Source organism: Mycobacterium sp., assembly GCF_032159765.1.
Lineage (GTDB): Bacteria > Actinomycetota > Actinomycetes > Mycobacteriales > Mycobacteriaceae > Mycobacterium.
Map to the genome: position 1 here is coordinate 112,487 of NZ_JAVHWM010000060.1, position 108,067 is coordinate 220,553.

Annotated in this window: 106 protein-coding genes (1 of these 106 only partly in view); 49 read left to right on the top strand and 57 right to left on the bottom strand. The window is 65.0% G+C overall.

Annotated features, from left to right (window positions below; translation table 11 throughout):
- Nucleotides 1-354 carry the 3' portion of an Rv2732c family membrane protein gene (locus tag QOH60_RS06645; protein WP_526418373.1) on the top strand. The gene continues 243 nt to the left of window position 1, outside the view, so 354 of the gene's 597 nt are visible here — the last part of the coding sequence; its start codon lies off the left edge, out of view; the stop codon is at nt 352-354.
- 10 nt (nt 355-364) lie between these two features.
- On the opposite strand, the gene QOH60_RS06650 is transcribed toward QOH60_RS06645, so the two are convergent.
- Nucleotides 365-1,672, bottom strand: coding sequence for a DUF349 domain-containing protein (locus QOH60_RS06650; protein WP_526418375.1), 1,308 nt, complete (start codon nt 1,670-1,672; stop codon nt 365-367).
- A gap of 331 nt (nt 1,673-2,003) precedes the next feature.
- The gene (locus QOH60_RS06655) at nt 2,004-2,579 is read right to left on the bottom strand and encodes a TetR/AcrR family transcriptional regulator (RefSeq protein ID WP_526418377.1); all 576 of its coding nucleotides are present in this window, start codon (nt 2,577-2,579) and stop codon (nt 2,004-2,006) included.
- An 80-nt stretch (nt 2,580-2,659) separates the two neighbouring features.
- Between QOH60_RS06655 and QOH60_RS06660 the strand changes: the two genes are divergently transcribed.
- From QOH60_RS06660 to hflX, 5 genes are read left to right on the top strand one after another with little or no spacing between them, the layout of a single operon-like run.
- Nucleotides 2,660-3,781 (top strand): cytochrome P450, encoded by a 1,122-nt coding sequence (locus QOH60_RS06660; protein WP_526418379.1) that lies wholly within the window; start codon nt 2,660-2,662, stop codon nt 3,779-3,781.
- Nucleotides 3,782-3,817: 36 nt separating this feature from the next.
- Nucleotides 3,818-4,537 (top strand): class III extradiol ring-cleavage dioxygenase family protein, encoded by a 720-nt coding sequence (locus QOH60_RS06665; protein WP_526418381.1) that lies wholly within the window; start codon nt 3,818-3,820, stop codon nt 4,535-4,537.
- Complete coding sequence (gene miaA, locus QOH60_RS06670) at nt 4,534-5,451, top strand: tRNA (adenosine(37)-N6)-dimethylallyltransferase MiaA (RefSeq protein ID WP_526418383.1); 918 nt, start codon at nt 4,534-4,536, stop codon at nt 5,449-5,451. Before QOH60_RS06665 ends, miaA begins: the two co-directional genes overlap by 4 nt.
- 4 nt (nt 5,452-5,455) lie before the next feature.
- Entirely contained in the window at nt 5,456-6,322 is an 867-nt protein-coding gene (dapF, locus tag QOH60_RS06675) for a diaminopimelate epimerase (protein ID WP_526418386.1), read from the top strand.
- 52 nt (nt 6,323-6,374) lie between these two features.
- On the top strand, nt 6,375-7,799 hold the full coding sequence (gene hflX, locus QOH60_RS06680) for a GTPase HflX (protein ID WP_526418388.1): 1,425 nt from the start codon (nt 6,375-6,377) through the stop codon (nt 7,797-7,799).
- On the opposite strand, the gene QOH60_RS06685 is transcribed toward hflX, so the two are convergent.
- A complete protein-coding gene (locus QOH60_RS06685; RefSeq protein ID WP_526418390.1) occupies nt 7,796-8,299 on the bottom strand; it encodes a hypothetical protein in 504 nt (167 codons plus the stop codon). The two genes, hflX and QOH60_RS06685, sit on opposite strands and share 4 nt — an antisense overlap.
- Before the next feature lie 131 nt (nt 8,300-8,430).
- On the opposite strand from QOH60_RS06685, the gene QOH60_RS06690 reads away from it, so the two are divergent.
- Nucleotides 8,431-9,591 carry an acyl-CoA dehydrogenase family protein gene (locus QOH60_RS06690; RefSeq protein ID WP_526418392.1) on the top strand — a complete coding sequence of 387 codons (1,161 nt, stop codon included), beginning with the start codon at nt 8,431-8,433 and terminating at the stop codon, nt 9,589-9,591.
- A 39-nt stretch (nt 9,592-9,630) separates the two neighbouring features.
- Here the strand turns inward: QOH60_RS06690 and QOH60_RS06695 are convergent, their stop codons facing one another.
- Nucleotides 9,631-9,882 (bottom strand): hypothetical protein, encoded by a 252-nt coding sequence (locus QOH60_RS06695; RefSeq protein ID WP_526418394.1) that lies wholly within the window; start codon nt 9,880-9,882, stop codon nt 9,631-9,633.
- A 33-nt stretch (nt 9,883-9,915) separates the two neighbouring features.
- Nucleotides 9,916-10,593: a transcriptional repressor LexA gene (gene lexA / locus QOH60_RS06700; RefSeq protein ID WP_526418396.1), complete on the bottom strand. Its 678-nt coding sequence runs from the start codon at nt 10,591-10,593 to the stop codon at nt 9,916-9,918.
- 185 nt (nt 10,594-10,778) lie between these two features.
- Between lexA and QOH60_RS06705 the strand changes: the two genes are divergently transcribed.
- Together QOH60_RS06705 and nrdR are read left to right on the top strand one after the other, a co-directional pair.
- The gene (locus QOH60_RS06705) at nt 10,779-11,222 is read left to right on the top strand and encodes a LysM peptidoglycan-binding domain-containing protein (RefSeq protein WP_526418398.1); all 444 of its coding nucleotides are present in this window, start codon (nt 10,779-10,781) and stop codon (nt 11,220-11,222) included.
- Nucleotides 11,223-11,314: 92 nt separating this feature from the next.
- Nucleotides 11,315-11,773, top strand: coding sequence for a transcriptional regulator NrdR (gene nrdR / locus QOH60_RS06710; protein ID WP_526418593.1), 459 nt, complete (start codon nt 11,315-11,317; stop codon nt 11,771-11,773).
- Nucleotides 11,774-11,781: 8 nt separating this feature from the next.
- Here the strand turns inward: nrdR and QOH60_RS06715 are convergent, their stop codons facing one another.
- The 3 genes from QOH60_RS06715 to QOH60_RS06725 are packed head-to-tail and all read right to left on the bottom strand — an operon-like array spanning nt 11,782 to nt 14,529.
- The gene (locus QOH60_RS06715) at nt 11,782-12,468 is read right to left on the bottom strand and encodes a PhzF family protein (RefSeq protein WP_526418400.1); all 687 of its coding nucleotides are present in this window, start codon (nt 12,466-12,468) and stop codon (nt 11,782-11,784) included.
- Between the two features lie 34 nt (nt 12,469-12,502).
- Nucleotides 12,503-13,525: an alpha/beta fold hydrolase gene (locus QOH60_RS06720; RefSeq protein ID WP_526418403.1), complete on the bottom strand. Its 1,023-nt coding sequence runs from the start codon at nt 13,523-13,525 to the stop codon at nt 12,503-12,505.
- 44 nt (nt 13,526-13,569) lie between these two features.
- Nucleotides 13,570-14,529 (bottom strand): proteasome assembly chaperone family protein, encoded by a 960-nt coding sequence (locus QOH60_RS06725; RefSeq protein ID WP_526418405.1) that lies wholly within the window; start codon nt 14,527-14,529, stop codon nt 13,570-13,572.
- Between the two features lie 98 nt (nt 14,530-14,627).
- On the opposite strand from QOH60_RS06725, the gene QOH60_RS06730 reads away from it, so the two are divergent.
- Nucleotides 14,628-15,455 (top strand): trypsin-like serine peptidase, encoded by an 828-nt coding sequence (locus QOH60_RS06730; protein WP_526418407.1) that lies wholly within the window; start codon nt 14,628-14,630, stop codon nt 15,453-15,455.
- An 18-nt stretch (nt 15,456-15,473) separates the two neighbouring features.
- Here the strand turns inward: QOH60_RS06730 and sthA are convergent, their stop codons facing one another.
- The gene (sthA, locus tag QOH60_RS06735) at nt 15,474-16,883 is read right to left on the bottom strand and encodes a Si-specific NAD(P)(+) transhydrogenase (RefSeq protein WP_526418409.1); all 1,410 of its coding nucleotides are present in this window, start codon (nt 16,881-16,883) and stop codon (nt 15,474-15,476) included.
- Between the two features lie 188 nt (nt 16,884-17,071).
- Between sthA and QOH60_RS06740 the strand changes: the two genes are divergently transcribed.
- The gene (locus QOH60_RS06740; protein WP_526418411.1) at nt 17,072-18,127 is read left to right on the top strand and encodes a DUF4192 family protein; all 1,056 of its coding nucleotides are present in this window, start codon (nt 17,072-17,074) and stop codon (nt 18,125-18,127) included.
- Here QOH60_RS06740 and QOH60_RS06745 read toward each other — a convergent pair.
- The 3 genes from QOH60_RS06745 to QOH60_RS06755 form a co-directional block, all read right to left on the bottom strand.
- On the bottom strand, nt 18,124-18,816 hold the full coding sequence (locus tag QOH60_RS06745; protein WP_526418413.1) for an iron-dependent transcriptional repressor DtxR: 693 nt from the start codon (nt 18,814-18,816) through the stop codon (nt 18,124-18,126). The two genes, QOH60_RS06740 and QOH60_RS06745, sit on opposite strands and share 4 nt — an antisense overlap.
- Before the next feature lie 138 nt (nt 18,817-18,954).
- The gene (gene sigB, locus QOH60_RS06750; protein ID WP_526418415.1) at nt 18,955-19,914 is read right to left on the bottom strand and encodes a sigma-70 family RNA polymerase sigma factor SigB; all 960 of its coding nucleotides are present in this window, start codon (nt 19,912-19,914) and stop codon (nt 18,955-18,957) included.
- Nucleotides 19,915-20,061: 147 nt separating this feature from the next.
- Nucleotides 20,062-20,466 (bottom strand): DUF3099 domain-containing protein, encoded by a 405-nt coding sequence (locus QOH60_RS06755; protein ID WP_526418417.1) that lies wholly within the window; start codon nt 20,464-20,466, stop codon nt 20,062-20,064.
- A 77-nt stretch (nt 20,467-20,543) separates the two neighbouring features.
- On the opposite strand from QOH60_RS06755, the gene QOH60_RS06760 reads away from it, so the two are divergent.
- Nucleotides 20,544-20,783, top strand: coding sequence for a DUF3039 domain-containing protein (locus QOH60_RS06760; RefSeq protein WP_526418419.1), 240 nt, complete (start codon nt 20,544-20,546; stop codon nt 20,781-20,783).
- Here the strand turns inward: QOH60_RS06760 and QOH60_RS06765 are convergent.
- Together QOH60_RS06765 and QOH60_RS06770 are read right to left on the bottom strand one after the other, a co-directional pair.
- Entirely contained in the window at nt 20,770-21,819 is a 1,050-nt protein-coding gene (locus QOH60_RS06765; RefSeq protein WP_526418421.1) for a YhjD/YihY/BrkB family envelope integrity protein, read from the bottom strand. The two genes, QOH60_RS06760 and QOH60_RS06765, sit on opposite strands and share 14 nt — an antisense overlap.
- A gap of 67 nt (nt 21,820-21,886) precedes the next feature.
- The gene (locus QOH60_RS06770; RefSeq protein WP_526418423.1) at nt 21,887-22,078 is read right to left on the bottom strand and encodes a DUF7455 domain-containing protein; all 192 of its coding nucleotides are present in this window, start codon (nt 22,076-22,078) and stop codon (nt 21,887-21,889) included.
- 132 nt (nt 22,079-22,210) lie between these two features.
- On the opposite strand from QOH60_RS06770, the gene QOH60_RS06775 reads away from it, so the two are divergent.
- A complete protein-coding gene (locus tag QOH60_RS06775) occupies nt 22,211-22,564 on the top strand; it encodes a DUF952 domain-containing protein (RefSeq protein WP_526418425.1) in 354 nt (117 codons plus the stop codon).
- Here the strand turns inward: QOH60_RS06775 and QOH60_RS06780 are convergent.
- Nucleotides 22,546-22,911 carry a RidA family protein gene (locus QOH60_RS06780; protein ID WP_526418427.1) on the bottom strand — a complete coding sequence of 122 codons (366 nt, stop codon included), beginning with the start codon at nt 22,909-22,911 and terminating at the stop codon, nt 22,546-22,548. The genes QOH60_RS06775 and QOH60_RS06780 overlap by 19 nt on opposite strands.
- Before the next feature lie 40 nt (nt 22,912-22,951).
- Here QOH60_RS06780 and QOH60_RS06785 point away from each other — a divergent pair, with 40 nt between their 5' ends.
- From QOH60_RS06785 to QOH60_RS06795, 3 genes are all read left to right on the top strand, one after another.
- On the top strand, nt 22,952-23,731 hold the full coding sequence (locus QOH60_RS06785) for a hypothetical protein (protein ID WP_526418429.1): 780 nt from the start codon (nt 22,952-22,954) through the stop codon (nt 23,729-23,731).
- Nucleotides 23,732-23,942: 211 nt separating this feature from the next.
- Complete coding sequence (locus QOH60_RS06790) at nt 23,943-24,266, top strand: hypothetical protein (protein ID WP_526418431.1); 324 nt, start codon at nt 23,943-23,945, stop codon at nt 24,264-24,266.
- Between the two features lie 254 nt (nt 24,267-24,520).
- Complete coding sequence (locus QOH60_RS06795; RefSeq protein ID WP_526418433.1) at nt 24,521-27,436, top strand: winged helix-turn-helix domain-containing protein; 2,916 nt, start codon at nt 24,521-24,523, stop codon at nt 27,434-27,436.
- Here QOH60_RS06795 and QOH60_RS06800 read toward each other — a convergent pair.
- From QOH60_RS06800 to QOH60_RS06850, 11 genes are read right to left on the bottom strand one after another with little or no spacing between them, the layout of a single operon-like run.
- Nucleotides 27,425-28,201 carry a phage tail protein gene (locus QOH60_RS06800; protein ID WP_526418435.1) on the bottom strand — a complete coding sequence of 259 codons (777 nt, stop codon included), beginning with the start codon at nt 28,199-28,201 and terminating at the stop codon, nt 27,425-27,427. The genes QOH60_RS06795 and QOH60_RS06800 overlap by 12 nt on opposite strands.
- Complete coding sequence (locus QOH60_RS06805) at nt 28,198-30,168, bottom strand: putative baseplate assembly protein (RefSeq protein ID WP_526418437.1); 1,971 nt, start codon at nt 30,166-30,168, stop codon at nt 28,198-28,200. The genes QOH60_RS06800 and QOH60_RS06805 overlap by 4 nt, the downstream gene beginning before the upstream one ends.
- Nucleotides 30,169-30,171: 3 nt before the next feature.
- Nucleotides 30,172-30,654, bottom strand: coding sequence for a gp25 family contractile injection system sheath assembly initiator (locus QOH60_RS06810; RefSeq protein ID WP_526418439.1), 483 nt, complete (start codon nt 30,652-30,654; stop codon nt 30,172-30,174).
- Between the two features lie 14 nt (nt 30,655-30,668).
- Nucleotides 30,669-32,456 carry a VgrG-related protein gene (locus tag QOH60_RS06815; RefSeq protein ID WP_526418441.1) on the bottom strand — a complete coding sequence of 596 codons (1,788 nt, stop codon included), beginning with the start codon at nt 32,454-32,456 and terminating at the stop codon, nt 30,669-30,671.
- Between the two features lie 4 nt (nt 32,457-32,460).
- Complete coding sequence (locus QOH60_RS06820; RefSeq protein ID WP_526418443.1) at nt 32,461-33,231, bottom strand: LysM peptidoglycan-binding domain-containing protein; 771 nt, start codon at nt 33,229-33,231, stop codon at nt 32,461-32,463.
- A complete protein-coding gene (locus tag QOH60_RS06825) occupies nt 33,231-33,686 on the bottom strand; it encodes a contractile injection system inner tube protein (protein ID WP_526418445.1) in 456 nt (151 codons plus the stop codon). The genes QOH60_RS06820 and QOH60_RS06825 overlap by 1 nt, the downstream gene beginning before the upstream one ends.
- Nucleotides 33,683-35,905 carry a hypothetical protein gene (locus QOH60_RS06830; RefSeq protein WP_526418447.1) on the bottom strand — a complete coding sequence of 741 codons (2,223 nt, stop codon included), beginning with the start codon at nt 35,903-35,905 and terminating at the stop codon, nt 33,683-33,685. The genes QOH60_RS06825 and QOH60_RS06830 overlap by 4 nt, the downstream gene beginning before the upstream one ends.
- Before the next feature lie 16 nt (nt 35,906-35,921).
- Nucleotides 35,922-36,068 carry a DUF6760 family protein gene (locus QOH60_RS06835; RefSeq protein ID WP_526418449.1) on the bottom strand — a complete coding sequence of 49 codons (147 nt, stop codon included), beginning with the start codon at nt 36,066-36,068 and terminating at the stop codon, nt 35,922-35,924.
- Entirely contained in the window at nt 36,065-36,505 is a 441-nt protein-coding gene (locus QOH60_RS06840; RefSeq protein ID WP_526418451.1) for a hypothetical protein, read from the bottom strand. Before QOH60_RS06840 ends, QOH60_RS06835 begins: the two co-directional genes overlap by 4 nt.
- On the bottom strand, nt 36,505-36,951 hold the full coding sequence (locus QOH60_RS06845; protein WP_526418453.1) for a contractile injection system inner tube protein: 447 nt from the start codon (nt 36,949-36,951) through the stop codon (nt 36,505-36,507). Before QOH60_RS06845 ends, QOH60_RS06840 begins: the two co-directional genes overlap by 1 nt.
- 34 nt (nt 36,952-36,985) lie before the next feature.
- Complete coding sequence (locus QOH60_RS06850) at nt 36,986-38,521, bottom strand: phage tail sheath family protein (protein WP_526418455.1); 1,536 nt, start codon at nt 38,519-38,521, stop codon at nt 36,986-36,988.
- A 241-nt stretch (nt 38,522-38,762) separates the two neighbouring features.
- On the opposite strand from QOH60_RS06850, the gene QOH60_RS06855 reads away from it, so the two are divergent.
- Nucleotides 38,763-39,485: an eCIS core domain-containing protein gene (locus QOH60_RS06855; protein ID WP_526418457.1), complete on the top strand. Its 723-nt coding sequence runs from the start codon at nt 38,763-38,765 to the stop codon at nt 39,483-39,485.
- Between the two features lie 30 nt (nt 39,486-39,515).
- Here the strand turns inward: QOH60_RS06855 and QOH60_RS06860 are convergent, their stop codons facing one another.
- Nucleotides 39,516-40,598, bottom strand: a complete 1,083-nt coding sequence (locus tag QOH60_RS06860) for a hypothetical protein (RefSeq protein WP_526418459.1) — start codon at nt 40,596-40,598, stop codon at nt 39,516-39,518.
- 174 nt (nt 40,599-40,772) lie between these two features.
- Between QOH60_RS06860 and QOH60_RS06865 the strand changes: the two genes are divergently transcribed.
- Nucleotides 40,773-42,308, top strand: a complete 1,536-nt coding sequence (locus QOH60_RS06865; RefSeq protein WP_526418461.1) for an acyltransferase — start codon at nt 40,773-40,775, stop codon at nt 42,306-42,308.
- A gap of 18 nt (nt 42,309-42,326) precedes the next feature.
- Here the strand turns inward: QOH60_RS06865 and QOH60_RS06870 are convergent, their stop codons facing one another.
- The gene (locus QOH60_RS06870) at nt 42,327-42,719 is read right to left on the bottom strand and encodes a hypothetical protein (RefSeq protein WP_526418463.1); all 393 of its coding nucleotides are present in this window, start codon (nt 42,717-42,719) and stop codon (nt 42,327-42,329) included.
- A gap of 143 nt (nt 42,720-42,862) precedes the next feature.
- Complete coding sequence (locus QOH60_RS06875) at nt 42,863-43,834, bottom strand: PT domain-containing protein (RefSeq protein WP_526418465.1); 972 nt, start codon at nt 43,832-43,834, stop codon at nt 42,863-42,865.
- A 123-nt stretch (nt 43,835-43,957) separates the two neighbouring features.
- Between QOH60_RS06875 and QOH60_RS06880 the strand changes: the two genes are divergently transcribed.
- The 3 genes from QOH60_RS06880 to QOH60_RS06890 are packed head-to-tail and all read left to right on the top strand — an operon-like array spanning nt 43,958 to nt 46,936.
- Complete coding sequence (locus QOH60_RS06880) at nt 43,958-45,478, top strand: peptidoglycan DD-metalloendopeptidase family protein (protein ID WP_526418467.1); 1,521 nt, start codon at nt 43,958-43,960, stop codon at nt 45,476-45,478.
- 20 nt (nt 45,479-45,498) lie between these two features.
- Complete coding sequence (locus tag QOH60_RS06885) at nt 45,499-45,987, top strand: hypothetical protein (RefSeq protein WP_526418469.1); 489 nt, start codon at nt 45,499-45,501, stop codon at nt 45,985-45,987.
- 31 nt (nt 45,988-46,018) lie between these two features.
- Nucleotides 46,019-46,936, top strand: coding sequence for a hypothetical protein (locus QOH60_RS06890; RefSeq protein ID WP_526418471.1), 918 nt, complete (start codon nt 46,019-46,021; stop codon nt 46,934-46,936).
- A 6-nt stretch (nt 46,937-46,942) separates the two neighbouring features.
- On the opposite strand, the gene QOH60_RS06895 is transcribed toward QOH60_RS06890, so the two are convergent.
- The 4 genes from QOH60_RS06895 to QOH60_RS06910 form a co-directional block, all read right to left on the bottom strand.
- A complete protein-coding gene (locus QOH60_RS06895) occupies nt 46,943-48,979 on the bottom strand; it encodes a hypothetical protein (RefSeq protein WP_526418473.1) in 2,037 nt (678 codons plus the stop codon).
- Complete coding sequence (locus QOH60_RS06900) at nt 48,980-51,043, bottom strand: ATP-binding protein (protein WP_526418475.1); 2,064 nt, start codon at nt 51,041-51,043, stop codon at nt 48,980-48,982.
- A gap of 10 nt (nt 51,044-51,053) precedes the next feature.
- Nucleotides 51,054-51,761 (bottom strand): Pvc16 family protein, encoded by a 708-nt coding sequence (locus QOH60_RS06905; RefSeq protein WP_526418477.1) that lies wholly within the window; start codon nt 51,759-51,761, stop codon nt 51,054-51,056.
- 75 nt (nt 51,762-51,836) lie between these two features.
- Nucleotides 51,837-52,463, bottom strand: coding sequence for a response regulator transcription factor (locus tag QOH60_RS06910; RefSeq protein WP_526418479.1), 627 nt, complete (start codon nt 52,461-52,463; stop codon nt 51,837-51,839).
- Nucleotides 52,464-52,663: 200 nt separating this feature from the next.
- Here QOH60_RS06910 and QOH60_RS06915 point away from each other — a divergent pair, with 200 nt between their 5' ends.
- Nucleotides 52,664-52,951 (top strand): hypothetical protein, encoded by a 288-nt coding sequence (locus QOH60_RS06915; protein ID WP_526418481.1) that lies wholly within the window; start codon nt 52,664-52,666, stop codon nt 52,949-52,951.
- 207 nt (nt 52,952-53,158) lie between these two features.
- Here QOH60_RS06915 and QOH60_RS06920 read toward each other — a convergent pair whose 3' ends face one another.
- Complete coding sequence (locus QOH60_RS06920; RefSeq protein WP_526418483.1) at nt 53,159-53,677, bottom strand: hypothetical protein; 519 nt, start codon at nt 53,675-53,677, stop codon at nt 53,159-53,161.
- Between the two features lie 161 nt (nt 53,678-53,838).
- On the opposite strand from QOH60_RS06920, the gene QOH60_RS06925 reads away from it, so the two are divergent.
- The gene (locus QOH60_RS06925; RefSeq protein WP_526418595.1) at nt 53,839-54,252 is read left to right on the top strand and encodes a nuclear transport factor 2 family protein; all 414 of its coding nucleotides are present in this window, start codon (nt 53,839-53,841) and stop codon (nt 54,250-54,252) included.
- 922 nt (nt 54,253-55,174) lie between these two features.
- Here the strand turns inward: QOH60_RS06925 and QOH60_RS06930 are convergent.
- The 3 genes from QOH60_RS06930 to ppgK all read right to left on the bottom strand — a co-directional run bounded on the left by QOH60_RS06930 (nt 55,175) and on the right by ppgK (nt 58,359).
- Nucleotides 55,175-55,663, bottom strand: coding sequence for a DUF2231 domain-containing protein (locus QOH60_RS06930; protein ID WP_526418485.1), 489 nt, complete (start codon nt 55,661-55,663; stop codon nt 55,175-55,177).
- 65 nt (nt 55,664-55,728) lie between these two features.
- Nucleotides 55,729-57,363, bottom strand: a complete 1,635-nt coding sequence (locus tag QOH60_RS06935; RefSeq protein ID WP_526418487.1) for an RNA polymerase sigma factor — start codon at nt 57,361-57,363, stop codon at nt 55,729-55,731.
- Between the two features lie 171 nt (nt 57,364-57,534).
- Complete coding sequence (gene ppgK / locus QOH60_RS06940; RefSeq protein ID WP_526418489.1) at nt 57,535-58,359, bottom strand: polyphosphate--glucose phosphotransferase; 825 nt, start codon at nt 58,357-58,359, stop codon at nt 57,535-57,537.
- Between the two features lie 79 nt (nt 58,360-58,438).
- Here ppgK and QOH60_RS06945 point away from each other — a divergent pair, with 79 nt between their 5' ends.
- Complete coding sequence (locus tag QOH60_RS06945) at nt 58,439-59,296, top strand: inositol monophosphatase family protein (protein ID WP_526418491.1); 858 nt, start codon at nt 58,439-58,441, stop codon at nt 59,294-59,296.
- On the opposite strand, the gene cei is transcribed toward QOH60_RS06945, so the two are convergent.
- Nucleotides 59,297-59,947 (bottom strand): envelope integrity protein Cei, encoded by a 651-nt coding sequence (gene cei / locus QOH60_RS06950; protein WP_526418493.1) that lies wholly within the window; start codon nt 59,945-59,947, stop codon nt 59,297-59,299.
- A gap of 175 nt (nt 59,948-60,122) precedes the next feature.
- On the opposite strand from cei, the gene QOH60_RS06955 reads away from it, so the two are divergent.
- The gene (locus QOH60_RS06955) at nt 60,123-60,425 is read left to right on the top strand and encodes a DUF4193 domain-containing protein (RefSeq protein WP_159229497.1); all 303 of its coding nucleotides are present in this window, start codon (nt 60,123-60,125) and stop codon (nt 60,423-60,425) included.
- Here the strand turns inward: QOH60_RS06955 and QOH60_RS06960 are convergent.
- Complete coding sequence (locus QOH60_RS06960) at nt 60,422-60,943, bottom strand: DUF3093 family protein (RefSeq protein ID WP_526418495.1); 522 nt, start codon at nt 60,941-60,943, stop codon at nt 60,422-60,424. The two genes, QOH60_RS06955 and QOH60_RS06960, sit on opposite strands and share 4 nt — an antisense overlap.
- Between QOH60_RS06960 and dut the strand changes: the two genes are divergently transcribed.
- Both dut and QOH60_RS06970 read left to right on the top strand, forming a co-directional pair.
- A complete protein-coding gene (dut, locus tag QOH60_RS06965; protein WP_526418497.1) occupies nt 60,936-61,400 on the top strand; it encodes a dUTP diphosphatase in 465 nt (154 codons plus the stop codon). The two genes, QOH60_RS06960 and dut, sit on opposite strands and share 8 nt — an antisense overlap.
- Entirely contained in the window at nt 61,400-62,086 is a 687-nt protein-coding gene (locus QOH60_RS06970; protein WP_526418499.1) for a DUF3710 domain-containing protein, read from the top strand. The genes dut and QOH60_RS06970 overlap by 1 nt, the downstream gene beginning before the upstream one ends.
- On the opposite strand, the gene QOH60_RS06975 is transcribed toward QOH60_RS06970, so the two are convergent.
- Entirely contained in the window at nt 62,083-62,781 is a 699-nt protein-coding gene (locus tag QOH60_RS06975) for an alpha/beta hydrolase (RefSeq protein ID WP_526418501.1), read from the bottom strand. The genes QOH60_RS06970 and QOH60_RS06975 overlap by 4 nt on opposite strands.
- Before the next feature lie 114 nt (nt 62,782-62,895).
- On the opposite strand from QOH60_RS06975, the gene QOH60_RS06980 reads away from it, so the two are divergent.
- From QOH60_RS06980 to QOH60_RS06995, 4 genes are all read left to right on the top strand, one after another.
- Entirely contained in the window at nt 62,896-63,267 is a 372-nt protein-coding gene (locus QOH60_RS06980; RefSeq protein ID WP_526418503.1) for an OB-fold nucleic acid binding domain-containing protein, read from the top strand.
- Between the two features lie 70 nt (nt 63,268-63,337).
- Nucleotides 63,338-63,973, top strand: coding sequence for a DUF3159 domain-containing protein (locus QOH60_RS06985; RefSeq protein ID WP_526418597.1), 636 nt, complete (start codon nt 63,338-63,340; stop codon nt 63,971-63,973).
- A gap of 102 nt (nt 63,974-64,075) precedes the next feature.
- Nucleotides 64,076-64,738 carry a hypothetical protein gene (locus tag QOH60_RS06990; RefSeq protein WP_526418505.1) on the top strand — a complete coding sequence of 221 codons (663 nt, stop codon included), beginning with the start codon at nt 64,076-64,078 and terminating at the stop codon, nt 64,736-64,738.
- Nucleotides 64,735-66,171, top strand: coding sequence for a hypothetical protein (locus QOH60_RS06995; RefSeq protein ID WP_526418507.1), 1,437 nt, complete (start codon nt 64,735-64,737; stop codon nt 66,169-66,171). The genes QOH60_RS06990 and QOH60_RS06995 overlap by 4 nt, the downstream gene beginning before the upstream one ends.
- 127 nt (nt 66,172-66,298) lie before the next feature.
- Here the strand turns inward: QOH60_RS06995 and QOH60_RS07000 are convergent, their stop codons facing one another.
- Together QOH60_RS07000 and QOH60_RS07005 are read right to left on the bottom strand one after the other, a co-directional pair.
- Nucleotides 66,299-66,961: a potassium channel family protein gene (locus QOH60_RS07000; protein WP_526418509.1), complete on the bottom strand. Its 663-nt coding sequence runs from the start codon at nt 66,959-66,961 to the stop codon at nt 66,299-66,301.
- A 22-nt stretch (nt 66,962-66,983) separates the two neighbouring features.
- Entirely contained in the window at nt 66,984-67,655 is a 672-nt protein-coding gene (locus QOH60_RS07005) for a potassium channel family protein (RefSeq protein WP_526418599.1), read from the bottom strand.
- Between the two features lie 71 nt (nt 67,656-67,726).
- Between QOH60_RS07005 and QOH60_RS07010 the strand changes: the two genes are divergently transcribed.
- The 5 genes from QOH60_RS07010 (at nt 67,727) to QOH60_RS07030 (ending at nt 74,393) form a co-directional block, all read left to right on the top strand.
- Nucleotides 67,727-69,721, top strand: a complete 1,995-nt coding sequence (locus tag QOH60_RS07010) for an amino acid permease (protein ID WP_526418511.1) — start codon at nt 67,727-67,729, stop codon at nt 69,719-69,721.
- Entirely contained in the window at nt 69,718-70,947 is a 1,230-nt protein-coding gene (locus QOH60_RS07015; protein WP_526418513.1) for a class I SAM-dependent RNA methyltransferase, read from the top strand. Before QOH60_RS07010 ends, QOH60_RS07015 begins: the two co-directional genes overlap by 4 nt.
- A gap of 212 nt (nt 70,948-71,159) precedes the next feature.
- Complete coding sequence (gene dxs, locus QOH60_RS07020) at nt 71,160-73,085, top strand: 1-deoxy-D-xylulose-5-phosphate synthase (protein ID WP_526418515.1); 1,926 nt, start codon at nt 71,160-71,162, stop codon at nt 73,083-73,085.
- A 54-nt stretch (nt 73,086-73,139) separates the two neighbouring features.
- Nucleotides 73,140-73,463 carry a protealysin inhibitor emfourin gene (locus QOH60_RS07025; RefSeq protein WP_526418517.1) on the top strand — a complete coding sequence of 108 codons (324 nt, stop codon included), beginning with the start codon at nt 73,140-73,142 and terminating at the stop codon, nt 73,461-73,463.
- Nucleotides 73,464-73,502: 39 nt separating this feature from the next.
- Entirely contained in the window at nt 73,503-74,393 is an 891-nt protein-coding gene (locus QOH60_RS07030; protein ID WP_526418519.1) for an alpha/beta fold hydrolase, read from the top strand.
- 83 nt (nt 74,394-74,476) lie between these two features.
- Here the strand turns inward: QOH60_RS07030 and QOH60_RS07035 are convergent, their stop codons facing one another.
- Genes QOH60_RS07035 through QOH60_RS07045 form a run of 3 tightly spaced genes read right to left on the bottom strand, consistent with a single transcriptional unit; the run spans nt 74,477 to nt 77,138 of the window.
- A complete protein-coding gene (locus tag QOH60_RS07035; protein ID WP_526418521.1) occupies nt 74,477-75,286 on the bottom strand; it encodes an SDR family NAD(P)-dependent oxidoreductase in 810 nt (269 codons plus the stop codon).
- An 11-nt stretch (nt 75,287-75,297) separates the two neighbouring features.
- Nucleotides 75,298-76,560: an HRDC domain-containing protein gene (locus tag QOH60_RS07040; RefSeq protein ID WP_526418523.1), complete on the bottom strand. Its 1,263-nt coding sequence runs from the start codon at nt 76,558-76,560 to the stop codon at nt 75,298-75,300.
- The gene (locus QOH60_RS07045; RefSeq protein ID WP_526418525.1) at nt 76,557-77,138 is read right to left on the bottom strand and encodes a DUF3000 family protein; all 582 of its coding nucleotides are present in this window, start codon (nt 77,136-77,138) and stop codon (nt 76,557-76,559) included. Before QOH60_RS07045 ends, QOH60_RS07040 begins: the two co-directional genes overlap by 4 nt.
- 74 nt (nt 77,139-77,212) lie before the next feature.
- Here QOH60_RS07045 and hemE point away from each other — a divergent pair, with 74 nt between their 5' ends.
- From hemE to QOH60_RS07065, 4 genes are all read left to right on the top strand, one after another.
- Nucleotides 77,213-78,262 (top strand): uroporphyrinogen decarboxylase, encoded by a 1,050-nt coding sequence (gene hemE, locus QOH60_RS07050; RefSeq protein WP_526418527.1) that lies wholly within the window; start codon nt 77,213-77,215, stop codon nt 78,260-78,262.
- Complete coding sequence (locus QOH60_RS07055; protein ID WP_526418529.1) at nt 78,259-79,611, top strand: protoporphyrinogen oxidase; 1,353 nt, start codon at nt 78,259-78,261, stop codon at nt 79,609-79,611. The genes hemE and QOH60_RS07055 overlap by 4 nt, the downstream gene beginning before the upstream one ends.
- Nucleotides 79,612-79,615: 4 nt before the next feature.
- A complete protein-coding gene (hemQ, locus tag QOH60_RS07060) occupies nt 79,616-80,311 on the top strand; it encodes a hydrogen peroxide-dependent heme synthase (RefSeq protein WP_526418531.1) in 696 nt (231 codons plus the stop codon).
- Nucleotides 80,312-80,405: 94 nt separating this feature from the next.
- Nucleotides 80,406-80,624 carry a three-helix bundle dimerization domain-containing protein gene (locus QOH60_RS07065; RefSeq protein WP_526418533.1) on the top strand — a complete coding sequence of 73 codons (219 nt, stop codon included), beginning with the start codon at nt 80,406-80,408 and terminating at the stop codon, nt 80,622-80,624.
- A 4-nt stretch (nt 80,625-80,628) separates the two neighbouring features.
- Here the strand turns inward: QOH60_RS07065 and QOH60_RS07070 are convergent, their stop codons facing one another.
- The 6 genes from QOH60_RS07070 to QOH60_RS07095 form a co-directional block, all read right to left on the bottom strand.
- Nucleotides 80,629-83,937 carry a protein kinase domain-containing protein gene (locus QOH60_RS07070; protein ID WP_526418535.1) on the bottom strand — a complete coding sequence of 1,103 codons (3,309 nt, stop codon included), beginning with the start codon at nt 83,935-83,937 and terminating at the stop codon, nt 80,629-80,631.
- A 32-nt stretch (nt 83,938-83,969) separates the two neighbouring features.
- Nucleotides 83,970-84,611, bottom strand: a complete 642-nt coding sequence (locus QOH60_RS07075) for a Crp/Fnr family transcriptional regulator (protein WP_526418601.1) — start codon at nt 84,609-84,611, stop codon at nt 83,970-83,972.
- A 31-nt stretch (nt 84,612-84,642) separates the two neighbouring features.
- Nucleotides 84,643-85,482 (bottom strand): 3-oxoacyl-ACP reductase FabG, encoded by an 840-nt coding sequence (gene fabG, locus QOH60_RS07080; protein ID WP_526418537.1) that lies wholly within the window; start codon nt 85,480-85,482, stop codon nt 84,643-84,645.
- 31 nt (nt 85,483-85,513) lie between these two features.
- Nucleotides 85,514-86,926: a phytoene desaturase family protein gene (locus QOH60_RS07085; RefSeq protein WP_526418539.1), complete on the bottom strand. Its 1,413-nt coding sequence runs from the start codon at nt 86,924-86,926 to the stop codon at nt 85,514-85,516.
- A 73-nt stretch (nt 86,927-86,999) separates the two neighbouring features.
- Nucleotides 87,000-88,823 carry a DUF3556 domain-containing protein gene (locus tag QOH60_RS07090; protein ID WP_526418541.1) on the bottom strand — a complete coding sequence of 608 codons (1,824 nt, stop codon included), beginning with the start codon at nt 88,821-88,823 and terminating at the stop codon, nt 87,000-87,002.
- A 35-nt stretch (nt 88,824-88,858) separates the two neighbouring features.
- The gene (locus tag QOH60_RS07095; RefSeq protein ID WP_526418543.1) at nt 88,859-90,328 is read right to left on the bottom strand and encodes a class I adenylate-forming enzyme family protein; all 1,470 of its coding nucleotides are present in this window, start codon (nt 90,326-90,328) and stop codon (nt 88,859-88,861) included.
- 171 nt (nt 90,329-90,499) lie between these two features.
- On the opposite strand from QOH60_RS07095, the gene QOH60_RS07100 reads away from it, so the two are divergent.
- Both QOH60_RS07100 and QOH60_RS07105 read left to right on the top strand, forming a co-directional pair.
- A complete protein-coding gene (locus tag QOH60_RS07100; protein ID WP_526418545.1) occupies nt 90,500-91,786 on the top strand; it encodes a PucR family transcriptional regulator in 1,287 nt (428 codons plus the stop codon).
- A 98-nt stretch (nt 91,787-91,884) separates the two neighbouring features.
- A complete protein-coding gene (locus QOH60_RS07105; protein ID WP_526418547.1) occupies nt 91,885-93,099 on the top strand; it encodes a PucR family transcriptional regulator in 1,215 nt (404 codons plus the stop codon).
- On the opposite strand, the gene QOH60_RS07110 is transcribed toward QOH60_RS07105, so the two are convergent.
- Complete coding sequence (locus tag QOH60_RS07110) at nt 93,065-93,532, bottom strand: DUF1003 domain-containing protein (protein WP_526418549.1); 468 nt, start codon at nt 93,530-93,532, stop codon at nt 93,065-93,067. The two genes, QOH60_RS07105 and QOH60_RS07110, sit on opposite strands and share 35 nt — an antisense overlap.
- Nucleotides 93,533-93,538: 6 nt before the next feature.
- The gene (locus QOH60_RS07115; protein WP_526418551.1) at nt 93,539-94,144 is read right to left on the bottom strand and encodes an HdeD family acid-resistance protein; all 606 of its coding nucleotides are present in this window, start codon (nt 94,142-94,144) and stop codon (nt 93,539-93,541) included.
- A gap of 223 nt (nt 94,145-94,367) precedes the next feature.
- Here QOH60_RS07115 and QOH60_RS07120 point away from each other — a divergent pair, with 223 nt between their 5' ends.
- Genes QOH60_RS07120 through QOH60_RS07130 form a run of 3 tightly spaced genes read left to right on the top strand, consistent with a single transcriptional unit; the run spans nt 94,368 to nt 97,378 of the window.
- On the top strand, nt 94,368-96,062 hold the full coding sequence (locus QOH60_RS07120; protein ID WP_526418553.1) for a PHA/PHB synthase family protein: 1,695 nt from the start codon (nt 94,368-94,370) through the stop codon (nt 96,060-96,062).
- A gap of 27 nt (nt 96,063-96,089) precedes the next feature.
- Nucleotides 96,090-96,542, top strand: a complete 453-nt coding sequence (locus tag QOH60_RS07125) for a MaoC family dehydratase (protein WP_526418555.1) — start codon at nt 96,090-96,092, stop codon at nt 96,540-96,542.
- Nucleotides 96,539-97,378 (top strand): alpha/beta fold hydrolase, encoded by an 840-nt coding sequence (locus QOH60_RS07130; RefSeq protein WP_526418557.1) that lies wholly within the window; start codon nt 96,539-96,541, stop codon nt 97,376-97,378. Before QOH60_RS07125 ends, QOH60_RS07130 begins: the two co-directional genes overlap by 4 nt.
- Here QOH60_RS07130 and QOH60_RS07135 read toward each other — a convergent pair.
- Complete coding sequence (locus tag QOH60_RS07135) at nt 97,368-99,332, bottom strand: acyl CoA:acetate/3-ketoacid CoA transferase (protein WP_526418559.1); 1,965 nt, start codon at nt 99,330-99,332, stop codon at nt 97,368-97,370. The two genes, QOH60_RS07130 and QOH60_RS07135, sit on opposite strands and share 11 nt — an antisense overlap.
- A 33-nt stretch (nt 99,333-99,365) precedes the next feature.
- Complete coding sequence (locus QOH60_RS07140) at nt 99,366-100,586, bottom strand: acyl-CoA dehydrogenase family protein (RefSeq protein WP_526418562.1); 1,221 nt, start codon at nt 100,584-100,586, stop codon at nt 99,366-99,368.
- 219 nt (nt 100,587-100,805) lie between these two features.
- Between QOH60_RS07140 and QOH60_RS07145 the strand changes: the two genes are divergently transcribed.
- Both QOH60_RS07145 and QOH60_RS07150 read left to right on the top strand, forming a co-directional pair.
- Nucleotides 100,806-101,021: a hypothetical protein gene (locus QOH60_RS07145; protein WP_526418564.1), complete on the top strand. Its 216-nt coding sequence runs from the start codon at nt 100,806-100,808 to the stop codon at nt 101,019-101,021.
- A gap of 134 nt (nt 101,022-101,155) precedes the next feature.
- Nucleotides 101,156-101,434 carry a hypothetical protein gene (locus QOH60_RS07150; RefSeq protein ID WP_526418566.1) on the top strand — a complete coding sequence of 93 codons (279 nt, stop codon included), beginning with the start codon at nt 101,156-101,158 and terminating at the stop codon, nt 101,432-101,434.
- An 85-nt stretch (nt 101,435-101,519) separates the two neighbouring features.
- Here the strand turns inward: QOH60_RS07150 and QOH60_RS07155 are convergent, their stop codons facing one another.
- Complete coding sequence (locus QOH60_RS07155) at nt 101,520-102,878, bottom strand: DUF2252 domain-containing protein (protein ID WP_526418568.1); 1,359 nt, start codon at nt 102,876-102,878, stop codon at nt 101,520-101,522.
- 234 nt (nt 102,879-103,112) lie between these two features.
- Between QOH60_RS07155 and QOH60_RS07160 the strand changes: the two genes are divergently transcribed.
- Together QOH60_RS07160 and QOH60_RS07165 are read left to right on the top strand one after the other, a co-directional pair.
- On the top strand, nt 103,113-105,869 hold the full coding sequence (locus QOH60_RS07160; protein ID WP_526418603.1) for a helix-turn-helix transcriptional regulator: 2,757 nt from the start codon (nt 103,113-103,115) through the stop codon (nt 105,867-105,869).
- A 69-nt stretch (nt 105,870-105,938) separates the two neighbouring features.
- Entirely contained in the window at nt 105,939-107,252 is a 1,314-nt protein-coding gene (locus QOH60_RS07165; protein ID WP_526418570.1) for a helix-turn-helix domain-containing protein, read from the top strand.
- Here QOH60_RS07165 and QOH60_RS07170 read toward each other — a convergent pair.
- Nucleotides 107,214-107,834 (bottom strand): NADPH-dependent FMN reductase, encoded by a 621-nt coding sequence (locus QOH60_RS07170; RefSeq protein ID WP_526418572.1) that lies wholly within the window; start codon nt 107,832-107,834, stop codon nt 107,214-107,216. The two genes, QOH60_RS07165 and QOH60_RS07170, sit on opposite strands and share 39 nt — an antisense overlap.
- Nucleotides 107,835-108,067: the final 233 nt, after the last annotated feature.

Consider the following 108,067-nt stretch of genomic DNA (forward strand, 5'->3'; position numbering starts at 1 on the left):
GTGTTCAGCTGGCTGGCACTGGTTTTCGGCGTCGGATTCTCCATACTGGCTCTGCTGACGCGGCGGTGGGCGGTGGCCTGGATCGCGCTTGCAGGCTCGGCGGTCGCGAGCGCGGCCGGCATGCTGGCGATCTGGTCACGCCAGACAGCGGGCGCAGGTCATCCCGGCCCGGCGTACGGGCTCGTGATCGCCTGGATCGCGGTGATCCTGCTGACGTTTCACTGGGCCCGCGTGGTGTGGAGCCGTACCGCAGTGCACCTCGCCGCCGAGGAGGAACGACGCCGCGCGGCCGCAGAGCGGCAGTCCAGAAATCTGCTCGACAGCCTCGACGACGAGAACGATAAAGACGCCTGAATCGGAGCGCTTAGCGGCTCTTTCGGCCGAGTGCGCCCTCAGCGGTTTCCGCCCACTCGCGCCACTGCTGCGCGTTGGCGCGGGCCTCCTCGGCGTCCTTCGTACGGCCGGCCGCCTCTGCCTTTGCCGCTTGTTGTTCGAATTGCTCAGCGCGAGAACGGAATTGCTCGGCCCGCTGGGCGGCCTGCGGATCGCCTCGATCCGAGTCGGCGGCATCGCGAACCCGCTTCTCCACCCCTCGGAGCCGACGCTCCAGTTCGCTCGAACGTTCCCGCGGCACCTTGCCGATCGCATCCCACTTGTCGGCGATCGACCGCAATTCTGCTCGCGCGGCGTCGACGTCGCTCAGATCGAGCCGTTCGGCCTTGGTCAGCAGCTCTTCTTTGGCAGTGGCATTCGCAGTCAGCTCGGCGTCGCGTTCGGCGGTCACGGCGTTGCGCGCAGCGAAGAACGTGTCCTGCGCGCCCTTGAACCGCCTCCACAACACATCGTCGACGTCCTTGGCGGCCCGGCCCGCGGCTTTCCAGTCCGTGAGCAGCTGACGGAACGTTGCAGCCGTCGCGGTCCAATCAGTTGAGTCCGCAAGCTCTTCGGCGCGTTCGCACAACTGTTCCTTCGCCTGTCGCACGCCGGCGCGTTCCCGATCCAGCTCGGCGAAATGCGAACCGCGCCGTCGATTGAACGTCTCGCGCGCCGTCGAATACCGCTTCCACAGCGCGTCGTCGGTTTTGCGGTCGACGCCCGTGATCGTCCGCCACTCCTCGAGGATGGCCCGCAGCCGATCACCGGCGGTCTTCCACTGCACCGCATTCGCTGCAAGCTCTTCGGCCTCCGCGGCCAGCGCCTCCTTGAGCGCGATCTGGGCAGCGCGGTGTTCCTCCCGCTGGGCCCTATCCGCCTGGGCGGCCTCGTCGGCCCGTTCACGGATCGCGTGCAGCCGCGCGGCCAGGGAATCGATGTCGCCGAGCACCGCCGCGGTTGCCAGCCCTTCTTCCAATCCCGCGGCCGACGCGCGGATCTTGCGGGCGTCACCACTTCCCGAGCTGAGCCGATGCTCCAGCAGGTCGACCTCGGTGCTCAGGTCGTCGAAGCGGCGGCCGAAGTGGGCGAATGCCGCCTCTGTGTCGCCGGCCTGCCACGAGCCGATCATCCGCTCGCCTGAGGAGGTGAAGAGCCAGACGGAGCCGTCGGGGTCCACGCGTCCGAAGCGGTGCGGATCGCTGCTCGCGGGCACGGAATGTGCAGGTCGTGCGGCGGGACGAGGCGGCCCCGGTTTCGGCATCGGCCGTGGTGCGGGTGTGGGTTGGATCTCCGTCATCTGGTACACCTCCGCGGGCGTCGGCCCGCTCACCTGCCGCGCATCGCGGCGCCTGATAGCTATCGTCGAAGAGACGTGAAGTGTCCCTTCGCCTCCGTTATTGAAGCAGTTCGACGCCTCGCGTGGCGCCCGCTTGGCGTACTCGCGAGAAGGCGTCGGTTCGGTGCTCGGCATCGTGGTGCTGGGCGAGACGCTGAAACCGACGATGCGGGCTGGCTCGTGCTTGGGCTGGCCGTCTTGGCGATGGTCGTGGCGGCGATCGCGCTTGCCCGCCGTGAGGCGATGGCGAGCGACTCATCGGGAGCCGCCATCGGCCAACGTGCCTCCCGGGCTAATTCGGCAAACGCTCAATGACGGCGTCGACGATGCGACGGACGCGGATCGCGGCTTGGTCCGGGTCAGGCTGCCCGGCGTCGAGCCAGGCGATGACCGCGTCGATCGTCAGCGTGGGAAGAAGTCGCGCCGCCCAGTCGCGCCACTGGTCCTCGCTGACATCAGCTCCGAGGGCGCGATGTGTAATCGCCGTCGCTGTCACGTCCAGGGCATCGATCGTGTCGCGGAATTCGGGTTCGCGAGCGGCGTGGCGGAAGAGCAGTCGGAAGGCGTCCGGATCCGCGGCCGCGGCGCGGATCAGGGCCGGGATGCTGGCGTCGGTGAAGTCGTCGGCGCCGACCGCGTCGCGAAGTCGGGTGTGGGCGCTGTGGAGGACTTCGCGGTATAGATCGGCCTTCGACGCGAAGTGTCGATAGAGGATCACGGGGCTGACGCCGGCTTCGGCCGCGATCGCGTCCAGACCGGTGCGCACGAAGCCGGCGCGGGCAAAGGCGCGCTTCGCGGCGTCGACGATCTGCTCGCGCCGTTCCGCACGGGCCATCCGACGGGTCGGCTCGGACGGGACCGCTTCCATCTCGACCTCCATATTGTCAACAACAGATTATACAACTAGTCTTGTATATAATAATATTTACAAGTTGACCGGAGTGTCTAATGACCAAAGTCAGCCAACTGGGGATGGTCACGCGGGTCCGAACAGCGGTCGGAGATCAAGCCTGGCTGGTAAGCGGCTACGCCCAGGTGCGGCGACTGTTGGACGACGACCGTCTGGGCCGTTCTCATGCCCGCCCTGCGACGGCGGCGCGCACCGGGGAATCGGCCCTGTTCGGCGGACCGCTCGGCAACTTCGACACCGAGGCGGCAGACCACGTCAGAATGCGCGAATTGCTGCAGCCGCACTTCTCGCCCAAGCACATGCGAGCGTTGACGCCGAGGGTCGACGAACTCACCTCCCGAGTGTTGGACGAATTAGCCGATCACGGGCCGCCCGCAGATCTTCACATGGCGTTGGCGGTGCCCCTGCCTGTTCTGGTGATCTGCGAACTGCTCGGGGTGCCCTATGCCGACCGCGACCAGTTCCGCGCGTGGACCCACGATGCCGGGAACGTGCGCGACCACGCTCGGTCCGAGCATGCGCTACGCGAACTCTTCGACTACGGCCGGAATCTGGTCGAGCACAAACGAGCGCATCCGAAAGACGACGTGATCTCTCGGCTCTGCGCCGTTGACGGGGTGTCCGACAGCGAGGCCGCCGAGATGTCGATGGCATTGCTGTTCGCTGGCCACGAGACCACGGTGGTGCAGATCGGCCAGGGCGTATTGGCGTTGCTAACCCACCTTGATCAATGGCGCAGGCTTCACGCAAACCCTGCGCTAATCCCCAACGCGGTCGATGAACTGTTACGGCTCACAACGTCAAGTGGCGGCGTTGGGGGCGTTCCGCGATATGCCCGCAGCGACTTCGAGATCGACGGCGTCGAAATTCACACGGGAGACCTGGTGCTTTTGGACATCAGCGCCGCCAACCACGACCCAGCTGCCTTCGGTGACCCCGACCACCTGGACATCTCCCGCAAGGCCAGCGGCCACCTCGCGTTCGGCCATGGCGCACGCTACTGCATCGGCGCCCCGTTAGCGCGTATCGAGCTGAAAACAGTGCTCGGTCAACTCATTCCACGCTTCCCGACCATGCATCTTGCCCTCGACCCCGCAGCGCTGACCGTGCGGTGCGATGTGCTGGCCGGTGGTCTTGTCGAGTTACCAGTGTCGTGGTGACCGCATCCGCTACAGGTCGCTCGATAACGTGAAGCGGTGTTGTCGGCCATTGCGATCGTTCCGTCCGCGCCGCTGCTGGTGCCTCAGCTCGTCGGGGCCGCGGCTGACGAGCTGACCAATCTCCGTCGGGCGGTGTTCGCGGCGGCGGGCGCGTTGCCGCAGCAGTGGGTGGCCATCGGCGTCGGGCCGGCGGACGAGTTCGTCGGGCCGGAGGCGGCGGGCACGTTCGCCGGGTACGGCGTCGACGTCCGTGTCGGGCTCTCGCCGGACGCCGACACGGTCGGCGAACTGCCGCTGTGTGCCTTGGTGACCGGGTGGGTGCGTTCGCATGCCCGGCCAGCGGCGCGCGCGGAGGTGCGTGTCGTCGCACACACCGCCGAGGGGGACGACGCGCTGCGATGCGGTCGCGATCTGCGGTCGACGATCGACGCTGCCGACCACGATGTGGGAGTCCTGGTCGTCGCAGACGGCGCGAACACATTGACGGCCCGCGCGCCAGGCGGTTACGACTCGGAGTCGGTCGCGGTCCAATCCGCCCTCGACGATGCGCTGGCCTCCGGCGACGTCGCAGCGCTGGCCCGTCTGCCCGGTTCGATCAGTGGCCGGGTCGCCTGGCAGGTGCTCGCCGGCCTGGCCCGCACACCGCCGCGCTCGGTGAAGGAGCTCTATCGTGGGGCGCCTTTCGGGGTCGGTTACTTCGTCGGCGTCTGGGTTCCGGAGGGCAGGAGCGAAGCGACCGGGGAATTGACCGAGTGACGCGACCGATCGCGATCGTCGGGCCGACTGCTACCGGCAAGTCGGAGCTGGCTCTGAATGTCGCGGAACGGCTCGGCGGCGAGATAGTCAACGCCGACGCGATGCAGCTCTACCGCGGCATGGACGTCGGCACCGCGAAGCTGCCTGTCGAGCAGCGGCGTGGCATCCCGCACCATCAACTGGACGTGCTCGACGTCACCGAGACGGCCACTGTGGCGAATTATCAGCGGGGCGCGGCCACGGACGTGGAGGCGATCCTCGACAAGGGCGCGGTGCCGGTGATCGTCGGCGGATCGATGATGTACGTCCAGTCGCTGCTCGACGCCTGGTCGTTTCCGGCGACGGACCCCGCGGTCCGCGCTCGCTTCGAACAACGCCTCGCGGAGATCGGCGTCGAGCAGCTTCATCGTGAGCTGGCGGAGGTGGATGCCGAAGCCGCCGGGTCGATCCTTGCCTCCGATGGCCGCCGGATTGTGCGCGCGCTGGAGGTCGTAGAACTGACGGGCCGCCCGTTCGCGGCGTCCGCGCCATCGATCGGGAGTCCGCGGTGGGACGCGGTGATCGTCGGAGTCGATTGGGAGACAAATCAACTCGATGATCGGCTGGCTCAGCGCACTGAGCAGATGTTCGAGGCAGGCCTTGTGGCCGAGGTGCGGGCGTTGCTGCCGCGGGGCCTGCGCGAGGGCGTGACGGCGTCGCGGGCGCTGGGCTACTCGCAGGTGCTGGCCGCGCTGGACGCTCCCTACCTGGAAGGTGCTCTTCGCGAAGCGCGTGCGCAGACATTCATCGGGACCAGGCGATATGTCCGCCGTCAGCGGTCATGGTTCCGCCGCGATCATCGCATCCGCTGGTACGACGGCGCGGATCCCGACCTTGTGGAAAGCACGGTGAAAGCGTGGCGCCACGTATCCTGAGCAGGTGATCTTCGCCAAGGGCCATGGCACCGAGAACGACTTCGTCGTCTTGGTCGACGTCAGGGCGAAGCTGGCGTTGGAATCCACAGCCGTTGCTGCTCTGTGCGACCGCAGGCGCGGCCTCGGAGCCGACGGAGTGCTGAGGATGTGTATCGCAGAGGAAGCCGTGTCGAGCGGGGTTCTCGATCGACTCCCCGAAGGGGTGAGCGGCGGCGACTGGTACATGGACTACCGCAACGCCGACGGCTCCGTGGCGGAGATGTGCGGCAACGGTGTGCGGGTGTTCGCGCACTACCTTCGCTCCAGCGGTTTGGAGTCGACCGACGAGTTTGTGATCGGATCGCTGGCCGGTGCCAGACCCGTTCTGGTGCACAGTTTCGACGACACTTTCGCCGACGTCACCGTCGAGATGGGCAAGGCCAATCAGGTCGGCACGGGCGACGCGGTCGTGGGCGGTCGCACGTTCAGGGGCCTCGCCGTCGACGTCGGCAACCCCCATCTGGCGTGCATCGACCCGGCCTTGACCCCCGAAACGCTGGCCGCGCTCGATGTTGCAGCCCCGGTTTCTTTCGACCGTGGTCAGTTTCCGCACGGTGTCAACGTCGAAGTGCTGACGGCCCCGTCCGGCGGCACCGTGTCGATGCGGGTGCACGAGCGTGGAGTCGGCGAAACGCGCTCGTGCGGAACGGGAACCGTCGCTGCCGCGGTCGCGGCACTGGCCTACGACGGCGCATCGACAGGTTTGGTGACGGTCCGCATCCCGGGCGGCGAGGTCGACGTCACCGTGACCGATGGCACCAGCCTGCTGCGCGGACCGTCGGTTCTGGTGGCTCGCGGCGAGATCTCGGAGGAATGGTGGCAGACCCGGTGACGTTTATTCAGATGCGTGACCGCCGTTCGGCGGGCAACATCTTTTATTGCCTATGACATATCCAGATTTTCCAGACATCCTTTCCGGGGACCTTCCCAGCACCGGTGAACTCGCGCTCGATGATCGGGCCGCGCTGCGCCGCGTGCGCGGTCTGTCGACTGAGCTTGCCGACGTTTCCGAGGTCGAATACCGGCAACTGCGGCTCGAACGCGTCGTTCTGGTCGGTGTGTGGACCGAAGGTCGCGCAGCAGATGCCGACGCCAGCCTTGCCGAGCTTGCGGCCCTGGCTGAGACGGCGGGCTCGCAGGTGCTTGAGGGGCTCATTCAGCGCCGCGACAAGCCCGACGCGTCGACATACATCGGGTCCGGCAAGGCGCGCGAGCTGCGCGAGGTCGTCGTCGCCACCGGCGCTGACACCGTGATCTGCGACGGGGAGCTCAGCCCCGCGCAGCTGACGGCGCTCGAAAGGGCGGTGAAGGTCAAGGTCATTGACCGCACCGCGCTGATTCTCGACATCTTCGCCCAGCACGCGCACACCCGCGAAGGCAAGGCTCAGGTCACCCTCGCGCAAATGGAGTACATGTTGCCTCGGTTGCGCGGCTGGGGCGAGTCGATGTCCCGGCAGGCCGGTGGCCGCGCGGGCGGCAGCGGCGGCGGAGTGGGTCTGCGCGGGCCAGGTGAGACCAAGATCGAGACCGACCGCCGGCGTATCCGCGAGCGAATGTCCAAGCTGCGCCGCGAGATCAAGGGCATGAAGCAGGCACGGGACACCCGCCGTGGCCGCAGGCTGCAGAGCGACGTTCCCTCGATCGCGATCGTCGGCTACACCAACGCGGGCAAGTCGAGTCTGCTCAACGCGCTCACCGGCGCGGGAGTGCTGGTGCAGGATGCGCTATTCGCGACACTCGAACCCACCACCAGGCGTGGGCAATTCGACGACGGCAGGCCGTTCGTGCTCACGGACACGGTGGGCTTCGTGCGGCATCTACCGACCCAGCTCGTCGAAGCGTTTCGCTCGACGTTGGAGGAGGTCGTCGACGCCGACCTGCTGGTGCACGTGGTCGATGGCTCGGACGCCAACCCGTTGGCTCAGGTCGATGCGGTGCGGCAAGTCGTCCGCGAGGTCGTCATTGATCGTGACGCCAAGCCCGCGCCCGAACTTCTCGTCGTGAACAAGATTGACGCCGCAGGCGATTTGGCGATGGCCAAGCTGCGGCGGGCCCTGCCCGGCGCGGTGTTCGTCTCGGCGCACACAGGCGAGGGCCTCGACGAGCTGCGTCGGCGGATGGCCGAGTTGGCGGTGCCCGCCGACATGGCCATTGATGTCGTAATCCCTTACCACCGAGGTGATCTTGTGGCACGAGTGCACGCCGACGGCCGGGTTCAGGAGTCCGAGCACAATGCGGAGGGCACCCGGATCAGGGCTCGGGTCCCGCTGGCGCTGGCTGCCAGTCTGCGCGAGTTCGCTGCGGTCTAGCTGATGGCGTAGACGTCGGCGGCGTCGGCACTCATCACCCGTTGTGCGAGTTGTGCTTTCAGCTCGTCGAGGCGGAGTTCCTCGTCGGCAGTGCGGCCGTCCTTCTGGGCGAGATCGATGAACTCCGCGGTGACGAACCCATCGTGGATCACGAGCGTCGTCGTGGCATCGCCGATGCTGATCTCGAACACGAAGCTCTCGCGGAGCCGCCCGAGGTCGGGGCGGGCCAGCGCTCGGTCGACGATGTAGCGGCCGTCGGTGACCGCCCGGGTGACCGCCTCGATTCCGTCCCTGGCGCCCGGTCCCTGGAACGCGGTGCGGATCACCACCGACCGTCGATCCGGCGGCGCAGTCGGGGAGAGCAGAGCGAACGCGCGCTGAAGCACCTTGAATGCATTGGCCACGCCAGCCGGCGAGCCCGCGCCGTGGTAGCGCATCAGGTCGTCGATCGAGAACTCGATGACCCGTCCGAGTTCTTGGACGGCGATGGTATCCGTCACCCGGCCGACTGTAGTGCGCTGTGGTTCTGTACCCGCACAGGCCGGAAGCTGACCAACCATCCGGTTGGTATATCTTTGGCGGCAAGTCCCCACCGAAGGTCCCTGTATGGGCCCGCGCACAAGGAGCATCAATGGGAGTTGCGGTCAAGTATGAGCGCACGCTGTTCGAGCCGGAGCACCGCCTGTTCCGCGAGTCCTACCGGGCCTTCCTCGAACGGCATGTAGCGCCGTACCACGAGCAGTGGGAGAAGGACAAGATCGTCGACCGCGGTGTCTGGCTCGAGGCAGGCAAGCAGGGCTTCCTCGGGATGGCGGTACCCGAGGAGTACGGCGGCGGCGGCAACGCGGACTTCCGCTACAACACCATCATCACCGAAGAGACCACGACCGGCCGGTTCAGCGGCATCGCCTTCGGCCTGCACAACGACATCGTGCTGCCGTATCTGCTGCGGCTGTGCAGCGACGAGCAGAAGCAGCGCTGGCTTCCGGGCTTCTGCAGCGGCGAGCTGATCACGGCCATCGCAATGAGCGAGCCGGGAACCGGCAGCGACCTGCAGGGGATCAAGACCCGTGCGGTGAGAGACGGCGACGACTGGGTGCTCAACGGAGCAAAGACGTTCATCACCAACGGGATCAATTCGGACCTCGTCATCGTGGTTGCGCAGACCTCTCCTGACAAAGGCGCGCAAGGGTTCTCGCTACTCGTCGTCGAGCGCGGAATGGAGGGCTTCGAACGCGGCCGCAAACTGCACAAGATCGGCCTGGACGCCCAGGACACTGCCGAGCTGTCGTTCGACAACGTGCGGGTGCCAGGAGAGAACATGCTGGGGCTGGAGGGCATGGGCTTTGTGTACCTGATGCAGAACCTGCCTCAGGAGCGACTCAATATCGCGATCATGGCGGCGGCAGCGATGGAAGAGGCACTGGAGACCACGCTGCAATACACCAAGGAGCGCAAGGCTTTCGGCAAGCCGATCGGCAGCTTCCAGAACAGCAGGTTTTTGCTTGCGGAGTTGTCGACCGAGGCCACGGTTGTGCGGATCATGGTCGATGAGTTCATCAAGCTGCACCTCGAGGAGAAGCTCACGGTGGAGCAGGCCGCGATGGCGAAGTGGTATTCCACTGAGGCTCAGGTCCGGCTCATCGACCGCTGCCTTCAACTGCACGGTGGGTACGGGTACATGCGCGAATACCCAATTGCCCAGGCGTTCATGGACTCTCGCGTGCAGACGATATACGGAGGCACGACGGAGATCATGAAGGAAATTATCGGGCGCAGCCTGGGTGTTTGACAGCCCAGGCCATCAGCGCAGCCTGGGTGTTTGACAGCCCTACGGCGTCGGATACGGCCAGACGCAGAGGTAGTAATTCCCGTGGCAGCGGGTGAGGACTTCTTGGGTCGGGGCTCCTGTTCCGGGTGCGTACGGCACGCATCCGTAGCCAGCGGGGTTGGGCACCATGCCATTCGGGCAGATCGCAAGGTATCTCACGCCGTCCGAGGAGTCGGGCCACGGCACCGCCAGAGTGGCGGCGGCAATCGTCACCGACATCAGCGAAACCGCCCGGCGCCTCCATGCGGCCATCTGTTCAGCATGCACCGACTGCGGTGCCCGTCGCTATATCTTGCGGATCACCGTCACTACGCGGCCCAGGATCGCGGCGTCGTTGCCGGGGATCGGGTCGAAGGCGGGGTTGTGCGGCATCAACCACACGTGATTCCCGGTGCGCTTGAACGTCTTCACAGTGGCCTCGCCGTCGATCATCGCCGCGACGATATCGCCGTTGTCGGCGGTGTTCTGCTGACGGACCACCACCCAGTCGCCGTCGCAGATCGCGGCGTCGACCATCGACTCGCCGACGACCTTGAGCAGAAACAGCGATCCCTCCCCGACAAGCTCGCGGGGAAGCGGAAAGACATCTTCCACGGCTTCCTCGGCGAGTATCGGGCCGCCTGCGGCGATCCTGCCGAGGACGGGCACAAACGTGGGCTCCGGCAAGGCATCCGAGCCGGCGACGTCGGTGGTCGGTGGAATCGCCATCTCGTCGGCGCCGCGGACGTCGACGGCACGCGGCCGGTTCGGGTCGCGGCGCAAGTAACCCTTTTTCTCCAGTGTCCGAAGCTGATGGGCCACCGACGACGTCGAGGTGAGGCCCACGGCGTCACCGATTTCCCGAATGCTCGGGGGATAGCCGCGCGTGGTCACTGAGGCGCGGATCACGTCCAAGATGGTGCGCTGACGCTGGGTGAGGCCGGCTTGAGGCGAAGGGTGTGGTGTGCCGCTGCTGTCGCTCATGTTGCCAAATGTAACTGCCGTCACGGCGAAATTCAAACATGTGTTCGAGGCGTGTCGCGTTCGTGACGTTCAGCGCGCGTAGTTGTCGGTGCCCTTTGGTAGAAATCGATCAAACGTTCGTATTTCGAACGCATGATCGAGTATATTCGAACACAGGAGCGAAAGTGACGGCGGAAGGAACGCAGATGACTGTCATCGATATGGAATACCGATCGGCGCCTGAGCTGCTAGATAGCGGCCGCCGCCTCGCGCAGCGTCCGCGCCGAGTAAGCCGCGTTCGCCCAGGTCATGGCGCCACGGTGTACCGGGGCTCCGGAGTAAAAGTGTCGCGTGCGCCGCATCAGCCACGTCCGGTGGGCATCGCGATGACCCTCCTTCTCGCCGTTGTTGCCGCACTCATCACGGTGTGGCTCGTGTCGTTGGCGCAGGCGCGCGGCGCTGTGTCGGCTGAGGTTCCCCAGCAGCTCGCCGTCGTGCAAGTGCAGCCAGGGGAGAGCCTGCAGCGGTTGGCGGCCCGGGTGGCGCCCGACATGCCGGTGACCGCTGTCGTCGAGAGAATCAAGGAACTCAACCAACTCGATTCCGCGGCTTTGGACGCCGGGCAGACGCTTCTCGCGCCCGTCAGCTGATGTCGACGGTCACGTTGGCCGCTGCTCGGTACCCGCAGGTAATCTCGGGGGAGTTCTACTCGACCCACGGCCTGCGCGGCAAAGGAGCAGTCATGCACTGTCCGTTCTGCCGTCATCCCGACTCCCGGGTCGTCGACTCTCGCGAAACCGATGAAGGTCAAGCGATTCGGCGCCGGCGCTCATGCCCGGAATGCGGCCGCAGATTCACCACCGTCGAGACTGCCGTGCTCGCGGTCGTCAAGCGCAGCGGCGTGACCGAACCGTTCAGCCGCGAAAAGGTGATCGGTGGCGTGCGACGGGCGTGCCAAGGGCGGCAGGTCGACGACGACGCACTGAACCTGCTTGCGCAGCAGGTCGAGGACACGGTGCGTGCCACGGGCTCGCCCGAGGTCCCCAGTCACGAAGTGGGACTTGCCATCCTCGGGCCGCTGCGCGATCTCGACGAGGTCGCCTATCTGCGGTTCGCGTCGGTATACCGGTCATTTACTTCGGCAGACGACTTCGAGCGAGAGATCGCGGCGCTGCGTGCCCACCGCAACGTGACCGCGTAAGAGTATTTTCATTCGACGCGGATGATGCCGTCGTCCACCACATGGCCGCCGACTCGCACCCACCCGTCCTGGCCCCACCAGGTGCGCAGAACCGAGCCCTTGCCTTGTGTAATGGTCAGGTCGCGACTCAAAGCGTCGGTAATCCGCACCGCCGCAGCCCCCGTCGCTTCATCTTCGGGAACCCCCAACGCGGACGCGAACATTCGCGAACGCATGTGTCCAGCGGGCTCGTCGATCCACGCCCAGAGGTAGTGGGCGTCGTCGTCGGCGAACTCTGTCGGGTCGGCGCCGAGCACATCGTCCGCGGCGCCGAATTGCTGAAGAACGAACTCGGGTGCCCAGTCGGCGCGGGCCCGCACCGTAATCACGCCGTTCTCATCCCCGACGGCAACCGGCCCTGCCGGCACGTGCAACGTGCGGATCGGCATGCCGCGGTCGCGCAGCCACCAAGACAGCCCGACGGTCGGGTGCCCGGCGAAGGGCAGCTCGGTGGCGGGGGTAAAGATCTGTGCGTGCGCGGTATCCGACCCCGCCGCCGGCAGGTCGACGAAAATGGTTTCGCTGTAACCTAATTGGGTTGCCAGCGGCTGCCGATTGGCTGCGGCGACGGTGCTGGCATCCACCACGCCGAGCGGATTTCCAAAGTCGCCGTCCCGGTCGGCGAACACGCGCAACACCGTCACGTCCGTAGCCATGCGCCGACTCTACGACGACGGCGCCGCGTCCTGGCTAGGTGGCGCTGCGTTCGTCTGATTCCAACGCGTCGAGCACCGCGTCGCGTGTGTCTGCCGAACCCGAGATGGCATCCTCGTTGATCCCGGCCCGCAGCAGTGCCCGGAGCATGTCCTGGTCGTGAGTCGCCGGCTCGGTGGAATCGATGAAGCGCTCCACGACCTCGACAAACCGCTCTGGGAAATCATGAAACGGGAAATGGCCCGACTTGTCGAAGATCTCCAGCTCCGAGCCCGGCATCGCTGCGTGCGCCAGCAGGGCGTGGCTGACCGGGACCACCGAGTCGTCCTGTCCCCAAATCAATTGCACCGGAACCGATTGCGTCAAATAACATCGGTCGAGCATCGTCACCACCTGGCCTCGCCAGTCCACCACGGCGCGCAGTGTCCGCGAAAACGCCGATGAGGCCGTCGGCTCGGGCAACTCGGTGAGTACTCGCAGTACGTCGGGGAGATCGCGGCCGAATTTCGTCGAGCCGAAAACGGTCCCGATGAAACGGCCGAAGATCTGCAGCGCGGGCACCGCACCCGGCATCCGCAGCAGCGCAAGCGCTTCACTGCCCATGGGCAGTGACGCAAGGCGCAGCGCGATGTTCACGTCCTTCGTCACGCCACCGGTACCGACGAGAACGATGCGCTCGACCAATTGTGGATATTGGTAAGCGAATTGCATCGTGACACCGCCACCCAGGGAGTGGCCGACGACGGTCACGCGGTCGATGTCGAGCACCGCCAGCAGGTCGCGCATTCCGTTGGCGTAGGCAGCCACAGAGTAGTCAGCGCGGGGCTTGTCGGATTTGCCGTGACCCAGCAGGTCTGGCGCGATGACCGTGAACCGTTGTGCCAGTTTGGTTTGCACGGTCTCCCACGTTGACGAATTGTCTCCGATGCCGTGAATCAACAGAATGGCTGGGCCCTCGCCCGCAACCCGAAATGCTCGCCGGTAGCCGTGGATGGTGCGAAAGTTCAGCTCTGCCTGAATCTCCCGAACAGGGCGCAGATTGGCTTTACTCGGGCTCACTGGGCCGCCTCACCTCCGCTTCGGGCCGGTGGGCCGGCCTCGACTCATTTCTTGTCGTCGCCGTCCCGAAAACCGTCCGAGAAGCCCCCCGTCTGCTGTGCCAGGAAGCGTTGAAATTCCCCGGCCAGTTCCTCGCCACTCGGCAGGTCTTCGTCGCGGGCCAACAGCGAGCGGTTTTCCTGTGCTTCGACGAAGGCATCGTATTGCCGCTCGAGCGCCGCCACCACCTGAGCGACTTCGGGGCTCGCGTCGATCTGCTCGTCCACCTTTGCCCGGACCTCAGCTCCTGCCTCAGTGAGTGCCGACAGCGAGATCTGCAGCGAGGCAACTTTGGCGGCTTCGGCCAGCAGCGCCTCGGCGGCCGCCGGGAAGTCGGTCTGGGCAAGGTAATGAGGGACGTGCGCGGTGAACCCGACCACGTCGTGTCCGTGTTGGCCCATCCGGTATTCCAGAAGGTTTGACGCGCTGCTGGGGACCTGAACTTCGCCGACCCACGGCGCGTGGTCAACGATGAGCGCCTTGTTGTTCGAGTGCGCCGTCATGCCGACCGGGCGGGTGTGAGGGACCGCCATCGGGATCGTGCCCAGCCCGATCGTCCGCCGGACTCCCAGGCGCTCGGCGAGCAGCCGCACAGCGGTCACGAACCGCTCCCACTTCAGGTCCGGTTCCAACCCAGCCAGCAGCAGAAAGGGCGTTCCCGTGGTGTCGTGCAGCGCGAAAAGCGACAGCTCGGGGTCCTCGTAGTGCGTGAAGTGATCGGTTTTGAACGTCATGAGCGGTCGCCGCGACCGATAGTCCAGCAGATCGTCGATCGCGAATGACGCCACGAGCTCGGTTTCCAGCGAATTGCGCAGAAAGCGCGCCGACAGCCGGATTGCGTGCCCGGCATCAGAAAATCCTTCGAGAGCGTGGATCATGACCGGGCCACGGCCATCCGGCGAGGCCAGCTGTGGCGCCGGGAACTCCAGCTCGTACATGCCGGATTGTTCACCGTCATCTGCCATGGTTTCGCCTCCTCCCGGCAGTAGACGTCCAGTCTCCTTGGGATCTTGCACCAGCGCCACCGAACGCCCTGATTCCGCTGGCCGGATACCCCCAGCGAATGACGCCGACACCGCGCCCGTACAGCTCCTACAAGGCCCGCTCGGGCATCATCAACCACATGATGCGCACCAGGGCCGGGGTTCTGCTCGTCCTGCTCAGCGCGCTGTCGCAGGTGGGCTGCGCGGGGCCGCAACCGTCGGGCGGCTCACCGGCGGTCACTGCCGCCGCAGCGGCTGTCAAGGCGGATCCCCTGATCGGAGCGGTATTTCTGGGGGCGACCGATTTGCACACCTGCACCGCGGGAGTGCTGCATTCCAGAACCCAGAACATGATCATCACCGCCGCGCACTGCCTGGCGTCGACATACCCGGCGACGTTCGTCCCCGGATTCAACGACAAAGCTGACCCGTCGACGACATGGAACCTGGACGCGATTTATCTCGATTCGCGGTGGCTGGCCCATCAAGATCCTGCCGCGGACTTCGCGATCGCCCACGTCAGCCGGGCCGGCGACCGCTCGCTGGAGGCGGATGCGGGGTCAGGCCTGACGATCGGAGCGGCGCCAGACTCCGGAACGCTGGTCAGAGTGCTCGGCTATCCGTTGGCAGTCGGCGGGCCGCCTGTCGGATGTAGCGCGGCCACAGGTTCTGCACCCGACGGATTCCTCTCGGTGCACTGCTCGGGCTTGACCGACGGGACGAGCGGTGCGCCCTGGCGCAAAGACGCCACGGTCGTCGGGCTCATCGGTGGTCTGCACGGCGGCGGTTGCGACGGAACCATCTCGTACTCACCGTCGTTCGACGGTCGCATCGTCGATCTTCTGCATCGGGCCGAAGCCGGCGGACCCGGTGATGCAGCGCCCGAGGCGTTCGACAGTGGTTGTTAACGGCTGGCCGCTAGTGGCTCAACGCCGGAGCTGGTTGAGCGCGCGCATTTTGTTCATTACGTCCAGCGCCGCGACCTTGTACGCCTCAGAGAACGTCGGGTAGTTGAACACCGCGTCGACCAGGTATTCGATCGTGCCGCCACAGCCCATGACCGCCTGCCCGATATGGACGAGCTCGGTGGCGTTGGTCCCGAAGATATGGACGCCCAGCAGCTTGAGGTCCTCGGTGGACACCAGCAGCTTGAGCATGCCGTAGGAGTCCCCGGCGATCTGGCCGCGCGCGAGTTCGCGGTAGCGCGACACACCGACCTCGTAGGGTATCGAGTCCTTTGTCAGGTCCACCTCGGTGGCGCCGACGTAGGACACCTCCGGGATCGAATAGATGCCGATCGGCTGCAGCTCAGGCATGCCGGACGCGGGCTCGCCGAACGCGTGGTACGCGGCGAGCCGACCCTGGTCCATTGACGTGGCGGCCAGCGCCGGGAAGCCGATCACGTCGCCGACGGCATAGATGTGGTCGACTTTGGTCTGGAACTGGTCGTCGACGAAGATCCGGCCGCGGCTGTCGGCTTCCAGACCGGCCTTCTCCAGATCGAGGCGATCGGTTTGACCTTGCCGCCCAGCGGAATACATCACTGTGTCCGCGGGAATCTGCTTGCCGCTGGCCAGCGTGGTCACGGTGCCCGCCGCGCCGACATCGACGGCGGTCACTTCCTCGCCGAACCGGAACGTGACGGCAAGGTCGCGCAAGTGGAAGCGCAACGCCTCGACGATCTCGGGGTCGCAGAAGTCCAGCATCGCGTCGCGTTTCTCGACGACGGTGACCTTCGTGCCAAGCGCCGCGAACATCGACGCGTATTCGATGCCGATGACTCCCGCGCCAACCACCACCATCGACGTGGGCAGCATCTTCAGGTCAAGGATGCCGTCGGAGTCGAGTACGCGGTTCTCGTCGAAAGCGACGCCCTTCGGGCGTGCCGGCGTCGTGCCGGTCGCGATCACGATGTAGCGGCCCTCGATCGTGGTCGAGTCGCCCCGCTGCATGTCCTCGACGACAACGGTGTGCTCGTCGGCGAAGCGGCCGTGGCCGGTGTGCAAGTCAACGCGGTTGCGCATGAGCTGGGAGCGGACGACGTCCACCTCCTTGCCGATGACGTGTTGCGTACGGGCCAGGAGGTCGGCTGGGGTGATCTTGTCCTTGACGCGATAGCTGGCGCCGTAAAGCTCCCGCTGGCTCATCCCTGTGAGGTACACGACGGCCTCGCGCAGCGTCTTCGACGGAATCGTGCCGGTGTTGACGCAGACGCCGCCCAGCATCATGCCGCGTTCGACCATCGCGACGGATTTGCCGAGCTTTGCGGCCGCGATCGCCGCCTTCTGGCCGCCCGGGCCGGAGCCGATGACCACGAGGTCGTATTGCAAAGACATGACAAGACATGTACGCCGTTTTGCGCCATCTCGCACCCCCGGCGGCGTAAGTATCGCGTGAACGATTGTCGGGACCGGCGACGTCGCCACGTCGGAACTTCATCCCCAGATCCCAGTTCATTCCCAGACTGCCGGGCAGCGGCCGTCGGCGCGCCGCTGCCGTCGGTGCGATGCGTCACGGTCAGCCCATGACCACAGAACCCGACTTCATGCTCAATCGGCCCGGCGCGCTGATCGCCGCCGTGCCTGCCGTTCTCGGCTTCGTGCCGGAAAAGTCGCTCGTGCTCGTCACCGTCGATCGAGGCGAGCTGGGCGCGGTGATGCGGGTCGACCTCTCGCCGCGACTCGCCGATACCGTCGACCACATCGCCGACGTCGCCGCCGCGGCCAGGCCGGACGCCGCGATCGCGGTGATTGTCGACGCCGACGGCGCGCTGTGCCCGATGTGCGCCGAGGACTTTCGCGAGCTAACGCGTGTACTGTCTGAAGTTCTTGCGTTGCAGGATATTACGCTTCTGGCGGCCCACGTTGTCGATCGGATCGCGGCGGGCGGTCAATGGCATTGCGCGGACATGTGCGGGGCACGTGGCGCCGTCGACGACCCGTCGTCGTCACCGTTGGCGATGGCCGCTGTGCTTGATGGGCGACGCCTGTATTCACGCCGAGCGGAGCTACACCAGGTCATCGCGTTGACCGATCCGGCTCGCACGCAGCGCCTGGCCAGGCGAATCCGCAGACGGCTCAAAGTACGCGACACGGATGCGATCGAGACCGGCGATGGTCGTGCCCGCCGTGACATCGAGCGTGCGATCGCAGCCGTCACAGGCATGGGTGAAGGCGCTGAGCTCTCTGATGCCCAAGTGGCCGATTTGGCTTGCGGGCTAACCGATCTCACGGTGCGGGACACGATGTACGCATTGGCAGTCGGTGAGATGGCGGCAGAGGCCGAGACGTTGTGGGCAATGCTCTGCAGAACGCTACCCAATCCCTGGCGGGTGGAAGTGCTTGTGCTGCTGGCTTTCTCGGCCTACGCGCGGGGGGACGGTCCACTCGCCGGGGTTGCGTTGGAAGCAGCGCTGCGCTGCAGTGGCGAACACCGGATGGCGTCGATGCTCGACACGGCGCTGCAGTCGGGATTGCGGCCGGAGAAGATCCGCGACCTGGCGCTGACCGGTTACCGGTTGGCGGATCGACTGGGAGTCAAGTTGCCGCCGCGACGGGCATTCGGGCGGCGGGCTGGCTAGACCTTCTCGACCTTCACCGCGTGCGCCATGTGATGCGGCAGCTCGACGTCTTCGTGGCCGGGAATGACGATCATCACTGTCCCGATGGGGCTCGTCTGGACAGTTACCCGGGCGTTCGGCACGACGCCGGCATCCTTCAGGCGAGTGATCAGCTCGACGTCGCCTTGCACATGCTCGGTGAGTTGGCGCACCACGACCGCGACCGGGGCGCCTGCAGGCAGCTCCGTGAGGCGGACGAGGTCGCCGCGACTCGGCGCCGAAGTGGGGTCGACACCGAGCTCTGCGAGACCCGGGATCGGGTTTCCAAATGGTGAGGTGGTGGGGTTGTCCAGAACCTGCACCAGTCGCCGTTCGACGTCCTCGCTCATGACGTGCTCCCAACGGCACGCCTCGGCGTGGACCTCTTCCCACGGCAGCCCGATGATGTCGACCAGCAGTCGTTCGGCCAGGCGATGCTTGCGCATGACAGCGACGGCCAGCACACGGCCCTTCGGGGTCAACTCGAGATGGCGGTCTCCCGCCACCTGCAGCAGCCCGTCGCGCTCCATCCTCGACACTGTTTGGCTGACGGTGGGCCCGCTCTGTTCCAACCGTTCGGCGATGCGCGCACGCAGCGGAATCACGCCCTCCTCTTCGAGGTCGTAGATGGTCCGCAGGTACATCTCGGTGGTATCGACCAAATCGTTCATCAGGCACCCTCCGTTGGCGAAAGTCTACCGTTCTAGCTGGATGAACGGTGCGCTCTCACGACGCGGCTGTGTCGGGGGGCGGTTGGGGTCAGAACACGTGTGCCCGTCCTATCGAGGACGGGCACACGTGGAGGGAGTTCAGCTGGCGTAAGAGCGAAGCCGGTCGGCGCGCTCGCCGTGGCGCAGCTTGGCCATGACCTCGCGTTCGATCTGGCGAACTCGCTCGCGGGAGAGCCCGAACAACTTGCCGATCTGGTCCAGCGTGCGTGGCTGTCCGTCGTCGAGACCGAACCGCAGCCGGATGACTTGATGTTCCCGCTCGTCGAGAGTGGCCAGCACGGTGCGAATGTCGGTGTGTAGCAACTCGGAGATCACGGCGTTCTCGGCCGACATCGCCTCGGCATCCTCGATGAAATCGCCGAGCGGCGCCTCCTCGTCGCTGCCGACCGGCATATCCAGGCTGACCGGGTCGCGGCTGTGCTCGAGCAAGTCGTTGATCTTTTCGACGGGAATCCCTGACTCTTCCGCGAGTTCCTCGTCGGTGGCTTCGCGTCCGAGGTTCTGGTGCATCTCGCGTTTGATGCGCGCCAGCTTGTTCACTTGCTCTACGAGATGAACAGGCAGCCGGATGGTGCGGCTCTGGTCGGCCATTCCGCGGGTGATCGCCTGCCGGATCCACCAGGTGGCGTACGTCGAGAACTTGAAGCCCTTGGTGTAGTCGAACTTCTCCATCGCCCGGATCAGCCCGAGGTTGCCCTCCTGGATCAAGTCCAGCAGCGGCATCCCGCGGCCGGTGTAACGCTTCGCGAGCGACACGACTAACCGAAGGTTCGCCTCGAGGAGATGGCGACGGGCGGCCACGCCGTCGCGAACGATCACCGCCAGCTCGCGCTTGCGGTTCTCGCCGAGTCGCTTGCGGGTTTCGAGAAGGTGTGCGGCATAAAGGCCGGCCTCGATTCGCTTGGCCAATTCGACCTCATCGGCCGCATTCAGCAAAGCGGTCTTGCCGATCCCATTCAGATACACGCGCACGAGGTCAGCCGCTGGACTTTGAGCGTCCAGATCGTTGTCAACTCGGCTAGTGGTGGCATTCGCCATTTGCGGCCTCCTGATCGGCTCGACTTGTTACCGAGTGCAACGCTTACAGCGCGGGAGAAGTTCCCGCGCTAGGCGTTGGGTAGCCCCTCTGAGCTGCGGTTATTCACCGGCGACCTGAGAATGTGCTGAGAATAAAGACAGAGTGTCCTAATTCGTCTCGGACTCAGTGGGATTGGCGTCGCCGGATTGCGGTGTGACGCCGGTCCCACGGTTTAGTGCGGCGCGATTCGCGGTGGGGAACAACGGTGTACGCGTCGGGTGGTTCTCGAAGCGGCGGGGTTCTTCGGCCCGTCGTGGCGGCCGGTCATTGGCGATGAGAACAGCGATCCAGGGCAAAGGAATCGATGCGACGAGAATCAGCAGCGAGACGATGCCGTTGTGCCAAATGCCGTAGGCAACCGCGGCAAGGATCAGCGCCGGTATGCGAAACGTCATTATCGTCAGGTACTTCCGCACCCTCGCGCGGTGTTCTTCTTCGTAGGGCAGGGCAGCGGCGGTGATCAGGACCGGTCGTCCCTCATCGTCGAAACTCAGCTCGTGGCCGTGTTTCATCCCTCCACTGTTTCACAACGCCGCGCCCGCCGTGAGCCCGGTTTCGTCCAATAGAAATAGCGGGCACAATGGCCGACATGCAGACCCAGACGATCGAACGCACCGAGACCGACGAACGCGTCGACGACGGGACCGACGACGACACTCCGAAATTCTTCCACTACGTCAAGAAGGACAAGATCGCCGAGAGCGCCGTGATGGGCACCCACGTGGTCGCGCTGTGCGGCGAGGTGTTTCCGGTGACGCGGGCGGCGAAACCGGGCTCGCCAGTGTGCCCAGACTGCAAGCGGATCTTCGCGAAACTCAAGACGGGTTAGCCGGGCCGGCCTGCTTCCCGTCGCTTCGCTCGCCCTGGTCCTTACTCCCGTCGCTTCGCTCGCCCTGGTCCTCTGCTGGCTTGCTTTCGTCTGACTTCTCTTCTGGTTCGTCGCTGATGATCTCCTCGGCGCGCGCCTTGAGCCACCAGCCAAGCCGTCGCGCGTGCGTGTCCGGGGCCGGCCATTGCTCTTGAATCGCGTTGTTCAGTTCGGCGCCAATGACAACCGCGAACCCCAGAAAAAACGCGAAGAGCAAGAAGGCGATCGGTGTCGCCAGCGCACCGTATGTGTAGCCGGTGCTGGTGATCCATTCCAAATAGATGCGCAGTACCGAGCTGGCGACCAGGAACACGACCGTTGCGAGTACCGCGCCGATCAGCAGCCGGTGTGTCGGCAGCGGCTGGGGCAATGCCACTCGGTAGAGCACCGTCACGGTCAGCACCAGGCCGAGGCCGACGACCGGGTAGTAGCCGTACTGGAGCAAGCCGGCCCAACTGTCGGGAATGAACCGCGCGATTTTTTCCGGCCCGAGCGCGACAAGCGGAAGTACCACAATCGCGACACCCAGCATCACGATGTAGATGCCAAGGGCGAAGAAACGTTGACTGACCGCGCCGCGCAGCGGGGTCTGGCTATGCGCCTCAACGATGGAGTCGACGAACGCGGAGATCGCCGACGAGCCTGCCCACAGTGAAATCACGAATCCCAGTGACACGACTTCGCCGCGAGCTCCCGCTGTGATGCTGGTAACGGTCGGCGTGATGATCTCGTTCACGACGTTCTTCGAAAAGAAGCTGCTCGCCCCGCTGATAAGCGAGTGCTCGATGCGAGGAAGTGTCTCCGGCCCGAACAGAGGACCGATGTAAGCAAGGCTGCCCAGCAAGCCGAGCAGAAGCGGCGGAAGGGAAAGCGCCTGCCAGAAAGCGGCCTGGGCGGCCTCGGAGAATATCGAGTCGTCCCAGGCTTTGGTGATCGTGCGCTTGATGACGCGGAATACTGAGTGCTTCGTCGGCACCGGGGCCGTTTGGTCAGCCATGGTGCGTCCAGCATTGCTGACGTACGGGCGTCATGCCCGGATCACGCCGGCGGCGCGCCGACGCGGATCAGTCGCCGGCGGCGCCGACTTCCAGCACGGCGGCCAGCTCGACCAACTTCGCCTCGTGCTCGTTGGCGTGATGCTGGCAGAACAGGAGTTCACCGCCGGAAGGAAGCTTGGCTCGTACACGAGCAGCGGCGCCGCAGCGATCGCAGCGGTCAGCCCTGGTGAGTTCTGGACTGATGAGCGTTGCGGTCATGGCGTCCTCCTCTCGTGTAGCCGTTTATCTACTGTGACAGACGCATTCCGGATCGGCCTTGTTCCAAAGGCCCATGCGGGTGTGTCGTGTCTCACCTTTTGCATCGGTCGTGGTCAGTGCATGGTTACCCAAATGACGGTGCTGTTACATATCTGTTCCCGACAAGATTGGGCGGACGCGCAGCGGCGTGGCGAGCATCGGCCGGCGTCACTTACGGACGTCGGTTTTGTCCATCTATCGACCCCCCAGCAGGTGCATCTGCCTGCCAACCGGCTCTATGCCGGCCGCACTGACCTCGTGCTCCTGCACCTCGACGCGGACCGACTGGACGCGCCAGTGCGCTGGGAGCCAGGCGATGCGACGGACCCGACGTCGATGCTGTTCCCGCACCTTTATGGACCGCTACCCGTCGGTGCCGTGGTCACGACGTCGGCATACCAGCCGGGGCCGGGTGGGTTCGAGCCCGTTCATCCCTCCGCGACGTAGGCGTCGACCTCGATTTCGACATGGAATGCCGGATCGATCAGCGCCGAAACCTCGATCATCGTCGCCACGGGTCTGATATCCCCGAACACTTCGGCGTGAACTGCGCCGACCTCGGGCCAGCGGCTGATGTCGGTGACGAACATGCGAGTGCGAACAACATCGCGCAGCGTGGCGTCGACCTCGCCGAGTGCCGCCTCGATCCGTCGTAGCGCATCACGGGCTTGAGCGGCGATGTCGGCCCCGTTGCCCGTCGTGCCCGCGACGACGATGTGTGAACCGATCCGCACCGCGCGGGAATAGCCCACTGTTGGCTCGTAGAGCGATTCCGATGAGACATTGCGGCGCATGCTCGGAGGCTATCCGAGCCGACACCTACACTGACCCACCGTGGGAATTCTCTGGGGCTTCGCGCCGTGGATCGTCTATTGGGTGCTCGTCGGGAACGTCCCCTTCCGCACCGCAGTGTTGGTGGCGTTCGCGGTGGCGGTGGTCTCGTTCGTCATCGGCCGGATCACGAAAAAGCCGGGCCGCACGCTTGAAATCGGTGCTATCGCAACGTTTTTCGTCTTGACGGTGCTGACATTCACCCTCAGCGAGCAATTCATGCAGCGGTGGATCCAGCCGCTGGGCAACGCTGGAATCTTCCTGGTGGCCTTGATCGGCGCGTTGATCGGCAAGCCGTTCGTGCGCGAATTCGCCGAAGCCGACCAGCCGCCCGAGGTTATCCAAAGCGAGCTGTTCAACCGGATCACGTCGCTGCTGACCTGGATCTGGATCGGCGCGTTCGCCGGCATGACGATCTCGTCGTTGATTCCGCCGATCGTGTACGACAAGGCGTCGATTCTCGACACCGAAACTCCGTTGTCGTTCGTCTGCTACTGGGTCATCCCATTCGCACTGCTGGCTCTGGCCGCACTCGCGTCGCGAATCCTGCCCGAGAGGATGGCGCCGGACCCCGAAGACATCGTCCGCAGCACAACATTCGTCGCCTACGGCGAAGCCACGATCGACGAGTTGTATTACCTCGCGCAGGAACACGCCAACCGCGAAGTCGGCAAGGACAAGGAAGCCTACGAGGTCAAGGTCGGCGGCAAGGGCACACCTTTGGTGGGCGACGAAGAGCGGAACTCGTGGCCGTCGACGTACAAGGTGCGCGCGCGCAAGTAACGGCGCGCGCTGCCGTCGGTGAGCCGACCCCGACGCGCCACGAACCCGCGGCGCGAAACTGCCGCGGTTGACAAAATGCTGCCAAGCCAGAACTAACGCCTCTACTGGACCGGTTTGCACGGGCAGTTCGGAAACGACCCCGACACCGGTCAGGCGCCAGACCCGCGATCACCGCGAGCCTCCCGCCCAGATGACAACAGGAGGCAAGGAAATGAAGAACACCCGATCGGCATCGACTCTGTTGCGGCGCGCGGCAGCCGCGTTGGCTCTCGCGGGCGCAGTCATCGTTCCGCCCGCCCTGGCCACACTCACTGATTTCGGTGCCGCCACGGCAGTGGCGCAGCCGGCAAGCGACGACAAGCACGGCGGTCCCGACTACCAGTCGATCACGGGCTCCCGCGTCGGCGCTCCGAGCGAGTACGACGTCAGCTACTACGGCGGCAGCCACAAGCACCTGTCTGTCGAGCAGCAGCTCTACGGCTCGGGCGTGGTAGTTATTCCGCAGGTTGACACCACGGTTCACCAAAGCCGATAGAGATCAGGCAAACACGGCCCCGGCGCCATCGCGGCGCCTGGGCCGCGGTTTGTTGTGGGGGTCGCCGACGGCGCGATGAGCCTTCTCATTGAAGTAGTCCGGTAACTTAGTCGCGACGGCCGTAATGGCGATACGATTTCCGAGCAGTTTATTCAGCGGCCGAGGCATTCGAAGGCGTCGAACATGGACTATCCGCCCGCTTTGTCGCGGCTGTGTGGAACCGGAAGTGTTCGACGGCTCGCGGGATCGGGCAGATGACGTTCGGCGGTGTCCTTCGAGAAAAGCTTCGAGTACCCGACGCGAGCGGGCTCTTTCGGCAGCGGCTGGAAAAACCGTTGCTCGAGGGTTCGCCGACGGCGCTTGACGTCGTGGTCGCGCCTGCCGGGTGTGGAAAGACAACGCTGCTCTCCAGGGTTGCTGCGGCCTCGCAGGAGCCGGTCGGCTGGTATCGCCTTACGGCCGAGGACTCGACCGAGCAGCGGCTCGTCACCCATCTGGTCGGCGCGATGGCGGGCTTCGTCGACATCGACGAAGTGGACACGGTCGCGGCACTGCTCGGCGCGCTGGATGAATGGTCGGGATCGGGTGGGCTGCTGATCCTCGACGACCTCCACGAGATCGCGGACACCCCGGCGGAGGTGGGGTTGGAGCGCTTTCTGTCGCTGCGCCCGCCCCGGCTGCAAGTCATCTGCGGATCCCGCAGAATGCCCGAAGTCAACGTGCCCCGGATCAAGGTGTCGGGATCTTTCCGCGAGATCAACAGCGACGATTTGCGGTTCCGCTCGTGGGAGGTCGAGGAACTGTTCGCCTCGGTCTATCACGAACCGCTGCGACCCGAGGCCGCCGCCGCCCTTACGCGACGAACAGGGGGATGGGCAGCGGGACTTCAGCTGTTCCACCTGGCCACGGCAGGGCGCACGGCCGCCGAACGGCACCAGGCCGTCTCCGGCCTGGGCGGCCGCTCCAAGCTCGTGCGTTCCTACCTCACCCGCAATGTGCTCGCCGAACTGCCGCCGGATCGCCGCGAATTCCTGATGCGCACCTGCGCGCTCGGCCGATTGTCCGGAAGCGCGTGCGACGCCCTTCTCGGCACCACCGGCAGCCACCGCATTCTCGAAGAGCTGGAGAACGCGCAACTGTTCACGTTCACCGACGACGGCGGCATGTACTTCCGGTACCACGAAGTGCTGCAGTCGCACTTGGAACTGGTGCTGGTCGAGGAAAACGGCCAGGAAGGCGCCCGGGCCTGGTACTTGAAGAGCGCCGGGGTGCTCGAGTCGCTGGGGGAGCTGCGGCCCGCAGTGCGGGCATACGCGAAGGCCGGCGATTGGGTGGCGGTCTCTCGGCTCATGCGCGACACCGATGGCGCGCGCATCGACGCGACGTCGGTCGACGATGCTCATTTGCTTCCGGCCAGTACATGGCAACACGACCCTTGGCTGGCGTTGGCCAACGCCCGTCGACTGGTCCGGGAAGGTGCCCTTCAACGAGCTGTTGAGGCATATCGTCACGCACAGACGCTTTACGACGAGCCGAACTACCGGCAGATGTGCCGTCGTGAATGTGACGTCGTGGCAATGTGGTTGGCCGGAGAGTCCTCCACAGGATCGGCGCCGGCAACTCGCTCATCTGTCGCACACTGGAGCTGTGTTCTTCGCGACGCGGTTCGTCGCTCGCCGGACTTCGCCGCCCTGCCTGAATCCGCCGAGAACGAAAGTCGTATCCGTGTCATGCATGGATTGGCCGCCACGGCCGCCGGTGAAATCCGGCTGGCCCGGGAGATGCTGGCCTCTGTGCGGCGCGACGAGTCGGCGGATGCGTTGGCGACGATCTTCGCGACCTTGGCATTGGCGGTGCACGATCTGATCGACGGTGACGACTCGGATCCCGCATCGAGGCTCAGCACGATTGCCGCGTTGGCGGAAAATGAAGGCTTGCCGTGGGTTTCGAGGTTATGTCAGGGGCTCGAGCAGATCGCGCTCGTCACATCGCAGGAAGCGGTCTGGCGATTCGAAAGCTGCTCGGAGATCGTGACGGCCGCCGAACGCATGGGCGATCGTTGGGGCGCCGGCCTGCTCACGTTTGTGATAGGCCTGGCCAAACAACGCGTTGGCGAATCAGCGCTGGCCGAGCTAACTACTGCGGCAAGAACTTTCGCTGAGCTGGAGGCGCCGGTGCTCGAGCATTGGTGTCAACTGTTGGCCCTCCGCGAGGAGCCGACGGCAACCGCGGTCACGAAAGCCGTTGAGACCAGCCGGAGCCTGCGGTCGCGCGGTGCCGAGGCGTTTGCATCGAGTCTCATGGTGTCCATCTCTGCCGATTGCGAACCGGCGAAACTGCGCGCCGCGGCCGACCTGGCTGCTCAGTGCGGCCTGCCACTGTCGGTCGCCATGACCAGCGGTGGACCGCAGGAGCACGCTGGTCAGCAGGAGACCCCGGACACACCGGCGGCCGGGGACGAAACCCACGTTCCTGTTGTCGCCATCACGTGCTTCGGCGGCTACCGCGTAGCGATCGATGGCGAGCCAATTGACCTCAACTCGCTGCGGCCGAAAGCGCGTGCGGTGCTGCAGATCTTGTCCCTGTCACCCGACCGCGACCACCACCGGGAATTCCTCGAAGAGCTGCTGTGGTCGGGCGTCGACCATTCCGTCGCGTGTCACCGGCTACAGGTTGCGGTGTCGAGTGTGCGGACGACCATGTTCGGCGACCACAGTGTGGTCATCCGCCGCGAGGGCGAATCGTACCGGCTGTGTCTGCCCGGCAATGCGACCGTCGACGTTCGAGACTTCACCTGGGCATTGTCGAGGGCTGCCGCTCTGTCGGCGCGCGGCGATCTGGAAGGGCGCATGGCGGCACGTCAGGAAGCGCTCACCCTGTACACGGGTCACCTGCTTCCAGGGATTACTGGCTCTGAGCACATCGAGACCGAGCGGGATCGGTTGCGGCGCAATGCCGGCGCCGCCGCGGCCGCACTGGCGTCCGACTACGTGACACTCGGCGAGTGCGAACAAGCACTGATCGCGGCGCAGCGATCGGTCGAACTGGATCCGTATCAAGAAGGCCCGTGGCTGATCATGGCCGATTTGCACGAGAAGATGGACGACACGTCGGCTGCCGAGCACGTCCGTCGCGAACACGCTCGGCTGAAGGTCGAGCTAGAGGTCTGAGTCGCGAGGTGGTTCGTCACCGTCGCGGCCCGGGGGCTCGCCGCCCTGCGACGACGACGGGTCGACGATCGGAATGACCGTCGTCGCGGCGGGGTCGCTGCGTGGCACGGCCGAGGTTTTGGGTTCGCGGGCCTCGCCGTCGCCCGTTGATGTGCTTGCTTCGCCATCACCATCAGGTGACGGCGACGGCGGCGGTGGTTCGTCGCTCTTGGACTTGGGCGGTGCCGGTCGGGTGACTACCTCTACCGTATGCGGGATGTGAGCGGGCTTCACCTGTTCGACCAGGGCGTCAAGGCTGCGGCGGTCGAATTCGACATCATGGTCGATGGTGACCCGGACGAGCAGGTTCGGCACCGCCTGGCCGGCCGCACGGGAGTTCGGCTTGTTCGACCATGTGGCCGAACCAGATTCGATCACCTCGGTTTCCTGGTTGAACGTTGCGCGGACCGCCTCGCGAACGCCTTGCACCGTCCCGCGCCAGGGCAGCAGTGCGGTGGCGGCGAGGATGAGTCCGCGCTTGCGGTCCGGGTCTGGGTGCTCGCCCACGCTCAGGCCGATCCAGCCGGCAAGCCAGTCGAGCATGTCCTCCGGAGTGGTCTTCGGATCGAGGTACGCCGGAAAGCAGTCCAGCGTCGCGAAGACCGGGGCAAGCACGTCGTCGAATGAACCGCACAGTTGCTCGGCGAGGGGGTCGTCGCGGTACACCAACGGCATCGTGTCCATCAGTGGCCGCGGCGAGCAGACGTCGTCGATGCCGCCTCTCATTGGTCAAGCACCCGAACGCTGTGTCGTCCGTAGGAGTAGACGAGTTCGTTGCGGGCCAACCGAATCACATCGGCCGGCCTGTCCGCCCGCTCTTTGGTCTCCGGGTCGACGGCGAACAACTGCACGGAGATCGGTCCGGCCATGTCGATGCCGGGTATCCATGCCAGCGCAGCAGTCATGTCATGCACTTGTACCGACCGTCCGATCGGCCAGCCGGTGCGGTTCAGTCCACCTTTGAGGGGATGCAGGAGCCGGTTCAGCGCCCGCAGCACATCGTTTCTCAGTTGCTCACGGTGGAAACCGGGCAATGCGTAAAGAGAGGCCACCACAGTGACACCCCAATAGCGCGGCGGCTCGACGACGAGCCGGGTGCCCACAAGGCGCCGCTCATTCAGGTGGTTTTTGATCCGCTGAATGGTCTCAGGCAATGGGTCGAGATCTTCGCGGCGAACGGCTTCCATGGCATCGCTGGACACGTGCGGCACGATCAGCACGCGCACGATGCCGGCCTCCCGCTCACCGGCCGCGGGCAGGCAGTGCGCCCGGGCGATCTCGGGCGCGACTTCCCGGGTCAGCTCTTCGAAATCCTGTGCAGTGACGGCTTTTCCGCGTGTGCGAAGCAGCAGCGGACCGCGCGCTTTGACCTCGTCGACGGTCTCCGCCTCGGCACCGCCGACGGCCGCTCTGCGGTTCTCGACGCGTGAGATGTACGGAACACTGGTCTTGAGCACGCGAATCTGACCGATTCCGACGTTGCCGTTTCTCCCTCCGCCGGTTCTGTACGCGGATACGACGACCGAGGCCGCTTTCCGGGGGATGGCGCCGTACTGGCGCATGCTGCCGTCGGCTTCTCGAACCATCGGTCCGAACACAATCTCACCGGCGACGGGGTCGATGTGGAACGACCGGCTCGAATCGTTCTCTGCGCCAAAGTGTTCGACTGGCTTCCACTCCGTCGACTCCTCACCGGCCACCACCGACACCGAGCTGTTCTCCCACGGCAGGACCGGTCGATGCAGAAGCGGGAAGCGTTGACCCGCTGTCCCGTCCGATGTCCCGACGGTCTCATCGTGCACGACACGCGCATGGATGATTCGTGCGGTGCCGCCGACGGTTGCTGCCGAGATCGACCTGATGTACGGCGATTCGCTGTAGGTGGATTGGTCCGGGGCGGGCTCCACCAACCGGCAGCGCAACCAGCCCTTCGCTTCGCCGCCGACCGGGGCGGGCGAGCCCAGCACGTGTCCACGCGGCACGTGAAGAATGACATCGCCCGGTCTGTTGAAGGCCTTCGTCCCGTCGCGATCGAGTTCGCACTCCACCCATTCGGTTTCGCCGGTCCAGGCCTCCCAGACGTAGGGGGGATTCGCGGGGTTCACGCCGACACCTGACACCCTGCACTCGAATCGCAGCATCACCGCGCACGACGGGATGGCGTTGTCGAGACCGATCATCAGGGCATCTCCCGGCGTTGGCCTCTCCGCGAAGCAGCGGAACTCGTTGCCACGCGGGTCGTTGCGCTGGTCTCTGGACGCTGCCCGCCCGGAAACTGTTGCTACACGGCCGCTCTCGAGAGAGCAAGGAATGATGTTGAGCTGCTCGGTCGTCGAGAACACGACGGGATCGTCCACGTCGGTGCGGTCCGTGCTCACCTCGGTCTCCGAGCGGACCGTAATCGTTTGCGGCTGAGGCGCAGCCAGCCAGAAGGTGGCCTCGCCCTGGGCGGCGCCGGGCGCGCGGAGCTCCAGACCCAGCAATTCCAGGAACTTGATGTAGTTGCGGTCGGGGACTCTGTTCAGTCGATAGACAAGCTGGTCGACCATCATCGCGAACGTCTCGATCAGCGTGATGCCCGGATCAGAGATGTTGTGTTCGGACCAGTCCGGGCACCGTCGATGCACCAGGCGACGGGCGTCGTCCACCAGGCTTTGGAAGGTCCGGTCGTCGAGATTGGGTGCGGGCAACATGGCTCAGGCCTCGTTCAGTATCGGTAAACCGCTTGCGGGAACAGGTGAAGGTAGCGCCATGGGCGGGAGTTCGGTGGCGGTGAGCACGTTCGACTCGTCGGGAATCACATAGAACGGGAAGACCAGATTGCGTGGGTCGTTGTACCCGCGGACCCGATAACCCACGTCTATGTAGAACGTGCCAAGGTCCTGATTATCGGCCGTGACTTGGACCGATTCGACGTCGATGCGTGGCTCCCAGAGTTCGAGCGCGCGACGGACGTCGTATGCGATCGCGGCCGCAGTCGCTTCGTTGACTGGTGAGAACAAGTGATCCTGTATGCGGCAACCGAATTCGGGTCTCATCGGACGCTCGCCCGGTGACGTCCGGATAATGATCTCTATCGCCTGCTCGATGTCGCGGACATTGCTCGCCAGCGCGACGGAATTCGTAGGATCGATCTGCAGCGGGAAGTTCCATCCCGCACCGAGGAAATCCACAGACATCGATCACCCTCCAATCAGTTGATCTTGACCGGCGCACCGGAAATGACGTTGGGACCTGTAGCAGCGACTTTGACCGTGCTTCCGTTCAGCGACAAGCTCGTCTTGGTGTCGAGGTCGACGGCGCCGGTGCCGCCGGACAACGAAACGCCATTTGTCGCGGTGATGGAGATCTTCTTGGCCTTCATCTCCAGATCCGATGAGCCGGCGTCGATGACGATGCCCTTCTGGCCCTGTATGAGGATCGTCCCGTCGCTGTGCACCTCGATCTTGGTTCCCACCGAGTCCAGAGCGATTTTCAGCTTTCCGTCGCCGGTTTCGGCGGTGATGCCCTCTGTCTTGCCGTCCTCGTCGAACAGGTCGACGCGGTGCCCTTTTCGCGAGATGAAAGAACGCCGGTTGACGGCCCCCGAGTTGCTGTCGATAAGACTGGGCCCCTTGGTGCTTGGAGTGTCGATGCCGTTGAACAGACCTCCGAGTACATACGGCCGCTGGGGATCTCCCTGTTCGAATGCGACCAGCACTTCGTCGCCGACCTCTGGGACCACGATGAACCCGCGGTCTTTTCCGGCGCCGGGTTGCAAAGTGCGCGCCCAGTCGCTGACGTAGTCGTCGGAAAGCCACGGGAAGGTGAGCTTCACGCGACCTTGTTTCGTGGGGTCATTGGCGTCGCTGACCTGTGCGACGACGATCCCGTCACCAAGCGTTCGGCCACCACCAGCGGTGAGCCCGTACAGGCTGCGTTCCTGACGGCCTGTCACCGAGAACGCGGTGGTGTAACCGCCGTGGGTGGGATCGAAACGATGTCGGGCAGCCGTGATCGTGTATTTGCCGTCGAAGGGCTCACCCGCGTTCTCGACCGTGATGCTCACGTTGGCGCGCAGTTTCGGGTTTCCCCGTGCCACAGCATCGATCTCGGCAAACGAGCTACCGATCTCTTCTGTCAGCGCTGCCGCAGCTGCGTCCGCTTCAGACTGGCTGCGGTACGCGACGTCGGAGGCGACGTACTTGGGATCGCCGAACGGCTTGGCCATATCGGCCGGCTTCATCGTCGGTAGGTCAACGCTTTTCGTGCCAGCGGGAACCGAACTCGTGATCTTGCGCTTCTGGGCGACATCCCAGCCGCGGACCTCGACCTCGGAGACCTGTTCGGCGGCGGTGATGACCGAGCGGAAACGCAGGAGATCGCTGCCCAACCGCAGGACCAGCGGGTCGGTGGCGCTGGGGTCGTCGGAGGGGGCCGTGCTGGCGGCCTCCCGAAACCGGAAGTTGAGTTTGTTGTCGCGCATGGTCAACTCGTAGCCGATGCGCTTGGCAAGACGGTCGAGGAACTCCCAGTCCGTCTGGCCGAATTGGCCGAGATGGTCGAAGACGGTCTTGCTGGAATCAATCTGCCCCTCAGGCAGTTTGGCCCGCTGGGCGACCTGATGGACGGCGTCCGACGCGGTTACTTGCGTGTACGACTTCGTGTGCCGTCCGCGGAACAAGCGGTGTACCGGATCGTAGCCCCGGATGATCGTGAAGGAACCGCCGCCGCCGACTTCGGCCTCGAGCGACGTGACCTCGCCTTCGATCAACTTCTCGGGTGTGTCGGTCTCGGTGCTCGCGATCGTGATCTTGGCCTTGGAGCCGATCTTCACTTTGGACTTCTCGATCACCATGCGGGTGGGGTCACGAAACCTCAGCATGAACGAATCCGGCAGTCGCAGACTGGAATCCACATAGGCCGACGTCAATATTGACGCGATGTCGTCGGGCAGGTCGGTGCCGTCGAATTCTACGTTAAAGCGCGCGGAGGTGGCCATCGCGTCAGCCCACCGCAGCGAGAAGGACGGAGACAGCCGGAAGCGCGACCTGTGTGCCGTCAGGAATCCGCATGGGATCGTCGATCCTGTTGTACGCGGCGAGCGGCCGCCACAGTTGCGGATCGCCGTACTCCTGGTAGGCGACCAATGCGAGCGAATCACCCGCCACCATGGTGTGCGCGTCGTCGGCCCACAGTGCTCCGGAGGTCGGATTCTGTTTGGGGTCGGGCGTGACATCGATTTCTTCGAGGTTCACCGTGCACACTGCCCGGATCGGGATTCCGTTCTCGGAGAACCGAGTGTATTTGGCTTGAACCTGGCTCACGTAGCCCGCAAAACTTCTCACTTTGCCCCAGGCGAAGACGACGAGGCGGGGTACTGGAGTCTCGTTCTTGGCGAATTTGTCCTTGTACGGAACGCAGCAGGCGAACAGCTTGTCCACCGAAGCCACCACGTCGATGCCCTTCTTCGCGGAGGCGTCGAAGAACAGCTCGAGTGTCATCTTGCACGGCTCAGCGCCGGAGTACTCGGGAGGCCCGGCCTTCTTGTCCTTGGTCGGTTTGCGTTCCCATTTAGCGGATTTGGTGATCGATACTTCTTTGGGATTGAACTGGAAGTCGAGCTGGTCTGTCGGCTTCGAGCCGATGTCGGGTGGTTTGCCTTTGGTCATTTTGGCTTCGTACAAGAGCAGTGATGCAGATTGGGGCTGTGCCCAGGAGTCTTTCTTGCTGAGCTCGGCCTTCTCCGCTTTCAAGGCGACGGCTTTGCCGGCCATTATTTACTGCCCTTCGTGTTGCTGAATCCGTGGTGGGCGATCTCGAGCGTCTCGGTGAATACTTTTGGCGAGTCGAGATTCAGAGTTGGCCCTGTCCAGCGAACCGGGACCACGCTTTGCAGCTCCCACTCCATGACCGGCTTGCCCTCTGCGTCAAGCGCTTTGATCACCGCAGTCGTCGGCTCGAGGCCGTTCAGGACCTTGACGATCCACTTCGTCAGCTTTTCGCTGTCGGGCCCGATCGGACGGCTCAATTTGATGTTGGAGTACTTGACACGGGTCGGCAACTGCCACACGAGGCCGTTGGTGCCGCCCTCTTCCCGTTGTTCCATCACGACTTCGAGGCCCAGACCCTCACAGCTGTTGAACTTGCCCAGCTGCGATTTGTCGACGACGACGTCGAAGCACACACCGACATGCACTTCGACTTGGTCAAGCGGGTCAGGTTTGGTCATCGTCCCAGATCCATCAGTGCGCCAGCCCTTTCACGGTCCAGCCAGAGTTCGGCGCGCAGTCGCGCCGCCAACGTGTCGTAGATGTTGTTCACGAGATTGTCGACGTCGAGTTCCTTGCCCGCGCCGGCCGCCGCCGCGACCGACGACGTTGACGCAGCAGCTGCGGACGCAGGCGCCGGCGCCGGTGCGGCGGGCTCGGGTGCCGATGCCGTGTCCGCGGCCGGCGCCGAGTCCGACGAACTGTCGGGTTCCCGTTGGATCGTCGGTGGCGAGAATGTGATCGTGTTGCTGCTCAGGTCGTGGCTGTACCCGGGGTCCTGAAAATGCCCGGCGTCGCTGCCGTACTCAGACGGCGAGAACGTGTCGGACTCGGCCGCTGGTTTACTGAATTCCTTGCGGGCAGTGGGGTGGTCGGACACCTGCCCGAACATCCGTTGCAGGCCGACCGTGCGGGGGGCGTCGGCGATAACCGAACGTGCAGATGTAATCGGTGATCCGCTCGGCGTCGTGTCGCGGGCCTGACTGTTGTTACGCACGGGCGGAAGAACCACCAGTCGCCGCGCGCCGGCTTGCGGCGGCGCCTGGGTCTGCGTGCTGCTGCGTTGTACGACACCACCCCTTGACGGAAAGGGAAGCGCTGCGTCCGAGGATGGTGGGCCAGAGAATTCGCGGGTGGCTTCCAGCGGTGAGCGAACTGCCGGGAGTTCTTGGCTTTCAGTCGAACTCGAGAGGCCGTCGAGGGCGGTGGCACCACTGTCGGCCGCCTGGCCGCGCGGCTCCTCGGGAACCCGTTGCAGCGCCGGCCCTACGGAAGTGCGACGGCGCGGCAGCGCGGCGCCGGGACGGGTCGGTGTCGAGGCGTCGACCACAGGCAGCCGTGCCATCTCGGTCGAGGACAGCCGTTGCACACCCACCGTGGGTGGGGTTGGTGTCTCGCTGGCCGCCGGGTACTTATGACGCGTAGTTTGCGATGAGCCGGATGGTGCAGCCGTGATCGGTCCGGCGTCCCGCGGCGCGCCGGTCTCGCCTGCCGACACGACGGTCGAAAGCCGTTGCGCGGTCGGGGGAGTCGAAGGCTCGTCCCAGTCCGGTGTCTCGGCGGATCGCATCACTGTAGTGGTGTCGTTTGTCGACGAGACCGCGGGGAGCTTGGAGGCCGCCGGCCCTGTCGGGACCGTCGGGGTCGCGGGGGACGAACCAGTTTGTTCAGAGACATGCGCCTTCGTCGATTCCCGGGAGGGCGGGTCGCTCGCGCGCTGCAGTGTGGGGTTGGTGTCCTTGGCGGATGACGTTGGCGCCTTGGGACTACCGCCCGGAGTGCGACTGGCTGGCTCAATGGTGGGCAGCTGGGGTAACGGACGAGAAATCACGGACGATTGCGACGTATTGGCATGGGACACCACATCGCGCTGCACGGGGGACAGCTGGCGCAACGGGACTGCCGGGGCCGGGCTTTCGCTCGACGTGTCGGCGAGGCGCTGCACCGCGACGGCGGGCTGGGCGGTGTGCGCGTGCTCCGATGATCCTGACACATGTTCTGTCGCAACAGGGTTGGCGATCTTCTCCGATTCAATGACGTCAGAGCTGAAGAGGGACTCGGACTCGCCGGCAGCGCCCACGGGTTCGCTCGTGGCCTCGAGCATCCGGGGTTGCTCGGGCTCCGGTGATTCCATCATCGAACCGGCGGCGGACTCGGTGGGGCCGGGGACGTCCACCGCCCGGACTTCTCGCACAGGCCTGAGCACGTCCGGAACATCGGCGGCTCGTTGCACCGGGGCGATCGGCGGGTACAGCGTTTCCCGGGCTGGCGCGGTGGACGGACGGGGCGGCTCCTGCCCAGCGGAGGTCGGTTGACGAAGCGCTCGCTGCACCGCCGCCGGTGACGCTCCCCACGTCCGCGACTGCGGCGTAGGTGCGGCAACGGCATCCGTCTGGGGCGCCGCGTCACCCGCCGAATTCTGGAACGGCAACACTGACAGACTGTCGGACTCACCGGCCGACAGCAGGTCCAAAGAGTCTGTGAGGCCAGGGTTTTGAGAAGTTGTCAGCGATTCGGTAAAGCCATCGAACTGGGCTGTGGGCTCGATATCGCCGACCGTCCGCTGGATGGAAGGGAGCCGATGCCATGCGGGTTCGCGCCGAACCGCTGCTGCGGTCGGCTCGGCGGCTGGGGACTTCGACCGTCCCCAGCCCCAGTTGGCCGGCCACCACTTCGGCATCGGTCAGGCCCTCCTGTCAATTCGATCCATTGAGGCGTTGGATCAGTCGCACATAGCGGCGACGGTCGGCGTGCTCGAGGTCGAGCAGATCGCCCAACGCCCAGTGCAGGTGGTAGGCGATGTACGAGACCTCCTCGTGAAGGCGTTCGGTCCCGTACGTCACGATTCCCCCAGGCGGCTCCCTGCCACATCGACGGCGAAGTCGTGTTCGCAGTTGGGGCATGTGACCCGGGCGTGGGTGTGCCCGTCCTGGTTGACCCGCCGGTACAGGTCCTGAAGAAACGCCAGGTCCGATGCGAACAGGTTCTCGATGATCTCGGCGTAGACGTTGTCGATGTCACCGATCCGCATCACGACGCGGCTGATCAGCACGACCGCAAGATAATTCGGATTCTCGCGGACCCGGTCGTCGCGCTGCGACACGAGTTCATCCCGTGCCGTCGCCAGTCGCATCACCCCGGTGCGGTGCACCGCGCCCGACTCGTCGACGTATCCACGCGGCAGAACGAACGCGAACTCGGTGCGCATCTCTTCGCGCGAATACTCCTGCCCTGGCCCATCGGCCAGGGCAGAAGTCCCGTTAGCGAGTGAGCGACGCATTAGGCCACTTCGCACTTCTCGTATGTGACGACGAGCTTCTCGGTCATAACGCTGGTGTCGCCGGCCTTCATCGAGCTGATCTCGAGGCTCTTCGGCCACGCCGCCGTCAGGTTGTAGCGCTTCACCGTCTCACCCTCGTAGTCGTAAACGATGATGGCGCCGCCCTTTCGGGCGTCTTTCATCTTGCCCAGCTGCGAGGCCTTGATCCACTTGTCGAACCCGCCGTCCTTCGTCAGGGGGCGAGTCAGCGTGCACTCACCGGCTTTCCACCGGCCGGGCAGCTTCTTGATCATGTATTGGCCGTTGTCGGCCTGGTTGCTCTTGTACTCGATGACGTCCTGCTCCATCTTCAGACCTGTCACTTCCGTGATGGCCTTGATCTGGAGTCCGTCGAACTCGAGGCCGAATGAGTGACCGACTGAACTGTCATGTTCGTCCATTGCCATGGAGATTCACCTGCTTTCTGTAAGAGGGGGTTTGCTATTCGGCGACGAGGCTGGTTCCGCCGGAGTACTGCGAGAGGCGGAAGATCACAAACTCAGCGGGTTTCACTGGTGCGATGCCGATTTCGCAGACCACCTGCCCGGCATCGATTCCCTCGGCGGGGTTCGTCTCGTCGTCGCACTTGACGTAGAACGCCTCGTCGGGGGTGAGTCCGAATAGCGCGCCGCTGCGCCACTGCATGACCAGGAACGCACTGATGGTGCGGCGGAGCTTGGCCCACAACGCGTGATCGTTCGGCTCGAAGACGACCCAGTCGGTGCTGGTGAGGATCGACTCCTCCAGGAAATTGAACAGGCGCCGAATGTTCAAGTAACGCCATGCCGGGTCGGACGACAGCGTGCGGGCACCCCACACCCTGATTCCCCGACCGGGGAATGAGCGAATGCAGTTGATTCCCACAGGGTTCAGCAGATCGTGCTCCTTGCGGGTGATCTGGGTCTCGACGCGGATTGCGCCGCGCACGATCTCGTTGGCCGGCGCCTTGTGGACCCCACGGGTGTCGTCGTTGCGGCCCCAGATGCCCGCGACAAATCCGGACGGCGGTAGGTAGCCGTTCCCGGTGCTGACCCACGGCCAGTACAGGGCAGCGAATTTCGAGTCATACGCGGCCTTGTCGACTCGCCATTCCTTGATCTGCTGCGCATTCAGGCCAGGAGGCGGATCGAGGATCGCGATGCGATCACCCATCAGCTCGCAGTGCGCAATCATCGCCGTCTGCACCGACTGCACGGTGTCGAGGTCGACGGCTCCGCGCTGGTAAGCCGTCAGCAGATCCGGCATGCACACCATCGTGATCTCGTCGATCACCTCGAGACCCTGAACGCCACTGCGCTCGTCGACATCACCGATGTAGTCGTCGCTGGACAGGCGGGCGGGCGGACTGGACACCACGATGTCAGGCGCGGCGAGCGTGACTTGCATGCCTGCCTGAAGGTCCTCGGCGGCTTTGCCGGAGATCTGCTCGATCTTGATGGTTTGCGACGTACCGGTGACGACAGAGGCGACGTTGGTCTTTCCGCGCGACGAGGAGACGTTCGGGTACTCCTCGATGACGCTCCCGTCACGGACGACGACAAGTTTCAGGGCGTTGGGCTGGTCCTCGCCCTCGGTCTGGAAGGGCGCCACCTCCACGCGGATGCTGTCGGGGCGCGTGCTCGGATCAAGCGCGAGCACCCTGTAGTTCGCAAGCACTCCTTGCGGTGTGGCCTCGATCTGCTGCTGGCCACCGGACGAGCCGTTCTCTCCCTCGCCGTCGCCGATTCGGACGACGTAGGAGTTGCCGCCGCCGTTCTGGAAGTAGCCAAACACCGACTCCGCCAGGCAGGCCCCATCGATGGGACCGCCGAACGTCTTGGTGAATTGACTCCAGTTGCTGATCAGCGTGGGTTGGTTGAAGGGGCCCCTTTCGGCGAGGCCGATGAAGGCCGCCACTGCGGTCCCCACGCCTTCGATGGGCCTTGAGCCGGAGTCGGTTTCCTCGACATAGACACCCGGCGACAGATACGTCGGCATTACGCCTCCTCGGTGGTTTCGTGGGCTGCAAAGGATCGTGCTCTCGTTGACGGGTCGTGCGAAGGATCGGGAGGACTGCCGCTCGGGCAGCAGTTGTTGCACCTTGGGGCAGACGCGCACCATGCGAGGTAAAACTTGCCCCTCCGTACACCGGCCACTGCCCAAAGGGATAGGCCCCCGCGTCTTCCGTCCGGGCCGAGATCGGAGGATCGTTGTACGCGTCGAAGGAAGCGAGGACGTCATGCATGCCCACGAAGGCGACCAGGTATTTCACTCTGAGTTGCGCCCGAAGGCCTCTCGACTCGAGGAGCCCGAGTCCGCGCTTGCGCTCAAGGCGGCACTTTCCGGGCGTCTCGATGTCGCCGGACCCAAAGGCGTCGTAGGCCTGCAGAGGGTAGCGGGCAACGCGGGCACCGCAGCGCTCGTTGAAGAGGAACGGTCACCTGTGCTCGACACCGTGGGCTCGGGAGGCTCGCCGCTGTCCGAGGACGTTCGCACCGACATGGAGGGCCGGCTCGGCCAGGACTTCGGCGACGTCCGTGTCCACAACGACGGGGCCGCCCACGAGTCGGCGAAATCTGTGAACGCCCAAGCATTCACAGTCGGATCCGACATCGTGTTCCAGAGCGGGATGTATGACCCGAGCTCGGATTCCGGCCGGCACATGCTCGCCCACGAACTCACGCACGTCGTGCAACAACGCAGCGGTCCGGTCGATGGCACGGACGCCGGTGGTGGGGTGAAGATCAGCGATCCATCCGACCGATTCGAGCGCGAAGCCGTCGCGAACGCTGACCGGGCGATGTCGGGCCCTGCGCCGGACGCGGGAGTTCAACGCAGTGCCGAGGCAAGTGGGGCGGTGTCGGTGCAGCGTGAGGACGCGCCGATGGAGGAAGAGGAAGAACCGGCAGCCCAGACGTTCGTCCAGCGCCAGGACGAGGAACCTGAAGAAGAACCGGCCTGACGGTCGCGGTATGCCTGAGCGTTTCGCGCGCTAGCGACGGACGTCGCTGGGCGCGGGCGGCGGAACCGCGGTGCTGAGAAGCCTGGCGTAACAATCATTCGCAGCGAGCTGTTTGGTGTTGCACCATCCATTCGCGGCATTGCCGTCGTTGAAAGCCTTGCCGTCCACGGCGACCACTGTGACCCAGACGTCGGGCGGTGGACTCAATGTTGTCCAGTCGCTCGAGCGCAACAGTCGCACGTTCGGCTGGGACAGCCGCAGTTTGAAGTGCTGCTTGAGGATCTCCTGCGCTGTTTGATCGCCGAGTTTCGTGGCGGCCAGCTGCGGCACCCATTTGTCGGTCAGCTGTGAGGCCATGAGCTGGCGGTCGTTGTCCGCGATTGTGTTGAGCCCGCTCAGTGCGGCAGCCTCGGCGTCGACGAATTCCTTTGGCGCCGGTCCTGCCGCCGTCAGCGCCTTCAACTTGTCGTCCCTCGGCGGTGTGGGGGACGGAGGCGGTTGGCTCACAGGGTCGTATCGGACGTCGAGCGCGCTCAATGACGTGGCAGCCGGGTCAAGTGGCGGGAGGGTTTCAGGGGTTCGCCAAAACATGCCAATGGGAAACCGGAAGTCGCGCAACACATATTCGTCGCTCCCGCCGCGTGGCGGCTGCGGAACCACGATGGGGGTGGCGGACAGATCGAACTCTGCGGCGGCAACGTCTTGAGCCGAAACTGACACCGCCACACGGGTTTTCTGCGACAGGACCGTGCCGCCAAGGCATACGCCGCCGATCCGCGTCGTGACGACCAAGCCATCCTTATCGGTCGTGGCGCGAATCGGTATCAGCATCGCGCACGGCGCGCCGGCCGCCCCCGTCGCTGGCGGGGGAGTGTGGCTGTAGCCGACAACGAAGAAAACCATCAGCGCCGCCACCACGGCGAGCGCGCCCCACATCACCATCGGGCGGCGTTGCGCCTGCGGTGCGGGTTCCGAATCCAGAATCCACAGCGGCCAGCCCGGCGGCGGAGGGGGCAGCGAGGGATCGGGCTGCCAACTGATGTCCGGCTCAAAGCCTGGGGTCTGCGGCCAATTAGGAGGCGGGTTGAACCTGGCGCGGGTGCTGGGCGGCATTTCCGGCGGTCCTACTATCTGTCGGCGTTTGGGCTGCACCGATTGTCCCACGACGCCGCCTGTCCAAGCGTGGATTTCGAGTCCTTGTAAACCCGTGACATCCACATCGCGTTACCGCCTAAACTCGATCAGCTACGAGTTAGACTCGGGCAATTCCAGAATGCGGACGCCACTATGCCAGATGAAATCACGTGCCCCGAATGCGGGACAGCAAACCCTGCAGGATCGACGTGGTGCGTCAAAGACGGTGTATTCCTTGGATGGAGCGAGGACGAAGCACCGCCTGAGCCGGGCGCAGCTGAGTCCGCCCCAGCCTCGGAGAAAGAGCCCGCAGGCTCAGATCCGAAGGCAGAGTCAGGATCATCGTCGGACCCGGCGCCGCGGCCCGAGTCGTCGCCAGGTGAGAGTGGCGAGGAGAACCCACGCGCCTCCGGTGTGCGAATTCACCCGCCGGCCGCCAGGATCGAGCTCGTCGACACCCGCCACTCCCGCGTCGAGCTCGCCGTCGACAACACCGCGAAACACGAGCGGAACCTCACGCTGTCGGCTTCTGATACGGATCGCCTTCTCCAGCTCCGGATCGAGCCGTCGCAACTCGTGCTGAAGCCGAATCAGAGGGTGATGGTCGAGCTTCGGCTGACAACACCCCCGCCGCGACCTGGAACGGTCAGGAGTCACACTGTCAGCATCGTCGCGGAAGAGGGCGGCCGTCCTGCGGGCAAGACGGAGATCAGGTTCGACCAGCGGATCTCGGCCGCGCCCAGGACCACCGCGACCAGTCGCCCTATGCCTCGGGTCGGGCGCAATCGCCCTCGGCGGCCGGTCCCCGACCCGAATGCCGCTCCGACGACGGCATTTGAGTCCGCTGCTGCCACAACCGCTTTCGATCCCGACGCGACGCGCCGAGCCGACCTCGCCACCGCGAGGACTACAGCGGTAGCAGGAGGCGGTTCATCGGCAACCACCTTTCTTCCGCTAGCGGGCGGGCGAATCCGGTTGGAGCCCCAGACGGTTCATGCTGACGGAGGGTCGCGGGCGACATTTCTCGTGGTCGCCGACAACAGCCAGGGCCGCGAGACCTTACGGATCGCTTTGAACAAGGCTGACGGAGACGGATCGCTGAATTACGACTTCCGCCCGGACACCTTCGAAGTACCGCCTGCAAAGGTCATCGCAAGCACCCTGGTCGTCACGGCGCCGCTCACTCCGCAGAGCACCCTGGAAAGTCCCGTGAACGTGCGTGCGGTCGCCGGCAACGACACCGTCGACTGCTCGGGAACCGTTGTGCAGAGCGGAAACGTGTGGCGGTGGGTGGTCCCGTACCTGTTGCCGGTGCTGGGGGCGTTGATCGCGGTGGGCGGCGCGATCAGCCCGTTGACCAAACTCGTGAACTTCTACTGGTTCCACCGGCCCGATCCTGCCGGTCCCGAGCACGGAAGCTGGTGGCTCGCGGAGCCTGCGTTGAGCCAACCGGTGATCCGGATTCTGATAACGGTGCTCGCGATCGCCATGGCACTCGGGCTGGGCTTCGGGGGAGGCTGGGTCACTCGTATCGCGGCGTTGGCGATGTTTATCGTGATCGTCGGTTATGGCCTGTATTCGACGCTATGGCCGCTACCTGTGGACACGGGCGGAATGTCCTACGGCTTGTACCTGGTGGTCCTGGGAGCCATCGTCGGCTACGTCGGCGGGCTGCTTCGTCAGCAATGAGTCAATAGCCGTGCGCAGCTAATTGACAACCGGCCCGTTACCCACGCACTGCCCACCTTCGTAGTGATAGCCGGCGCCGCAGCTGTAAATCGTGGAGGTCGCCGGGCCGGGAACGCTCGTCGTGACGGTCGTGTACGTGGTCGTGGTCACCGTCGTCGCGGACGTCGAGGTTACCGTCGTGGGCACAGTCGTGGTCACCGTCGTCGTGGACGTCTGCGTCACGACTGATGTCACTGTGGCCGGTGGATCGGCCGGCGGAGACGGTCGATCGGCCGGGTGGTCGACGGCAGCCAGAGCCGGTGCGGCAGTGCGTGTTTCGATCCCGACTGCGGCGCCGAAAAGCACCATGAGGGCGGCCGCGGCCAGTGCGAACGAGGCGACAATCGCAAGGAGTCGCCTCGGTTTCGTCATGCTCAGTGCGCGGGAGGGCAAATCGGGCCTCTCCGTGGGCCATTGACGCCGGACTGAGGCACCGGAAGCGTCCGCCTCATAGCGCCCAAGTGTACGCACTCGACCCCGGTCGATCGGCCGTTCTCCGCTCATCGATGCCACGGTCAGCCAATCGGCGGGGGGCCAAAGGTGCCGGGGGGCGGGGGCGGCTCTACTTTCGTCGGAGGGAAAACGGTCCTGACCGTTCCAGGACCCGTGATCGTCGTGGTGGTGGGTACCGTCGCGGTCGAGTAAACCGTCGTCGGCACTGTGCTCGTCACGGTCGGCGACGGGATCGTCGACGTCACGGTCGACGGGATCGTCGTGGTGTTCGTGATCGTGGGTGTCGACCCGTCGGGCGGCGGGACATTAGACGTGGGTCCGCTGGTCGGCCCGTTCGTAGGACCTTGTGTGGGCCCGTTTGTCGGCCCGCCTGTTGGCCCGACGGTTGGTCCGTTGGTCGGCCCTTCGGTCGGACCACTCGTCGGCCCACTTGTGGGCGTGGTCGGTGTCGTCGCAGGCGGCGGGGGCTTGGTCAGTTCGTCGAGCAGAGGTGCGGGCGCGAGGCTCTTTGCCTTCCACTTCCCATTGTCGAGAACGACGTCGACGAGGACGCCGAACTTGTCCTCGATTCTGCGCCCGTCCGGAAAGTCGATGTCCTGGATAACGATGACGCTGCGGCTGACGGAGTTCTTGGTGTCGGGACCGCTGCTGACGCCGCCGCTTTCGGCGTCGACGACGTACGCGCGGGCTTTTACGGTGCCCTTTTGGTCGGCCACCAAGCCCATCTTGTAGTTGCTCTGGCGCTCGGCGGGAACGCTCATCTTCAGAAACAGCTCGTGGGTGAGGAAGGGCTCGAGGCGCTTGGCCGCATCCTGATTGTTCTCGAGCGGATTGGGCGGCGAATACAGCTGCTCGGGCACGGCCACCAGTGCATCCAACGCCGGGTCGCCGTAACGGCTGGCGGGCTTGGACGGACCGCCCAGCGTGGTCACGAGGACAATTGCCACCGCGGCGGCTACCGCCACCCCGCCAACGACCAAAGCGATGAGCTTGTGCCGGCTCACCACTTCGAGCAACCGCCGCAGTATGGACAACCGGCCTCTTCCCTGCCGTTCGAGGATGATGAGCTTACCTTTTTCAGAAACGCAGGCGGGCGGAACCGGCTGAGTGGGATGATGTTTCGCGGTCCCTTGTTTTCGAGGCTAAGAACGGTGCACATGGACTTGACGGTTAGCCGGTTCGAGCGGCGCGGCGGGCGACGCCTCGGGCGTGGGTTGCCGATAGTCCTCATCGTCGCCGTTGCCCTGTGTTCGTCGCCGTATGCCGCGGCGGCGCCGCAGGCTGCGGCGACGTGCCCGGCGAAGGCCTCGCCGATCCACGGGGGGAAATTCACCGCGGCGTCGGGGTTCGGGCCTCGATCAGATCCGCCGGATTTCCATAATGGCCTAGACATGGCAGATCCCCTGGGCACCCAGATCGACGCCGCATTCGATGGAAAGGTGAAGTACGCGGGGGCGGCACAGGGTTTCGGAAACTGGATAGTGATCGATCATCAGAGCGCAGATGGTCCGTTCTCCACGCTCTACGGGCACATGTACAACGACGGCCTGTTCGTCAAGGTCGGCGACCAAGTCAAGGCAGGACAGAAGATCGCGGCAGTGGGTAGCAACGGGCAGTCGTCCGGGCCGCACCTCCACTTCGGCTTCTTCCCCGGCGGTTACCTCGACAACTCGACGGCAAAGGACCCATCACCGTTCATCGGCGGGTACACGCCCTACGCTGCGGGTGCAACCAAGCTGGCGGCTGCGATCGCGAACTGCCCCTCACTGCAGTCGTCGGGTGGCATCGCGACGGGCAAACCGATCACCCCGCCCGCTTTTGTCCCGTGGCTGGTACAGGCCGGGAAGATATGCCAGGGCATCGACGCCCCGCTTTTGGCCGCGCAAGTAGAGTCCGAAAGCGGATTCAACGTCAATGCGAAATCACCCGCCAACGCTTTTGGGCCGGCCCAGTTCATCCCGTCCACGTGGAATACATGGGGCAAGGAAAAAGACAACATAGAACCACCAGAGCCGGGCGAGATCTTCGCCATCGGTGACGCAGTGATGGCTCAGGGTGCGCTCATGTGTCAGCTGTACGGCGAGGCGACCGCCGCCCTTGCAAATGGTTCGGTGAAGGGTGACCCTGTCCAGCTCGCGCTTGCCGGTTACAACGCAGGATTCGGAGCGGTCCAGTCAAACGGTGGGATTCCGCCCTATGCGGAGACCATCAAGTACGTGCAAATCATCCCGCAGCGCAGGGTGAAGTACACGAACGACCCGCAGCTGACGGGCGGCGTCACTCCACCGCTAGGTGGCGACCCCGCCCAGGCCAACCCTGCGATTGCGCAAGTCGCGGAGGAGTTCGTCGGCCGGCCGTGGGTGTGGGGTGGCGGCGATACCAGCGGTCCGACCAACGGCGGATTCGACAGCCCGGGCTTTGCCCGATACGTCGTATTCAAGGCCACCGATGGCAAGCTGACGCTGCCGCGCACGGTCGGCCAACAGTGGACTGTGGGCGCCGAGATCCCAATGGATCAACTGCAAGCCGGGGATCTGGTGTTCTCTGCCTTCAATGGATCCGCCCCCTCGCACGTCGCTGTCGCCACCGATCCCAAGCAGACCATCGGCTCCTATCAGGGCGCCGGTGTGGCCAAGTCGGGGTTGGCCCCAGACGCGAAAGCCCGCCGGGTGAAATGACAATTCGCACTCCTTCCCGCATGAGCCGCATCGTGACGGCTGCGCTGCCTGTTGCGGCGCTCGTCATCGGGTGCGCCTCAGCAAGGGGCATTGGGGAGTCGGTGAATCAAGGCGACGATGAGGCGGTGATCAAGCGGGTCATCGAGACGATGTTCACCTGGGACCCGGGCAAAGACACGTCTCCATCGGACGCATTCAACCGCGCAAGGCCATTGATGTCGGCGACCCTTTCCGCGCAACAGCCGGACTTCGGCGGTCCGCAAGCAGGATCGCAGTGGCATCAGTGGGCGTATGACCGCGCCACGATCACAGCCAAGGCGGACATCGTCAGCGACGAGCATCCGCCTGACACTGCCGAAAAGCACTACCGTGTTGTCGCCATCAAGCAGACGATCAACACGGCGACGGTGGGAGCGGGCGATGCAACTGGCAACCAAATCAACGCCACCGTGTGGGTGACTGCCGTTCACACGCAGGACGGCTGGCGTGTCGACTCCATCCAGACGTGATCGACATGCCTGACCCTCAAAGGACACGTGAATGCTGACTGGTCGAATTATCGTCGCGATCGCGGGCGCTGCGGCGCTGATAGTGGCAGGGATTTTCATTGTCAGGGGAGTGATCGCGAGTCCGCCGCCAAAACTGACCGGGGCGAAAGGCTCGTCGGTGGCAGCGCCGACACCGCCACCCGCGTCGAGCGCCGACCCGAACGCGAACTCGTCGGATCCGAACGCCGGCGGCCCATCGGATCCGAACGCCGGAGGCCCATCCGATCCGAACAGCGGCGGCTCCTCAAGTTCGAGTAGCTCGTCGAGCTCCCAGAGTTCCGGCAGCCCATCGACGCCCGCGTCGCCGCCTCCGTTGGCGCGGAAAGACACGAACGTTACCCAGAAGATCGGTCAGGTCGACGTCAACGTGGGCCTGCCTCAAGTGCAGGGCGGCAAGGACCCTGTGGCCCAGAACTTCAACAGCGCCATGGAATCCGCGCTGCAAACTCAGGCCGGCACGCTGTCCAAAGGCACACTCACCAGTGACGGCAAGACCAACGTCCGCATTGGCAAGAGTGTGCTCAGCGGCCTACTGCATTCGTCGTTCAATGAACCGGCGACCCCGCCGATCATGCTGGCCAACACCGTGGTGGTCGACACGACCAGCGGGAGCACTTTTGACACTTCCTCGATCTTCACAGATACGACTACGGGTTTGAAGAAGTTGCAAACGGAGGCGGTCAATTTAGGGCCAACGAAGAGCACAGCTCCGCAGAAATTCCTGCCCGCCAACGTCAAGGCGGACGCGAAGACGTTCGCACATTGGACCGCCGAGACTGATGGGATGCGAGTGTATTTCGAGCAGGGCGCCGTCGCGCCACCGACCGAAGGTGTCGTCGAACTCCTAATTCCGTGGGACGATCTGAAGGGCGTGCTGAAGTCCGGCGTGCAGGACATCCTCTCCAGCTGAGCGCCCTCAGTTCGAGCGTCTAGCGCACAATCCGCCGATGACGCCGATGACGGCGCCAGTTATCACGAGGAAGAGGCCGATGTGCGGTGCGCCCCAAGCGTGTTCGGTCGCCCCATATTTGCCGTCGATGTTGAGATCCCACTGCTCGTAGACCCAGACCGCGACTCCCGTCAGTAAGGTGAGCAGACCGGACAGGATCGTGAGTTTGCCCTTCGAACTGAGGATTCCGAGCATCATGATTCCGGCGAGAACCAAGACGAGTGCGCGCGCGGAAGGCTGCAGCGCTGCCTCGACGATGTGGTGATTCTTTATAGCGCCTTCATCGGGCACCTTCTGGATGCGATCACTCAATTCCGTCAGGTTTCGTAGGGGATCGTTGTAGTCGAACCAGTCAAGGAACGCTCCCCAGACGATCAGGCCTCCGCCGAGCAGCGTGAGGACGATCCGCAGGATCGGCCAGAAATCCGACATCGATTGGGAGAAGCGACCGTCCGCCTCGATTCTGCCGCCCTGATCGGCGGCCACGACCTTGATGTCACGATCGACGGACTTCGCGTTGCCTGGCAAGTCTGCGCGCATCTGCATCGAGGCTTGACCCCACCCCCGCGCGGGCATGTCGATCCTCGGTGGGTTGAAGGTGAACTCGACGGCACCTTCGGGGTCCGAACCCGACAGCCACACACTCAGCGGGAGGCCACCACGGGAGTTGTCGACGGTCACCATCGCACGGCCGCTGGACCTGTTCTTGACGACGACGTGTTGCGGGTCAAGCCGGATCTGGGCCGTGGTCATCGGCGAGTCGCTGGCGAGTTGGACCAATGATCCGGTGGCTTCGCTTTCATCCTTGCCGTCGTGGCACACCACCGAGAACTGTCGCTCGACCTCTTCTCCCGGCGGCGGCAGTGGCGCATTGATGCGAACGCCGATCCGGGTCTGCATTCCGGCGCGTACCATCACCCGCTGCTGGGAGAACGCGAATCGCATGCGTTTCTCGGGATCTCGGCCGGCGAAACGGAGTTGGCGGTCCCTGCTGCCGCGTTGGTTGTCGACCATCACGGTGACCTCTATCGAGGTGTCGTCCGCGACACGGGTCACGCTCGGTTCGAGGCGCAGCCGTACCGGGCTGTCCGGCGGTGCCGCAGACGTGAGTTGTGCGACGGTGACGACGGCCTCGACCTTGTTCTCGTCGTTGGCCGCAGTGATGTTGAGAGTTCTGTTGGCCTGCTGTCCCAGTTCGGGAGCCGGTGCCTCGAATCGCACCTCGACGCTGCTGACACGTAGCGGCGGGACCTCGACGATGGGCGGCCGGAAGTCGAACTGCACCACACCTTCGGGGTCGGTTCCGCCCAGCTGGTAGCGCTGCGGGTAGTTGCTTTCCTTGTTATCCAGATGAATTCGGAAGCGGCCCTTGGTGGTATCGCGCATTCGCACGACGTGTGGGTCGGGCGTGATCGTGACCGGGCCACCAATGCGCGGAATGATCACCACGAGTTGGACTTCGCTGCTGACGGCCGGGTTTTCCACCGAGCGGATCTGGACCGGCAGATGGAAGCGTTGCACGTACACCGCGAACTCGGGACGGATTCCCAACGTGACCGTGGTGACCTGTTCCTCGTCGGTGAGTATTCGTATCTCCGGGTGTGTGATCGTCAGCCACGGTGGCGCTTTCGCTGCCTCGACGGTATATCCGTCGACGATCGACGAGGGATTGTGTATCCGGACGTCGAAGGTTGCACCCTCGTCCGGGTGCACGGTGACTTCGGGCGTCTCAAGGGTGACCGTTGGTGCCGTCGCTTGACGTGCCGAAGGCGAGGGCCGTCTCGGCGGCGGCGCCCCACGCCGCTGGGGTCGTTCTGTTGTCGGCGACACCACCGGGAACTTCTGGCTGTGCGTTTCGCGCACTACCGGTTGCGATGACGTCAGCGGCGCGTTGTCCAGCGTTGCCGCGCGTGTGTCCCAGCCCAGATAGAAGTCACATTTCGTACAGAATTGCGCGTCGGGGGCGTTCTCAGCACCGCACTGCTCGCACGAGTGCTCTGACATTCACGCTCCTCTCGTCAAGCTCTGAGCAGCCCTGTTATTGGAGTCTTTTTCGGGGAGGAGCCGACCAAGCTTTCGGTACTCCTGCTGGATGGCTGCGGTGAGGTGCCTTTCGTCGATCTCCGATTTGGCCTCTGCGGCCAGGTATGCGGCGGTGATCGCCGCGGACCGAATGTTACCGCCCGAAAGCGGGAAACCCCGTGCATATAAGTCGAGGTCAAGGTCGCGTCGCGCCGGGACCGGAGGCGCCAGGCACCGCTGCCACAGCGCAAGCCTGGCAGCCTCGTCGGGCAACGGGAAGTCGACGACCATGTCGAGTCGACGCGTGAATGCGTCATCGAGGTTGGCGCGCAGGTTCGTTGCCAGCACCGCAAGTCCGTCGAATGTCTCCATTCGCTGGAGCAGGTAAGCACTTTCGATGTTCGCGTAGCGATCGTGTGCATCGCGGACTTCGCTGCGCTTGCCGAAGATTGCGTCAGCCTCGTCGAACAGCAGCACCGCGCTCACCCTTGCTGCCTCCGTGAAGATGCGCTCGAGGTTCTTCTCGGTCTCGCCGATGTACTTGTCGACGACGGTCGCCAGGTTGACGGTGTAAAGGTCAAGGCCCAGATCACTGGCGATGACCTCAGCAGCCATGGTCTTGCCGGTGCCCGAGTCGCCGGCGAACAGTGCGGTGATCCCTGTGCCTCGACCGCCGCCGGCCCGCATTCGCCAGTCCGAGAGCACGAGTTCACGGTTGCGGGCCCGCGTCGTCAACTCGTGCAGGGGCGCGAGCGTCTTGTCGGGAAGGACTAGGTCTGGCCACGACACCGCGGGCTCGATGCGGCGGGCAAGTCGTTCAAGGCCGGCCGCGTTCTGGGAACGGGCGCCATGCCGCAGGTCGCCGTCGAGAGGGGCGCCGTGTGTTGATCGGGCGAGCGCCTCGGCCGCAGTGATCGCCGCGGAGATCTGTCGTGGCCCCAGAATGTATTGCGCCGCGATGTCGCCGACGTCGATGCCTTCGGTGAAGGTCCCGAGTTCGCGTTGCCAGATCTCCGTGCGCTCGGCGACCGTGAGCCGGGACGCGCCGACTATTAACGGCACTCGGTCAGTCCAGTTCGGATCCCACGTGCAAGTACCTATCAGCACCACCGGCACCGGCAGCCGTGCCAACCGGAAGATCACCTCGGACGAATTGGCGCCAAAGGCATCGATTGGCGATACGACAAGACTTGCCGATCGCAGCAATGCCTCTCGGCCCAACACCGCGATGGTCGTCGTCACGTCGCCGCTCGCTGCGAGACGCATTGCGTCACAGCACATCACAGTTCGTCCAGCGGCCGAGAGCGCGTCCGTCGCGATGGCCGTCCCGGAATCGCCTATCGTCTCGCGGACATAGCAGAACTGTTCGCCGGACGTGAAAGCCTTTGCAAGCGTGCGGGATTGCTCGCAGTGGTGACCTCGTGATTCGATCAGAACGTCGGCGAGTGCGGCATCTGGTGTGTCGCCGCCAAGCAGGTGAGCGGTGACGCGGTCAGGCACGCGTAGCGCACGCGTGAGCGCGGGGCGATCGGGATCGTCGACGACGATCAACGAATTGTCGATCAGCGGTGCTCCCGGCGCCAGCCGTGCACGAGCCGCCGCATCCAACGGCGAGAGGTCAGCGAGCTCGAGGGCGAGACTCACGCTGGCTCGACGACGCGTCACGTCATCGTTGAGGTAGCCGTAGAGCCGCTCGAACCGGGTGTCAAGGTCCGGAAGCAAACAGATCACCAGGAACTCGACGTCTTGGTCTGACAATGCGGCATCCCGCGCGAGTGCACGCAGCCGTAGTTCCACGCCGGCCGCTTCTGCGGCGTCGGCACGATCCTCGAGCGCGGTGCGACCCTGCGTCGAGGCCTCCGGTGGGGGAGCCGCCTGCCCGAGCAGCGCATCGACGACGTCGTCGCTCAGGTACAGCCCCCGAAATGGGTCATCGGGCGCGGGATCCTGGCGGCGGCGATGGGCCACCAAAGAACGGATGCGCTCTTCCACCAGCATCGCACGGCCGAGCAGGTAACGGGTGCTGTCGAGTGGAGTCGTCTCCATGTGCGGCGTCCTATTGCTTGCGCCGCTTGCGAATTCGAGTCTCGGTCAGCCCGCTTCCTTTCGGCGGGGTCTCGGTGCTGGCCTCGATGACGAGGTGCCGGCTTATCGTTTCGCGCGGGGGACGACCGTCGATGCCTTGCGCGATAAGGACCGTCGGCTTTTGCACCGGAGGACCGGCAGGGAACGAGCGACCCGTTTCGGTCGGCGCGGTGACGACGACGTCAAGTGATGGTTTCAGCTCGCCGCCCAACGCCGTCCAGACGTCGGCGAAAGAGCGATCCTCTGGCGGCGGCAACGCGACGGTAACGGGCACTGGCATCTTGAGGTCCGCAAGGGATCCGGTGAGCACGTCGGCCGGAAGTGCGTCGTAGCGCAGGAAACATGCCATGAGCGAGGCGAGCAAGCGGTGCTCGTCCTCTGGCCGCTGTGTCCATGCCGCCACGAGGTAGGACAACTTGAAATACCGCGGCGGCATATGCCGTGCGGTGACTCGGTTTCCGTCGTATTCGTTGAGCAACCCGCGCTCTCGCCGGCGCAAGTCTTCCCTGATGTCATACAGGTAGACGTCGATGGTTGGCGCGTTGCGCCGGCTGGCCCAGTCCTTGGTGGGTGCGTCGAATTCGACCTCGACCTCATTCGGGTCAACGGCCTCGCGTTCGATCAAGGTTCGCAACGCGTGATCGACCTCGGGAATCACGTCCTCATCGTTCCTTCTCATGTGGCGCCTTCCTACAAGCGGCGGTCCCTGTATGAAGGCAGTGGATTCTGCCCGAAAGGGCAGCGGCGGTGGTCCTTAGATGAGCCCCTCTCGGACCGCGTAGGCGACGGCGTGGGACCGGTTGCGAAGCTGAAGCCGTGTGGTCACGTCGTGCAGGACGTTCTTCACCGTGCGCTGGCTGTAGCACAGCTGGTTCGCGATCTCGTTCGTGTCGAGTCCGTCGGCGATCAGGCGCAGCACCTCGACCTCGCGATCCGACAGCCCGGTGAAGGTGAGCCCCCGCGGCGAGAGCACTTGACGCTGCAGCCGGCCCACCTGTCCCAGTAGGTGACCGAGCAGATCTGACGGGATCACTCCGTCGCCCGAGGCGACCTTCTGGATCGTGCGGACCAGCACATCGGGGGTCGCCTCTGCGCGGCGCAGCAGTCCGCTCACTCCGATTTCGGCGGCGCTGACCACGGTGTTGTCGTCGATTGAGCCCATCACCAGGATGGTGTAGGCGACGCCGGCCTTCTTCAGTGAGCGCAGGATTCGGATGGTCTCGCCGTCGAGCGAGTCGGCGACCGCGATTCCGACGTCGACACCGTCGAGGTCGTTGGATTCGACTACTTCGATCTCGGCACGCATCCGGAGTTGACTGATCACGCCGGCCTGCAGGATCGGATCGTCGGCGTAGACGTAGGCGGAGACTCGTCGTTGCATTCATTGCCCCTTCGGTAAGAGCTCATTTCCCTTGTGGGATGAGTCTCCGGACTGCCATCAACGTCGGCTCAACGCCGCAGCGGTGTTTCTCAACAAACGCTCAACAACGGTCGGTACGTCGCGGAATCCTCCCTCCGGCCTTCCGCGGAGGGATACAGTCAGAAATACGACCAAAACTCGATCAGACAGGGGTGCATAAGGTGGCGGTCACCGACATCCCACGGCGCGCGATCTGGAGTGGGGTATGTGCCGCGGCGATTGTCATCGCTCCCGCGGCCGGGACATTCATGACTCACGCAGGCGGGGCGCGGAACATTGCCGAACCGTGCTCGCAGGTCACGTCAAACGGCTCGGTGGCCATCCAGTGCGGCAACACGCCCACCGGCGGCCCGGGCAATTTCATCGGCGGTTGCGCCAATGCGTACGGCCAGTATCAGAATTGCATGGCCCAGCTGTGGGGACCTCCGAGCTCGAGGCCGTGGCGATGACCGGTGCGCACTAGGACGCGGAAGGATCACAAAGCACCTCCTCGCAACGGGAGCCGACGAGCAAGAGGATGCAATCTAACCCGCGTGTCGACAGGCCGTATCTGAATCGGCGGGATTGGCCGTCGCGATCCCGCAGGGGTGGTGCAGCTTTGACACGCCTGTCGGCCCGGCACCGTCAGGATGGGATGGCGGGCCGACCTCTTTGGGTCAGCGGATGCTGCCCAGGCTGACGAATGCCATGGCCACGGCGAGCGCCCAGACCAGCAGACCGAGGCTCAGAAAGATCCAATCGACTGTCTCCATTCGGGCGTTCGTGGCCCGTCCACCGGTCGCCGCGCGGTGCGCTTCGTTCATGCGCGACTGGGCCGTCGGATACGAATACAGGCCCACGATGCCGAAGAAGAAGGTGAGCACCCAGAGCATCGTGCTCGGGAAGTTCTGCGAGCGGGCGCGCTTGCAATATTGCTCGATGTCGCTCCAAGTCGAATACCACATCACGTAATTCGCGATCGGGATCAGGTACAGAAACGTCCGTAGACCCGGCGAGGGGGGCGGCTCTTTGACCTGGGACGAAACCTCCTTGGTCGTGTGGTATATCCATGCGAAGGACCACAACCCAAAGCTGAAGAGCAGCAAGAGGAAACAGCGACCGACGCTGCGGATGACGGCGGGGTTGCTGGTGTCGGGCTGCACCCAAGCGGTCGATGACGGCGCTACAGTACTCATTTCGATAACTCCATGTTGTCGGGGATTGGTCTGAACAACATTCGCAGTCAACGCGTCCCTTGACGTGAGTAGTGCGCTACTTAAATTCGTCCGCGCCCGGCTAACATGGTCGCTCGGCAGCACCCGGGGTCGCGGGGACTGCAGAAGGAGCGTCGGTGATCATGCCCGGGATCTCGGAAGACGCGCTGCTTGCGCAGGAGGCGTGTTTCGCGCGGGCATTCGCCGACGGCAATCCGGAGGTCGCGCGGGACTTGTACCAATCCGAGGTGGTGTACGTGAGCCCGACGGTTCGCCTCTTCGATTGGCCGGCACGGATCAACGGCATCGAGCGCACGCTTGAGTTCATCGCACTCACCATCCGTGACTGCTCGGCCATCCGCTACGAGGCGGTCGAGCACGCCATCACGGTCGGCGGGAATGCGGCGTTTGTGCGAGTGCAGTTTGACTGGACCCAGGGCGCCGAACGCCTGCGCTCGACGTATGTGGTGATCTACCGCTATCGCGACGGCCGCATCGCGCGCCAAGAGTTGTACTACGACCCGGGCGCTGAGTTGGAGCGCCTCGAGGGCAGTTGAGCGCGCTGAACGTCGGACCAGGTAGTCGCGCACTGGGGCTCGGGATGCGCTGTGCCCAATAGGGTTAACGCTGCTGGTCGGCGTGCGCTGTAGTGCCAAATATCTTTGACTGAGTCGGGACTCTGGGCGAGAGGAGCCACCACCATGACCACCCCAACCACCCATCCGGACGTGCCGGTGCCTGCTGGCACCAAAGCCGACGTGTGGGCCGGACGATGACCGTCACGAGCGAACTGACAATCGGCAACGGACGCTGGTTGGGACAGAGAGGCGTCTACTAAGACCAGGGCATCTACTGAAGTGTCTAGCTGAGGTATTCCGACATTCGGCCCGCCATCCAACCCCACAGGTGGCGGGCCGACTGCTCTCCCAGAGTTCATACCGGGCAGCAGGAACCACTTTTGGGTGGCAACGGCGATGTTGCGGCGTGCTGTGTACGCAATTCTGAATAAGGATCGCTTGCTCCTCTGGCCGATGCGACAACAGCATCGCGCCCCATGTGGACGCCGGCCCTCCAAACGTCAGCGAATCGAGGAAGGACAAATTATGCGGATACGATCACGTTATTTGCTAGCCGCAGGGGTTGCGGCGGCGATCCTGAGTGCGCCAACAGCGGTCGCCGACCCCGGCGCGAGCTGCACCACTGCCGGCTCCGACACGGAATGCTCGAGCCCAGGCAACGTGCAGATCAACGACTCAGTTCCGGTACAGGCATCCCCCAATGGTGTCTACGGTGGGCCATATCCAGTGCCCTGGGACGAGGGCGGTCGCTAAGCGTTAGTCCTGATCGCCGACTGTGGTTGGTGTGGTTGCTTGGGCACGACGGGTCGAGGATGTACGAGGGCCAGTCGTCGGAGCCACCGGCGGCAAGTGGATGACCAAGCCCCCCAGCCGTTGTCCCAACGGACACCCGGTCGGCCTTTTAGCCGCCGTTCGCCTGCGTTAGCCTGGCAATCTCGTGGCCCCACACCGACTGAGCACCGGAATCCCCGATGCGGTAGACGGTGACTATCGTCGAAATCCCCACCACCACAGCCACGACGGCGACCAACACGTTGGCAGCCACGCGTCGCTTGTCTGATCGGCCTTCGAGGACATGCAGCAACGCAATGACGATCGCGACGACCAGCATCGCCACCGCGAAGTAGATCATCCACCCGCCGAGCTCGGCGTGCTCGCGGAGAAGGCCGTTGGGCTGCTTTCGAAGGTCGTACAACCACTCACCGGCGCCGGTCGTTATCGGTGTCAAGACGACCGTCACTAGGGCTAGTGCCAGCACAGGCCAGACAAGACGCCGACGTGCTGCGGGCCACACGGCGCACAGAATCTCTGACAGCGCGGTCAACGGAGCGAGGACCACCAGGAAATGGACAAGCAGAACATGGGCCGGCAGGCCGTTGATTGCGGTCACAGGTCTCCTCTTCGATTACCAGCGGTCGCGACGATCTGCTGGCAGAACATGAACCGGAGTGTCGCTCAGTCCAGGTAGTCGCGCAACACCTGAGAACGGCTGGGATGGCGCAACTTTGACATCGTCTTCGACTCGATCTGGCGGATCCGCTCTCGGGTGACGCCGTACACCTGGCCGATCTCGTCGAGCGTGCGCGGCTGCCCGTCGGTCAGCCCGAAACGCAGGCGCACTACGCCCGCCTCGCGCTCCGAGAGAGTCTCGAGCACCGACTGCAGCTGATCCTGCAGCAGCGTGAACGACACCGCGTCGACGGCCACCACGGCCTCTGAGTCCTCGATGAAATCGCCGAGCTGCGAATCGCCCTCGTCGCCGATGGTCTGGTCCAGCGAAATCGGCTCACGCGCGTATTGCTGGATCTCCAGAACCTTCTCGGGCGTGATGTCCATCTCCTTGGCCAGTTCCTCTGGCGTCGGCTCTCGGCCCAAGTCCTGCAACAGTTCTCGCTGAATCCTGCCGAGCTTGTTGATCACCTCGACCATGTGCACGGGAATGCGAATCGTGCGGGCCTGATCGGCCATCGCCCTGGTGATCGCCTGCCGGATCCACCACGTGGCATACGTGGAGAACTTGTAACCCTTTGTGTAGTCGAATTTTTCGACCGCACGGATCAAACCCAGGTTGCCCTCTTGGATCAAGTCCAGGAACGCCATGCCGCGCCCGGTGTAGCGCTTGGCCAGCGACACCACCAGCCGCAGGTTTGCCTCGAGTAGATGGTTCTTGGCCCTGTCGCCGTCACGGCAGATCCACGCCATGTCGCGGCGCTGTGCTGCGGGCAGCTTCTCGCCGCGCTCAGCCAACTCAGTCATCAACTGTGTCGCATACAGGCCGGCCTCGATCCGCTTGGCAAGCTCAACTTCCTCCTCGGCGTTGAGCAGTGCCACCTTGCCGATCTGCTTCAGGTATGCACGCACCGAGTCGGCCGATGCGGTGAGCTCGGCGTCCTTGCGGGCCTGGCGCAGCGCTTCGGATTCCTCTTCGTCCCAGACGAAGTCGCCGGACGCCTTGTCCTTTTCGCTCGGCTCGACGATCTCTTCTTCCTCGGCAACCGGTTTCACCGCGGCCGCTCCGGCTGCCACCGTCTCCGGCCCCGCCTCGTCGGCGGCCTCGTCGTCCGCTTCGTCCGCGGTTTCCTCGTCGGCAACCTCGGCCGTGTCCTCGTCTCCGACCTCGAGGTCCTCAAGGTCGAGATCGGCCTCGTCGACGTCGATGACGTCTCCGGGTTCGGCGGTCTCGAGATCGATCTCCTCTGCCTCGAGGTCGTCGGCGCTCTCGTCGACCTCGGCCGGTGCGCCGTCGGCCTTGGGGCTGGTGGGCTCCGGCGACTTCTTCGCGCGGCCGCGTGCCGAACCCGCCCCGTCCTCGACGGCGGTCTCGACCTTTGCCCGCGACCCACGCGGCTTGCCGTCGGCTTTTGCGGTCGACTTCGCGGCCGCCTTGGCAGGTGCCTTACCCGTCGACTTCGCGGGGGACTTCGTCGTGGCGGTCGGCTTCTCCGACGCCGTCGTCCTCGCCGCCTTCACCGCGCGCTTGGCCGGCGCGGATGTAGCAGTCGCCTTCGCTGTTGTCCGCTTAGCGGGGGTCTTGGTAGCGGTGCGCTTTGCCGGCTGTGCCGTGGCCGGGCTTGCTTTCGTCGCTGCCACGTACTCCCTTTCGCCTTCGCCGACCTCGGGGGCTGCAGCCGCGAGGGGCAAGCGTGCCCGCCCTGGGCGGCCCGCCTCGCGCTGCGTCGAATGTCGGCTTTATCAGTCTTGGATTCTTGCCGCTGTCTTCGATCTGCGGCCACCGCGAACCATTGTAACGACAGTAGGCCCTCAAGCCCCGCTCAGCGGGGGGACTGTCCTGGTCGGATCGATCTCGGCGGCCATCGCCGCGCCGACGATTCCCGCGGTGTTCTGCAGCGCTGCCGCGACCACCGGGGTGCGGCACCCCAAGAGGGGGATCCATTTGTCCGCCTTGCGGCTGATCCCACCGCCGGCGATGAACAGGTCAGGCCAGATGGCGTTCTCGATCGCGACGAGCACGTCAGTGACTTCCTTCGCCCACCGCTTGTAGCTCCAGTCGTTCTTCTCCTTGATGGAGGACGCGGCGCGGTGCTCGGCCTCCATTCCGCCGACCTCCAGATGGCCGAATTCAGTGTTGGGCAGCAAGACTCCGTTGTGGATCACCGCCGACCCGATGCCGGTGCCGAACGTCAGCAGCACGATCACGCCACTGTTGTCCTTGCCTGCCCCGAACTTCTCCTCGGCGAGCCCGGCCGCGTCGGCGTCGTTGAGCACGGTGACCGGGTGGCCGTCGAGCTCGGCGCTTATCACCTCGGTGGCCTTCATCCCGATCCACGCCTTATCGACGTTGGCGGCGGTGCGGATCACGCCGTTGGTGACGACACCCGGGTAGGTCACGCCGAGCGCGTCCGTCCAGCCGAACTCCTTCACGACACCGGCGATTGTTTTGGCCACCGCTTTTGGGGTGGCTGGTTGCGGGGTGGGGAGTTTGAAACGCTCGCCGATCAACTGGCCTGTCTGGAGGTCGACCATGCCGCCTTTGACGCCGCTTCCCCCGACGTCGACGCCGAATCCGCGTCGCTCCGGCATGGCGTGGGTTCCGGTTTCGGCAGTGGGCGTGCCGTTGGCGGTCATGAGCACTCCTCGGTGAGGCGGCAACTGTCGGCGCGACCCAACAGTACTAACACCGGCAATGTCGTGCTGCGATGGTGCGGTGACAACACCCGACATCGACGTGGCCGAGCTGTGCTCGGTCGCCGAACGACTGGCCACCGAGGCCGCGGAGTTCGTCCGCCTGCGCCGTCCACAGGTCTTTGGTGCCGGCAGAGGAAATCCCGGGCACGCCGTGCGGTCGAAGAGCACCCACACCGACCCGGTGACGGTGGTAGACACCGAGGTCGAGCAGTTGCTGCGCGCTCGGCTGGCCCAGGTCCGGCCCGGCGAGCCCGTCCTGGGTGAGGAGGGAGGTGGCCCGCCTCGCGGCGCGGACGACGCGGTGATGTGGGTTCTCGATCCGATCGATGGCACCGTGAACTTCATGTACGCGATTCCGGCGTATGCGGTTTCAGTGGCGGCTCAGGTTGGCGGCGCCTCGGTCGCCGGGGCGGTGGCCGACGTGTCCGGAGGTCGCGTCTATTCGGCCGGCCTCGGCTTGGGGGCCACGGTGAGAGACCCCGACGGACATCGGGAAGTCTTGCGCTGCAATGCGATTGATGACCTATCGGTGGCGCTCGTCGGCACCGGTTTCGGCTACTCGCCTGATCGCCGGGCCGCGCAGGCCGCGTTGCTGGCCGACGTGCTCCCGCACGTACGGGACATACGCAGAATCGGCTCGGCTGCCCTGGATCTGTGCATGGTGGCCGCCGGTCAGCTGGATGCGCACTATGAGCACGGGCTGAATCGGTGGGATTGGGCCGCCGGTGCGTTGATCGCCGCGGAGGCCGGTGCTGCCGTGCACTTGCCTGGCGAGGACACCGCCGCACTCACGCTGGTTGCTGCGCCCGGGGTGGCCGCCGGCTTACGTGATCGCCTCGAGCGTCTCGGAGCCCACGTGGTTCTGCCGAGGCGATAGTCAGCAAGTGCTGGCGTGGATTTTCTTCAGCAGCGCCAGGTCGGGCGGAGCGGTCGCCTCCGGTCGCAGGCTCGCCAGCATCGCGTCGATCGCGTCGCTGTGCGTCAACGTCTTGAAACCTGTGCCCAGTACCAGGTCCACCGTGTCGTCGGGGCGCTGGTCCTGATAGAGCTCCACGCACGGCGCCACCAGCCACACCGCTGCGGCGGCCGCTTGTCCGTTCTGGCCGAATCTGAGCTGACCCTGGCAGTCGAGTCTGGTGCCCGCGTATACGGGGTCGTTCGCCGGACTCGGCTGGCCGAACCCGAGATCGCGCAAGCTGGTAGCGACTTCGGCCGCCTGGCCGCCCTGCCCGCTGGCGTTGAGCACGTGAACCTTGGTGTCGGCCAATTTCGCGGGCGCGACCTCCGTCATGGTCGTGCGCGCGATCGGTTCGCCGAGCGTCGGCTGCGATGGGTCGCTGCGGCCGGGAGGCGGGTTGCAGGCTGCCGCCTCGTGGGTATTCGACGTGCGGGTCAGCGCGACCGTCCAGATGATTGCGGTGGCCACGAGCAGAACGACCCCGACGATGATTCCCGGCACGTAATTGCGCCGGCGAAAGGGCCGACCACGCTTGTCGTGGGTAGTGCCTTCTGTGATGAGACCGACCACCCCTGCACTGTAGAGCGGTCCGTCTACCAGGTCCGCAGCGGCATCCACCCCGGTGTGATGTAAATCACAGCCATACGTGGTCCGATCTGGGCACGAATCATTTGGCGGATGCGTTCGACGCTGGTACAAAGCACTGCTGCAGGGCTGCTGCAGCGGGCGAAAGGGGGCACGGCAAATGGCTACGGACTATGACGCCCCTCGGCGTACCGAAACCGATGATGTATCTGAGGACTCCCTGGAGGAACTCAAGGCGCGACGCAATGAAGCGCAGTCGGCCGTTGTGGACGTCGACGAATCCGAGTCGGCTGAATCATTCGAACTGCCCGGTGCAGACCTGTCCGGTGAAGAGCTGTCGGTAAGGGTCATTCCGAAGCAAGCTGACGAGTTCACGTGTTCTAGCTGCTTTCTAGTGCACCACCGCAGCCGTCTGGCCAGTGAGAAGAACGGCCGGATGATCTGCACCGACTGCGCGGCCTAAGAAACAGGCTCCCGCATCGCGCGCAGCACCCGGTCCGGGTGGCGGCTGCTCACGAGCCAATATGGCGTCGGATCGTCGGGGTCATCGAGCACGACCAGAACCAGCGGGCCCACCCATGGCCGGTGCAAGACGTATGCAGCGGGATCGAGTTGACGTCCGAGCGCAGCTGATTTCGCCGTCCGCGGGATTTCGGCTGATCGGGCGATCACCTCGGCGGGAAGATGCGCGGGGCCGGCCCAGAGCACTGCCGCGCCGTCCTGCCCGGTTTCCACTCTGATCTCGGCGCGACCGAACCAGATCAACACGCCGGAGGCGATCATGAATAACACCGTGAATGGGACCCAGTCGGGTAGATCCCGAGCCGCGCGATTGACCTCCAACGCCACCAGTGTGGCCACGCCGAACGCGATCGGCCACCACCACCACGGCACGCTCAACCGTTCGCGGTACCGCACCGTTTGTGAGGTTGTCGGCCGACCGAGCACGCGGCCAAGGGTAGTCTTTGGGGTCGTGTCCACCCCTCTTGCGGTCGTTCGACTAGACCGCGACCTGCCGATGCCCAGCAGGGCGCACGACGGAGACGCGGGCATCGATCTCTACAGCAGCCAAGATGTCGAACTCGGTCCCGGTGAACGCGCGCTCGTGCCCACGGGGATTGCGGTGGCGATCCCGTACGGCATGGTTGGCTTGGTACATCCGCGGTCGGGATTGGCTGCCCGCGTTGGTCTTTCGATTGTTAACAGCCCAGGCACCATCGACGCGGGTTACCGGGGCGAGATCAAGGTGGCGCTGATCAACCTCGATTCGAAGACACCGATCGTCCTACAACGCGGCGACCGGATCGCCCAGTTACTGGTGCAACGCGTCGAGTTGCCGGAATTGATCGAGGTGACGTCGTTCGACGAAGCCGGTTTGGCTCACACCACACGCGGTGACGGCGGACACGGCTCCTCAGGAGGACACGCGAGCTTGTGATGGCAAAGGGACAGGGGCGCGGCATCGACCCGGACGTCGACGGGCCGTTCGACATCGACGACTTCGACGATCCCGCACAGGCCGGCGAGGCACGGCTCGACCTCGGATCGGTGCTGATCCCGATGCCCGAAACCGGCCAGCTGCAAGTGGAACTCACGCAGACGGGTGCGCCGAGCGCGGTGTGGGTGATTACGGCCAACGGCCGATACACCGTCGCGGCGTATGCCGCGCCCAAGAGCGCGGGGTTGTGGCGTGAGGTCGCCACCGAGCTGGCAGACGCGCTCCGGAAAGACTCCGCGAAGGTGTCGATCGAGACAGGGCCGTGGGGACGGGAAGTCGTCGGCGTCGGTGACAACGGCACGGTGCGGTTCATCGGCATCGACGGCTATCGCTGGATGATCCGCTGCGTGGTCAACGGTTCGGAGGAGACGATCGGCGCGCTGGCCGACGAGGCGCGAAATGCGTTGGCCGACACGGTGGTACGACGTGGCGACACGCCGCTGCCGGTGCGCACGCCGCTGCCGGTGACGTTGCCAGAAGCCATGGCCGAGCAGCTTCAGGTTGCCGCGGCCCAGCAGGCCGCCGCGGCGCAGGAGAGTGACACAGAGCCGCCGCAGCCGGTCGCGAGGCGGGCCGCGCCAGGCTCGGCGATGCAGCAGCTGCGCACCACGATGGGCGGGGCCTAAGCCTGCTGCAACGCGGCCAGACAGGCCGCGCCCAGGCACCCCGGATCGGCACCCAACTCGTCCAGCGTGACGGTGCGCACGGCGGCCACAGGGACGGCGGCGGCCCAGCGGACCGCGACATCCAGCGGATGGATCGGGTCGTCCACGGCGGCGCCGATGCCCATCGGGACCCGGAGCTGCGCCAATTCCGCCTCCGTCGGGGCAACGAAGCTCGCGGCCTCCTCCATCGCGGCAGGGAGTCCGGGCCACTGGCCGGCCCACGAACGCGTCAGCTCGTCGCCGAGCCACCGCGGACTCGTCGCGCGCAGGTCGGCGCTGGCAGCGGCCAACCCATCACGACGCAACACGAACGCCGTCTGGCGGGCCGACACTGCCGCCGGAGCGTCATCAGGGGCACCCGTCCATGCGGGCAGCGCCGCCAGCACGGCGACAACGTCGTCCGGATGAGCCAGCGCCCACGTCGTCGCCACCGCGGCGCCGATCGACACGCCGCCCGCCACAATCGGCCCCCGACAGGCCGCGCCGTCAAGCACGGCCAGGTACCCGCTGACCAACTGTTCTGGGTCGGGTTTGGCCGCGACAACCACCGCCCCGGCAGCCTCAAACGCACCGGAAAAGGCCCGGTAGACATAGTCGTCGTCGGAGCCGGTGCCGGGTAGCAACACGGCGCGCAGACCGCGCAGGTCGACGGGCATTTAATGATCTTGCCGCGCTCGTCACACAACGGGCATGTCACGTGGCATAACGGGTACAACAGGTCTACCGTTGCGTTGGCAAGGGTGCGTACACAGAGAAGTGTCAGGAGAGTGATGGCCACGGCCGATGGAATTCTGCGCCGGCTCACCAAAAGGCTGACGGAAGACCCTGAGCAACGTGATGCCGAGGAGTTGACCACCGAGGCTGCCAACAGCGGCGCGCTTCGGGCCATCGATTGCCAGCGCGGCCAGGAGGTCACGATGGTGGGCACCCTGCGCAGCGTCGAAGCCAACGCGAAGGGGTGTGCGAGCGGCGTGAAGGCCGAACTGTTCGACGGCACCGATGCGGTCACGCTCGTCTGGCTCGGCCAGCGGCGAATCGCGGGCATCGAACCGGGGCGCACACTGAAAGTGCAGGGCCGCCTCGGCAAGCTCGAGAACGGCTCCAAGGCGATCTATAACCCCCACTACGAAATTCAGCGCTGAACAAGCTTTCTTGACTACCGGTAGAGGTGTGACCGCACAACGCAAGGGCCCGAACGCACTGCTCGACCAGATGGGCGGCATCAGCGGGCTGATCTACGCGTCGCTGCCGGTTCTCGTCTTCGTTCCGGTGTCCACACTCGCGGGCCTGATGCCCGCCATCATCGCGGCACTCGTCGTCGCCACGCTGACACTGGTCTGGCGGTTGTGGCGGCGCGAAACGATCCAGCCGGCGGTGTCCGGGTTCATCGGAGTGGGCATCTCGGCGGCGATTGCGTATTGGGTGGGGGAGAGCCGGGCGTTCTTCCTGCCCGGCATTTGGCTGTCCCTGCTGTACGCGGCGCTGTTCGCCGGGTCGGTTCTGATCAGGCGCCCCATCGTCGGATACATCTGGGGCTGGCTGAAAGATCATGACGCCAACTGGCGGGGCGTGCGAAAAGCCGTGTGGGCCTACGACATTGCCACGCTCATCTGGGCCGCCGTGTTCCTGTCGCGATTCCTGGTGCAGAACTATCTGTACGGCAACGATGAGACCGGCTGGCTTGGATTCGCGCGTATCGCGATGGGCTGGCCGCTCACCGCGGTGGCGGCGCTCTTGATGATCCCGCTCATCCGGTTCGCGCAGCGCGCGGTCCACGCCGCCGACCGCGACAAGGTTGCCGACCCTGATCCGGCGCCCGACGCTGATCCGGCGCACAGTCCCGAGTAGTCGTCGCGGTGGTTCGATGTGCGGCACGGCGGATCGTTGGTGTCGGGCGGTCTTGGCACGATCGCGGCATGAATTGCGGTTGCCAGGTGGGAGACTGGCCGCATGAGCCCTGTTGTGCAACCGATCGCGCTGCGGGATCTGCCGTCGGCGCGGGACTTCATCCTGTCCGCGGGCTTCGCGGGCATAGTCGCTCTGGTCGCCGCCATCATCGTGGCGTGCGCTGTGCTTTATGGGTCTCGCCGGGCCGGTAAGCGGTCGCTGGCCGACCGTGATCAGCGGGAGCGCCATCACAAGGAAACGCGCGAGGATGCGCAGCGTGCGATAGCTGTGGCGCGATGCTGGGACCGGTGGTGGCAGGTGCTGCAGACTGCAGCGATAGAACCTTCGGCCAGCGAAGGGGCCACCTTGGGTCTTGGACCCGAAGTGACGTTGGTGGTTCTGCGGGGACTGCTTCGCGACGCCGAGGAACTCGGCGATGACACCCTGGCCAAGGCCGTGGCCGTCTACCAGGAGCAGCTTTTGCTGGTGCTGGCGCAGCAGAGCGGTCCACTTTCGAGTCTTGCCGCGCCGCAAGCCCCATCAACAAATGGTGGCGCCAACTCGCCGGCAGCGGTCAAGCAGGTACCAATCACGGGGGGCACCGCTTCCGGGCCGCAGCAGCGGCCCGCGCCCGCGTCAACCACAAGTGCCGCTTCAACACCGGCGAGCGACGAAACGTCTTCAGCCACAGACGAAGAGACCGGCGGGAGGAGTCGGCGCCGATGACGACCACGCGACGACACATCGAGGACCTCGATGTCAATGAGTGGGCCAAGTTGACGCGAAGCGCGGCGGTGGAATCCGTCGAGACGTCCAGGCGGCTAGGCCTGCAGCCGCGGCCGGAGACGGTTGCGCTGGCCGCGATGACCCCGGGCGAGCTCGCCGAGCGCCGGGAACGGCATGGCCCGGCCAAGAAGCGGCCCTCGGCTGTGCTGCAACTGGTCGAGGCCGACCAACGAAGCCGCGAGGCCGACAGTCGCGCACGCGACGCGCACCAGGGCCGGCTGGACGCCGAAGCAGCAGCTGCGATCGCGCGGGCCGACGCCGATGAGTCGGCCCGTGCCGCCACAGCGGCGCGCGAACGCGTGCGTGCGTTGGAGACCGAGACGGTGGAAAAGGACCGGCGACGGGCGCAGGAGCGGCTGGCTGACCAGCAGGCGGTGCAGCAGGCGGCCGCCGAAACCGCACGGGTGCGCACCGAAGCGGCAGCTGAGATTGAACAGATTCGCGCCGATGCGGCCGCCGAGGTGGCGGCGGCGCAGGAGCGGGTTCGGGCTGCCGAAGGGCGCGCCGAGCAGCGCGCACGCGAACGCACTGCTGAAAGGAGCACCGGGGAAACGGCGGTGCAGCAGCTTCAGGTCCAGTTGGACAAGGTTCGCGCCGATGCAGCCGCCGAGGTGGCGGCGGCGCAGGAGCGTGTGCGGGCGGCCGAAACGCGCGCCGAGCAGCGCGTGACGGAGCGGGCCGCGGAGCGGGCGGCCGGCGAGGAAGCCGTGGCCCGACTGCGCGGGGAATCTGAGCAGGTTCGCGCGGATGCGACTGCTGAGGTGGCGGCGGCCCGCGGTGAGGTCGCTGCGGTGCGGCAAGCCACCCAGACTGAGATAGCTGACGTACGGCGGGCCGCGCACGCCGAGATCGAGAGCGCGCGTACCTACGCCGATCAGGTGGCGCGCCAGGCGCAGGCCGAGGTCGCGCGGGTGGTGTCGGCGACTCAGGCGTCGCGGTTTCTGACGATTCCCATTGCGCCGGTGGAGGTCCGCGGGCAAACCAGGCCAATCGAGGACGTGCTGGACGCGCTGTATCAGATCGATCACGTCCTGGAAATCGGGATGACCGAGGCCATGTCCCAACCCCCGCCGGATATCGGTTTCGTGCGCAACCTCACGTGGACCGTGCAGCAGCGGGTGAAGGATCTGCCAGACGAGTTGGCCAACCTGCGCGCCCGGTTCATCGATCCGTCCCATGCGGAGACAGCCGCCTCCTACACCAACGCCGCCGGAGGCGCGTACCAGGAGTTCTTGCAGCGCATCGAAGCAGCCCTGCACCGGCTGGGGGACCGTCGCTCGAGCCCGGATGCGGAGATCACCGAAGCAGTCTCGGCGATGCTCGCCGATCCGTGGGTACAGGCCTTGACCCAACCACCTGCATCAGCGCCCTGATCCGTTAAGCCGTTTGCCCGCGACTAGACGCGTCGCGCGTCGAATGCCCTTGGCGTACCGCCGATTCCGACCGCGCGGAATACGGCGTGTAGACGCTGACGTTCGCGTTGGCCATTCGGTCGCTCGCCTAGCTGTCCCACAGCAGCAGCCGGCGCAGCTCGTCCTCCACCTCGGTGGTGGCCACGAAAAGCAGCTCGTCGCCGCCCTCCAGCGGCTCGTCGGCCTCCGGAACGATGACGCGGGATCCCCGCAGGATGGTCACAAGCGCAGCGTCGCGCGGCAGCTCGAGCTTGCGGACGGGCCGACCGCCCCATGGGGTGTCGCTGGGCAGCGTGATCTCCACAAGGTTCGCGTCACCTTGCTGAAACTCGATGAGCCGCACCAGATCTCCGATGGCAACGGCCTCTTCGACCAGCGATGCCAGCATTCGCGGCGTCGACACCGCGACATCGACGCCCCACGCCTCGTCGAACAGCCACTCGTTGCGCGGGTCGTTGACGCGTGCCACCACACGTGGCACGGCGAATTCCGTCTTAGCGAGCAGGCTCACCACGACGTTGGCCTTGTCGTCGCCGGTCGCCGCAACGACGACGTCGAACTCCTCGAGATGCACCGACTCGAGCAGCGAGAGCTCGCACGCGTCGCCGAGCTGCCAGTTCGCGGCCGGAATCGCATCGGGTTCGACGTGCTCCGGGTTGCGTTCCAGCAGCGTGATTTCGTGCCCGTTCTCGATCAGCTCGCGAGCGATCGAGCGTCCGACGGCGCCGGCCCCGGCTATTGCGACCTTCACTCGGCTGTGCCTCTCCCGCCCACTACCCGCCCACGTCCTCGCCGGGCGGTAGCGCGGCGATGGCGAGTGCCTCGGCGATGTGACCCGCGATCGCGGCGACGTACACCTGATCGCCGGCCTGGAGCACGGTCTTCGGCTCTGGTAGCAGCCCGCTGCCGAAGCGGATGACAAATGCGACCCGTGCACGGGTTTCGCTCTCGAGATCAACGACCCGATGACCAACCCAGCTCTCGTGGAGCGCGACTTCGGCGACAGCGACGTTGCCCGACGGGTCGCGCCATTTGGTGGTTTCGGTCTCCCGGGTCAAGAAGTTGAGCAGCCGGTCGGTGGTCCATGGCACGGTCGCTACTGTCGGGATGCCCAACCGCTCGTATACCTTCGCGCGCTTCGCGTCGTAGATCCTGGCGACGACGCGCTGAATGCCGAACGTCTCGCGAGCCACGCGCGCGGAGATGATGTTGGAGTTGTCACCGGAGGACACCGCCGCGAACGCGCCAGCTTCCTCGATGCCGGACTTCAGCAGCACGTCGCGGTCGAAGCCCATCCCGAGGACACGCTCGCCGGTAAATTCGGCCGACAGTCGGTTGAACGCGGTCTTGTCGCGGTCGATGACGGCTACCTCGTGGCCGATTCGGGCCAACGCATCGGCAAGGGATGCGCCCACCCGTCCGCAGCCCATCACCACGACACGCAAAGTCAGTCCTTTCGGCCTTTCGGTCGGCACAACGCTACTCCAAGCCCCCGGTGGGCCTAATGTGAATCATCGTGTCCAAGCTTTCGACGGCAACGCGGCGGCTGTTCCTGGGGCGGCCATTCCGCAGCGACAAATTGGCTCACACCCTGCTTCCCAAACGCATCGCGCTGCCCGTCTTCGCATCCGACGCGCTGTCCTCGGTCGCTTACGCGCCAGAAGAGATTTTCCTGGTGCTCTCTCTGGCCGGGCTCACCGCATACGCATGGGCGCCGTGGATCGGTCTTGCGGTCGCCGCGGTGATGCTGATTGTGATCGCGAGCTACCGCCAGAACGTGCACGCGTACCCGTCTGGCGGCGGCGACTATGAAGTGGTCACGACGAACCTCGGACCGAACGCGGGGTTGACCGTTGCCAGCGCGCTGCTCGTGGATTATGTGCTGACCGTGGCGGTCTCGATGGCATCGGCGATGTCCAACATCGGGTCGGCACTCCCTTTTGTCGCGCAGCACAAGGTGTGGTTCGCGGTGGCCGCGATCCTGATACTCACATCGATGAACCTGCGCGGCATCCGCGAGTCGGGCACCGCGTTCGCGATCCCCACGTACGCGTTCATGGTCTGCATGTACATCATGCTGGCGTGGGGGCTATTCCAGATCCACGTGCTTGACAACGATCTGCGCGCCCCGTCGCATGACTTCGGGGTGCAGTCAGAACACGGCGACATCGCGGGCTTGGCGATGATCTTTCTGATCGCACGCGCGTTCTCGTCAGGCTGTGCGGCGCTGACCGGTGTCGAGGCGATCAGCAACGGGGTGCCGGCATTCCAAAAGCCCAAGTCCCGCAACGCCGCAACGACACTCCTGACGCTCGGCGCCATCGCGACCACCCTGTTTATGGGGATCATCCTGCTGGCGCGAGACACCGGCGCCAAGATGGCCGACGATCCGGCCACGCAGTTGAGGGGCGCCGGGCCGGACTACCACCAGAAGACACTCATCGCTCAGTTGGCCGAAGCCGTCTTCCACGGATTTCCGTTGGGGCTGTGGGTAATTGCCGGAGTCACGGCCTTGATTCTGGTGCTGGCCGCCAACACCGCCTTCAACGGATTCCCGGTGCTGGGCTCGATCCTTGCGCAGGACAGCTATCTGCCGCGGCAGTTGCGGGCGCGCGGCACACGCCTCGCATTCTCGAACGGCATCCTGTTTCTGGCGTTCGCGGCCATGGCGTTCGTCGTCGCGTTCAACGCCGAAGTCACCTCGCTGATTCAGCTGTACATCGTCGGTGTGTTCGTGTCGTTCACGTTGAGCCAGATCGGCATGGTGCGGCACTGGACACGGCTGCTGCGCACCGAACAGGACGGCGCGGCCCGCCGCCACATGATGCGCTCGCGAGTGATCAACACGATCGGCTTCATCTGCACCGGCACCGTGCTGATCATCGTGCTCGCGACGAAATTCCTTGAGGGAGCGTGGATAGCGATCCTGGCAATGGGGGCGCTGTTCGGGATCATGAAAATGATTCACCGCCATTACGACGCCGTTGCCCGCGAACTCGCCGAGCAGGAGGCGCAGGAGGGGGAGGTGATACTGCCGAGCCGCAACCACGCCGTCCTGCTGGTGTCGAAGCTGCACCTGCCCACACTGCGAGGTTTGGCCTACGCGAAGGCAACTCGGCCCGACACGCTCGAGGCGATCACCGTCAACGTCGAGGACACCGAGACCCGAGAACTGGTGCACAAGTGGGAGGAAAGCGACATCAAGGTCCCGCTGAAGGTGATCGCGTCGCCGTACCGCGAGATCATCCGGCCGGTCATCGACTACGTCAAGCGCATCAGGCGGGAATCGCCGAGGACCGTCGTCACGGTCTTCATCCCCGAGTACGTCGTTGGGCACTGGTGGGAACACGTGCTGCACAACCAGACCGCGCTGAGACTCAAGGGCAGGCTGCTGTTCGAACCCGGCGTGATGGTGACTTCCGTTCCGTGGCAACTGAGTTCGTCCGAGCGGGTGAAGGCGTTGCAGCCGCACAATGCGCCGGGTGACGCGCGCCGTGGGTACCTGGATTGACCGAACTGACCCTGACGGCCGGGCCGCCTGCCAACGGTGGCAGCTGTGTGGCGCGGCACGACGGGCGGGTCGTGTTCGTCCGCTACGCACTTCCGGGCGAGACGGCGCGGGTCCGGATCACCGACGAGCGTGAGGCCTACTGGTACGGCGACGCAGTCGAGATTCTCGAACCGTCGCCCGACCGCATCCCGTCGCTGTGCCCGATCGCCGGTCCCGACGGTGCCGGGTGTTGCGACCTCGCGTTCGCTTCGCCGGAGGCAGCGCGGGCGCTGAAGGGCGAGGTCGTGGTCAACCAAATGGAGAAGATCGCCAGCTACCGGCCGCCTGGTTTGCTGCGGGCTGAGCGGGTCGGCGCCGGGGAGCCGACGGGCTGGCGGACTCGTGTGCGGATGGGCGTGGGATACGGCGGAAAGGCCGGCTTTCGGCGCCATCACAGCTCCGATATCGCCACGGCGCCGGACTGTGGGCAGCTGCCGCCGGGACTGCTCGACGGTGTACGCGACCGGACATGGCCGATGGGCGCGGAGATCCATGTGGTGGTGGATGACGACGGCCGGCGCCATGTGGTCAGGGCGGGACCGTGGGAAGGACGACGGCGGGGTTTCCCGCGGCCGAATTTCGAGGTGGTGGAGGGCGCCCGCGAGGCGGTTCAGCGGGTCGGGGACCGCACGTGGCGCATTCCCGTGACGGGATTCTGGCAGTCGCATCGTGATGCGGCACGGACATACAGCGAGCTCGTCGCCGCATGGGCAGCGCTCGAACCCGGAATGACGGCATGGGACCTGTATGGAGGTGCCGGGGTGTTCGCGGCGGCACTTGCCGACGGCGTCGGCGAGATCGGCCGGGTACTGACCGTCGACATGTCACGGCCGGCGTCCGGCGCGGCAACGCGCGCTTTGTCTGATCTCCCTCAGGTCCAGGTGGTCAACGCGTCGGTCCGCAACGTTGTCTCGGCGTTGACCGAACGCCCGGACGTGGCCGTACTCGACCCGCCTCGCAGAGGGGCCGGCAAGGACGTCATCACGCTGTTGGCACAGGCCGGCGTGCCACGGGTGATCCACATCGGCTGTGAGGTGGCGTCGTTCGCGAGGGACGTTGGCTTGTACCTGCAACACGGATATGCGGTTGATGATCTTCGGGTGTTCGACGCCTTCCCGTTGACGCATCACGCGGAGGCGATTGCGCTGCTGTCGCGGTCGCACGAAACGATGACCGTACTCAGCTAATTCGCAGGGTACGATCCCGCGCGTGCATATCCGCGTGGCTGCCGTCGCAGTGTTGTTGGTGATTGCTGGATGTTCTCCGACACCGGCCATCCAGAGCGCTCCCCAGACAGACGACGAGAAGGTGAGAGTGCTCTACAACGAAATGCGGTCCGTGCTGAAAGAGCGAAGTCGACGTAGCGGGCGCCGTTAGCAATCGCGGCTAGACTGACCGGATGCTTGAACAGATCCGCGGTCCCGCAGATCTGCAGCGTCTCTCTCAGCAGCAGCTCACCGACTTGGCCGACGAGATCCGGCAGTTCCTGATTCACAAAGTTGCTGCGACCGGCGGGCATCTGGGGCCTAACCTCGGCGTGGTCGAGTTGACCTTGGCACTTCACCGCGTGTTCGACTCCCCGCACGACCCGATCATCTTCGACACCGGCCACCAGGCCTACGTGCACAAGATCCTCACCGGCCGCTCCCACGACTTCGACACGCTGCGCAAGAAAAACGGCCTGTCCGGCTACCCGAGTCGCGCGGAAAGCGTCCACGACTGGGTGGAGTCCAGCCACGCGTCGTCCGCGCTGTCGTACGCCGATGGCCTCGCGAAGGCCTTCGAGCTGACGGGTCACCGCAACCGCCATGTGGTCGCGGTGGTCGGCGACGGCGCACTCACCGGTGGCATGTGCTGGGAGGCGCTGAACAACATCGCCGCCGCCCAGCGCCCGATCATCATCGTCGTCAACGACAACGGCCGCAGCTACGCGCCGACGATCGGCGGGGTGGCCGAGCACCTTGCCGCGCTGCGGCTGCAGCCCGCATACGAGCGAGTGCTCGACGGCGGGCGTCGCGCCATCCGCGGCGTGCCGCTGATCGGCGAGATGGCCTATCACGCTCTGCACAGCATCAAGGCGGGCCTGAAGGACGCGCTTGCCCCCCAAGTAATGTTCACGGACTTGGGGATCAAGTACGTCGGGCCGGTCGACGGCCACGACGAGCACGCCGTGGAAAGCGCCCTGCGCCACGCGCGGGGATTCGGCGGTCCGGTGATCGTGCATGTGGTCACCCGCAAGGGGATGGGTTACCCGCCGGCGGAGAACGACGAGGCCGAGCAGATGCACTCGACGGGCGTGATCGATCCGCTGACCGGCATGGCGACCAAAATCGCCGCACCGAGCTGGACGGCCACGTTCACCGACACGCTGATCGCCCACGCAGCCAAGCGCCGCGACGTCGTCGCGATCACCGCCGCGATGCCCGGACCCACCGGGCTGGTGAAGTTCGGCGAGCGGTTCCCCGACCGGTTGTTCGACGTCGGCATCGCCGAGCAGCACGCGTTGACCTCTGCGGCCGGCCTCGCGATGGGCGGTCTGCACCCCGTCGTCGCGATCTACTCCACATTCTTGAACAGGGCCTTCGACCAGATCATGATGGACGTCGCGCTGCACAGGCTGCCGGTGACGATGGTGCTCGACCGCGCGGGCATCACGGGCAATGACGGCGCGAGCCACAACGGCATGTGGGATCTTTCGATGCTTGGCGTCGTGCCGGGCATCCGTGTCGCCGCGCCGCGCGACGCGGCCCGGCTGCGCGAGGAGCTCGGTGATGCCCTCGACGTCGACGACGGACCTACCGTCATCCGCTTCCCGAAAGGCGATGTGGGCGAAGATATTTCCGCTCTGCGCCGGGTCGACGGAGTCGACGTGCTCGCCGAGGCCGCGACTGGGCTCTCCGACGACGTGCTGCTGGTAGCGGTCGGCGCGCTCGGTGCGATGGCCCTCGCTGTTGCCGAGCGGCTGCGCAACCAGGGCATCGGCGTGACCGTCGTCGACCCCCGTTGGGTGCTCCCGGTGCCCGACGCGGTGGCCGACTTCGCGACCCGGCACAAGCTCGTGGTAACGCTCGAGGACAATGGTGTCTCCGGAGGCGTCGGCTCAGCGGTGTCGGCGGCGCTGCGGCGCAACGAGATTGACATTCCCTGCCGCGACGTCGGCGTGCCACAGAAGTTCTTTGCTCAGGCGTCGCGCAAAGAGGTGCTCGCGGACGTCGGCCTCACCGACCAGAACGTCGCCCGGCAGATCACCGGGTGGGTGGCAGCACTGGGATCGAGTGAGTCCGACCGCGCCGAGACCGAGTCAACGCGGCAGGAATTCGAGTAGCGGGCGCGGTTACAGTCACGCGGCGGTTCAACGGAATTCGAGGGGGCTGAATTCGTGATCATCAAAGCAATTCGCGGCGGAGGCATCGGTGGGTGGATCGACCAGCTCGGGCCGGTCGATACGGACAAGATTGATCAAGCGCCCGCCGGTGCCGTCGAAGCAGCAGTCAAGGCCGCTGACTTCTTCTCGGTTCCGGACCATCTGCCGGGACAGAGCCACCCCGAGATGATGGCGTGGAAGATTGATGTCGAAGCTGGCGAACAGCAGCACAGCGTGAGTTGGATTGATACGAGTCAAGATTCGCGTATCAAGGGTTTGCAGAAGATTCTGGAGGAAGTCGAGGCGGCGGGCTTCGACTGGACCCGCGTACATCAATAGCGCTGGGGGAATATGGCTCGTGGCCACTAGACTGCCGCCATGGACGTCGAACTCGAGCGCTGGAAAGCGGCGGGCCAGTACTTCGACTACCTGGGGTTTGACATCTTCTACCGAGTCGAGGGCACCGGGCCAACCCTTCTTCTGATCCACGGCTATCCGTTCAACACCTTCGACTGGGCGCCGATCTGGCCGACGCTGATCGGCAGGTTCACCGTGATAGCGCCGGACATGATCGGGATGGGATTCTCCGACAAGCCGGTCAAGTACCAATACTCTGTTCATGACCACGCCGATATGCACGAGGCGCTGCTCGCACACCTCGGTGTCGACAGCTGCCACGTGTTGGCACATGACCTTGGTGACTCTGTGGGCCAGGAATTGTTGGCCCGCTTCGTATTCGGTGAGCAAACCTACCGCGCCGTGACGATCGATTCGATCACCTGGCTGAACGGGGGATTGTTCAACGAGGCATATACACCTCGCCTGATGCAAAAGATCATGTCGCGAACCCCATTGGGCGACATCATGAGTCCGCTACAGGGCAGTCGGATGTCGCGACGCATCCTGGAGCCGACCATCAACGAGATGTTTGGCCCGAACACGAAGCCGACCGCACATCAGATACAGCAATTTCACGAGATTCTCGAATACAACGACGGCAAGCGCGTGCTGCACAAGGTGGGCCGATTCGTCAGCGACCGCTATCTGCACCGCAACCGCTGGGTTCGCGCCATGCGCGAGACTTCCGTCCCGATGCGTTTGATCGACGGCCCGGTCGACCCGAATTCAGGCGCCCACATGGCGCGCCGCTACGCCGAGGTCATCCCCGATCCCGACGTCGCGATGCTGGCCGACGACATCGGGCACTGGCCACAACTCGAGGCACCTGACGAGGTGTTGGAGAACTTTCTCGCCTTCGTCGATCGCTGAGAACCCTGCCGAGCAGACGCAGAATCGCCCATTTCGGACCGAAATAGGGCGATTGTGCGTCTGCTCGCGCCGTCAGGAACCCATCACATGTGGGTTCCGCCGTCGATGCGCACCTCGGTTCCCGTGATGAAATAGGCCTCCGGCGAGCCAAGCATCGCCGCGACGGCGGCCACCGCGTCGGGCTGTGCGAACATCGCTCCGCCGGGAAGCGGCAACTGCGCCATGATCTTGCCGAGCAGGGAGTAGTCCGCATCGTCGGGCAGCCCTGGGCCGATGCTCTGTTTCGATTCGCCTGTGCCGTCCGTCATTCCGGATGAGATCGACCCGGGCTGCACGGCGTTGAAGCGGATGCCGTCTTTGGAGAACTCGAGAGCCAATGCGTGCGTCATCGCCTGTACACCACCCTTCGACGCGGCGTAGGCGGCCATGTACGGGTGAGCGAACGTCGCCGACGTGGAGCTGAAGTTCACGACGGCCGGAGCCGTGCCGCTGCGTAGCGCCGGAATTGCTTCCCGGATAACGAGAAATGTGCCGACAAGATTGACCTTGATGACATGTTCGAAATCCGCGAGCGTCATCTCCTCGAAATGCGACGAACGCAAGATGCCTGCCGCGTTAATGACGGTGTCGAGACCGCCGAACGCCTGAACCGCTTCGGCCACAGCGGATTTCACTGAGGCTTCACTGCTGACGTCGATGACCACCGTGCTGAGTCGTTCGCTGTTGCTGCCGGCCTTGGACACCGTGTCCTTCAGACCGGCTTCGCTGATGTCGGCGGCTGCCACCCTGCCACCTTCCTCCAGGATCCGAAGGACCGTAGCCTGCCCGATGCCGGATCCGCCGCCGGTGATCAGCACACGGCGGTCGGCGTAACGCTGTTGGAGGGTTGTCATAGGCGTTCACGTTAATGAGTGCTGCCGGACTGAGTGAGCGCCTCGGCCAACACCGTCGACACAAGCTCGCGCTGCCATGGCCGCGCGCCCCCGTCGCGCAGGAAGGCCTCGATGTCGTCGGCGTCACCGCCCTGCCAGTCCCAGCACAGCCGGCGCACCAGCTCGGGTGACACCAGGTTCTCGGTCGGCACGCCGACGCGCTCGCTCAACTCTGCGAGGCCGTCGCGCGCCGCGTGCAGTCGCGCCGCCGCCTCGGGTTTGCGGCGATGCCAGCGGGACACCTGTGGCGGGCCGTTCGGGGGCTCTGGCGCGGTTGGCGGTTCCGGGTGGTCGCGGGCCTTGGCCAAGGCGGCGAGCCAGGTCCTCGCGCTGTGCTTCTGACGGGGACCGCCGAATATCGGCAACGCGACGAGGTCTGCAACCGTTTTCGGGTCGGCTAATGCCGCCTGGACGATCGACGAGTCGGGAAGGATGCGACCAGGGGCGATGTCACGCCGACGGGCGATCTCGTCGCGCACCGTCCACAATTCGCGCACGGCGGCCAGTGCACGCGGCTCGCGCACCTTGTGGATGCCCGACGTGCGCCGCCACCTGTCGCGCCGCGGTGACGCCGGGTCGGCTGTCCGAAGGTACTCGAATTCCTCCTCGGCCCAGTGGGTCTTGTTCTGCTCCGCGAGCACCTGGGCGATCGCGTCGCGCAGATCGACCAACACCTCCACGTCGAGCGCCGCATAGTTCAGCAGTGCCGCCGGCAGTGGCCGCTTGGACCAATCGGCGGCGCCGTGGCCTTTCGCCAGGCCCAGACCCAAGAGCCGTTCGACCATCGTCGCGAGGTTCACCCGGTCGAAACCGGCCAGCCGGCCTGCCAGCTCGGTGTCGTACAGCGCGGGCGGCCGCATCCCGACCTCGGCCAGGCACGGCAGGTCCTGATCAGCGGCGTGCAAGACCCACATGTCGGTGTCCAGCACGTCGGCGATCGGCCGCAACACGTCGACTGGATCGCCCTCGGCGCCGACCGGATCCAGCAGGATCGTCCCGGCGCCCGCCCGACGGATCTGGATCAGGTACGCGCGATTGCTGTATTTGAAACCGGATGCGCGTTCGGCGTCCACCGCAAACGATCCGGTGCCGGACGCCAAAAGCCTGGCGGCAGAAGCGATTTCCTCGGCGGTGACGGTAACCGAGGGCACTCCGTCCCGCGGCGAAATCAGCGGGGTCGGCTCCGGTGCGGTCCCGTCGGGGTCGGGCTCGGCCGCCTTATCGGGTTCGCTCACGCCCGCGTACGCGACCCCAGGTCGGTGACCCCGACCGGCGGAAGCCCCGCGGCGTGCTCGAGCACCTCGCAGAATGCGTGAACATGCGCGCCCAGCTCGGGCGTCGTCGCGGTCCACGACGCGCGCAGCTCGAGCTGATGCGCTCTGGCCGGTCCCGCGATGTCGCCGTAGCGCACCGACGTCGTGGCGGTCACCGTGCCGCCCAATGCAGTGGAAACCCCGGCACGCGCGTCGAGCGCATCCACCAGCCAGCTCCATGCCACCTCCGGCAGCAGCGGGTCCACCGCTTCGGTGGCGTCCAGATCCGCCTGGATGTAGGCCACTAGTCGCATCGTGCCGTCCCACGCCTCAGCGCCGTCGGGGTCGTGGAGCAGAATCAGCCGCCCGAACGCATCACCGTCTGTTTGTTCCGGCACGATCGCGGTCTCGGGATGTCGGACCTCCGCGCCCAGCGCATAGCTGAACGGCGCTAGCCGCTGCGGGGGCCGGATGGGTCCGAGCTCGATCTCAGGACGGACCTGGACAGCATTCATAGCCGCCACGGCGTCCTGGAACTGAGCCGGTTCCGCGGAGCTCATGGACCTCGACGCTAGTCCATTGAGCGCCTCGCGTCGGCAGGCGCGCCGGATCTACATGGCAGCATGGGGACACCATGAATACCCGCCGTGAGCTGCCCAATGCCCCGTACCTGGCCGCGGTCACCGGCCGGAAGCCACATCGCATCCCGGTGTGGTTCATGCGGCAAGCAGGCCGATCACTACCGGAATACCGCGCGCTGCGCGCCCAGCACAGCATGCTGGCTGCCTGTTTCGACGCCGAGCTGGTCTGCGAGATCACTCTGCAGCCTGTGCGCAGGCACGGCGTGGACGCGGCGATCCTGTTCTCCGACATTGTCGTGCCGCTGCGGGCAGCCGGCGTGGCGCTGGACATCGTGCCCGATGTCGGGCCCGTCATCGAGCAGCCCATTCGCACCGCCACCGACGTGGCCGGGTTTCCGCGGCTGGAGCCCGAACAGGTCGCCCCGGTCGCCGACGCGGTCGCTCTGCTCGTCGACGCCCTCGGCGACGTCCCGCTGATCGGTTTCGCTGGCGCTCCGTTCACGCTGGCGTCCTATCTCATCGAGGGCGGCCCAAGCCGCCACCACGAGCGCACAAAGGCGATGATGCTCGGTGACCCGCGCACATGGCATGCGCTGATGTCCGCGCTGGCCAACCTCACCATCGCCTTCCTGCAGGTGCAGACCGCCGCGGGCGTCGATGCTATCCAGGTGTTCGACTCATGGGCAGGTGCGCTGTCGCTCGCCGACTACACTGAATATGTATTTCCGCACAGCGCAAGGGTTTTCGATGCGCTGGCCGCGACGGGCGTGCCGATGACGCACTTCGGCGTCGGCACGGGGGAGCTGCTCGGCGCGATGTCGGCGGCGGGCGCGACGGTCGTCGGCGTCGACTGGCGCACATCGCTGGCCGACGCTGCCGTCCGCGTGCAACCGGGTGTTGCCTTGCAGGGCAACCTCGATCCGGTCGTGCTGCTGGCCGGATGGCCGGTGGTCGACGCCGCCGCCCGGCGTGTGGTTGACGACGGGCGCCGGGCGGTCGACGCCGGTGTCGCGGGCCACGTCTTCAACCTCGGTCACGGCGTGTTGCCGGACACCGACCCGGGAATCGTCACCGACCTGGTGTCGCTGGTGCATTCGTTGTGACGACGTATGTCGTTGTGGGCGGCGGTATTTCGGGTCTGACCGCCGCGTACCGGCTGCGCGCCGCCGTGGGTGACGACGCGCGGATCACGCTGTTCGACCCGGCCGAGACGCTCGGCGGCACGCTGCGCACCGTGCAGATAGCAGGCCACCCGATGGACCTCGGCGCGGAGGCGTTCGTCGCGCGACGCCCGGAGGTCCCCGCGTTGTTGGCCGAACTCGGGCTCGCCGGGGCCCAGCGCGGCACCACCGGCGCGCGGCCGCTGATCTACGCCCACGGGGTTCTGCGCCCCATGCCGGAAGGGACGGTGTACGGCATCCCCACGTCGGCGTCGTCGCTGTCAGGTCTCGTCGATGAGAGCACCGTCGCCCGTGTCGCCGCGGAGCCGTCGCAGCCTCTGCGCTGGCAGCCCGGTGAGGATCGCGCCGTCGCCGATCTCGTCGGGGACCGGTTCGGCGACCAGGTGGTCGCGCGCTCGGTGGATCCGCTGCTTGCCGGCGTGTATGCCGGCTCGGCAGCAACGATCGGCCTGCGTTCGGCAGTGCCTGGGCTGGTTGCGGCGCTGGACGGCGGCGCAGCCAGTCTGACGGCGGCGGCACGAGCGGCGTTGCCTCCGCCGTCGGCCGGGTCGGTATTCGGGGCGATCGACGGCGGCTATCGCACGCTGGTCGACGAGCTGACCCATCGCGCACGCGCCGACCGTGTGCAGACGGCGGTCGTGCGGCTGGAGCGTGACGGTGACGGCTGGCTGCTGACCGACGCCGCCGGCGTCGACCATCGAGCGGACGCGGTCGTGCTCGCTGTGCCGGCCGGTGCCGTCGGGCAGCTGGTCACAGACGTCGCTGCCGATGCCGCGGCGGCCGCGCGCCGGATTCCCGTCGCATCGTCCGTGGTCGTCGCACTGGCAGTGCCGAAGGGGACACCGCTGCCGCAACAATCTGGGGTACTGGTGGCGAGTGGAGAACCGTTGCACGCCAAGGCGATAACACTGTCGAGCCGCAAATGGGGGCAGCCCGAGAACGTCGAGCTGCTGAGGCTGAGCTTCGGTCGGTTCGGCGACGACGTGGCCGTCGCGTCGGGGGACGATCAACTTGTGTGCTGGGCCGTCGAGGACATCGCGAACGTCTTCGGGCTCACGGTGGATCCCATCGAGTCCCACGTGGCGCGATGGATCGACGCGATGCCCCAGTACGGCCCCGGCCACGGCGCGCTGGTTGCGCGAATCCGGGACTCGATCCCGCCGACGCTGGCGCTGGCAGGCAACTATCTCGACGGCATCGGAGTGCCTGCGTGCGTCGCGTCCGGCGCCGCGGCGGCCGATCGGCTCGTGACGGCCGTCATGGCACGATAGAACCGTGGCCCGACTCGACTACGACTCCCTCAACGCGACCATCCGCTACCTGATGTTTTCCGTGTTCGCGGTGCGTCCCGGCGCGTTGGGCGACGAGCGGGCCGCGGTCGTCGACGAGACCGCGACGTTCCTCAAACAACAGGAGGACAACGGCGTCGTCGTGCGCGGGGTGTATGACGTCGCCGGAATGCGCGCGGACGCGGATTACATGTTCTGGACGCACGCCGAGCATGTCGAGGCGCTGCAGGCCACGTATTCCGACTTCCGGCGCACCACCTCGCTGGGCCGGGCCAGCACGCCGGTGTGGAGCAGCGTTGCGCTGCACCGTCCGGCGGAGTTCAACAAGAGCCACATTCCTGCGTTTCTTGCCGGCGAGGAGCCGGGTGCCTACGTCTGCGTGTATCCGTTCGTGCGTTCGCTGGACTGGTACCTGCTGCCCGACGAGGAACGCCGCCGGATGCTCGCCGAACACGGCATGGCCGCCCGCGACTACAAAGATGTGCGCGCCAACACCGTGCCGGCGTTCGCGCTCGGCGATTACGAGTGGATCCTGGCGTTCGAAGCGCCGGAGCTGCACCGCATCGTCGACCTGATGCGGGATCTGCGCGCCACCGACGCGCGCAAGCATGTCCGCGAAGAAACGCCATTCTTCACGGGTCCGCGGGTGTCGGTGGAACAGCTGGTCGCCAAGCTTCCGTGATCCTCGCGGCGAGGCTGGTACCCGCGGTTTCGCTTCAAAAAATGACGATGGTCAGCATTTGACGACTGTGGCCTGCGTGATTCAAGCTGTCTGCGTGGCGGAGATCAGCGAGTCGGCGTCGATGGAGGAAATCCGCGAGCGACTCACCGGCAAGTTCGCCCAGGTACCGCCTGATCAGATCGCCGGGGCGGTGGCACAGGCACACGCGCGGTTCGAGAACAGCAAGGTGCGTGACTTCGTCCCGCTCCTGGTCGAACGTCGCGCCACCAGAGAATTGTCGGGATTGCCTGCAACTGCTGGCGTCACCGCCTAGTTGTCTATTCCAGTCCAGCGTCAACCAGCAGGCGCGGTAACCCCAGCTCGGCGCAGCGTGACGCGATGACGTTCGCATCAACCGGTCGGCCCCCCGCGGTAAGCGTTTCAGCCAGCAGCAGTTGCGCGCCGAGCGCCGCCAACGGTCTGCGAGCGGGATCGATTCCGGCAACCAGGTGTTCTGCACGGCGACAAGCCTGCTTCTTGTCGTCGGCGGAATTGCTCGCCGACAACAAGCGGATCGCGGAGTCCTCGTCGAGTTCGGCTGTCATCATGGCCAGCCCGTCTCCTCGCGGAATGGCCCGCGGGGATCGCAGCTGGGCGGCAACGGCCGGCGCGATGTCGATACCAAGCCGGACCCGTTCATTGTTGATCGCGGCCGCAAGCCGTGGCAGGCGCAGCCGCTGCGCGACCGTCATCCCAGCATCGAGATGCTCCACTGCGGCGGCAGGATCGCCATTGGCCGCTTTGACTTTGGCCCCGCCAACATACCGTGCAGCAAGGTAATCCACCCCGCCCCCTTCGGGCCCGAACTCGTAGCTGGCATCGAGGAGGTTCGTGGCTTCGTCCAACGCGCCTCTCTCATAGAGCAATTCGCCGAGCAGAGCGCCTGCCAGTCGTGCGGCGTGCGAATGTGGCCCTACGGCCGCACCGATGTCGAACGCGCTGCGGAATTCCGCCTCCGCAGTAGGGATGTCGAGCTCATACCGGGCGGCGATACCCGCGAAGCAGTGGGCGTAGACGCTGGCGAACGGCCCCATCATCTGCTGATACGGCTCCGCCCACTCGAGTGCCCGGCGCGCATCGTCGAACTCGAAACGGTAGATCGCCGCGAATGCCGCGACGTTGCCCGCCACCCCTGGGACGCGCGGATGTAAGTCATCGGGCCGCGAGAATGCCTCGGCAACAAGATCATCCACGCGATCGGCGCGGTCTGCGAAGATGTCAGCGACCCCGCGCAGAACGTCGGCTTCAGCGCGCAGGTCCGCGCGCGTCGAAGGGTCCGTGCCCTTTGACGCCGCTTCGAAGCGATTGAGCGCGATCTCTGCCGGCGCCGCGCGTTGCAGCAGAATATTCGCCCACGCGATCACCAATTGCAGGCGTGTCCGCGACATCAGTCGTTGCGGCGGCAGCTTCTTGACAATCTCCAGCAGCGTGGTCATCTTCGATTGCTCCAGCAGGTTCGTTTCGTCCTGCTCGACCAGGTCTACGGCAAGCCTCGGGTCACCTGCTGCCAGCGCGTGGTTGACGGCGTCGTTGAGGTAGCCCTGCTCGGCGAACCACGCTGACGCGCTGCGGTGCAGGTGGTCGATGCGATCGGGGTGGTCGCGCGCCAGGCGCCGGCGTAGGAACTCCGCGAACATCTGGTGGTACCGAAACCAGTCCGGGTCGTTGTCGATTCGGTGCAGGAACAAGCCACGCGCTACGACGTCCTCGAGCATCGCCTGTCCGCGCGTCACTGATGCCAGCGCGCACGCCAACCCCGCGCACGTGCGTTCCGTGATCGACGTTGCGAGGATGAAGTCGGCAATCTCGGGTTCCAAAGTGTCAAGGACGTTCTCGGCGAGGAATTCCCCAACGACATTGTTCGCACTCGACAGGTGTTCCATCAGGTCGGCGGCATCGGAGCCCGCGCGCAGGGACAATGTAGCCAGCTGTAGTCCTGCGGCCCATCCGTCGGTCGACTCGGTCAACCCGGAGATATCGTTTCCCGGCAACGCGAGCCCGCCCACGTCGTTGAGCAACGACCGGGCCTCCATCGCGTCGAAACGCAGAGCTTCGCAATCGATCTCGATCAACTCATCCGTGAGGCGCAGTCTGCTCAGCGGCAGGCCCGTGTGCGACCAGCTGGTCACGACGACCTGAAGGTGATGGCATCCGTGTTCGACCAGGAAAGCCAGCGCGGCGATCGTCTGCGCATCCGTCACCCGGTGCCAGTCGTCGACAACCAGTGTGATCGGGTCATCGGCGTCGTGGAGCTCGTCGATGAGCGATGCCAAGACGTAGCGAACGGCGTTGTCGCCGTGCTGTTCCAGAACGTGGGTCAGCGAGTCTGCGATTGCCGGACGGACCCGACGGATCGCCTCGAGGACGTGGCTCAGGAACCACACCTCGTTGTTGTCGTCGTCGTCGATCGTCAACCAGGCGACGGTGACGCCGTCGTCGGTGAGTTCGTCCCGCCACTGGGCGGCCAGGGTGCTCTTGCCGTACCCGGACGGCGCATGAATGAGGATCAGCCGTCGCCGTCCCGCCGCACGGATTGTCTCGATGAGTCGGCTGCGGGCGACAAGCGATCTGGTGGCAACCGGCGGCCGGTACTTGGTCGCCGGGGTTGGAGGCGTGGGCGTTACCCCCGTGTCGGGTCGGTGAGGAGATGGGATGCCGCGGGTCTTGCGGCTTTCGACGCCGAGTTTGACAGGCTGGGCCATCTCGTCGACGACTATCGAGTGACTGCGCTGGAGGAGGCGGAGCTCCTCGCCGAATTCGCTTGCGCTAGTGGGACGGTCAGTAGGATCGCGCGACATCGCATGTTCGATCACGGTGGCCACGTCCGAGGGCAGGCCGTCCTCGCGCAGGTCGGGAATCGGCTGCAACGTGATCCGCAGGAATTGGGCGACGACCTTCTCGCCGCTGCGGCGCTCGAAGGCCGCGTGGCCGGTGATCGCGCAGAACAGGGTCGCGCCGAGCGAGTACACGTCCGACTGCGGCGTTGGGTTCCTTCCCTCGAGTACCTCGGGGGCCGTGAACGCAGGGGAGCCGGTGATTACGCCCGTCGACGTCTGAAATCCGCCGGATATCCTCGCGATCCCGAAATCGGTGAGCTGCGGTTCGCCGTAGTCGGAAAGCAGGATGTTGCCGGGTTTGACGTCGCGGTGCAGCGTGCCGACGCTGTGCGCGGCGTCCAGTGCCCCGGCCAACTTGACGCCGAGACTCACAGCCTCGTCCCAGTCGAGAGGTCCGTGCGTGCGGATCAACGCCTCCAGCGAATCCTTGGCGTGATAAGGCATCACGATGAATGACCGGCCCGTCGCTGTCGTGCCGACCTCCAGAATCGTGACGATGTTGGGGTGACCGGACAGCCTGCCCATTGCCCGCTGTTCACGGAGGAAACGTTCGAGGTTGTCCGGGTCGAGATCGGACGTCAAGACCTTGACCGCGACGGTGCGGTCCAGCGACGGCTGTGTGCAGCGATAGACGACCCCGAAGCCGCCGTGCCCGACTTCCACGACGTCGTCGAATCCGGCGCTACGCAGTTCGGCAGGGATGCCGGAAACCAAACCCTGCTGTGTCGCGTGCGGATCGCCTTCGGCCATCGACGGTCACCGTTCCTGTATGAAACCGCACATTATCTGGCCCGACGGGCCAACCGCTCGGGTTCTCGAATCAGCACGCTCTTGCCGTCCACCCGGATCCAGCCGCGGTGTATGAAGTTGGCCAACGCCTTGTTGACCGTTTCGCGTGACGACCCGATGAGGTGGGCGATCTCCTCCTGCGTGAGATCGTGGGTGACCCGCAGTCCGTCCTGTTCCTGCCTGCCGAAGCGCTGCGCAAGTGTTAGCAGCTGGTTGGCGAGACGGCCGGGCCCGTCCGCGGAAATCATTGCGGCAAGGGTGTTGTCGGTGAGCCGCAACCGGTGGGCCAGCATTTGCAGCAATTGTTCGGCAATCACCGGATGCCCGGTCATCAAGACGCGCAACCGAATTCGATCCAGCGCTATCGCCCTCACGTCCGTGAGGGCCGTCGCGGTCGCTGTTCGTGTGCCCGAGTCGAACATCGACACGACGCCGAACATGTCCGACGGACCCATCACCGTCAGCAGGCGCTCGCGCCCCGCCGGCGAGCTCAGACCGATCTTGACTTTGCCGGAAATGACGACGTAGAGCTGGTTGCCTGGATCGCCGTCGGTGTATATCACGCTGCCGCAGGGGAATTCCACCACATGCAACTGCTCGGTGAGCACATCGGAGGGTTCCACGCCTCGAAACATCTCGGACCGAACCAGCACCTGCACGTCACGTTCACATGTCCATGCCACCGTTGACGCTCCAGGTCTGGCCGGTGATATATGACGATGCATCCGCGGCCAAGAAATGAACAACGCGCGCGACCTCCCCGGGGCTACCAGCACGGCCGACGGGTATCTGGCTGGTCAGCTTCGCCATCACTTTCTCGGGAATGTCCGCAGTCATCTCCGTGGTGATCAGACCCGGGGTCACTGTGTTCACGGTGACGCCGATCCCGTCTTGGCGCGTGCCCGACCTCGCCAGCTGATAGGCGGCCTCCTTCGCCAGAGTCTTGGTCAGGCCGAAGAGTCCCGATTTCGAAGCCGCGTAGTTTGCCTGGCCGATGTTGCCTGTCTCGCCGACGACTGACGACACATTGACGATGCGCCCGGTTCCTCGTTCGAGCATGTGCGCGAGTGCGGCCTGCGACAAGAAGAACGCTCCGGAGAGGTTCACTGCGAGCACGCCATGCCAGTCGTCTTCGGTCATCGCGGCGACGGTCTTGTCCATCGTGATCCCCGCATTGTTGACCAGAATGTCGAGGCGTCCGTGAGTGTCAATGACCTCCGCGATCGTACGTCGGCAGTCCTCGCATGAGCCGACATTGCCACGATGGGCCGACGCCGAAGCACCGTGCGGACGAGTTGTTTTCAGCAGTTCGGAAACAAACTGCTCGGCGCTTCCTTTGTCGCGGTTGTAGCCCACTGCCACCGTCGCCCCTTGGTTGGCGAGGCTGTGCGCGATCGCTGCGCCGATGCCGCGCGTGCCGCCCGTGACGAACGCGACGCGGCCCGCAAGCTTATCGGTGGACGGCGGGTTGGACGGAACTGGTTGGGATTCCAGTAGATCAGTCATGACAGCTACCTTTCATGGCGGTGGGTGCGGCCTAAGTGAGTCCGCCGAGCGCTACCTTGGCGGCGTTGGCGCCGCACATGCCGTGCGCGCCGGGTCCCGGGGGCGTCGCGGCCGAGCATATGTACATCCCCTGGACGCCTATCCTGTAGGGCGACAGAGTGATTCGCGGTCCGAATGTCAACTGGCGAATGTCCTTGGATCCGGTCATGATGTCGCCGCCCACGTAATTCGTGTTGTACGAGGCCATCTGGGTGGTGCTCCGCACAATTCGGCCGACGATGCGCTCGCGGAACCCCGGCGCGAAACGTTCGATCTGGGAGATGATCGCCTCGGTGGCGTCGCCGGTATACCCGTTGGGCACATGTGCGTACGTCCAGACCGGGTGCGTATTGCCGACGGAACGCCCAGGGTCGGCCAGATATTGCTGACCGACCAGGACGAAGGGCCGCTCCGGCATACCGCCTGCATGGACCGCACGCTCGGTGGCGGCGAGCTCGGCGAAGTCGCCCACGACGTGCACCGTGCCGGCTTTGTGCGCGCTCGGATTGCTCCATGGGACTCCGTCTTCGACCGCGAAGTCCACCTTGAATGCGCCTGGGCCTCGCCGGAAGCGCCGGTAGGCCCGCGCGACGCGAGACGGCAAGCGGTCGCCCACGATTCGTGCGACGGCTCCGGGGTCGAGGTCGAACATCGTCACGTCCGCCGGCGGCAATTGTGACAGCGACTCGACGCGGGTACCGGTCTCGACCTTGCCGCCGAGATCGGCGAGCAGCAGCGCCATTGCGTTGGTGATGCTCTGGGAGCCACCGGCGGCCACGGCCCACCCGTGCCGGTGCCCGGCGGAAAGGATGCCCAACCCGATCGCTGACGTCATCGGATAGTGCAGCGGCCGAAAGGCATGTGCCGCAACGCCTCCAAACAGCGCACGGGTCTCCGGGGTGCGGAACCAGCGGGCGAGCGCCGAGGCCGGCAACAACGTCGGCGCGCCGAAGCGGGCCATCATCAGCGGGTGGTGCGGGATGCCCACAAGCGGATGCATGATGTCGTCGGACAGCTCGTCCCACGTGCTCGACGCCCAACCAAACAGCCTGCGCCACTTCGTGCCGTCAGCGCCGAGCCCGTCGACGGTGGCGTCGACCGACCTGTACAGCACCCCGGCGCTACCGCCGTCAAGCGGGTGGACGCAGTCGATCTCGGGCCACCGCCACGACAAGCCATACCGGTCAAGGCCCAGGGCGGCGAGGAACTCCGAACCGACCGCCATCGGATGAATCGCCGAGCAGTGGTCGTGCAACAAACCGGGAATGATCGCCTCGCTGGTCCGGGTCCCGCCGCCGATCTCGTCTGCGGCTTCCAGCACCGTCACGTCCAGGCCCGCTTTCGCCAGAGCGATCGCGGCCGCAAGGCCGTTCGGACCGGCACCGATGACCGTCGCGGTGCTCATGCCTCGGCTCCCACTCGCTCCGGTCCTCGCTCGTTCCTCGCTGCGATCCTCACTCGCGGTCGCCTTCGGGTGCTCACGTCAGCGCCCCGTGGTCGTGGTCCTCGTCCTGGCGCGCGGCGTGCTTGGCCTTCGGCGTCGGTATGCCCTTGGCGAGTGACCACGTGACGTCGATCGGGATCGGGCCATTGGGCAGCCAAGGCTGCTCCTCAATCGCGTCGGCAACGTTCCACGTGCCCGTCTCGATGATGCCAAGCGCTGCATCTATCACCTTGTAATGCTGAACCTTGCTGCCCCAGGCCTGCGACTCGACCCACACCACCACAAGTTCGCCGGGCTCGAACGCAGCCTCGCGCTGGACGGCGGCGATCATGCCCTCGTCGTGGAGGTGGCCGTCGCCGAAGTTGAACCCGATCAGCGAATTGCAGACGAACTCTCCCTCTCGCACGCTGCGGGTGTCGATGTCCGGAAGGTTCTTCAGCAGCACCGAGAACAGACCACGGCCCTGGCTGTGCATCGTTCGCCACGAAATCACGCGTTGCATCGTGACGTCGGCCCACCGAGGCTCGTACCCGATATCGACGAATTGGTCCACCTGGTTCTTGGCGGTCCGGGTGACCTTGTTCAACTTCGCTTCTGCGCCAGGGGCGAACGCCCACACGGCGGAGGCCCAGTTGCCGGCGTATTGCCGCATCGACGGGAGGAACGACACCTTGTCGGGCCGGAAGTTGCCGAGGATCGGGTAGAACAGCAGCGCTGCGGTGACGACGAGCGCCAACCAGGCCGGGGTCATGTCGAACACGGAATAGCCGCTCCACGCGGGGAAGCCGAGGAACAAGAACATGGTTGCGTAGGCGAAAAGGACATTCCACTCCAGCGGCACCGCGAGCGGGAACGTCGAGATGATGAACAGGTGGAAGCACACCATGATCACCACTGCGACGATCGTCACCCACTTGTTCGTCGAGAACAGCAGGACCAGCGGTGCCAGAATCTCCACCACGCTGCCAGGGCCGTGCGCCATGAAGCCGGCGAGGTGTGAAGGCCGCAGATCGGTGGGGTAGTTGCGGTAGTGCGCTCGCTTCAACCACGTGAACGGAATGAACGGGCTGTTGCTGACCATCGGCGGGATGACGTTGGTGAAGTGCAGGCCAAGTTTCGACACCCCGGCGCCGACCCAGACGACAACGATCAGCAGCTTCAGCGCGATGATCATATTCACGAACGGGAAGACGGCGAACATGATCAGCGCGGGCAGGTACTGCTCACCTCGCGCAGCGAGGAAAACGATCTTGTCGCGCAATCCCATCACCACAAGCAGCACGATCGGTGCGATCAGCAGCGCGGGATTCACCAGTCCCGACGTGTTGCCCGGCATCGCCGCAGACAGCGAATCACTGTGCACCCCAGGCAATACCATCGGGACGGCGACACTGATCATCAGCACGATGTAGAGAACGACATCGAACCAGGTCCGCCGGTCTCCAGACGTGAACGGCACCCACTTCCACGGTCGTAGCCGGATTGTGCCGGGCCTCGCCCAGAACAGGATGCCGCCGGTCATCGGCTTGACCTTGCCGGCCAGCGGGCCCCAGGATCCGGCGATGCCGATCAGCTCGAGGAGCACCGTCCACAGAATGAGTTTTTCGTACACGACCGGCTGGTTCCACCACTGTGAGACGTGCAAGACGGGCAGACCGGACGTCAGCGTCGCCACCAGCACGCCACCAAGCGCGTAGAGGAACACCAACTTCGCGATGTAGATGGTGTGCGCCAGCCGCGGCGCCCCGAATCCGTTGTCGACCCATTCGGTGGCAAGGATGCGCATCCGCTCCATGAGCGGCTTCCGCATGAAGGTGTCCGGATCGACATCCGGGAGGTTGGGCTTGGTGAATCCCATGATGATCTCCTTTGATTGACGGGTCGGGTTTGGTTTCAGTGCGTCTCTGCGAGCCGGCGGCGCAGCCTCGGCTTGTCGATCTTGCCGACCGGGTTCTTGGGGAGATCGCCAATAATCGTGATCTCGACGGGCAGTTTGTATTTCGCCAAGGACGCACTGAGGTGATCGCGAATCTGATCGATGCTGATCGACTTGTCCGGATGCAGCGAGACGAACAGCACGGGTTCCTCGCCGTACACCGCGTTCGACCGCCCGACCACTGCCGCCTCGGCGATCTGCGGCAGTTGGTGCACCACTGCTTCGATCTCGCGGGGATAGATGTTCTCACCGCCGCGGATGATCATGTCCTTCGCGCGGTCGACGAGAACCAGGTAGCCGTCCTCGTCGAACTTGCCGACATCACCGGTGTGCAGCCAGCCGTCGACGAGCGTCTTGGCCGTCTCCTCGGGACGGTTCAAGTAGCCGCGCATCACGTTGGGGCCCTTGATCACAACCTCGCCGGCTTCGCCATCGGGCACCTGGTTTCCTCCGGCGTCGACAAGCCGGATCGTCTGCCCGGGTAGCGGCAATCCCACCGTGCCCGCCTTGCGCTTGCCGGCAAGCGGGTTGACAGTGCTCGCGCATGAGCCCTCCGAGAGTCCGTACCCCTCGATCAACGGAATGCCATAGCGGGACTCGAAACCCTCAAGGAGTTCGACACTCGCCGGGGCTGCGCCGCAGATTGCGAACCGCACCGACGACGTATCGGGTTTCACACTCTCGGGTTGGCCCAACAGCATCGTGTAAATCGTTGGTACCGCTGAGAAGTAGGTGGCGCGGCTCCGTTCGATGCGATCGAAGAAGGTGTCCGGCTTGAAGCGGCCCGCGAGCGTCGCGCGGCCGCCGGCGAGCAGCGGGGAGAGGGTCCCGACGACGATGCCGTTCACGTGGAACAGCGGAAGGATCAGGAGGCTGTGGTCGCCCGCGGTGAGCATGAAACCATCGATCACCGAACGGCACATCGCGGTCAAGTTGGCGTGATCGAGCATCACGCCCTTGGGCCGTCCGGTGGTCCCACTGGTGTAGATCAGCAATGCGAGCGTGTCGTCGCCATGGTGCGGCGCCGTCAACACATCCGCGGTGGGCTGGCCGCTGCTGAGCTCTTTTGTCGTCACCACCGCATCCGCCCCCGTGTCGAATTCCGGCGCGGCGTCGGCTACCAGCACCTTCGACCCGGCGTCGGCGATCTGGTAGTCGACTTCGGCTTGGCGCAGCGAGGGATTGATCGGAGTGACCGCGGCGCCCAGCCGCCAGGCCGCGAACAACGACACGACGAACGCGACGGTGTTCGGCAACATGATTGCCACGACGTCGCCGGCGGAGACGCCATGACGTTGCAGCGCCGCGGCAGCACGCGCAATCGCGTCGAGAAACTCGGCATTGTTCAGGTCGGTGTTGTCGTCTGCGACCGCAGGGCCGGAAGGATTATCGGCTGCGCGCTGATCGGGCAGTGCCGCCAGGCTCATGGCGTGTGCTCCTTCGGTAGCGAGTTGCTGTGGGTGCTGACATTAGGAATGGGACGGTTCGCGGGCATCGTGGTGAGGGGATGAAGTCGGCACTGGCCGTTGTCTCGGCGGGACAAAACCATCGACGTGAAATGGCCCACCGCACTGCGCGGCACGATCTACCGTCATGAGATGACCAAGACGCGTCGCGAAGACGGGGAGGACGTCCGCTCCCATGTCGCCGAAACCGCGGAGCGGATAAGCAAGCGACTGGCCGACGCGTCGTCGTATATCCGCCGTTCCCTCGAGGAGGACATCCCCGAGCTGCGGTCCGACCCGCGGCTTCTCGACCTGCTCGACGCCAGCGTCGAGGCGAACGTCGAAACTGTTCTGCACGCGTTGCGGTACGACATCGCCGTGCAGAGCATCGAAGCGCCGGTCGCCGCGGTCGAGTATGCGCGCCGGCTGGCGCAACACGGCGTCCCACTCAATGCCCTGGTCCGCGCCTACCGGTTGGGCCAGGGCCGGATGAACGAGATCGTTTTCCGCGAACTGCGCGAGCTCGATGTGGCGGCCACAACACGGTTCGCGGTGCTCGAGTCGATCTCGGCAACGCTCTTCGAATACATCGACCGGCTCAGCCAACAGGTCGTCGTGATCTACGAGGACGAACGCGAACGGTGGCTGGAGAATCAGAACAGCATCCGGTCGCTGCGCGTCCGTGAGGTGCTGGACGACAGGAAAGTCGTCGACGTCGACGCGACCAGCAAATCGATACGCTATCCATTGCGATGGCATCACCTTGCCATGGCGATCTGGTACCCCGAAGCAGATGCGACGGGAGACGAACTCGACCGGGCGCAAAGGTTTCTGCGCGAGCTGGGCCACGCAGCAAATGTCGACTCGAACCCGCTCTTCGTGGCGGCCGATCAAACAAGCGGATGGGGATGGCTGCCGTTTCGATCGGCACCTCCCGACGCCGTCGACGTCGTCCGTCATTTCGCCGATGGCCGCGCCGACTGTCCGAGTGTCGCGATCGGCGCGGTCGCGAAAGGCGTGGAGGGCTTCCGCCGCTCTTTTGGCGATGCGGAGGCCGCTCACAATGTTGCGGTCGCAGGGGGCCGGCCGGAGCCGATGGTGATCGCCGCGTCCGATCCGGGGTTGTCCGCTGCTGCGCTCCTCGGCAAGGACATCGGCGATACCCGCGAATGGGTGACGGCTGTCCTGGGTGAGTTGTCCGCCGATAACGAAAACGACGCCCGACTGCGTGAGACGCTGCGGATCTTCCTGCGCTGCGGCTCCAGCTACAAGGCGGCGGCCGAAGAGCTTGACCTGCACTTCAACACCGTGAAATACCGCGTAGGCCGAGCGGTCGCACGGCGTGGACGGCCCATCGAAGGCGATCGCCTCGACATCGAGATCGCGCTGCTTGCCTGCCAGTGGTACGGCACGGCCGTGCTGCAGACGGGTGGAGCATAGTCGGGTCGCAGCACTCATCTGCGGCCTACAATGACGGCGGCTGTCTTTGTCGTCAGGGGACAATGGCTATGAAGCTTTTGCAACCTAGCCTTTCGCGCATGAACGGCGACACGACGCGACATGGAGTCGCTGAAGTCGCGGAGGCGCTTCTCGAGCGGGCCGACGAGCTCGCCGCCGATTTTGCGCGTGCAATTACCCAAGAGGTGAGGCTGTACCAGGCCGCGGTCGTCGCGGTGCCGCTCGACCTGGTCGTCGATGGGTGCACCGCGAACGTCCGGTCGGTCCTTGCCGCGATAGCCACCAATACGGAGTTCGATCTCGTCGTGGCAGAAAAGTTGGGCGCCGAACGTGCCCGCGACGGCGTGCCACTCGCGTCGGTCATGGACGCGTACCGAATCGGCTTTCGCGGGCTCTGGGATGTGGCCGTCAAGGAGTCCGCGTCCCACGCGGACAACGGTGAGACTTTGCGTCAGTTGACCGCGAAAATTCTTGCGGCCCAAGATCTTTTCACCACAGCAATGGCCCGAGGCTACCGCGGTGAGCACAGCCACCGCGCGCTCGTCGACGAGTCTGAGCGCTCGGTGCTCATCGACTCGGTGCTGCACGGGCGGTTGTTCGAGCAGTCGAGCGTCTGGGAAGCCGCCGACTTCCTGCGACTGCCCAGCGAGGGTCCGTTCGTGGTCATCGCGGCGGTGGTTGCGACCGTCGGAACACAGGCACTCCCGGAGATCGAGTCGAAGCTGCGCAGCATGGACGTGTTCTCGGCGTGGCGGCTGCTGCCCGATCTGCAGGTCGGGATCGTGCACATCAACAGCGACAGTCATCTCGACAACGTTCTGGCGCTGGTGAGCCGTATCGCGACGGATCGTGTGGGAGTCAGCGCACCATATGACGACCTCAGGGATACCGCGCAGGCGCTTCGGCTGGCGCGCGTCATGCTGCGCGGCCGTGCAGAGCCCGGACCACAGGTCAGCACGTTCGACGGCTCGATTCTGTCGACCGCGGCGGTGAGTGCGCCGGAGATCATGGTGAAGCTCGTGGCTCCTATCATCGACGGGTTTGTCGGCCTTGCCGACAACGAGCGAGACATCCTGTTCGAGACATTCAGGGTGTGGCTGGAGAACGACGGATCTCTGCGCACCGCAGGCGAATTGCTGTTCTGTCACCCGAACACGGTGCGGTACCGATTACACCGGATCGAACAACGCACTGGCCGGTCCCTGTCACGACCACGCGATGTTGCTGAGTTGTCGCTGGCATTCGAGGTCCACCGCCGCCTCATGTGGCAGACGGAGAAGCATCTGCACCCGTAGCCGACGGACCCATCAGCCGCCTGTGTAATTCCGTTGTCAGCGTGTGGATTTCACGCGTCAGCTCGGTGTTGGTCTTCAGCTCGAGTTCCTGCGTTTCGAAATCGTGATCTGCTTTGGCCTGCTGGAACGCGGCCTGCCGATTCTGACCGATCATCACGAAGGTCGACAAGAAAATCGCCTCCAGTGACACCACCAACGTCAGTGTGGGCCACGGGCTTTTCTCCAGCAGGAGCATCCAGGCCGCGAACAACACGGCATGCAGCCAGACAAAACTCATCGATCCGGCGAACGCCGTGATCCGGTCGGCGATCCGCAGCTCAAAGCTCGCGTTGCGCTTCTTCGCCTCGGCGATCACCGTCGGGGCATGGCGCTTCTCGCTCCGCAGAATGTGACGCGGAATGAGGCGAGCGAACTCAGCGGGCCGTCCGGTCATGCCGAGTCAGATCCGTTCAAGCGATTGGACCTCGTGGCCGACCTTTCTCATCACGAACGCGGCCGCGATCTCGCCGATGCCGTGCAGCAGCGCTCCGGCAGCGACCCAGGACACAAGCAGTATTACCGATACGTTCCATGATCCCGCCGCCCAGAATCCGATCGCCAATTCAGCCAGACCAACGATGAGCAGCAGCCACCACCCCGGCGCTCTACTTCCGGCGAGAGCCATCGCGATGTCAAACGCTCCGCGGAAGACGAAATAGAAGCTCATCACTGCGGCCAAGGCGACAAATGTGTCTCCGGGACGGAAAAACGAGAAGAATCCGACGACGACAAACAACACGGCAAGAATCCAGTGAAATATCCGCCAGCCTGTCGACGATACGGCTCCCACCATCAGTTCGTTCGCCGCGGCGAAAAAGCAGAAGACGCCGAAGAGTGTCGCGATTGTGGCGACTGAGGCGTAGTTGAAACGCAGGATCACGATGGCGATGACAATCCACAGCCCGCCCGTGATGAGCAGCAGCCACCACTGCTTGGTCGTGCCAACGACTTCGTCGAGAATCGGGTGCGGTCTACTTGCGGTTGCGGTCTGATTGCGTTCACTCATCACTACTCCAACCGTCGATGGGTAATTCATTCTTGCGCGGTGCCCATTGGCCGCGGTTGTCCGTGGATACAACGTCGCAGTGGGTTAGGTGTTCGACCGAACATTCCGGCGGTCGTGTTCACAGGTACACCGAGGACGCATCGACGTTGTTCTGCTCGACAAAGACGTCAGACGTTCAGGTAACGACGATTGAGATGACGCCATCTTCAGGAGGCCCAGGACTGTGGTAGCCACGACGAACCGAAGTGCCGATGAGCTCGCTGCGCCACTGGATCTGCTGCTCACCAGCTCGGCCGTGGGGATGGCAGATCGGATGATGCCCAACACTTCATGGAGCCGGTTGGCGCTGGGCCTCGCCCGGCGCCCGCGCACGGTGGCATCGCGCGCCGCCGACCTCTCCCGCGAGCTGGTGTCGATCGCCGAGGGTCGCTCCGACTTGGCACCGGCCAAGGGGGACAAGCGATTCGCTGATCCGGCGTGGCGGGGCAATCCGCTGCTCAAACGCACGATGCAGGCCTATCTCGCGGCCAACAACACTGCGAATCAACTGTTCTCGGATGCGAAACTGGACTGGCGCGACGCCGAACGGATGCGGTTCGTGCTCGACGTCATTACCGAGGGACTGGCGCCGACCAACAATCCGCTTCTGAACCCGCTCGGGTGGAAGGCCCTCATCGACACCGGCGGACTGAGCGCGGTGAGAGGGCTTCGGCACTTCGTCGGCGACATGACGTCCGCGCCCCGGGTGCCGTCGATGGTGGAACCCGACGCGTTCACGCTCGGCGAAACCATCGCGGCCACGCCGGGATCCGTGGTCTTCCGCTGCGAGGAATTCGAGCTGATTCAATACGCGCCGACGACCGACAAGGTGTTGTCGGTCCCTCTGCTCATGGTTCCGCCGGTGATCAACAAGTTCTACATCATGGACATCTCGCCGGGCCGCAGCATGATCGAGTATTTCGTCAGCCAGGGTGTGCAGGTGTTCGCGATCTCGTGGCGGAATCCGACAGCCGAAGAACGGAACTGGGGTTTCGACACTTACGGCCGTGCGATCCTGACTGCATTGGACACCGTCGAGAAGATCTCCCAATCCGACCGGACACATCTGCAGGCGTCGTGTTCCGGCGGAATCCTGGCCGCCATGACGTCGGCACACCTCAACGCGACAGGGGAGGGTAGCCGCCTCGCGAGCCTGACGTTGATGGTGACCGTCCTCGACCAACGCAAAGCAGGTTTCGCGGCGGCCGCGATCGACGAGGAGGCTGCCAACATCGCCATCGCGCTGTCGGCGAGAAAGGGCTATCTCGACGGTCGTTCTCTCGCCGAGGTGTTCGCGTGGCTGCGCCCCACGGACCTGGTCTGGCGGTATTGGGTGAACAACTATGTCGAAGGCAAGTCACCCGCCGCGTTCGACGTGCTCTTCTGGAACGCGGACACCACGCGGATGGCGGCCGCGCTGCACCGCGACATGGTCACGATGGGTCTGCACAACTCGCTGGTGACGCCGGGCGTGGTGAGTATGCTCGGCACACCGGTCGACCTGGGACAGCTCACCACCGATGCCTACGTGATCGCCGGCATCGCCGACCACATTTCGCCGTGGCAGGCGTGTTACCGCAGCGCCCGGCTCCTCGGCAGCAAGGATCTTCGTTTCGTGCTGTCCTCCAGCGGCCACATTGCGTCCCTGGTGAATCCGCCAGGGAATCCCCGGGCGACGTACCGGGTCGGCGGCGTCGACGAGGCCGAGCCGTCGGCGTGGGTGGAGTCCGCCGAGCAGCACACGGATTCATGGTGGCCCGATTTCGTCTCCTGGCTCGCATCGCGCAGCGGGGGCAAGACGGACGCCCCCCAGACATTGGGGGGCGCTGGCCTGACGCCGCTGGGGCCGGCGCCCGGCACCTACGTACTCGAGCATTGAGCGTTCCTCAGCATTGAGAGGTCATGTATGACAACCGTTCTCGAAGCGCCCGCAGATCTGTTGAAACTCGTCGGGCAACCACTCGGCACCACCGAGTGGATGGAGGTCACTCAAGAGCAAGTAGACCGGTTCGCCGATGCCACAGGGGATCACCAATGGATCCACATCGACCCTGCACGTGCGGCCAAAGGCCCGTTCAAAGGCACCATCGCGCACGGTTATTTGACGCTTGCGCTCGCGCCGGTGGTCATCTCGCAGGTTCTCGAGATCCAGGAAATCACCGCGGCGCTCAACTATGGACTCAACAAGGTCCGGTTCCCGGCACCAGTGCGAGTCGGGTCAAAGATTCGCGCGACGGTGTCGGTGATGAGTGCTCGGCAAAAAACCTCAGGCGTCGAGTCCGTCTTCACCGTCACCTATGAGGTCGACGGCGGGCAACGTCCGGCGTGCGTCGCCGACGTCATCGTGTTGTACCCATGACCGCGGCATCTCATGAGAGGCTCACCGTGCAAGAGCTCATCCCGGTCCTCGGGCAGCAGATCCGCGTCAATGTTCGGATGGGAGAGGGGATCCCGCTGGTCCTGTGCAACGGCATCGGTGCCAGCCTCGAAGTGCTTGACCCGTTGGTGCAACACCTCGACCCAGGCACGACTGTGGTGCGGTTCGACGTCCCCGGCTCCGGCGGCTCGCCCATTTCGCCTCTGCCATACGGGTTTCCATACCTGGCGGCGGTCGTCGGAGGTCTCCTGAAGAAGCTCCGACTCGACGACCAGGGCGTCGACGTCCTCGGTTTGTCATGGGGTGGCGCGCTGGCGCAGCAGTTCGCGTTCCAGAACCCGCGACGCTGCCGACGTCTGATCCTCGTCTCGACAGGTACGGGTGCCATCATGGTGCCAGGGGTTCCGAGGGTACTGGCAAAAATGCTCACGCCGCGTCGGTTTCTCGACCATCGCTACGCCGCCGGCATCGCGGGTGACCTCTACGGCGGCACCGTCCGCAACGATCCATCGGTTGTCGAGAAGCTGTTCGACCGCCAGCTGATGGCCGGCTCGCGCATCGGCTACCTGCATCAGCTGCTTGCCGGAATGGTGTGGACCAGCCTGTTTGCCCTTCCTCTCGTCAGGCAGGAAACGCTGATCATGGCCGGCCTCGACGATCCGATCGTTCCGGTGGTCAACGCGAGGATTATGGCCCGGCTGCTGCCGCACGCGACGGTGTATCTCCACGACGGTGGTCATGTCGACTTGATCATGAACGCAGCCGAATTGGCACCGGTGATCGAATCGTTCAGAAAATCAGGCGGTGTCAACCCTTGAGCCAGTTGAGCGCTTCTTGGCGGCTCTCGTAGATGTGCGGAGCGAGGCCACGTCCGGACAGGTGCCCGCTGAGCTTGAGACGCATGAATGAGCTTGTGGTGTAACGGGTGACGCTGTCATAGAAGCGATCTGCCAAGCTGCGCACGGCCGCCACATAGGTGTCGGAAAGGTCGGGGGCCAGGTAGAAGTTGTCGTAGTTGACCACAACGTGCACTTTCCTGCCCACCGCTGCCAGCCTCTTCTCGATCTCCGAGGTGATCGCCTCGGCTTCAGGTGGAGCCGACACCGAGACCCCTTCGAGGTTGAGGAAAAAGATGTTGCGGTCGGCGTCATAGATGAAGCGCGCTTCGAGAGGAACGGTCAACAGGTCCTCTTTGAGCCCGATTGGCCCTTCGCGAAAGAGCCGCTCGTCCATCAACTTCGGTTCGCTGTCGATGATCGGCTCGAACCCGACGTGGGCCAGCACATCCCGTTCCAGTTCGACGCCGGGAGCGATTTCGATGAGCTGCAGGCCTTTTGGCGTGAGCTCGAACACGCAGCGCTCCGTCACGTACAGCACAGGTTGTCCCGCGTCCGCGGCGTACTTGCCGCTGAAGGTGCGTTGCTCGACGGCGTCGAGGAACTTCGGCGCGGCGACGCCGTCGGTCACGACGATGTGCAGGTCGACGACCTCGGTGCGGGCCGGCGCAAGAAAGGTGCCGAGGAACACCAGCTTTTTCGCGTTCTGGCTGATGTTGATGAACCCACCTGACCCGGCGAGCCTCGGTCCGAACCTGCTGACGTTGACGTTGCCCTGTGCGTCAGCCTGCGCCATGCCCAAGAAAGCCGCGTCCAGTCCGCCCCCGTCGTAGAAGTCGAACTGAGCCGGCTGCTCGAGGATCGCGTCGCCATTGATCGCGGAACCGAAGTCTGCTCCGCCGGTGGGCAATCCACCGATAACGCCCGGTTCTGCGGTGAGGATGAGGTAGTTGAGGATGTGTTCCTCTGCAGCCACACTGGCGATGCCTTCCGGCATACCGATGCCGAGATTGACCACCGAATTGGGTCGCAACTCCATCGCGGCGCGCCTAGCGATCACCTTGCGTATGGATAGCTCGAGCGGGGGTATCGAGGACAGCGGCACCCGGAGCTCGCCGCTCAGCGCCGGCGAGTACTGGGTTCCCCAGGTTTGACTGTGGTGTTCGGGTTCAGAGACGACCACGCAGTCCACCAGCACGCCCGGGATTTTCACATTCTTGGGGCCGAGCGCACCTACGTCGGCAATGCGTTCGACTTGCACGATCACCAGTCCGCCGGCGTTGTGCACCGCGGTGGCGACAGCGAGCGACTCGAGGAACAACGCCTCGCGTTCCATGGTGATGTTGCCGTTCGGGTCGGCGGTGGTACCGCGCAGGAACGCAACATCCAGCCGCTCGAATGCCTTGTAGAACAGGTACTCCCGGCCGTCGATGGACATCAGCTCGACGCGATCCTCGGTGGTGGCGGTGTTGATCTTTCCGCCGCCGTTACGCGGGTCGACGAAGGTGTCGAGGCCGACACGCGTGATCAGGCCGGGCTTACCGGCGGCCGTGTCCCGGAACAGTTGGGAGATCACGCCCTGGGGCAGGTTGTAGGCCTCGATCTTGCCGTCCACAGCCATCTTGCCGAGCTCGCCCGACATTCCCCAGTGCCCCCCAATGGCACGCTTCAGCAGTCCGTCGTAGCACAACCGGTCGAATCCACGTCCTTGCCGATCTCCTTGTGCCACCGTGAAAGCCAGTGTGAGATCGCGCGGGGAGCCGGTTTGCAGGAACCGGGCCTCCAGAGCCAGGGTGAGTTCTTCGGCGAAGCACTGGCCGGCGAAACCCTCCGCCACGATGGTGTCGCCGTCTCGGATCAACGCGACGGCCTCCTGCGCGGTGACGACTTTGTCGCGCGCGGTCAGGCCGGGCAGGATGTCGGTGGGAAAATCCATCGATTCGCTCCTCTTGGTTGTGCGTTCGTCGGCTCAGGTGAAAGCGCTCAACCCGGTGATGTCTCGGCCGACAAGGAGTGTCTGGATCGTCTCGGTGCCCTCGTAGGTGTAAATGGCCTCGATGTCCGCCATGTGCCGGATCACGTGGTTCTCGAGCAGAATGCCGTTGCCGCCCAGGAGATTACGTGCCTCTGCAAGCACCTCGCGTGCCTTGACGGTGTTGTTGAGCTTGCCGAGGGCGGCGATCGTGTCGGAGAGCTCGTCGGTTTCGTCGAGCTGCCCGAAGCGCGCGCAGTACAGCTGCATTGTGGTGATCTCGCAGAGCATCCGGACGAGCTTCTCCTGCACGATCTGAAACCGTGCGAGGGGCTTGCCGAACTGGGTGCGCTGCATGGCGTAATTCAGTGCGGCGTCGTACCCGGCGACCGCGTGGCCGAGTGCGGACCATGCACATGAGGCCCGAGTCGCCTTGAGCACCTTGGCCGCGTCGTTGAACGTGTTCGCCCCGGGCAGCTTGTTTTCGACAGGCACGCGCACGTCGGTCAGGTCGATGTCGGCCTGCCACAGGGCGCGCAGCGAACCCTTCCCCTCGATCGGGCGGCCGTCGTATCCCGGCGTTCCCTTCTCGATCAGGAAACCCTTGACCTGCATGTCTGCCGTGTCGCGGGCCCACAGCACCACGATGTCGGCCATTGATCCGTTGCCGATCCAGCGTTTGGCGCCGTTGATGACGTACTCGTCGCCCTCCCGGTGGGCCTCGGTCTCCAGCGAAACGGAATCGGAGCCGTGCCGCGGCTCGGTCAGCGCGAAGGACCCGAGCTTCTCACAGCGGGCCATCGCCGGAAGCCAACGCTGCTTTTGCTCCTCAGAGCCGTGCATGTGGATCGAGCGCATCGCCAGGCCGGCCTGCACACCGAGGAATGTGCCCACGCTACCGTCACCGCGGTTGAGTTCCATGGCGATCAAACCCGCGGCGGTGCTGCTCATCGGCGGGCACCCGTAACCTTCCAATCCGTCGCCGACCAATCCAAGCTCGCCGAGCCGCCGGCACAGGTCGAGCGGTACCTCGGCCCGCTCCCAGTAGGGGTTGATCTGCGGCAAGACTTCCTCTTCCACGAACTGCCGCGTGCGCTGGAGGTAGTCCCGCTCCGCGTGGGTCAGCTCTGATTTGAGGAGGAAGTAGTCGGTGCCAAGCGATTTCCCGATATTGGCGTAGACGGGACGATCGGAAGTGGCCGGGCTGGCGGCGGTCATGGGTCGATTGTTCTCTCGGCACGGGACAAGTTCGTTGTTCGCGGAGACAGTCAAGTGAGACCGCAATGATATCTGCGCACAACGGATCTAGCCCTTTGGCAGAACGGCGAAATTCCAGCTAGCCGGAAACCCGAATGGGTGTCAGCCCCGGCGACAACCTTTCGTTGGACCAGGACGATTGGAGGTAGCTGAATTACAGCGCTTACAAAGGAGAAACCGATGAAGACAACGATCAAGTTGCTGGCACCGTGGTTGTCTGCAGCGGCGATAGGTGGGGCGATTGCCTTGGCGCCCATCGCCAGCGCCGCTCCCGACCCTTTGGTTCCGTATGGCCCCGATCCGCAGATTCCATACCACCTGGGTTTCTACAATCCGAACCAGTCGGACGACTCGGGTACCACCAACCCGGCTGGCGGCATTGACCTGCCGGGCTGAGACACCCCAGAGACCGGGCCCGTCGGCAAAGCCGCAGCCGTCGCCAAGTTATTCACTATGGCGACGACACCGTCTCGGCGCACTGCGACGATAGCCCACAGCTGAAATACATTGCCCACAAAGGAGAAAGCGTCATGAAGAACACGATCAGATACCTTGCACCGTGGTTGTGCGCAGCCGCGATCGGTGGCGCGATTGCCCTCTCGCCCATCGCTAGCGCCGCGCCCGCTACCCCAGCAGTCGGGCACGAGAAGCTGATTGCCGATCGGCCGACTGCGCCTGTTGGGACTAGTGGTGAAGATCCTCTGGTGCCGGTGGGTCCGGATCCTGAGATCTCTCCCTATCTTGGGATCGACGGCGGACCCGGGCTCTCAGAAACCAACCCGGCCGGCGGTGTGGACCTGCCGGGCTGATACCGGTTGAGCCTGTCATCATTGACGCGCCGGGGCCGCCCCCAGCAATGTGTGACAGGCGGTCGAGTGGCGTCGAGCAATCTCATCAGCCGAGAGTCCTCCGGACACTTCGTAGCGCCGCATAATCGCGGTCGTTCTGATCGGCGTACGCCTCAGCGAACTGAGCCAACGCGACGTCGGCAGCATCGGTGCGCCCGAGGTATCCCGCGATCGCGATGCGGTCGCCCGTGCGGGCGTGCGCGCGGGCCAGAACGTGCCCGCAGGTCCGCCCGTAGTCGGCGAGAACCTCCGGGCCCATCGCCTCGATGTTCGCCGAGCCTTTCCAGTCCATGAGCTGGCGCACGTAGTAATCGCCTTCGTGTCCGTCCGGACCGACGCAGTGAAGCCAGCCGAGCATGATATCGCTGTTTGCCTGCATCATCTGCTGTCCGATCACGACCCGTTGCCCGGCGTTCTCGTATTCGCTTGCGCCGAGATAGGGCTCGAGCACCGACCGTTGCGCCTCCTTCACCTGCATCAGCGCGGGGTCGTCGTCGTCGCGTCCGAGCAGCATTACCACCCAGGCGCGTGTTCCGACGCTGCCGACGCCGACGACCTTGCGCGCCATGCCCGAATAGTGAAATCGGCCGATCAGGCTGCGCCGACCGGGGCCGACGCTCTGCCGATACTCGTCGATCAGCTGACCCATCTGTTGTTCGTGACGCAGGGCCTCCGACTCCCCTACGAGTTCATCGATCGGGACGATCAGTGGCGGGTCGCTGACCAGGCGACGCCGCCCGTCCACGACGTGGGTCAGTTTGCCCAAGGCTTCGAGATGGTCGCGCGCGTGTGCCTTGGATGCCGCGCGGCGAATCGCCCGAGCGTATTTCGGGTCGAGGCTGCCCAGCAGCGCGTCGTCGATCATGGTGTGCGAGTACCACACATCTTGGTCCCGCATGGCGGCGAGTTCGCGCATCCGTTCTCGATAGGCTTGTGCACTCTCGCGGGCGACGTCCTCGCGGGCGCTGCGGCCAAATCCGTTGGCGCGCGCTGCGATCGCGAGACTGGTCACCAGCCGCTTGACGTCCCATTCCCATGGCCCGGGCAACGTCTCATCGAAGTCGTTGATGTCGAACACCAGGTTGCGCTCCGGCGATGCGAAGAGGCCGAAGTTGGCCAGGTGCGCGTCGCCGCAGAGCTGAACGTCAAGCCCGGTGTGCGGGTGTCCGGCCAAGTCTGAGGCCATGATCAAGGCGGCGCCGCGGAAGAACGCAAACGGCGACGCGAGCATGCGGTCGTATCGAATCGGGAGTAGATCGGGAATGCGTGAATCGTCTTGCGACTGAAGCAATGCGACCGGGTCAGGACGGTGTTCGTCGGCGACGTAGTGTGCGAGAGCCGACCTCGGCACCGTCGAGCGCCGGGAACGGCCGAGCTCGTGTCGTTCTTGCGCAGAGAGATACACGGCTTTCGCCTCCCATGCTCGGCATGGATGACTATCCCATGCCGGGAGTCGTTGGAACGCGCAATCCGGCAGCGCTTATCCGATCCCGGTGACAGTTTCGGCGAGTGCATCGAGAGCAGGCCGACCGCAAAAATGGCCGCCACAGCGGCGCAACGGATGTCCGACTGGACTCGGTTCGCGGGTTCCCGAGGGCGGCGGCTCATCGAGCGTAGGGTGAGCGCCACTGTCGTGCAGATGCCGGCAGCTCCCAGCGGTGCGGGACGCGTGATGAAGCTGATTGACCGGCACGCCGAGTGCGGGGTGCTCGACCGGCTGGTCGAGGCTGTCCGAGCAGGTGAGAGTCGGGCACTCGTGGTCTCGGGTGAGCCAGGCGTCGGGAAAACGGCGCTTTTGGATTACTTGGGCGGACGGGTGTCGGACTGCCGCGTAGTCCGCGCCTCCGGTGTGCAGTCGGAGATGGAGCTGGCCTTTGCCGCGTTACAGCAGTTGTGCGCGCCTCTGCTCAGTGGTTTGCCGCAGCTACCCGTGCCCCAGACCGCCGCACTGCGTACAGCGTTCGGCATGAGCGCGGGGCCACCACCTGATCGGCTCTTGGTCGGGTTGGCTGTACTGAGTCTGCTGTCGGAAGCCGCCGAGGAACAGCCACTCGTGTGTGTGATTGATGACGAACAGTGGCTCGATCGCGCCTCCGCTCAAGTGCTCGGTTTTGTCGCTCGCCGCTTGCTGGCGGAATCGGTTGGGATGGTGTTCGCCGCGCGGGTTCCGAGTAGGGAGCTTGAGGGGTTGCCGGCGCTTCTAGTCGATGGACTGGCGGATAACGACGCCCGGACCCTGCTGCAGGCCGAGCTCACCGGGCCGCTGGATCACCGGGTTCGCGACCAGATCGTCGCCGAGACGCGGGGCAACCCGCTGGCGCTTCTCGAATTGCCGCGTGGATTGACGCCGCAGCAGTTGGCCGGAGGATTCGGGCTGCCCGGCGCGATGCGGCTGTCGGGCAGCATCGAGGACAGCTTCCGGCAACGGGTCGACGCCCTTCCGGAGCCGACGCGACACCTGCTGCTAATTGCGGCAGCCGAGCCGATCGGCGATCCAGCGCTGATGTGGCGAGCGGCTGCGCTGCTGGCGATTGACCCGGAAGCGGCTGCGCCCGCGGTCGAGGCGCGCCTGGCCGAGTTCGGGACCCGGGTGCGGTTTCGTCATCCTGTAGTTCGGGCGGTGGTATACGGCTCGGCATCGACGCAGGACAGACAACGGGTGCACAATGCGTTGGCCCAGGTCACTGATCCGCAGCACGATCCCGATCGACGGGCCTGGCACCGGGCCCAAGCCGCTGCCGGACCCGATGATGACGTCGCGGCGGAACTGGAAAGGTCTGCGGGGCGGGCCCGCGCGCGTGGCGGAATGGCGGCGGCCGCCGCATTTCTCGAGCGCGCGACCATGTTGACGGTCGACCCGGTGCAGCGTGCCGTCCGGGCGCTGGCAGCCGCGTCAGCCAAGATCAAGGCCGGTGCGTTTGACGCGGCGCGAGACTCGCTCTCCATTGCAGAGACGCTGCACCTGAACGACTTTCAGCAGGCACGTCTCGAGCTGATTAGCGCCGAGCTTGCATTGGTCACAAGGCGGGGCAGTGATGCGCCACCGTTGCTGCTGAAGGCCGCCAGGCGGCTCGAGCCGATTGACGCCGAGCTGTCCAGGGCGACCTATCTACAGGCGCTGTCGTCTGGCTACTTTGCCGGCCGTCTCGCCCTCGGCGCCGGTGTGCGGGAAGTAGCCCGAGCAGCATTGTCCGTACCACCGCCGCTACACCCGCCGCGACCACCCGACCTCCTCCTGGACGGGTTGGTAGTGCAATACAACGATGGATATGCAGCGGGATTGCCGGTGCTGCGCAAAGCAATTCACGCGTTCGGTGCGGGCATGCCAGCAGACGAGGAGCTCCGCTGGCATTGGGTGGCCGGTATTGTGGCCCGTCATGTGTGGGATGACGAGAGCTGGGATGTCCTCTCCGACCGCCACGTTCAGCTTGCCCGCGGCATCGGAGCGCTCAGCGAGCTTCCGATCGCCCTCAATTCGCGTGCGTTCATGCTATTGTTCGCCGGCGAGTTGACCGCCGCGGAATCATTGATCCACGAGCTGCGGCCGGTAATCGAGGCGACCGGCTCCACCCGCACTCCCTACGTCGCACTCGGCGTCGCCGCTCTCGCCGGCCGGCAAGCCGAAGAACTTGCCCTCGCCGACGCGATCAGGCGGGAGGTGGACCTTAGCGGCGAAGGGATCGGTGTAGCGGTCCTGGAGTGGGCAGAAGCACTGCTGAACAACGGACTTGGTGACTACCACAAGGCGATGTCAGCAGCCGAGCGCTCGGTTGACTACATCGGAGAAATGATCACACCGCCCTGGGCGGCGGTCGAGCTCGTCGAGGCGGCAACGCGCAGCGGACGCAACGATATCGCAGCCGAGGCGCTTGGCCGGCTGGCCGTGATCACCAGCGCCAGCGGTACCGATTGGGCACGCGGTATCGAGTCTCGTTCGCGCGCGTTGTTGAGCGACGGCGACACCGCCGAGGGTTTTTACCGCGAGTCGATCGAGCGTCTTGGCCGTACCCGGGTTCGCGCAGACCTCGCTCGGGCCCATCTGCTGTACGGCGAGTGGTTACGAAGGGAGCGCCGCCGACTCGACGCGCGGGAGCAGCTTCGGCTCGCCCTCAAGATGTTGGAGGCGATGGGGATGGAGGGGTTCGCCGAGCGGGCCAGGCGTGAGTTGCGGGCCACGGGAGAGGCTGCCCGCAAGCGCACCGTCGTCAGGAGCGATCAGGATCTGACGGCACAAGAGGCCCAGATCGCGCGAATGGCCCGCGACGGTCTGTCGAACCCCGACATCGCCACTCGAATGTTCATCAGTGCGCGCACGGTTCAATATCACCTGAAGAAGGTGTTCACCAAGCTCGGTATCACCTCACGCAGCCAGCTCGATCGCGTGCTCCCCGGCTGACCTGCGCACGGGTAATCAGACTGTGCACTGGCGGATGTGAGGCGGGACCGACTCGACTGATGATGACTTATGACCGAAGCACTGGATGATCTCCGATCCGCCGAACAGCTACCCACCGAGTCTCTGTACGCCGAGTATCGCCGGCTCGCCGCGGAGCAATCCGCGATACGCCGGTTGGCCACGCTAGTCGCCAATGGAGTCGAACCGTCGGAGATATTCGACGCGGTGACCACCGAGATGTGTTCATGCCTTGGCGCCGAGACCGCCGGCTTGTGGCGCTTCGAGGCCAACGGAGAGATCACGATGTTGGCAGGAGCGGCCGATCCTACGGAGCTCGCAAAGTGGCCAATAGGAACTCGGATACCAATGGGGAGCAACACGATCGCCGCAGTAGTGCAACACACGGGCCAGCCTGCGCGCAAAGACAGCTACGAGACCGCGTCCGGTCCTCTCGCTGCAAGAATTCGGGCGGTCGGCGTCCGTTCCGCGGTGGGGGTCCCGGTCATCGTCGATGGACGGGTCTGGGGCATGGCGGCAGTCGGTTCCGCAGAGCCGGGTCCGTTGCCAGCCGACACTGAGACCCGCATCAGCGGCTTCGCCCAACTTGTCGCCAGTGTCATGGTGGCCGGTCACCGCGAGCAGCAGAAACGGACGATGCTCGGCGAAACATCGACGCGGCCGTTTCTGATCGATTCGATTCTGGAGGGCCGAGTCGTCGACGACTGGAACTTGTGGGAGGTCGCCAATTATCTTCGGCTGCCGCCCAAAGGTCCTTTCGTGGTGGTTGCCGCCCGCGTTGAGACTGCTAGCAGTGAGGCACTGCCAGGCATCGAATCGAAGCTGCGCAGCCTCGACGCCCCCTCGGCATGGCGGCTGCTCCCAGATCTGCACTTGGGGATCGTGCACGTCAAATCCGATCAGCAATTCGAGAAGGTCTTGGCTCTCATGACCCGGACATCCGCCGATCGTGTCGGTGTCAGCGCCCGTTTCGATGATCTGCGTGATGTGCCGCACGCGCTGCATTTTGCAAAGGTGATGCTGCGGAACAAGTCTGGTACGTCACCGGTCAATGTTTTCGACGGCTCCGTCCTTGCGACCGCCGCGGTTGCCGCGCCCGACGCAATGATCAGATTGGTCGGCGCGGCGTTGGCCTCCCTCAGCGAACTCCCCGATGCGGAGCAGGAGATCCTTTTCGAAACGTTTTTGATGTGGCAGGACAACGATGGGTCGGTGAGCCACGTCGCCGAAAGCCTCGTCTGTCACCCCAACACCGTTCGGCACCGACTGCGCAGGATCGAGAAACACACCGGCCGTTCGCTTTCGCGGCCAAGAGATGTCGCCGAACTATGTCTCGCATTCGAAGTCCATCGCAGGCTTATGTAGCTGCACGGTTGTCGTCGTCCGAGACGGATCACGGGCTGTGGGAACTTCACCGGCAAGTTTTCTGACCGCCTCGCGCAGGGTGGCCACGGTGATGGGTTCGACGACAAGTGGTCCGACACACCCCGAGGCGTCTTGACTGTGACGTGACCAGACCCCGCTGTAGCAGCCTGCCGCGCGGCCCATCACGGCCACCGGCTTGCCATGCAACCCACTTTGGTTCCACCGCCGCGTGAGCCAGTCGATTGCGGTGTGAACCATCGCGGGAACACGGCCGTGGTATCTCGTGACGATAAGCGTGGCGTCCGCCTTGGCTGCGGCGGTACGAAATGCGACGACTTTCTCCGGCGTCCGACTGCCCTCCAAGTTTTCGCTGTAGGGCGGTAAATCGCGAATGCTATCGAAGATATCGACACCTATCCCCTCAGATGAACATTCAGCGGCCACGAGGGCGAGTGCACGGTTGACCGACTTCAGAGGAATCCCCACGATGATCAATACGTTGACGTTCGCACTCGCATGATCGCCGCAAAACTGCGACTGGTCAGGCGCGTTCGGCGGGTGAGGCATTGCAGTCATCGTCATTCAGTCTTTCCGTAGTCTCTCCATTCGATCCTGGGACGAGTCATCGGCACTGTCGATGTCGTGGTCTATAACGTGATGCGCGTCTTGCGGTGGGCGCGTACATCGGAGTTCGTTTTGGCGGGGTCCCTCACAGATTTGTTTCTCATGACATCGACCGAGGCTCGACGTTATCGACCTGTACATCGACGGCATCGGCCATTCGGGCGACGGTAGGGGTGCGCGATCAGAGCGCA

Excerpts from the sequence above, each read along its gene's own strand:
- QOH60_RS06650 (WP_526418375.1), bottom strand. The coding sequence starts at position 1,672 with ATGACGGAGATCCAACCCACACCCGCACCACGGCCGATGCCGAAACCG.
- QOH60_RS06655 (WP_526418377.1), bottom strand. The coding sequence starts at position 2,579 with ATGGAAGCGGTCCCGTCCGAGCCGACCCGTCGGATGGCCCGTGCGGAA.
- QOH60_RS06660 (WP_526418379.1), top strand. The coding sequence starts at position 2,660 with ATGACCAAAGTCAGCCAACTGGGGATGGTCACGCGGGTCCGAACAGCG.
- hflX (WP_526418388.1), top strand. The coding sequence starts at position 6,375 with ATGACATATCCAGATTTTCCAGACATCCTTTCCGGGGACCTTCCCAGC.
- QOH60_RS06690 (WP_526418392.1), top strand. The coding sequence starts at position 8,431 with ATGGGAGTTGCGGTCAAGTATGAGCGCACGCTGTTCGAGCCGGAGCAC.
- QOH60_RS06695 (WP_526418394.1), bottom strand. The coding sequence starts at position 9,882 with ATGGCCGCATGGAGGCGCCGGGCGGTTTCGCTGATGTCGGTGACGATT.
- lexA (WP_526418396.1), bottom strand. The coding sequence starts at position 10,593 with ATGAGCGACAGCAGCGGCACACCACACCCTTCGCCTCAAGCCGGCCTC.
- QOH60_RS06705 (WP_526418398.1), top strand. The coding sequence starts at position 10,779 with ATGACTGTCATCGATATGGAATACCGATCGGCGCCTGAGCTGCTAGAT.
- nrdR (WP_526418593.1), top strand. The coding sequence starts at position 11,315 with ATGCACTGTCCGTTCTGCCGTCATCCCGACTCCCGGGTCGTCGACTCT.
- QOH60_RS06715 (WP_526418400.1), bottom strand. The coding sequence starts at position 12,468 with ATGGCTACGGACGTGACGGTGTTGCGCGTGTTCGCCGACCGGGACGGC.
- QOH60_RS06725 (WP_526418405.1), bottom strand. The coding sequence starts at position 14,529 with ATGGCAGATGACGGTGAACAATCCGGCATGTACGAGCTGGAGTTCCCG.
- QOH60_RS06730 (WP_526418407.1), top strand. The coding sequence starts at position 14,628 with ATGACGCCGACACCGCGCCCGTACAGCTCCTACAAGGCCCGCTCGGGC.
- sthA (WP_526418409.1), bottom strand. The coding sequence starts at position 16,883 with ATGTCTTTGCAATACGACCTCGTGGTCATCGGCTCCGGCCCGGGCGGC.
- QOH60_RS06740 (WP_526418411.1), top strand. The coding sequence starts at position 17,072 with ATGACCACAGAACCCGACTTCATGCTCAATCGGCCCGGCGCGCTGATC.
- QOH60_RS06745 (WP_526418413.1), bottom strand. The coding sequence starts at position 18,816 with ATGAACGATTTGGTCGATACCACCGAGATGTACCTGCGGACCATCTAC.
- sigB (WP_526418415.1), bottom strand. The coding sequence starts at position 19,914 with ATGGCGAATGCCACCACTAGCCGAGTTGACAACGATCTGGACGCTCAA.
- QOH60_RS06755 (WP_526418417.1), bottom strand. The coding sequence starts at position 20,466 with ATGAAACACGGCCACGAGCTGAGTTTCGACGATGAGGGACGACCGGTC.
- QOH60_RS06760 (WP_526418419.1), top strand. The coding sequence starts at position 20,544 with ATGCAGACCCAGACGATCGAACGCACCGAGACCGACGAACGCGTCGAC.
- QOH60_RS06765 (WP_526418421.1), bottom strand. The coding sequence starts at position 21,819 with ATGGCTGACCAAACGGCCCCGGTGCCGACGAAGCACTCAGTATTCCGC.
- QOH60_RS06770 (WP_526418423.1), bottom strand. The coding sequence starts at position 22,078 with ATGACCGCAACGCTCATCAGTCCAGAACTCACCAGGGCTGACCGCTGC.
- QOH60_RS06775 (WP_526418425.1), top strand. The coding sequence starts at position 22,211 with ATGACGGTGCTGTTACATATCTGTTCCCGACAAGATTGGGCGGACGCG.
- QOH60_RS06780 (WP_526418427.1), bottom strand. The coding sequence starts at position 22,911 with ATGCGCCGCAATGTCTCATCGGAATCGCTCTACGAGCCAACAGTGGGC.
- QOH60_RS06790 (WP_526418431.1), top strand. The coding sequence starts at position 23,943 with ATGAAGAACACCCGATCGGCATCGACTCTGTTGCGGCGCGCGGCAGCC.
- QOH60_RS06795 (WP_526418433.1), top strand. The coding sequence starts at position 24,521 with ATGACGTTCGGCGGTGTCCTTCGAGAAAAGCTTCGAGTACCCGACGCG.
- QOH60_RS06800 (WP_526418435.1), bottom strand. The coding sequence starts at position 28,201 with ATGAGAGGCGGCATCGACGACGTCTGCTCGCCGCGGCCACTGATGGAC.
- QOH60_RS06805 (WP_526418437.1), bottom strand. The coding sequence starts at position 30,168 with ATGTTGCCCGCACCCAATCTCGACGACCGGACCTTCCAAAGCCTGGTG.
- QOH60_RS06810 (WP_526418439.1), bottom strand. The coding sequence starts at position 30,654 with ATGTCTGTGGATTTCCTCGGTGCGGGATGGAACTTCCCGCTGCAGATC.
- QOH60_RS06815 (WP_526418441.1), bottom strand. The coding sequence starts at position 32,456 with ATGGCCACCTCCGCGCGCTTTAACGTAGAATTCGACGGCACCGACCTG.
- QOH60_RS06820 (WP_526418443.1), bottom strand. The coding sequence starts at position 33,231 with ATGGCCGGCAAAGCCGTCGCCTTGAAAGCGGAGAAGGCCGAGCTCAGC.
- QOH60_RS06825 (WP_526418445.1), bottom strand. The coding sequence starts at position 33,686 with ATGACCAAACCTGACCCGCTTGACCAAGTCGAAGTGCATGTCGGTGTG.
- QOH60_RS06830 (WP_526418447.1), bottom strand. The coding sequence starts at position 35,905 with ATGCCGAAGTGGTGGCCGGCCAACTGGGGCTGGGGACGGTCGAAGTCC.
- QOH60_RS06840 (WP_526418451.1), bottom strand. The coding sequence starts at position 36,505 with ATGCGTCGCTCACTCGCTAACGGGACTTCTGCCCTGGCCGATGGGCCA.
- QOH60_RS06845 (WP_526418453.1), bottom strand. The coding sequence starts at position 36,951 with ATGGCAATGGACGAACATGACAGTTCAGTCGGTCACTCATTCGGCCTC.
- QOH60_RS06850 (WP_526418455.1), bottom strand. The coding sequence starts at position 38,521 with ATGCCGACGTATCTGTCGCCGGGTGTCTATGTCGAGGAAACCGACTCC.
- QOH60_RS06855 (WP_526418457.1), top strand. The coding sequence starts at position 38,763 with ATGCATGCCCACGAAGGCGACCAGGTATTTCACTCTGAGTTGCGCCCG.
- QOH60_RS06860 (WP_526418459.1), bottom strand. The coding sequence starts at position 40,598 with ATGCCGCCCAGCACCCGCGCCAGGTTCAACCCGCCTCCTAATTGGCCG.
- QOH60_RS06865 (WP_526418461.1), top strand. The coding sequence starts at position 40,773 with ATGCCAGATGAAATCACGTGCCCCGAATGCGGGACAGCAAACCCTGCA.
- QOH60_RS06870 (WP_526418463.1), bottom strand. The coding sequence starts at position 42,719 with ATGACGAAACCGAGGCGACTCCTTGCGATTGTCGCCTCGTTCGCACTG.
- QOH60_RS06880 (WP_526418467.1), top strand. The coding sequence starts at position 43,958 with ATGGACTTGACGGTTAGCCGGTTCGAGCGGCGCGGCGGGCGACGCCTC.
- QOH60_RS06885 (WP_526418469.1), top strand. The coding sequence starts at position 45,499 with ATGAGCCGCATCGTGACGGCTGCGCTGCCTGTTGCGGCGCTCGTCATC.
- QOH60_RS06890 (WP_526418471.1), top strand. The coding sequence starts at position 46,019 with ATGCTGACTGGTCGAATTATCGTCGCGATCGCGGGCGCTGCGGCGCTG.
- QOH60_RS06895 (WP_526418473.1), bottom strand. The coding sequence starts at position 48,979 with ATGTCAGAGCACTCGTGCGAGCAGTGCGGTGCTGAGAACGCCCCCGAC.
- QOH60_RS06900 (WP_526418475.1), bottom strand. The coding sequence starts at position 51,043 with ATGGAGACGACTCCACTCGACAGCACCCGTTACCTGCTCGGCCGTGCG.
- QOH60_RS06905 (WP_526418477.1), bottom strand. The coding sequence starts at position 51,761 with ATGAGAAGGAACGATGAGGACGTGATTCCCGAGGTCGATCACGCGTTG.
- QOH60_RS06910 (WP_526418479.1), bottom strand. The coding sequence starts at position 52,463 with ATGCAACGACGAGTCTCCGCCTACGTCTACGCCGACGATCCGATCCTG.
- QOH60_RS06920 (WP_526418483.1), bottom strand. The coding sequence starts at position 53,677 with ATGAGTACTGTAGCGCCGTCATCGACCGCTTGGGTGCAGCCCGACACC.
- QOH60_RS06925 (WP_526418595.1), top strand. The coding sequence starts at position 53,839 with ATGCCCGGGATCTCGGAAGACGCGCTGCTTGCGCAGGAGGCGTGTTTC.
- ppgK (WP_526418489.1), bottom strand. The coding sequence starts at position 58,359 with ATGACCGCCAACGGCACGCCCACTGCCGAAACCGGAACCCACGCCATG.
- QOH60_RS06955 (WP_159229497.1), top strand. The coding sequence starts at position 60,123 with ATGGCTACGGACTATGACGCCCCTCGGCGTACCGAAACCGATGATGTA.
- QOH60_RS06970 (WP_526418499.1), top strand. The coding sequence starts at position 61,400 with ATGGCAAAGGGACAGGGGCGCGGCATCGACCCGGACGTCGACGGGCCG.
- QOH60_RS06975 (WP_526418501.1), bottom strand. The coding sequence starts at position 62,781 with ATGCCCGTCGACCTGCGCGGTCTGCGCGCCGTGTTGCTACCCGGCACC.
- QOH60_RS06980 (WP_526418503.1), top strand. The coding sequence starts at position 62,896 with ATGGCCACGGCCGATGGAATTCTGCGCCGGCTCACCAAAAGGCTGACG.
- QOH60_RS06985 (WP_526418597.1), top strand. The coding sequence starts at position 63,338 with ATGGGCGGCATCAGCGGGCTGATCTACGCGTCGCTGCCGGTTCTCGTC.
- QOH60_RS06990 (WP_526418505.1), top strand. The coding sequence starts at position 64,076 with ATGAGCCCTGTTGTGCAACCGATCGCGCTGCGGGATCTGCCGTCGGCG.
- QOH60_RS06995 (WP_526418507.1), top strand. The coding sequence starts at position 64,735 with ATGACGACCACGCGACGACACATCGAGGACCTCGATGTCAATGAGTGG.
- dxs (WP_526418515.1), top strand. The coding sequence starts at position 71,160 with ATGCTTGAACAGATCCGCGGTCCCGCAGATCTGCAGCGTCTCTCTCAG.
- QOH60_RS07030 (WP_526418519.1), top strand. The coding sequence starts at position 73,503 with ATGGACGTCGAACTCGAGCGCTGGAAAGCGGCGGGCCAGTACTTCGAC.
- QOH60_RS07035 (WP_526418521.1), bottom strand. The coding sequence starts at position 75,286 with ATGACAACCCTCCAACAGCGTTACGCCGACCGCCGTGTGCTGATCACC.
- QOH60_RS07045 (WP_526418525.1), bottom strand. The coding sequence starts at position 77,138 with ATGAGCTCCGCGGAACCGGCTCAGTTCCAGGACGCCGTGGCGGCTATG.
- hemE (WP_526418527.1), top strand. The coding sequence starts at position 77,213 with ATGAATACCCGCCGTGAGCTGCCCAATGCCCCGTACCTGGCCGCGGTC.
- QOH60_RS07070 (WP_526418535.1), bottom strand. The coding sequence starts at position 83,937 with ATGGCCGAAGGCGATCCGCACGCGACACAGCAGGGTTTGGTTTCCGGC.
- QOH60_RS07075 (WP_526418601.1), bottom strand. The coding sequence starts at position 84,611 with ATGTTTCGAGGCGTGGAACCCTCCGATGTGCTCACCGAGCAGTTGCAT.
- fabG (WP_526418537.1), bottom strand. The coding sequence starts at position 85,482 with ATGACTGATCTACTGGAATCCCAACCAGTTCCGTCCAACCCGCCGTCC.
- QOH60_RS07085 (WP_526418539.1), bottom strand. The coding sequence starts at position 86,926 with ATGAGCACCGCGACGGTCATCGGTGCCGGTCCGAACGGCCTTGCGGCC.
- QOH60_RS07090 (WP_526418541.1), bottom strand. The coding sequence starts at position 88,823 with ATGGGATTCACCAAGCCCAACCTCCCGGATGTCGATCCGGACACCTTC.
- QOH60_RS07095 (WP_526418543.1), bottom strand. The coding sequence starts at position 90,328 with ATGAGCCTGGCGGCACTGCCCGATCAGCGCGCAGCCGATAATCCTTCC.
- QOH60_RS07100 (WP_526418545.1), top strand. The coding sequence starts at position 90,500 with ATGACCAAGACGCGTCGCGAAGACGGGGAGGACGTCCGCTCCCATGTC.
- QOH60_RS07105 (WP_526418547.1), top strand. The coding sequence starts at position 91,885 with ATGAACGGCGACACGACGCGACATGGAGTCGCTGAAGTCGCGGAGGCG.
- QOH60_RS07110 (WP_526418549.1), bottom strand. The coding sequence starts at position 93,532 with ATGACCGGACGGCCCGCTGAGTTCGCTCGCCTCATTCCGCGTCACATT.
- QOH60_RS07115 (WP_526418551.1), bottom strand. The coding sequence starts at position 94,144 with ATGAGTGAACGCAATCAGACCGCAACCGCAAGTAGACCGCACCCGATT.
- QOH60_RS07125 (WP_526418555.1), top strand. The coding sequence starts at position 96,090 with ATGACAACCGTTCTCGAAGCGCCCGCAGATCTGTTGAAACTCGTCGGG.
- QOH60_RS07130 (WP_526418557.1), top strand. The coding sequence starts at position 96,539 with ATGACCGCGGCATCTCATGAGAGGCTCACCGTGCAAGAGCTCATCCCG.
- QOH60_RS07135 (WP_526418559.1), bottom strand. The coding sequence starts at position 99,332 with ATGGATTTTCCCACCGACATCCTGCCCGGCCTGACCGCGCGCGACAAA.
- QOH60_RS07140 (WP_526418562.1), bottom strand. The coding sequence starts at position 100,586 with ATGACCGCCGCCAGCCCGGCCACTTCCGATCGTCCCGTCTACGCCAAT.
- QOH60_RS07145 (WP_526418564.1), top strand. The coding sequence starts at position 100,806 with ATGAAGACAACGATCAAGTTGCTGGCACCGTGGTTGTCTGCAGCGGCG.
- QOH60_RS07150 (WP_526418566.1), top strand. The coding sequence starts at position 101,156 with ATGAAGAACACGATCAGATACCTTGCACCGTGGTTGTGCGCAGCCGCG.
- QOH60_RS07160 (WP_526418603.1), top strand. The coding sequence starts at position 103,113 with ATGCCGGCAGCTCCCAGCGGTGCGGGACGCGTGATGAAGCTGATTGAC.
- QOH60_RS07165 (WP_526418570.1), top strand. The coding sequence starts at position 105,939 with ATGACCGAAGCACTGGATGATCTCCGATCCGCCGAACAGCTACCCACC.
- QOH60_RS07170 (WP_526418572.1), bottom strand. The coding sequence starts at position 107,834 with ATGACGATGACTGCAATGCCTCACCCGCCGAACGCGCCTGACCAGTCG.